Origin of the sequence: Pseudomonas sp. PSE14 (assembly GCF_029203285.1) — a bacterium.
Taxonomy (GTDB): domain Bacteria; phylum Pseudomonadota; class Gammaproteobacteria; order Pseudomonadales; family Pseudomonadaceae; genus Pseudomonas.
The window spans coordinates 3,574,514-3,687,769 of sequence record NZ_CP115669.1 but is presented as its reverse complement, the minus strand read 5'-3'; the positions used below and the strand labels follow the sequence as shown (position 1 = coordinate 3,687,769).

102 protein-coding genes, 3 tRNA genes and 1 riboswitch (2 of these 106 only partly in view) are annotated in these 113,256 nt (G+C 64.5%); of the genes, 48 read left to right on the top strand and 57 right to left on the bottom strand.

Annotated features, from left to right (window positions below):
* Nucleotides 1-77: the 5' portion of a hypothetical protein gene (locus O6P39_RS16730; RefSeq protein WP_275607616.1), read on the bottom strand. 178 nt of this gene lie to the left of the window's left edge; 77 of the gene's 255 nt are visible here — the first part of the coding sequence; the start codon lies at nt 75-77; the stop codon falls past the left edge of the window.
* An 899-nt stretch (nt 78-976) separates the two neighbouring features.
* Between O6P39_RS16730 and tig the strand changes: the two genes are divergently transcribed.
* The 6 genes from tig to O6P39_RS16700 all read left to right on the top strand — a co-directional run bounded on the left by tig (nt 977) and on the right by O6P39_RS16700 (nt 9,459).
* Nucleotides 977-2,287, top strand: a complete 1,311-nt coding sequence (gene tig, locus O6P39_RS16725; RefSeq protein ID WP_275607615.1) for a trigger factor — start codon at nt 977-979, stop codon at nt 2,285-2,287.
* Between the two features lie 93 nt (nt 2,288-2,380).
* Complete coding sequence (clpP, locus tag O6P39_RS16720; protein WP_041711910.1) at nt 2,381-3,019, top strand: ATP-dependent Clp endopeptidase proteolytic subunit ClpP; 639 nt, start codon at nt 2,381-2,383, stop codon at nt 3,017-3,019.
* Nucleotides 3,020-3,127: 108 nt separating this feature from the next.
* Entirely contained in the window at nt 3,128-4,408 is a 1,281-nt protein-coding gene (clpX, locus tag O6P39_RS16715) for an ATP-dependent Clp protease ATP-binding subunit ClpX (protein WP_207888318.1), read from the top strand.
* A 133-nt stretch (nt 4,409-4,541) separates the two neighbouring features.
* A complete protein-coding gene (gene lon, locus O6P39_RS16710; RefSeq protein ID WP_275607614.1) occupies nt 4,542-6,938 on the top strand; it encodes an endopeptidase La in 2,397 nt (798 codons plus the stop codon).
* Nucleotides 6,939-7,074: 136 nt separating this feature from the next.
* Nucleotides 7,075-7,347, top strand: a complete 273-nt coding sequence (hupB, locus tag O6P39_RS16705; protein ID WP_003087931.1) for a nucleoid-associated protein HU-beta — start codon at nt 7,075-7,077, stop codon at nt 7,345-7,347.
* Nucleotides 7,348-7,572: 225 nt separating this feature from the next.
* Complete coding sequence (locus tag O6P39_RS16700; protein WP_275607613.1) at nt 7,573-9,459, top strand: SurA N-terminal domain-containing protein; 1,887 nt, start codon at nt 7,573-7,575, stop codon at nt 9,457-9,459.
* 211 nt (nt 9,460-9,670) lie between these two features.
* On the opposite strand, the gene fabI is transcribed toward O6P39_RS16700, so the two are convergent.
* The 8 genes from fabI to gloB all read right to left on the bottom strand — a co-directional run bounded on the left by fabI (nt 9,671) and on the right by gloB (nt 20,494).
* A complete protein-coding gene (fabI, locus tag O6P39_RS16695) occupies nt 9,671-10,468 on the bottom strand; it encodes an enoyl-ACP reductase FabI (protein ID WP_275607612.1) in 798 nt (265 codons plus the stop codon).
* A 20-nt stretch (nt 10,469-10,488) separates the two neighbouring features.
* Complete coding sequence (locus tag O6P39_RS16690) at nt 10,489-12,102, bottom strand: ABC transporter ATP-binding protein (protein WP_275607611.1); 1,614 nt, start codon at nt 12,100-12,102, stop codon at nt 10,489-10,491.
* 1 nt (nt 12,103) lies between these two features.
* Nucleotides 12,104-13,123, bottom strand: coding sequence for an ABC transporter permease (locus O6P39_RS16685; protein WP_275607610.1), 1,020 nt, complete (start codon nt 13,121-13,123; stop codon nt 12,104-12,106).
* A gap of 4 nt (nt 13,124-13,127) precedes the next feature.
* Entirely contained in the window at nt 13,128-14,210 is a 1,083-nt protein-coding gene (locus O6P39_RS16680) for a microcin C ABC transporter permease YejB (RefSeq protein WP_275607609.1), read from the bottom strand.
* Nucleotides 14,210-16,069, bottom strand: a complete 1,860-nt coding sequence (locus O6P39_RS16675; protein WP_275607608.1) for an extracellular solute-binding protein — start codon at nt 16,067-16,069, stop codon at nt 14,210-14,212. The genes O6P39_RS16680 and O6P39_RS16675 overlap by 1 nt, the downstream gene beginning before the upstream one ends.
* Nucleotides 16,066-17,895, bottom strand: a complete 1,830-nt coding sequence (locus O6P39_RS16670; protein ID WP_275607607.1) for an extracellular solute-binding protein — start codon at nt 17,893-17,895, stop codon at nt 16,066-16,068. The genes O6P39_RS16675 and O6P39_RS16670 overlap by 4 nt, the downstream gene beginning before the upstream one ends.
* A gap of 111 nt (nt 17,896-18,006) precedes the next feature.
* A complete protein-coding gene (locus O6P39_RS16665; RefSeq protein ID WP_275607606.1) occupies nt 18,007-19,635 on the bottom strand; it encodes a LysM peptidoglycan-binding domain-containing protein in 1,629 nt (542 codons plus the stop codon).
* A gap of 79 nt (nt 19,636-19,714) precedes the next feature.
* The gene (gene gloB, locus O6P39_RS16660; RefSeq protein WP_275607605.1) at nt 19,715-20,494 is read right to left on the bottom strand and encodes a hydroxyacylglutathione hydrolase; all 780 of its coding nucleotides are present in this window, start codon (nt 20,492-20,494) and stop codon (nt 19,715-19,717) included.
* An 86-nt stretch (nt 20,495-20,580) separates the two neighbouring features.
* On the opposite strand from gloB, the gene O6P39_RS16655 reads away from it, so the two are divergent.
* From O6P39_RS16655 to nudC, 9 genes are all read left to right on the top strand, one after another.
* Nucleotides 20,581-21,342, top strand: a complete 762-nt coding sequence (locus tag O6P39_RS16655; protein WP_207885686.1) for a methyltransferase domain-containing protein — start codon at nt 20,581-20,583, stop codon at nt 21,340-21,342.
* Between the two features lie 11 nt (nt 21,343-21,353).
* Nucleotides 21,354-21,797 (top strand): ribonuclease HI, encoded by a 444-nt coding sequence (gene rnhA / locus O6P39_RS16650; RefSeq protein WP_275607604.1) that lies wholly within the window; start codon nt 21,354-21,356, stop codon nt 21,795-21,797.
* 214 nt (nt 21,798-22,011) lie between these two features.
* On the top strand, nt 22,012-22,749 hold the full coding sequence (dnaQ, locus tag O6P39_RS16645; protein ID WP_275607603.1) for a DNA polymerase III subunit epsilon: 738 nt from the start codon (nt 22,012-22,014) through the stop codon (nt 22,747-22,749).
* 714 nt (nt 22,750-23,463) lie between these two features.
* A complete protein-coding gene (locus O6P39_RS16640) occupies nt 23,464-25,716 on the top strand; it encodes an arginine/lysine/ornithine decarboxylase (protein WP_275607602.1) in 2,253 nt (750 codons plus the stop codon).
* A gap of 100 nt (nt 25,717-25,816) precedes the next feature.
* Nucleotides 25,817-28,003: an EAL domain-containing protein gene (locus O6P39_RS16635; RefSeq protein WP_275607601.1), complete on the top strand. Its 2,187-nt coding sequence runs from the start codon at nt 25,817-25,819 to the stop codon at nt 28,001-28,003.
* Between the two features lie 216 nt (nt 28,004-28,219).
* Nucleotides 28,220-29,563: an amino acid permease gene (locus O6P39_RS16630; RefSeq protein ID WP_275607600.1), complete on the top strand. Its 1,344-nt coding sequence runs from the start codon at nt 28,220-28,222 to the stop codon at nt 29,561-29,563.
* A 235-nt stretch (nt 29,564-29,798) separates the two neighbouring features.
* Nucleotides 29,799-30,611, top strand: a complete 813-nt coding sequence (locus O6P39_RS16625; RefSeq protein WP_275607599.1) for a crotonase/enoyl-CoA hydratase family protein — start codon at nt 29,799-29,801, stop codon at nt 30,609-30,611.
* Nucleotides 30,612-30,653: 42 nt separating this feature from the next.
* Nucleotides 30,654-32,327, top strand: coding sequence for a ferrous iron transporter B (locus O6P39_RS16620; protein WP_275607598.1), 1,674 nt, complete (start codon nt 30,654-30,656; stop codon nt 32,325-32,327).
* Nucleotides 32,327-33,163: an NAD(+) diphosphatase gene (nudC, locus tag O6P39_RS16615; RefSeq protein WP_275607597.1), complete on the top strand. Its 837-nt coding sequence runs from the start codon at nt 32,327-32,329 to the stop codon at nt 33,161-33,163. The genes O6P39_RS16620 and nudC overlap by 1 nt, the downstream gene beginning before the upstream one ends.
* A 16-nt stretch (nt 33,164-33,179) precedes the next feature.
* On the opposite strand, the gene O6P39_RS16610 is transcribed toward nudC, so the two are convergent.
* Nucleotides 33,180-33,959, bottom strand: coding sequence for a TSUP family transporter (locus tag O6P39_RS16610; RefSeq protein ID WP_275607596.1), 780 nt, complete (start codon nt 33,957-33,959; stop codon nt 33,180-33,182).
* A gap of 159 nt (nt 33,960-34,118) precedes the next feature.
* Here O6P39_RS16610 and O6P39_RS16605 point away from each other — a divergent pair, with 159 nt between their 5' ends.
* Nucleotides 34,119-34,763: a hypothetical protein gene (locus O6P39_RS16605; RefSeq protein ID WP_275607595.1), complete on the top strand. Its 645-nt coding sequence runs from the start codon at nt 34,119-34,121 to the stop codon at nt 34,761-34,763.
* A 140-nt stretch (nt 34,764-34,903) separates the two neighbouring features.
* Here O6P39_RS16605 and O6P39_RS16600 read toward each other — a convergent pair whose 3' ends face one another.
* The 4 genes from O6P39_RS16600 to O6P39_RS16585 all read right to left on the bottom strand — a co-directional run bounded on the left by O6P39_RS16600 (nt 34,904) and on the right by O6P39_RS16585 (nt 38,141).
* Nucleotides 34,904-35,671 carry an SDR family oxidoreductase gene (locus tag O6P39_RS16600; RefSeq protein WP_207885675.1) on the bottom strand — a complete coding sequence of 256 codons (768 nt, stop codon included), beginning with the start codon at nt 35,669-35,671 and terminating at the stop codon, nt 34,904-34,906.
* Nucleotides 35,672-35,699: 28 nt separating this feature from the next.
* Nucleotides 35,700-36,767, bottom strand: coding sequence for a phosphotransferase family protein (locus O6P39_RS16595; protein ID WP_275607594.1), 1,068 nt, complete (start codon nt 36,765-36,767; stop codon nt 35,700-35,702).
* A 292-nt stretch (nt 36,768-37,059) separates the two neighbouring features.
* A complete protein-coding gene (locus O6P39_RS16590) occupies nt 37,060-37,371 on the bottom strand; it encodes an SCP2 sterol-binding domain-containing protein (RefSeq protein ID WP_152222698.1) in 312 nt (103 codons plus the stop codon).
* A 59-nt stretch (nt 37,372-37,430) separates the two neighbouring features.
* Complete coding sequence (locus O6P39_RS16585) at nt 37,431-38,141, bottom strand: histidine phosphatase family protein (protein ID WP_275607593.1); 711 nt, start codon at nt 38,139-38,141, stop codon at nt 37,431-37,433.
* A gap of 211 nt (nt 38,142-38,352) precedes the next feature.
* Between O6P39_RS16585 and sohB the strand changes: the two genes are divergently transcribed.
* Together sohB and O6P39_RS16575 are read left to right on the top strand one after the other, a co-directional pair.
* Nucleotides 38,353-39,381, top strand: a complete 1,029-nt coding sequence (gene sohB / locus O6P39_RS16580; protein ID WP_275607592.1) for a protease SohB — start codon at nt 38,353-38,355, stop codon at nt 39,379-39,381.
* Between the two features lie 53 nt (nt 39,382-39,434).
* A complete protein-coding gene (locus O6P39_RS16575) occupies nt 39,435-40,427 on the top strand; it encodes a YhdH/YhfP family quinone oxidoreductase (RefSeq protein WP_275607591.1) in 993 nt (330 codons plus the stop codon).
* A 21-nt stretch (nt 40,428-40,448) separates the two neighbouring features.
* Here the strand turns inward: O6P39_RS16575 and O6P39_RS16570 are convergent, their stop codons facing one another.
* Entirely contained in the window at nt 40,449-41,303 is an 855-nt protein-coding gene (locus O6P39_RS16570; protein ID WP_275607590.1) for an alpha/beta fold hydrolase, read from the bottom strand.
* Nucleotides 41,304-41,313: 10 nt separating this feature from the next.
* Nucleotides 41,314-41,751 carry a hotdog fold domain-containing protein gene (locus tag O6P39_RS16565; protein WP_275607589.1) on the bottom strand — a complete coding sequence of 146 codons (438 nt, stop codon included), beginning with the start codon at nt 41,749-41,751 and terminating at the stop codon, nt 41,314-41,316.
* 124 nt (nt 41,752-41,875) lie between these two features.
* Here O6P39_RS16565 and O6P39_RS16560 point away from each other — a divergent pair, with 124 nt between their 5' ends.
* A complete protein-coding gene (locus tag O6P39_RS16560; protein WP_275607588.1) occupies nt 41,876-42,454 on the top strand; it encodes a TetR/AcrR family transcriptional regulator in 579 nt (192 codons plus the stop codon).
* A gap of 143 nt (nt 42,455-42,597) precedes the next feature.
* On the opposite strand, the gene O6P39_RS16555 is transcribed toward O6P39_RS16560, so the two are convergent.
* The 5 genes from O6P39_RS16555 to O6P39_RS16535 form a co-directional block, all read right to left on the bottom strand.
* Nucleotides 42,598-43,101: a DUF934 domain-containing protein gene (locus O6P39_RS16555; RefSeq protein WP_275607587.1), complete on the bottom strand. Its 504-nt coding sequence runs from the start codon at nt 43,099-43,101 to the stop codon at nt 42,598-42,600.
* Nucleotides 43,085-44,743, bottom strand: coding sequence for a nitrite/sulfite reductase (locus O6P39_RS16550; protein WP_275607586.1), 1,659 nt, complete (start codon nt 44,741-44,743; stop codon nt 43,085-43,087). The genes O6P39_RS16555 and O6P39_RS16550 overlap by 17 nt, the downstream gene beginning before the upstream one ends.
* A gap of 249 nt (nt 44,744-44,992) precedes the next feature.
* Nucleotides 44,993-45,487: a PaaI family thioesterase gene (locus tag O6P39_RS16545; protein ID WP_275607585.1), complete on the bottom strand. Its 495-nt coding sequence runs from the start codon at nt 45,485-45,487 to the stop codon at nt 44,993-44,995.
* Between the two features lie 333 nt (nt 45,488-45,820).
* On the bottom strand, nt 45,821-46,036 hold the full coding sequence (locus O6P39_RS16540; protein ID WP_275607584.1) for a DUF2970 domain-containing protein: 216 nt from the start codon (nt 46,034-46,036) through the stop codon (nt 45,821-45,823).
* 60 nt (nt 46,037-46,096) lie between these two features.
* Nucleotides 46,097-47,422 (bottom strand): MATE family efflux transporter, encoded by a 1,326-nt coding sequence (locus O6P39_RS16535; RefSeq protein ID WP_275607583.1) that lies wholly within the window; start codon nt 47,420-47,422, stop codon nt 46,097-46,099.
* A gap of 242 nt (nt 47,423-47,664) precedes the next feature.
* A riboswitch (cyclic di-GMP riboswitch) is annotated at nt 47,665-47,752 on the top strand.
* A 123-nt stretch (nt 47,753-47,875) separates the two neighbouring features.
* Between O6P39_RS16535 and O6P39_RS16530 the strand changes: the two genes are divergently transcribed.
* From O6P39_RS16530 to O6P39_RS16515, 4 genes are all read left to right on the top strand, one after another.
* Entirely contained in the window at nt 47,876-48,472 is a 597-nt protein-coding gene (locus O6P39_RS16530) for a hypothetical protein (RefSeq protein WP_275607582.1), read from the top strand.
* Entirely contained in the window at nt 48,469-48,999 is a 531-nt protein-coding gene (locus O6P39_RS16525; RefSeq protein ID WP_275607581.1) for an ATP/GTP-binding protein, read from the top strand. The genes O6P39_RS16530 and O6P39_RS16525 overlap by 4 nt, the downstream gene beginning before the upstream one ends.
* Nucleotides 49,000-49,009: 10 nt before the next feature.
* Nucleotides 49,010-49,420 (top strand): hypothetical protein, encoded by a 411-nt coding sequence (locus O6P39_RS16520; protein WP_275607580.1) that lies wholly within the window; start codon nt 49,010-49,012, stop codon nt 49,418-49,420.
* Between the two features lie 70 nt (nt 49,421-49,490).
* Complete coding sequence (locus O6P39_RS16515) at nt 49,491-49,850, top strand: hypothetical protein (protein ID WP_275607579.1); 360 nt, start codon at nt 49,491-49,493, stop codon at nt 49,848-49,850.
* Between the two features lie 61 nt (nt 49,851-49,911).
* Here the strand turns inward: O6P39_RS16515 and O6P39_RS16510 are convergent, their stop codons facing one another.
* The 7 genes from O6P39_RS16510 to metH all read right to left on the bottom strand — a co-directional run bounded on the left by O6P39_RS16510 (nt 49,912) and on the right by metH (nt 62,298).
* On the bottom strand, nt 49,912-50,262 hold the full coding sequence (locus tag O6P39_RS16510; protein WP_275607578.1) for a 50S ribosome-binding protein YggL: 351 nt from the start codon (nt 50,260-50,262) through the stop codon (nt 49,912-49,914).
* Between the two features lie 326 nt (nt 50,263-50,588).
* A complete protein-coding gene (locus O6P39_RS16505; protein ID WP_275607577.1) occupies nt 50,589-51,710 on the bottom strand; it encodes a fimbrial protein in 1,122 nt (373 codons plus the stop codon).
* Nucleotides 51,711-52,020: 310 nt separating this feature from the next.
* Nucleotides 52,021-52,920: a hypothetical protein gene (locus O6P39_RS16500; protein ID WP_275607576.1), complete on the bottom strand. Its 900-nt coding sequence runs from the start codon at nt 52,918-52,920 to the stop codon at nt 52,021-52,023.
* 1 nt (nt 52,921) lies between these two features.
* On the bottom strand, nt 52,922-54,241 hold the full coding sequence (locus tag O6P39_RS16495) for a TolC family outer membrane protein (RefSeq protein ID WP_275607575.1): 1,320 nt from the start codon (nt 54,239-54,241) through the stop codon (nt 52,922-52,924).
* Nucleotides 54,238-56,337, bottom strand: a complete 2,100-nt coding sequence (locus O6P39_RS16490; RefSeq protein ID WP_275607574.1) for a peptidase domain-containing ABC transporter — start codon at nt 56,335-56,337, stop codon at nt 54,238-54,240. Before O6P39_RS16490 ends, O6P39_RS16495 begins: the two co-directional genes overlap by 4 nt.
* A 2-nt stretch (nt 56,338-56,339) precedes the next feature.
* A complete protein-coding gene (locus tag O6P39_RS16485) occupies nt 56,340-57,548 on the bottom strand; it encodes an HlyD family efflux transporter periplasmic adaptor subunit (protein ID WP_275607573.1) in 1,209 nt (402 codons plus the stop codon).
* A gap of 1,057 nt (nt 57,549-58,605) precedes the next feature.
* Nucleotides 58,606-62,298 (bottom strand): methionine synthase, encoded by a 3,693-nt coding sequence (metH, locus tag O6P39_RS16480; RefSeq protein WP_275607572.1) that lies wholly within the window; start codon nt 62,296-62,298, stop codon nt 58,606-58,608.
* A 215-nt stretch (nt 62,299-62,513) separates the two neighbouring features.
* Between metH and O6P39_RS16475 the strand changes: the two genes are divergently transcribed.
* On the top strand, nt 62,514-64,760 hold the full coding sequence (locus O6P39_RS16475; RefSeq protein WP_275611967.1) for a fatty acid cis/trans isomerase: 2,247 nt from the start codon (nt 62,514-62,516) through the stop codon (nt 64,758-64,760).
* A gap of 182 nt (nt 64,761-64,942) precedes the next feature.
* A complete protein-coding gene (gene nfuA / locus O6P39_RS16470; protein WP_207885623.1) occupies nt 64,943-65,527 on the top strand; it encodes a Fe-S biogenesis protein NfuA in 585 nt (194 codons plus the stop codon).
* Between the two features lie 113 nt (nt 65,528-65,640).
* On the opposite strand, the gene O6P39_RS16465 is transcribed toward nfuA, so the two are convergent.
* The 8 genes from O6P39_RS16465 to O6P39_RS16430 all read right to left on the bottom strand — a co-directional run bounded on the left by O6P39_RS16465 (nt 65,641) and on the right by O6P39_RS16430 (nt 73,311).
* On the bottom strand, nt 65,641-66,810 hold the full coding sequence (locus O6P39_RS16465) for an MFS transporter (RefSeq protein ID WP_275607571.1): 1,170 nt from the start codon (nt 66,808-66,810) through the stop codon (nt 65,641-65,643).
* A 9-nt stretch (nt 66,811-66,819) separates the two neighbouring features.
* Complete coding sequence (locus O6P39_RS16460) at nt 66,820-67,062, bottom strand: DUF1272 domain-containing protein (RefSeq protein WP_275607570.1); 243 nt, start codon at nt 67,060-67,062, stop codon at nt 66,820-66,822.
* Nucleotides 67,063-67,088: 26 nt separating this feature from the next.
* Nucleotides 67,089-68,093: a GlxA family transcriptional regulator gene (locus O6P39_RS16455; protein WP_275607569.1), complete on the bottom strand. Its 1,005-nt coding sequence runs from the start codon at nt 68,091-68,093 to the stop codon at nt 67,089-67,091.
* Nucleotides 68,094-68,215: 122 nt separating this feature from the next.
* Entirely contained in the window at nt 68,216-69,367 is a 1,152-nt protein-coding gene (locus tag O6P39_RS16450) for an MFS transporter (RefSeq protein WP_275611966.1), read from the bottom strand.
* Between the two features lie 140 nt (nt 69,368-69,507).
* Entirely contained in the window at nt 69,508-69,648 is a 141-nt protein-coding gene (locus O6P39_RS16445; protein WP_275607568.1) for a hypothetical protein, read from the bottom strand.
* A 206-nt stretch (nt 69,649-69,854) separates the two neighbouring features.
* The gene (locus O6P39_RS16440; protein ID WP_275607567.1) at nt 69,855-71,648 is read right to left on the bottom strand and encodes an amidohydrolase family protein; all 1,794 of its coding nucleotides are present in this window, start codon (nt 71,646-71,648) and stop codon (nt 69,855-69,857) included.
* Nucleotides 71,645-72,388: a sulfite exporter TauE/SafE family protein gene (locus O6P39_RS16435; RefSeq protein WP_275607566.1), complete on the bottom strand. Its 744-nt coding sequence runs from the start codon at nt 72,386-72,388 to the stop codon at nt 71,645-71,647. Before O6P39_RS16435 ends, O6P39_RS16440 begins: the two co-directional genes overlap by 4 nt.
* A complete protein-coding gene (locus O6P39_RS16430) occupies nt 72,385-73,311 on the bottom strand; it encodes a bile acid:sodium symporter family protein (RefSeq protein WP_275607565.1) in 927 nt (308 codons plus the stop codon). The genes O6P39_RS16435 and O6P39_RS16430 overlap by 4 nt, the downstream gene beginning before the upstream one ends.
* Nucleotides 73,312-73,492: 181 nt before the next feature.
* Here O6P39_RS16430 and O6P39_RS16425 point away from each other — a divergent pair, with 181 nt between their 5' ends.
* Entirely contained in the window at nt 73,493-74,455 is a 963-nt protein-coding gene (locus tag O6P39_RS16425; RefSeq protein WP_275607564.1) for an AraC family transcriptional regulator, read from the top strand.
* A 17-nt stretch (nt 74,456-74,472) separates the two neighbouring features.
* Here the strand turns inward: O6P39_RS16425 and O6P39_RS16420 are convergent, their stop codons facing one another.
* A complete protein-coding gene (locus O6P39_RS16420) occupies nt 74,473-75,627 on the bottom strand; it encodes a murein transglycosylase A (protein ID WP_275607563.1) in 1,155 nt (384 codons plus the stop codon).
* A gap of 150 nt (nt 75,628-75,777) precedes the next feature.
* Here O6P39_RS16420 and O6P39_RS16415 point away from each other — a divergent pair, with 150 nt between their 5' ends.
* Nucleotides 75,778-78,138: a DNA polymerase II gene (locus tag O6P39_RS16415; protein WP_275607562.1), complete on the top strand. Its 2,361-nt coding sequence runs from the start codon at nt 75,778-75,780 to the stop codon at nt 78,136-78,138.
* A gap of 226 nt (nt 78,139-78,364) precedes the next feature.
* Here O6P39_RS16415 and O6P39_RS16410 read toward each other — a convergent pair whose 3' ends face one another.
* Nucleotides 78,365-78,802 (bottom strand): Lrp/AsnC family transcriptional regulator, encoded by a 438-nt coding sequence (locus O6P39_RS16410; protein ID WP_275607561.1) that lies wholly within the window; start codon nt 78,800-78,802, stop codon nt 78,365-78,367.
* 130 nt (nt 78,803-78,932) lie between these two features.
* Between O6P39_RS16410 and O6P39_RS16405 the strand changes: the two genes are divergently transcribed.
* Together O6P39_RS16405 and O6P39_RS16400 are read left to right on the top strand one after the other, a co-directional pair.
* The gene (locus tag O6P39_RS16405) at nt 78,933-79,826 is read left to right on the top strand and encodes a DMT family transporter (RefSeq protein ID WP_275607560.1); all 894 of its coding nucleotides are present in this window, start codon (nt 78,933-78,935) and stop codon (nt 79,824-79,826) included.
* 176 nt (nt 79,827-80,002) lie between these two features.
* Nucleotides 80,003-81,058 carry a DUF1615 domain-containing protein gene (locus tag O6P39_RS16400; protein WP_275611965.1) on the top strand — a complete coding sequence of 352 codons (1,056 nt, stop codon included), beginning with the start codon at nt 80,003-80,005 and terminating at the stop codon, nt 81,056-81,058.
* Nucleotides 81,059-81,065: 7 nt separating this feature from the next.
* Here O6P39_RS16400 and O6P39_RS16395 read toward each other — a convergent pair whose 3' ends face one another.
* Nucleotides 81,066-81,296 (bottom strand): hypothetical protein, encoded by a 231-nt coding sequence (locus O6P39_RS16395; RefSeq protein ID WP_275611964.1) that lies wholly within the window; start codon nt 81,294-81,296, stop codon nt 81,066-81,068.
* 157 nt (nt 81,297-81,453) lie between these two features.
* A complete protein-coding gene (locus tag O6P39_RS16390; RefSeq protein ID WP_275607559.1) occupies nt 81,454-82,134 on the bottom strand; it encodes a TetR/AcrR family transcriptional regulator in 681 nt (226 codons plus the stop codon).
* A gap of 135 nt (nt 82,135-82,269) precedes the next feature.
* Here O6P39_RS16390 and O6P39_RS16385 point away from each other — a divergent pair, with 135 nt between their 5' ends.
* The 3 genes from O6P39_RS16385 (at nt 82,270) to O6P39_RS16375 (ending at nt 84,537) form a co-directional block, all read left to right on the top strand.
* Nucleotides 82,270-82,764: a DUF1543 domain-containing protein gene (locus O6P39_RS16385; protein ID WP_275607558.1), complete on the top strand. Its 495-nt coding sequence runs from the start codon at nt 82,270-82,272 to the stop codon at nt 82,762-82,764.
* An 88-nt stretch (nt 82,765-82,852) separates the two neighbouring features.
* Nucleotides 82,853-83,263: an arsenate reductase ArsC gene (locus O6P39_RS16380; RefSeq protein ID WP_275607557.1), complete on the top strand. Its 411-nt coding sequence runs from the start codon at nt 82,853-82,855 to the stop codon at nt 83,261-83,263.
* A gap of 278 nt (nt 83,264-83,541) precedes the next feature.
* Complete coding sequence (locus O6P39_RS16375) at nt 83,542-84,537, top strand: LLM class flavin-dependent oxidoreductase (protein ID WP_275607556.1); 996 nt, start codon at nt 83,542-83,544, stop codon at nt 84,535-84,537.
* Nucleotides 84,538-84,796: 259 nt separating this feature from the next.
* Here O6P39_RS16375 and O6P39_RS16370 read toward each other — a convergent pair whose 3' ends face one another.
* The 9 genes from O6P39_RS16370 to O6P39_RS16330 form a co-directional block, all read right to left on the bottom strand.
* On the bottom strand, nt 84,797-85,165 hold the full coding sequence (locus O6P39_RS16370) for a YajD family HNH nuclease (RefSeq protein WP_275607555.1): 369 nt from the start codon (nt 85,163-85,165) through the stop codon (nt 84,797-84,799).
* Between the two features lie 57 nt (nt 85,166-85,222).
* Nucleotides 85,223-85,567: a YbaN family protein gene (locus O6P39_RS16365; protein ID WP_345774679.1), complete on the bottom strand. Its 345-nt coding sequence runs from the start codon at nt 85,565-85,567 to the stop codon at nt 85,223-85,225.
* 85 nt (nt 85,568-85,652) lie between these two features.
* Nucleotides 85,653-86,252 (bottom strand): biliverdin-producing heme oxygenase, encoded by a 600-nt coding sequence (locus tag O6P39_RS16360; RefSeq protein WP_275607553.1) that lies wholly within the window; start codon nt 86,250-86,252, stop codon nt 85,653-85,655.
* Nucleotides 86,253-86,460: 208 nt separating this feature from the next.
* On the bottom strand, nt 86,461-89,061 hold the full coding sequence (locus tag O6P39_RS16355) for a TonB-dependent receptor (RefSeq protein ID WP_275607552.1): 2,601 nt from the start codon (nt 89,059-89,061) through the stop codon (nt 86,461-86,463).
* 123 nt (nt 89,062-89,184) lie between these two features.
* Nucleotides 89,185-90,093: a FecR domain-containing protein gene (locus O6P39_RS16350; protein WP_275611963.1), complete on the bottom strand. Its 909-nt coding sequence runs from the start codon at nt 90,091-90,093 to the stop codon at nt 89,185-89,187.
* Between the two features lie 107 nt (nt 90,094-90,200).
* Nucleotides 90,201-90,722: a sigma-70 family RNA polymerase sigma factor gene (locus tag O6P39_RS16345; RefSeq protein WP_275607551.1), complete on the bottom strand. Its 522-nt coding sequence runs from the start codon at nt 90,720-90,722 to the stop codon at nt 90,201-90,203.
* 167 nt (nt 90,723-90,889) lie between these two features.
* Nucleotides 90,890-92,278, bottom strand: a complete 1,389-nt coding sequence (locus O6P39_RS16340) for an FAD-dependent oxidoreductase (RefSeq protein ID WP_275607550.1) — start codon at nt 92,276-92,278, stop codon at nt 90,890-90,892.
* A 14-nt stretch (nt 92,279-92,292) separates the two neighbouring features.
* Entirely contained in the window at nt 92,293-92,649 is a 357-nt protein-coding gene (locus O6P39_RS16335; protein ID WP_275607549.1) for a RidA family protein, read from the bottom strand.
* Between the two features lie 43 nt (nt 92,650-92,692).
* Entirely contained in the window at nt 92,693-94,048 is a 1,356-nt protein-coding gene (locus O6P39_RS16330) for an MFS transporter (protein WP_275607548.1), read from the bottom strand.
* A gap of 340 nt (nt 94,049-94,388) precedes the next feature.
* On the opposite strand from O6P39_RS16330, the gene O6P39_RS16325 reads away from it, so the two are divergent.
* Nucleotides 94,389-95,264, top strand: a complete 876-nt coding sequence (locus tag O6P39_RS16325) for a LysR substrate-binding domain-containing protein (protein ID WP_275607547.1) — start codon at nt 94,389-94,391, stop codon at nt 95,262-95,264.
* A 137-nt stretch (nt 95,265-95,401) separates the two neighbouring features.
* On the opposite strand, the gene O6P39_RS16320 is transcribed toward O6P39_RS16325, so the two are convergent.
* Nucleotides 95,402-96,262, bottom strand: coding sequence for a LysR substrate-binding domain-containing protein (locus O6P39_RS16320; protein ID WP_275607546.1), 861 nt, complete (start codon nt 96,260-96,262; stop codon nt 95,402-95,404).
* 148 nt (nt 96,263-96,410) lie between these two features.
* Here O6P39_RS16320 and O6P39_RS16315 point away from each other — a divergent pair, with 148 nt between their 5' ends.
* The 4 genes from O6P39_RS16315 (at nt 96,411) to O6P39_RS16300 (ending at nt 99,956) form a co-directional block, all read left to right on the top strand.
* The gene (locus O6P39_RS16315; RefSeq protein WP_275607545.1) at nt 96,411-97,526 is read left to right on the top strand and encodes a 2-aminoethylphosphonate--pyruvate transaminase; all 1,116 of its coding nucleotides are present in this window, start codon (nt 96,411-96,413) and stop codon (nt 97,524-97,526) included.
* A gap of 30 nt (nt 97,527-97,556) precedes the next feature.
* Nucleotides 97,557-98,384 (top strand): phosphonoacetaldehyde hydrolase, encoded by an 828-nt coding sequence (gene phnX, locus O6P39_RS16310; protein ID WP_275607544.1) that lies wholly within the window; start codon nt 97,557-97,559, stop codon nt 98,382-98,384.
* A 237-nt stretch (nt 98,385-98,621) separates the two neighbouring features.
* Nucleotides 98,622-99,149: a VOC family protein gene (locus O6P39_RS16305; RefSeq protein ID WP_275607543.1), complete on the top strand. Its 528-nt coding sequence runs from the start codon at nt 98,622-98,624 to the stop codon at nt 99,147-99,149.
* Between the two features lie 9 nt (nt 99,150-99,158).
* A complete protein-coding gene (locus O6P39_RS16300) occupies nt 99,159-99,956 on the top strand; it encodes an SDR family oxidoreductase (RefSeq protein WP_275607542.1) in 798 nt (265 codons plus the stop codon).
* 174 nt (nt 99,957-100,130) lie between these two features.
* Here the strand turns inward: O6P39_RS16300 and O6P39_RS16295 are convergent, their stop codons facing one another.
* Both O6P39_RS16295 and O6P39_RS16290 read right to left on the bottom strand, forming a co-directional pair.
* Nucleotides 100,131-100,868, bottom strand: coding sequence for a glucose 1-dehydrogenase (locus O6P39_RS16295; RefSeq protein WP_275607541.1), 738 nt, complete (start codon nt 100,866-100,868; stop codon nt 100,131-100,133).
* A 55-nt stretch (nt 100,869-100,923) separates the two neighbouring features.
* Nucleotides 100,924-102,684, bottom strand: a complete 1,761-nt coding sequence (locus tag O6P39_RS16290) for an FAD-dependent oxidoreductase (protein ID WP_275607540.1) — start codon at nt 102,682-102,684, stop codon at nt 100,924-100,926.
* Nucleotides 102,685-102,913: 229 nt separating this feature from the next.
* On the opposite strand from O6P39_RS16290, the gene O6P39_RS16285 reads away from it, so the two are divergent.
* Nucleotides 102,914-103,510: a TetR/AcrR family transcriptional regulator gene (locus O6P39_RS16285; RefSeq protein ID WP_275607539.1), complete on the top strand. Its 597-nt coding sequence runs from the start codon at nt 102,914-102,916 to the stop codon at nt 103,508-103,510.
* Nucleotides 103,511-103,526: 16 nt separating this feature from the next.
* On the opposite strand, the gene O6P39_RS16280 is transcribed toward O6P39_RS16285, so the two are convergent.
* On the bottom strand, nt 103,527-103,736 hold the full coding sequence (locus tag O6P39_RS16280) for a LysR substrate-binding domain-containing protein (protein ID WP_275607538.1): 210 nt from the start codon (nt 103,734-103,736) through the stop codon (nt 103,527-103,529).
* Nucleotides 103,737-104,062: 326 nt separating this feature from the next.
* On the opposite strand from O6P39_RS16280, the gene uvrY reads away from it, so the two are divergent.
* The 6 genes from uvrY to O6P39_RS16250 all read left to right on the top strand — a co-directional run bounded on the left by uvrY (nt 104,063) and on the right by O6P39_RS16250 (nt 107,628).
* Nucleotides 104,063-104,707, top strand: coding sequence for a UvrY/SirA/GacA family response regulator transcription factor (gene uvrY, locus O6P39_RS16275; protein ID WP_152222817.1), 645 nt, complete (start codon nt 104,063-104,065; stop codon nt 104,705-104,707).
* A 2-nt stretch (nt 104,708-104,709) separates the two neighbouring features.
* Nucleotides 104,710-106,536, top strand: coding sequence for an excinuclease ABC subunit UvrC (uvrC, locus tag O6P39_RS16270; protein ID WP_275607537.1), 1,827 nt, complete (start codon nt 104,710-104,712; stop codon nt 106,534-106,536).
* A gap of 33 nt (nt 106,537-106,569) precedes the next feature.
* Nucleotides 106,570-107,130 (top strand): CDP-diacylglycerol--glycerol-3-phosphate 3-phosphatidyltransferase, encoded by a 561-nt coding sequence (gene pgsA, locus O6P39_RS16265; RefSeq protein WP_275607536.1) that lies wholly within the window; start codon nt 106,570-106,572, stop codon nt 107,128-107,130.
* A 65-nt stretch (nt 107,131-107,195) separates the two neighbouring features.
* A tRNA-Gly gene (locus O6P39_RS16260) sits at nt 107,196-107,271 on the top strand.
* A gap of 37 nt (nt 107,272-107,308) precedes the next feature.
* Nucleotides 107,309-107,382 (top strand) — tRNA-Cys (locus tag O6P39_RS16255).
* A gap of 159 nt (nt 107,383-107,541) precedes the next feature.
* Nucleotides 107,542-107,628: transfer RNA gene (locus tag O6P39_RS16250), tRNA-Leu, on the top strand.
* A gap of 107 nt (nt 107,629-107,735) precedes the next feature.
* On the opposite strand, the gene O6P39_RS16245 is transcribed toward O6P39_RS16250, so the two are convergent.
* Complete coding sequence (locus O6P39_RS16245) at nt 107,736-108,101, bottom strand: DUF3509 domain-containing protein (protein WP_275607535.1); 366 nt, start codon at nt 108,099-108,101, stop codon at nt 107,736-107,738.
* Here O6P39_RS16245 and O6P39_RS16240 point away from each other — a divergent pair.
* The 3 genes from O6P39_RS16240 (at nt 108,100) to galU (ending at nt 109,999) form a co-directional block, all read left to right on the top strand.
* On the top strand, nt 108,100-108,324 hold the full coding sequence (locus O6P39_RS16240; protein WP_275607534.1) for a hypothetical protein: 225 nt from the start codon (nt 108,100-108,102) through the stop codon (nt 108,322-108,324). The genes O6P39_RS16245 and O6P39_RS16240 overlap by 2 nt on opposite strands.
* Before the next feature lie 284 nt (nt 108,325-108,608).
* Nucleotides 108,609-108,956, top strand: a complete 348-nt coding sequence (locus O6P39_RS16235; RefSeq protein WP_275607533.1) for a S24 family peptidase — start codon at nt 108,609-108,611, stop codon at nt 108,954-108,956.
* Between the two features lie 203 nt (nt 108,957-109,159).
* A complete protein-coding gene (galU, locus tag O6P39_RS16230; RefSeq protein WP_275607532.1) occupies nt 109,160-109,999 on the top strand; it encodes a UTP--glucose-1-phosphate uridylyltransferase GalU in 840 nt (279 codons plus the stop codon).
* A gap of 78 nt (nt 110,000-110,077) precedes the next feature.
* Here the strand turns inward: galU and O6P39_RS16225 are convergent, their stop codons facing one another.
* On the bottom strand, nt 110,078-110,509 hold the full coding sequence (locus O6P39_RS16225) for a VOC family protein (RefSeq protein ID WP_275607531.1): 432 nt from the start codon (nt 110,507-110,509) through the stop codon (nt 110,078-110,080).
* Nucleotides 110,510-110,591: 82 nt separating this feature from the next.
* On the opposite strand from O6P39_RS16225, the gene gorA reads away from it, so the two are divergent.
* On the top strand, nt 110,592-111,950 hold the full coding sequence (gorA, locus tag O6P39_RS16220; RefSeq protein ID WP_275607530.1) for a glutathione-disulfide reductase: 1,359 nt from the start codon (nt 110,592-110,594) through the stop codon (nt 111,948-111,950).
* A gap of 71 nt (nt 111,951-112,021) precedes the next feature.
* Here the strand turns inward: gorA and O6P39_RS16215 are convergent, their stop codons facing one another.
* Together O6P39_RS16215 and O6P39_RS16210 are read right to left on the bottom strand one after the other, a co-directional pair.
* Nucleotides 112,022-113,020 carry a bile acid:sodium symporter family protein gene (locus O6P39_RS16215; protein ID WP_275607529.1) on the bottom strand — a complete coding sequence of 333 codons (999 nt, stop codon included), beginning with the start codon at nt 113,018-113,020 and terminating at the stop codon, nt 112,022-112,024.
* Between the two features lie 107 nt (nt 113,021-113,127).
* A protein-coding gene (locus O6P39_RS16210) for a hypothetical protein (protein WP_275607528.1) crosses the window boundary here: on the bottom strand, nt 113,128-113,256 show its 3' end. Its footprint extends 207 nt past the window's final position; the window shows 129 of its 336 coding nt (coding positions 208-336); its start codon lies beyond the right edge, outside the window; the stop codon is at nt 113,128-113,130.

Here is a 113,256-nt window from a genome sequence, read left to right as displayed (position 1 = left end):
AAGTCGAATAGCCGTGCCTTCTCGTCTTCCATCGCCTGGCGTTCGTCTGCGGGGCGGTTTGCAAGGTTCCAGCTCATCAGGTGTCTCCCGTTCTACGAGGGCGGGGATTCTACCCGACCAGGTCAAGCTGACGGCGACCGTTCGCCCTTGGCGCGCGCGGTCGTCCCCCCGCCACGCCTGCGGGCTAAAGGGGGCTCTTTTTCTTCGCGCCTGCGGAGCCTTCCAGGCGGCCCAGGCTGGGCGCTGGCCGCGTGTTTCGGTGGCGGGAAACACCTGCGAATCCCTGCGCCTGAGCCCCTTTTCCTGGGCGCGGCAGAGGCCCTCCCGAGGCTGTGTTTTCGGTTGACCCCTCAGAAAAAGGTAATTTTGGTAATTCGGTGTCTGAACGCCCCTGGAAGCCGCGTCGTTACTGGGTTTCAGCGATTACCTTGAAAGGTAATTTGAGGTAATTGAAAAGGTAATTTTTCCGTAAGTCCTTGATTTACAAGGGGTTCAGAAAACCGAGAGATTACCCTTGGGAAAGGTAATTCGATTACCACAAAATTACCGTAAAATTACCCTTAAGAAAGTCACGTAAGCCATTGAAAATAAAGGTAAAAATAGTGGTTTGAAAATTAAATTACCAAAATTACCCAATTTTTAGGGGTCAACATAAATCCGGGGTTTCAGCTGGGAGGGGGGGGTTTGAGGGGCTTCCTCACCGCCACACTCTTTGGCGCTGGGAACACTCTGGGAACAAAAACACGCTGGCACCCGCTCTCGGGCTCAGGCAGAATGCGCCCCCCAGCGAGAGCCAGCTCCTTCTGGTGAGTTCGAGTCTCTCCGTCCGCACCATCTTCTCTCCATTAGCTCTCGCATCCGTGAATTCCCGCAGCTTCCGGTCTTGGTGACTTCTGCATTTCTAGCTACTAGAATGCTTGCCCTTGATTCTGGGAGCCGGGAGGACCGGCTTACGTCTGTGCCACGAGGAATATCCATGCAAGTTTCCGTTGAAAGCACCTCCGCTCTTGAGCGCCGCATGACCGTTGGCGTGCCGGCCGAGCGCATCGAGACCGAAGTCAACAAGCGTCTGCAGCAGACCGCTCGTCGCGCCAAGGTTCCCGGCTTCCGTCCCGGCAAGGTGCCGATGAGCGTCATCCGTCAGCGCTACGAAGCCTCCGCTCGTCAGGAAGCTCTCGGTGACCTGATCCAGGAAACCTTCTACGAAGCCGTGGTCGAGCAGAAGCTGAACCCGGCCGGTGCTCCGTCCGTCGAGCCGAAAGTGTTCGAAAAGGAGAAGGGCCTCGAGTACGTGGCTACCTTCGAAGTCTTCCCCGAGTTCCAGGTTGCCGGTTTCGACGGCATCAAGGTCGAGCGCCTGCAGGCCGAAGTGGCCGATGCTGACCTCGACAACATGCTGGACATCCTGCGCAAGCAGAACACCCGTTTCGAAGCCGTTGACCGCGCCGCTCAGAACGACGACCAGGTGAACATCGACTTCGTCGGCAAGATCGACGGCGAAGCCTTCGCTGGTGGTTCCGCCAAGGGCACCCTGCTGGTGCTGGGCTCCGGCCGCATGATCCCGGGCTTCGAAGAAGGCCTGGTCGGCGCCACGGCTGGTGAAGAGCGCGTTCTGAACGTGACCTTCCCCGAGGACTACCAGAACCTGGACCTGGCTGGCAAAGCCGCCGAGTTCGCCGTTACCGTCAACAGCGTCGCCGAGCCGAAGCTGCCGGAACTGAACGAAGAGTTCTTCGCTCTGTTCGGCGTGAAGGAAAGCACTCTGGAAGGTTTCCGCACCGAAGTTCGCAAGAACATGGAGCGTGAACTGCGTCAGGCCATCAAATCCAAGGTGAAGAACCAGGTGATGGAAGGTCTGGTCGAGACCAACCCGATCGAAGTTCCGAAGGCCCTGATCGGCAACGAAGTCAACCGTCTGCGCGTGCAGGCTGTCCAGCAGTTCGGTGGCAACATCAAGCCTGACCAACTGCCGGCTGAACTATTCGAAGAGCAGGCCAAGCGCCGCGTTGTGCTGGGTCTGATCGTCGCCGAGCTGGTCAAGCAGCACGAACTGAAGGCTGACGAAGCCCGCGTTCGCGAAATGATCGAAGAAATGGCTTCCGCTTACCAGGAGCCGGAACAAGTTGTTGCCTGGTATTACAAAAATGACCAGCAACTGAACGAAGTTCGCTCGGTTGTACTGGAAGAACAAGTTGTAGATACTGTCCTGCAGAAGGCCAATGTGACCGACAAGCAGGTATCCTACGAAGACGCGGTCAAGCCTGCTGAAGCTCCGCAAGCGGCCTGATCCATCGCTTCGTTCGATTGTCACAAGCCAGCCTTCGGGCTGGCTTGTGCGTCTATAGAGACATGACTTTTTATTAGGGAGTGATCGTCGGACATGCATAATCCTTATATGCCGCAAGTTCCGAACATCCAGGCTGCTGGTGGTCTGGTGCCGATGGTGGTGGAGCAATCCGCCCGCGGTGAGCGTTCCTACGACATCTATTCGCGCCTGTTGAAGGAGCGGATCATCTTCCTGGTCGGCCAGGTCGAGGACTACATGGCCAACCTGGTGGTTGCCCAGCTGCTGTTCCTCGAGGCCGAGAACCCGGACAAGGACATCCACCTCTACATCAACTCCCCGGGCGGCTCCGTGACTGCTGGCATGTCGATCTACGACACCATGCAGTTCATCAAGCCCGACGTGTCCACCATCTGCGTGGGTCAGGCGTGCAGCATGGGCGCCCTGCTGCTGGCCGGCGGCGCCGCTGGCAAGCGCTACTGCCTGCCGCATTCGCGCATGATGATCCACCAGCCTCTGGGCGGCTTCCAGGGCCAAGCCTCGGACATCGAGATTCACGCCAAGGAAATCCTCTTCATCAAGGAGCGCCTGAACCAGGTGCTGGCGCACCACACTGGCCAGCCGCTGGACGTCATCGCCCGTGACACCGATCGCGACCGCTTCATGAGCGGCGAAGAGGCGGTCAGCTATGGCCTGATCGACCAGGTCTTCACTCAGCGTCCTTCCGCCAGCTGAGTTTCTCCGCAATACCGCGGCCGGTAATCCGGCCGCTTCGCGGGCTTGAAAATGCCTGCGAATGCCTTCATCTTGTCCTTCACGTATATCCCCGATTGGAACGATCGAATGACTGACACCCGCAACGGCGAGGACAACGGCAAGCTGCTGTATTGCTCCTTCTGCGGCAAGAGCCAGCACGAAGTGCGCAAGTTGATTGCCGGCCCCTCGGTCTTTATCTGCGACGAGTGCGTCGACCTGTGCAATGACATCATCCGCGAGGAGGTGCAGGAGGCACAGGCAGAGAGCAGTGCGCACAAGCTTCCGGCGCCGAAAGAGATCCGCACCATCCTCGATCAGTACGTGATCGGCCAGGAACGTGCGAAGAAAGTGCTGGCGGTAGCGGTCTACAACCACTACAAGCGTCTGAATCAGCGTGAGCGCAAGGACGACGTCGAGCTGGGCAAGAGCAACATCCTGCTGATCGGGCCGACCGGCTCGGGCAAGACGCTGCTGGCCGAGACCCTGGCGCGCCTGCTCAATGTTCCGTTCACCATCGCCGATGCGACCACCCTCACCGAGGCGGGTTACGTGGGCGAGGATGTCGAGAACATCATCCAGAAGCTGCTGCAGAAGTGCGATTACGATGTCGAGAAGGCCCAGATGGGTATCGTCTACATCGACGAAATCGATAAGATCTCGCGCAAATCGGACAACCCCTCGATCACCCGTGACGTTTCCGGCGAAGGCGTACAGCAGGCCCTGCTGAAGCTGATCGAAGGCACCGTGGCCTCCGTGCCGCCCCAGGGTGGCCGCAAGCACCCGCAGCAGGAGTTCCTGCAGGTCGACACCCGCAACATCCTGTTCATCTGCGGTGGCGCGTTCGCTGGCCTGGAAAAGGTCATCCAGAACCGTTCCACCAAGGGCGGCATCGGCTTCAACGCCGAAGTTCGCAGTCAGGAAGCAGGCAAGAAGGTGGGTGAGGCGCTGCGTGAGGTCGAGCCGGAAGATCTGGTGAAGTTCGGTCTTATTCCGGAATTCGTCGGTCGTCTGCCGATCATCGCGACTCTCGACGAGCTCGACGAGGCTGCACTGATGCAGATTCTGACCGAGCCGAAGAATGCGCTGACCAAGCAGTACGCCAAGCTCTTCGAAATGGAAGGCGTGGACCTCGAGTTCCGTCCGGACGCGCTCAAGGCCGTGGCCCGCAAGGCGCTGGACCGCAAGACTGGAGCCCGTGGCCTGCGTTCGATCCTCGAAGGCATCCTGCTGGATACCATGTACGAGATCCCCTCGCAGACCGAGGTCAGCAAGGTGGTTATCGATGAAAGCGTCATCGATGGCTCCTCCCAACCGCTGCTGATCTACGAGAACAGCGAGCAGCCGGCCAAGGCTGCACCTGACGCCTGAAACCAGAAGGGGCCCTAGGGCCCCTTTTTTCTTCCCATCTACCGCGCTTGTTTTTTCCCAGTCCTAACCCCATCTTAGGCCGAAGGGTCCAATCCCATCGTTTTGGCCAAGTGCCGCTGTAGAGCCGAATATCATGAAAACACTCGTCGAGTTGCCCCTGCTCCCCCTGCGTGACGTAGTGGTGTATCCGCACATGGTCATCCCGCTGTTCGTGGGCCGTGAGAAATCTATCGAGGCCCTCGAGGCCGCCATGACCGGCGACAAGCAGATCCTGTTGCTGGCGCAGAAGAACCCGGCCGACGACGACCCGGGTGCAGACGGCCTGTATCGCATGGGTACCGTGGCCACTGTCCTGCAACTGCTTAAGCTGCCCGACGGCACCGTCAAGGTGCTGGTCGAGGGTGAGCAGCGCGGCCAGGTAGAGCGCTTCATCGATGAGGAAGCCTACTGCCGCGCGGAAGTTTCGATCATTGACGAGGCTTCCATTGGCGAGCGCGAGTCCGAAGTCTTCACCCGCAGCCTGCTGAGCCAGTTCGAGCAGTACGTACAACTGGGCAAGAAGGTCCCGGCGGAGGTTCTGTCCTCGCTCAACAGCATCGATGAACCCGGCCGCCTGGTAGATACCATGGCTGCTCACATGGCGCTGAAGATCGAGCAAAAGCAGGAAATCCTCGAGATTACCGAGCTGTCCGCCCGTGTCGAACACGTGCTCGCCATGCTGGATGCCGAAATCGACCTCCTGCAGGTCGAGAAGCGCATCCGCGGCCGCGTGAAGAAGCAGATGGAGCGCAGCCAGCGCGAGTACTACCTGAACGAGCAGATGAAGGCCATCCAGAAGGAGCTGGGTGACATCGACGAAGGCCACAACGAAGTCGAGGAGCTGAAGAAGCGCATCGACGCCGCCGGCCTGACCAAGGAGGCCATGGCCAAGGCCACTGCCGAACTGAACAAGCTCAAGCAGATGTCGCCGATGTCGGCCGAAGCCACCGTCGTGCGCTCCTACATCGACTGGCTGGTGAATGTGCCGTGGAAGGCCGAGAGCAAGGTGCGCCACGACCTGGAGAAGGCCGAGGACATCCTCGATGCGGACCACTACGGCCTGGAAGAGGTCAAGGAACGCATTCTCGAGTATCTCGCCGTGCAGAAGCGCGTGAAGAAGCTCAAGGGGCCGGTGCTTTGCCTGGTTGGTCCGCCCGGCGTGGGCAAGACCTCGCTGGCGGAATCCATCGCTCGCGCCACCAACCGCAAGTTCGTGCGCATGGCCCTGGGTGGCGTGCGTGACGAGGCTGAAATCCGCGGTCACCGCCGTACCTATATCGGCTCCATGCCCGGTCGCCTGATCCAGAAGATGACCAAGGTGGGCGTGCGCAACCCGCTGTTCCTGCTCGACGAGATCGACAAGATGGGCAGCGACATGCGCGGTGATCCGGCTTCGGCGCTGCTGGAGGTCCTCGACCCGGAACAGAATCACAACTTCAACGATCACTATCTTGAAGTCGACTACGACCTGTCCGACGTGATGTTCCTTTGCACGGCGAACTCCATGAACATTCCGGCGCCGCTGCTGGACCGCATGGAAGTGATTCGTCTGCCGGGCTACACCGAAGACGAGAAGGTCAACATCGCTTCGAAATATCTTGTGCCAAAACAGACTGCGGCCAATGGTCTGAAGAAGGGCGAGCTGACCTTCGAAGAGGCGGCGACCCGCGACATCATTCGCTACTACACCCGTGAAGCCGGTGTGCGGAGCCTGGAACGCCAGATCGCCAAGGTCTGCCGCAAGGCGGTGAAGGAGGGCATCAAGGCCAAGCGTATCGACGCCAAGGTGACTCCGGAAAACCTGGAAAACTACCTGGGTGTGCGCAAGTTCCGCTATGGTCTGGCTGAGCAGCAGGATCAGATCGGTCAGGTGACCGGCCTGGCCTGGACCCAGGTGGGCGGCGAGCTACTGACCATCGAGTCGGCCATCGTTCCCGGCAAGGGCGCGCTGACCAAGACCGGCTCGCTGGGCGACGTGATGGCCGAATCCATCACTGCCGCGCTGACCGTTGTGCGCAGCCGGGCGAAGAGCCTGGGGATTCCGGCGGACTTCCACGAAAAGCACGATATCCATATTCACGTGCCCGAAGGCGCTACGCCGAAGGATGGTCCGAGCGCCGGTATCGGTATGTGCACCGCGCTGGTTTCTGCCATTACCCAGATTCCGGTTCGGGCCGATGTTGCCATGACGGGTGAAATCACCCTGCGGGGTCAGGTGCTGGCCATTGGTGGCCTGAAGGAAAAACTTCTGGCTGCGCACCGGGGTGGAATCAAGACCGTGATCATCCCTGAGGAAAATGTCCGAGATCTTAGGGAAATTCCGGATAATATTAAGGCCGATCTCGTTATTAAACCGGTTAAATGGATTGACGAGGTCCTGCAAATTGCGCTGCAATACGCGCCGGAGCCCTTGCCCGATGCGGCTCCCGAGATGGTTGCAAAGGATGAGAAACGCGAGTCTGATTCCAAGGAGCGAATCAGCACGCATTAGTTGGGGGGCTTTCTTGACACTGTTTTTGAGCCCTTGTTATAAAGCGGCACTTGCTTTGTCAGTTGGCAAACCAGCACCTGCTTTTGCTTACACCTAACACATAGAAACATACTCAACAGAAATAAGGGGACTTAGAGTGAACAAGTCGGAACTGATCGATGCTATCGCCGCATCTGCTGATATCCCGAAAGCTGTTGCCGGTCGCGCTCTGGACGCGGTGATCGAGTCTGTAACTGGCGCCCTGAAGGCTGGTGACTCCGTCGTACTGGTCGGCTTCGGCACCTTCGCCGTGAAAGAGCGTGCTGCTCGCACCGGTCGTAACCCGCAAACCGGCAAGCCGATCAAGATCGCTGCTGCTAAGATCCCGGGCTTCAAGGCCGGTAAAGCCCTCAAGGATGCTGTAAACTAAGCGTCTTTTTGGACTAGACCTGGATCGGCTCAGCTTCGGTTGAGTCGATCACGGAGCGACGACCCTACGGGCTTTGGCTGGTAGGAATCGTCAGGGGTCACGGGCAAATGCCCGCAAGCTCCACCAGTTACGAGAAGGCGCATCCTCGGATGCGCCTTTCTTATATCCGCCTTTTCCACGCCGCGCCGCCATTGACGGCAGGCCGTGGCCGCGTTCGGGGGCCGCATGCTGCAAAACATCAGGGACAATTCTCAGGGTTGGATCACCAAGACCATCCTGGGGGTGATCGTTGTCCTCATGGCTTTGACCGGGTTCGATCAGATCATTCGCGCAACCCACCACGAGAACGTCGCCGCTCAGGTCAATGGTGACGACATCGGTCTGCCTGAGGTGCAGCAGGCCGTGGACATGCAGCGTCGCCAGCTGATGCAGCGTCTGGGCAAGGACTTCGATGCCTCCATGCTCGACGACAAGTTGCTCAAGGACTCCGCACTGAAGTCGCTCATCGAGCGCAAGCTGGTCCTGCAGGCCGCCCAGAAGGACAAGTTCGCCTTCTCGCAGCAGGCGCTGGATCAACTGATCCTGCAGACCCCGGAGTTCCAGGTGGACGGCAAGTTCAACGCTGACCGCTTCGACCAGGTCATTCGCCAGATGGGCTACAGCCGCATGCAGTTCCGCCAGATGTTCGGCGAGGAAATGCTGATCGGCCAACTGCGTGCGGGCATCGCGGGCACCGGCTTCGTCACCGACGACGAGCTGAAGGCCTTCGCCCGCCTGGAGAAGCAAACCCGTGACTTCGCGACCCTGACCCTCAAGGCCGATCCGTCCAAGAGCAAGGTCGAGGACAGCGAGATCAAGGCGTACTACGACGCCCACAGCACCGAGTTCATGACCCCCGAGCAGGTCACCATCGACTACGTCGAGCTGAAGAAGTCCGCTTTCTTCGATCAGGTCTCGGTGAAGAAGGAAGACCTCGATGCCCTGTACCAGAAGGAAATCGCCGGTCTCGCCGAGCAGCGTGACGCCGCGCATATCCTGATCGAGGTGAACGACAAGCAGAACGACCAGCAGGCCAAGGCCAAGATTGACGAGATCAAGGCCCGCCTGGACAAGGGCGAGGACTTTGCCAAGCTGGCGAAAGAGCTGTCCAACGATGTCGGTTCCGCTGCCAATGGTGGCGATCTGGGCTACGCCGGCCGTGGTGTGTATGACCCGGCCTTCGAAGACGCACTGTATGCGTTGAAGAAGGACGAGGTTTCGGCCCCGGTGAAAACCCCCTACGGTTGGCACCTGATCAAGCTGTTGGGCGTCGAGGCGCCGGACGTTCCGAGCTTCGACAGCCTGAAGCCGAAGCTGGAGCAGGAAGTGAAGACCCAGCTCGTCGAGCAGCGCTTCGTCGATGCTACCAAGCAGCTGGAAAGCGCCGCCTACGAGGCGTCCGATCTGTCCCAGCCGGCCCAGGACATGGGGCTGAAGGTACAGACCAGCAAACCGTTCGGTCGCGAAGGCGGCGAGGGCGTGACCGCGAACCGTCAGGTCATCCAGTCGGCGTTCAGCCCCGAGGTAATGGAAGACGGTGCCAACAGCGGCGCCATCGAGCTGGATCCGGACACCGTGGTCGTGCTGCGGGTCAAGGAGCATCACAAGCCTGAGCAGGAAACCCTGGAGCAGGTGAGCGCGACCATCCGCACCCGTCTGCAGCAGGAACATGCCGCTGCCGATGCCAAAACGCGCGGTGAAGCGCTGCTTGCCAGTCTGCGCGATGGCAAGACTCCGCTGAACCAGGATCAGGAAGGCCAGAGCTGGAAAGTGGTGGAAGCCGCTTCCCGCAGCCAGGAAGGCGTCGAGCCGGTCGTGCTGCAGAGCGTATTCCGCATGGCCCATCCGGCTTCGGCCGACAAGCCGAGCCTGTCCGGCGTGGCGCTGCCCAATGGCGACTTCGTGCTGGTGCGTCTCTCCGGTGTCAGCGAGCCGGAAGCCAAGATGACCGACGAAGAGAAGGCCATGTACCAGCGCTTCCTCGCGTCGCGCAGCGGCCAGGAAGACTTCGCTGCCTTCCGCCGCCAACTGGAGGCGCAGGCGAAAGTCGAGAAGTTCGACAACGCCAAGTGATGATCGACCCGGGCTGCCTTCCGCAGCCTGGTGTTGGAAAAGAAAAAAGGCCGCAGATGCGGCCTTTTTTCATGGGCAGGTGGTTTTTCGTAGGAGCGAGCTTGCTCGCAAACAAATTCCCGGTGGCACCAGCGCCAAGCGGGTTCGCGAGCAAGCTCGCTCCTACAACAAGGCCTACAAAAAGCCGCCCATCGGGCGGCTTTTTCGTGGGTTACTCGTCTTCCAGAGGTCCCATGGCTGTGGTGTTGAAGCCACCGTCGACATAGAGGATTTCACCGCTGATGCCACTGGCCAGGTCGGAACAGAGGAACGCGCCGGCGTTGCCGACCTCCTCGATGGTGACGTTGCGGCGCAGGGGTGTCTGCCGTTCACTGGCGGCGAGCATCCTGCGGAAGCTCTTGATCCCCGAGGCGGCCAGGGTGCGGATGGGGCCGGCAGAAACGGCGTTGACGCGGGTGCCTTCCGGGCCGAGGCTGCTGGCCAGGTAGCGGACGCCGGCCTCCAGGCTGGCCTTGGCCATGCCCATCACGTTGTAGTTGGGCAGGGTGCGTTCGGCACCGAGGTAGGAGAGGGTCAGCAGGCTGCCGTTGCGGCCTTTCATCATGCCGCGGCCAGCCTTGGCCAGGGCGATGAAACTGTAGGCGCTGATATCGTGGGCAATCTTGAAGCCGTCGCGAGTGGTGACTTCGGTGAAGTCGCCGTCGAGCTGGTCGCTGGGGGCGAAGCCCACGGAGTGGACGATGATGTCCAGACCGTCCCAGTGCTTGCCCAATTCGGTGAACACCGCTTCGATATCGGCGTCGCTGGCGACGTCACAGGGGAAGCACAGCTCGGCGCGGGAGCCCCAGCCGGAGGCGAATTCCTCGACGCGCCCCTTGAGCTTGTCGTTCTGGTAGGTGAATGCCAGCTCCGCGCCTTCACGGTGCATCGCGGCGGCGATGCCGGAGGCGATGGAGAGTTTGCTGGCGACGCCGACGATCAGCGCGCGTTTACCTGCAAGAAATCCCACGGGTGGTCCTCCTTCCGGTCTCAGTGGGGTTGCGCCGGAACCATGAAGGCGGCTTCCAGCAGTTGCTGCGTGTAGGCGTGCTGCGGCGCGGAGAAGACCTGCTGCGCCGAGCCTTGTTCGACCACCTTGCCATGGCGGATCACCATCAGCTGATGGCTCAGCGCCTTGACCACCGCCAGGTCGTGGCTGATGAACAGGTAGGTCAGGTTGTACTTGGCCTGCAGCCGGCGCAACAGTTCCACCACCTGGCGTTGCACGGTGCGGTCGAGTGCCGAGGTTGGCTCGTCCAGCAGTATCAGCGCCGGCTTGAGCACCAGCGCGCGGGCGATGGCGATGCGTTGCCGCTGTCCGCCGGAGAATTCGTGGGGGTAGCGGTGTCGGGTATCCGGATCGAGGCCGACTTCCTTCAGCGCATCGATGATGGCCTGTTCGCGCTCTTCAGGCGTGCCAATGTCGTGGATGTCCAGGCCTTCGCCAACGATCTGGCCCACGGACATGCGTGGACTGAGGCTGCCGAAGGGGTCCTGGAAGACCACCTGCATTTCGCGCCGCAAGGGGCGTACCTGGCTCTGGTTCATGTCCTCCAGGTCGTTGCCCTCGAAGCGGATGCCGCCACGACTGTTGATCAGGCGCAGGATGGCCAGGCCCAGGGTGGACTTGCCTGAACCGCTCTCGCCGACAATGCCCAGGGTCTGCCCACGGGGCAGGCTGAAATCGATGCCGTCCACCGCCTTGACGTGATCTACGGTGCGGCGGAACACGCCTTTCTTGATCGGGAACCAGACCCGCAGATCGTTCACGTCCAGCAGCACCGGGCCAGGCGGGTTGTCGGCCGGATTGCCGCTGGGCTCCGCGCCCAGCAGTTCCCGGGTGTAGGGGTGCTGGGGCGACTCGAACAGGGTTTCGCAGGGCGCCTGCTCGACGATGCAGCCGTGCTGCATGACGCACACGCGGTGGGCGATGCGGCGTACCAGGTTGAGGTCATGGGTGATCAGCAGCAAGGCCATGCCCAGACGCTTCTGGAGGTCACGCAGCAAGTCGAGGATCTTCAGCTGCACGGTGACGTCCAGCGCGGTGGTTGGCTCGTCGGCGATCAGCAGCTCCGGTTCGCAGGCCAGTGCCATGGCGATCATCACCCGTTGCCGCTGGCCGCCGGAGAGCTCGTGCGGGTAGGCCTTCAGGCGGCTGGCCGGGTTGGGGATGCCGACCAGATCGAGCAGCTCCAGGGTGCGCGCCCGCGCCTGGGTCGTGTTCATGCCCTTGTGCAGGGCCAGGACTTCGCCGATCTGCTTCTCGATGGTGTGCAGCGGGTTGAGTGAGGTCATGGGTTCCTGGAACACCATGGCGATGCGGTTGCCGCGAATGCCGCGCAGCTTGCTTTCGGGCAGCTTCAACAGGTCCTTGCCGGCGTAGTGAATGCTGCCGCTGGGATGGCTGGCCGTGGGGTAGGGCAAGAGGCGCAGGATGGAGTGGGCGCTCACCGACTTGCCGGAGCCGCTTTCGCCCACCAGCGCCAGGGTCTCTCCCTTGCGGATGTCGAAGCTGATCTTCTCGACCGCATGGACCGTCTCGTTGCCGCAGAGGAAGTCCACCGAGAGGTCGCGGATTTCGATGAGGTTTTCGCTGTGGGTCATCTCACTTCCTCGGGTCGAAGGCATCACGGGCGGCTTCGCCGATGAACACCAGCAGGCTGAGCATCACCGCCAGCACCACGAAGGCGCTGATGCCGAGCCAGGGCGCCTGCAGGTTGGACTTGCCCTGGGCCACCAGCTCGCCCAGCGAGGGGGCGCCGGCGGGCAGGCCGAAGCCGAGGAAGTCCAGCGAGGTCAGGGTGCCGATGGCGCCGGTGAGAATGAACGGCATGAAGGTCAGGGTGGAGATCATCGCGTTGGGCAGGATGTGGCGGAACATGATCGCCCCGTTGCGCATGCCCAGCGCCCGTGCGGCGCGCACGTACTCCAGGTTGCGGCCGCGAAGGAACTCGGCGCGCACCACGTCCACCAGGCTCATCCAGGAGAACAGCAGCATGATCCCCAGTAGCCACCAGAAGCCAGGCTGCACGAAGCTGGCGAGGATGATCAGCAGGTAGAGCACTGGCAGGCCCGACCAGATTTCCAGGAAGCGTTGGCCGAGCAGGTCGATCCAGCCGCCGTAGAAACCCTGCAGGGCGCCCACGGTGACGCCGATGATCGAGCTGAGCACGGTGAGAGTGAGGGCGAAGAGCACCGAGATGCGGAAGCCGTAGATCACCCGCGCGAGCACGTCGCGCGCCTGGTCGTCGGTACCCAGCCAGTTCTCGCGGGTGGGCGGGGAGGGGGCGGGGACGCGCAGGTCGTAGTTGATGGTGTCGTAGCTGTAGGCAATCGGCGGCCAGAGAATCCAGCCGTCCTTCTGTGCGATCTGTTCGCGCATGTAGGGGCTCTTGTAGTTCGCCTCCATGGGGAACTCGCCGCCGAAGGCGGTTTCCGGATAGCGCTTGACCACCGGGAAGTACCAGTTGCCGTCGTAGCGGATGGCCAGCGGCTTGTCGTTGGCGATCAGCTCGGCGCCCAGGCTTGCGATGAACAGCACGAGGAACAGCCACAGCGACCACCAGCCGCGCTTGTTGGCCTTGAAGCGCGCCCAGCGGCGCTGGTTGATGGGAGACAGGCGCATCGGTTTACTCCCGGTTCTCGAAGTCGATGCGCGGATCGACCAGCGTGTAGAGGACGTCGCTGACCAGCTTCATGATCAGACCGAACAGGGTGAAGATGAACAGCGTGCCGAACACCACCGGGTAGTCGCGGTTCAGCGCCGCTTCGAAGCTGAGCAGGCCGAGGCCGTCGAGGGAGAAGATCACCTCGATCAGCAGCGCGCCGGTGAAGAAGATGCCCAGCAGCGCCGAGGGCAGGCCGGCGATGACCAGCAGCATGGCATTGCGGAACACGTGGCCATAGAGCACGCGGCGCTCGGTGAGGCCCTTGGCGCGGGCGGTGACCACGTACTGCTTGCCGATCTCGTCAAGGAAACTGTTCTTGGTCAGGAGGGTGATGGTGGCGAAGTTGCCGATCACCAGCGCGGTGATGGGCAATGCCAGGTGCCAGAAGTAATCGCGGATCTTGCCGCCCAGGCTCAGCTCGTCGAAGTTGTTCGAGGTCAATCCGCGCAAGGGGAACCAGTCCCAGTAGCTGCCTCCGGCGAACAGCACCACCAGCAGGATGGCGAAGAGGAAGGCCGGAATCGCGTAGCCGATGATGATCGCCGAGCTGGTCCAGACGTCGAAGTGGCTGCCATGACGAACCGCCTTGGCGATGCCCAGTGGGATCGACACCAGGTACATGATCAGCGTGCTCCATAGCCCGAGGGAGACGGAGACGGGGAGCTTCTCGACGATCAGGTCGGTGACCTTGGCGTCGCGGAAGAAGCTCTGGCCGAAGTCCAGGTGCAGGTAGTTCTTGAGCATGATCCAGAAGCGTTCGGGCGCCGGCTTGTCGAAGCCGTACATGCGCTCGATTTCCTTCACCAGCTCAGGGTCCAGGCCCTGGGCGCCGCGGTAGTGCGAGCCGGCCGAGGCGACTTCGCCGCCACCGCCGGAAATGCGCCCGGTGGCGCCGCCGCTGGCGGCGTCGAAGCCCTCCAGCTTGGCGATCATCTGTTCCACCGGACCGCCGGGGGCGGCCTGGATGATGATGAAGTTGATCAGCAGGATGCCAAACAGGGTGGGGATGATCAGCAGCAGGCGCCGCAGGATGTAGGCGAGCATCAGTGCGCGTCCTCTGCCTGGGCGTCATTCGCCGGGGCTTGTGCGGTGGCGTCGGTCTTGGTCGGCACTGCCTGGTCACGGGCCTGCCACCAGGTCATCAGCGCATAGCCGTAGGGCGGCAATTTCTCCGGGTGGGCGATGCGGTTCCAGTAGGCGATGCGCCAGGTGCCCAGGTACCAGTTGGGCACCACGTAGTGGCCCCAGAGCAGCGCGCGGTCGAGGGCGCGGGCGTGGCGTACCAGGCTCTCGCGGGAGTCGGCGTTGATCAACTGGTCCACCAGGGCGTCGATGCCCGGATCGCGCAGGCCGATGAAGTTGCGGCTGCCTGGCTTGTCGGCGCTGCTGGAGTGCCAGAACTCGCGTTGCTCGTTGCCCGGAGAGTTGGACTGCGGCCAACTGCTGACAATCATGTCGTAGTCCCGCGAGCGCAGGCGGTTGACGTACTGCGAGACGTCGACCCGGCGCAGCTGCATGTCGATGCCCAGCTCGGCGAGGTTGCGCTTGAAGGGCAGCAGCACGCGCTCGAAGTCGGCCTGGGCGAGCATGAACTCGAAGCTCAGCTGCTTGCCGTCGGGGCCGACCATCTTGTCGTTCTCGATCTTGTAGCCGGCATCGAGCAGCAACTGGTAGGCCTTGCGCTTCTGATCGCGGATGATGCCGCTGCCGTCGCTGGTGGGCGGCACGTAGACCTGGGTGAAGACCTGCGGCGGCAGCTTGTCGCGCAGGGGTTCGAGGATCTTCAACTCCTCGGCGTCGGGCAGTTGGTGCGCGGCCATTTCGGAGTTCTCGAAGTAGCTGCCGTCACGCAGGTAGGAGCCGAAGAACAGCTGCTTGTTGGTCCACTCGAAGTCGAACAACTGGGTGATCGCTTCGCGCACGCGCGGGTCCTGGAACACCGGACGGCGCAGGTTGAAGGCATAGCCCTGCATACCCCAGGGGTTGCCGTTGACCGGCTCCTCGCGAACGATGCGGCCGTCGCGCACCGCCGGGGAGTCGTAGGCGGTGGCCCAGTTCTTGGCGATGCGCTCGTCGTTGAAGTCGAACTGCCCGGCCTTGAACGCCTCCAGGGCGACCGTGAGGTCGCGGTAGGAGTCCACCACCACTGCGTCGAAGTTGTTGAAGCCGCGGTTCACCGGCAGCTTCTCGCCCCACCAGTCCTTCACCTTCTCGTAGCGGATCGAGCGGCCGGCGTCGACCTTGGCGATGCGGTACGGACCGCTGCCCAGCGGCGGCTCCATGCCGGTCTTGTTGAAGTCGCGGGTGGCCCACCAGTGCTTGGGCAGGATCGACAGCTGGCCGAGGATCAGCGGCAGCTCACGGTTGTTGCCGTGCTTGAAGTCGAAGCGCACCCGTAGCTTGTCTTCGGCCACCACCTTGTCGACGTCCGCGTAGTAGTTGCGGTACATCGGGTCGCCGTCCTTCATCAGGGTTTCGAAGGTGAACACCACGTCCTCGGCGGTGACGGGCGTGCCGTCCTGGAATTTCGCCTCGGGGCGCAGGAAGTAGCGCACGAAGCGGTGCTCCGGGTCCTTCTCGATCTTTTCCGCAAGCAGGCCGTATTCGGTGAAGGGCTCGTCGAGGGAGTGGAAGGTGAGGGTGTCGTAGATCAGGTTGATCTGCGGCGCGGAGTTGCCCTTGGCGATGAAGGGGTTGAGGCTGTCGAACCCGCCGAAGTCGGAGAGACGCAGGGTGCCGCCCTTGGGTGCGTCCGGATTGACGAAGTCGAAGTGCTTGAAGTCGGCCGGGTACTTCGGCGCTTCGTCATAGAGGGTGATGGCGTGCTGCGGCGCGGCCTGCGCACTGCCCAGCAGTCCCAGCAACAGGCCGGCGAACAGCGCGGCGCGGCAGGGGCTCTTCATAGGGTGTTCTCCTGATTTTTCTGCCACCAGGCGCGCAGGCCCAGGGTGTAGGGCGGCGTGGTGACGAAGGCGAAGCGGTTGCGGTACGCCAGTCGATGCTTGTTCAGGTACCAATTGGGAATGCTGTAGTGCTGCCAGAGCAGCACTCGGTCCAGGGCGCGGGCGGCGGCTTCCTGCTGGTCGCGGTCGGTGGCGCCGAGGAGTTTGTCGAGCATCGCGTCCACCACGGGGTTGGCGATGCCCGCATAGTTCTTGCTGCCCTTCACCGTCACCTGGCTGGAGTGGAAGTACTGCCATTGTTCGAGGCCGGGGCTCAGGGTCTGGGGCAGGGTCATCAGAATCATGTCGTAGTCGAACTGGTCCAGACGCTGTTTGTACTGGGCTCGGTCCACGGTACGCAAGCGCGCATCGATACCAATGCTGGCGAGATTCTCGCGGTATGGCTGGAGAATCCGTTCCAGGCTTGGGTTGACCAGCAGGATTTCGAAACGCAAGGGCTTGCCGCTGGCGTCCAGCAGGCGGTCGCCGGAGAGTTTCCAGCCGGCGTCGGCCAATAGACCCAATGCTTGGCGCAGGGTTTCCCTTGGAATGCCATGGCCTTGGGTGACCGGTACGGTGAAGGGACGGGTGAACAGCTCCTCCGGCAATTGCTTGCGGTAGGGGGAGAGCAGCAGCCACTCCTGGCCCTGGGGCACACCGGTGGCGGTGAAGTTGCTGTTGGGGTAGTAGCTGCTGGCGCGCACGTAGGCGTCGTTGAACAGCGCGCGGTTGGTCCACTCGAAGTCGAACATCATGCCGAGGGCTTCGCGCAGGCGGCGATCGGCGAAGGTCGGACGGCGCGTATTCATGAACAGCGCCTGGGTCTGGGTGGGAATCTTGTGCGGGATTTCCGCGCGAATCACATCGCCCCGGCGCAGCGCCGGGAAGTGATAGGCACTGCGCCAGTTCTTCGCCTGGTGCTCGATGTAGAAGTCGAATTCGCCGGCCTTGAAGGCTTCGAAGGCGATACCGGCATCGCGGTAGAACTCCACCTCGACGCGGTCGAAGTTGTACTTGCCGCGATTGACCGGCAGGTCCGCGCCCCACCAGTCCTTCACCCGCTCGAACACCAGTCGCCGGCCAGGGCTGACTTCGCTGATCCGGTAGGGACCGCTGCCCAGGGGCGGCTCGAAGGTGGTGGCCTGGAAGTTGCGATTCTTCCAGTAATGCTGCGGCAGCACCGGCATTTCGCCCAGGCGCAGGATCAGCAGCGGGTTGTCGTGGCGCTTGAAGACGAAGCGGATGCGCTGGGCCGAGAGGATATCGACCCGCTGCACCTCCTGCAGCGCGGTGCGGTACATCGGATGCCCGTGCTTGAGCAGGGTGCGATAGGAGAACGCCACGTCGTAGGCGGTGATCGGCTTGCCGTCGTGGAAGTGTGCCTGCGGACGCAGGTTGAATACCACCCAGCTGCGGTCTTCGGCGTACTCCACGCTGCCGGCGATCAGGCCGTAACTGGAGGCGGGCTCGTCGCCCGACGGGTCATAGAGGCCGGTACCGACCATCAGTGGCTCGTTCAGCTCGCTGACGCCGTACTGCAGGAAGTCGGCCGTGCTGATCGGCGGGCTGCCCTTGAAGGTATAGGGATTGAGCGTGTCGAAGGTCCCCAGGCCCATCAGACGCAGGGTGCCGCCCTTGGGAGCCTTGGGATTGACCCAGTCGAAATGGTCGAAGCTGGCGGGATATTTCAGGTCGCCGAACTGTGCGTAGCCGTGGCTTTCAGTGATCTGGGCTGAAGCGGGCAGACTGAGCAGCAGGCCGAGGAGCAGGAGGGGCAGGCGACGCATCGGGCGTAGGGTCCGATCCTTGGCTGGGCGAATGGCTCCGTACAGTAGCAGCTTGTCCGTGCCGCCAGAAGCCGCGCGCCGGGACATTTGCGTCACGGCGCGTGACGATGGTCAGCGGCTGGCGGTATCGAGGTAGAGCGTGAGGGTCTGGCCCGGCTTCAGGGCCTTGCCGCTGCGCGGGTTCCAGCGCTTGATGTGCTGCATTTCGACGTTGAAACGCTTGGCGATCAGGTACATCGAGTCGCCTTGCTGGACCTTGTAGTAGGTCACGTTGTCCTGCTTGCTCTTGCTGCGCGAGGCCACCTGCTGGGTTGCGGCGCTGGATCCGCCTTGCAGCTTGAGGGTCTGGCCCGGCTTGACGCCATGGCTGTCCAGGTTGTTCCAGCGCTTGATGTCGGCGACATCGACGTCGTTCTTCTTGGCGATCTGCCAGAGGGTGTCGCCGTTCTTCACGGTGTAGGTGCGGGCTGCGCCGCGAGTGGAGGTGCGCTCGACCTGTGCCAGTTGACGCGGGCTCTCCGGTTCGACGACCGGGCGGCCCGGTTGGCCGGGGATCACCAGGACCTGGCCATTGCGCAGGCGGTTGGCGCTCAGGCGGTTGGCGGACTTCAGTTCGGCGACGGTCAGGCGGTAGCGCTGGGCGATGCTGTGCAGGCTGTCACCCTTGCGCACGCGGTACTGCTTCAGGCCTTTGCTGGTCGTCGATGCGGAGGAGGCGATCGAGGCGTAGGCGCTGATCGGCTGCGGTGTCAGCGTGTCGATGCCGGCCTTCAGGGTGTCGGCCTTGTCCTTGGGCACCAGCAGATGGTGCGGGCCGTCGAGGGTCACCTTGCGCTTGAAGGCGGGGTTGAGCTGGTACAGCTCATCCTCGTCGAGGTCGGCGAGGGCGGCGACCCGCGACAGGTCGAGGCCTGGCTTGATGCGAATCGAGGTGAAGTAGGGCTCGTTGGCAATCGGGTTGAGGTTGATGCCGTAGATGGTCGGCGCGTTCACCAGTTGCGAGAGCGCCAGCAACTTGGGCACGTAATCCTGGGTTTCCTGCGGTAGCGGCAGGTTCCAGTAGTCGGTCGGCAGGCCGAGGCGCTCGTTGCGTTCGATGGCGCGGCTGACGGTGCCCTCGCCGGCGTTGTAGGCGGCCAGCGCGAGCAGCCAGTCACCGTTGAACATGTCGTGCAGGCGGGTCAGGTAGGTCAGCGCGGCGTTGGTCGACGCCTGGATGTCGCGGCGACCGTCATAGAAGTTGGTCTGGCGCAGGTTGAAGTGGGTGCCGGTGCTGGGGATGAACTGCCACAGGCCGACGGCCTGGGCGCGGGACACCGCCATCGGGTTGTAGGAGCTTTCGATGACCGGCAGCAGGGCCAGTTCCAGCGGCATGTCGCGCTCTTCCAGGCGCTCCACGACGTAGTGCATGTACGGGCTGCCGCGTTCGCTGGCGTTTTCCAGGAACGACGGGTTGCTCATGAACCACAGGCGCTGGCGTTCGATGCGCGGGTTGGTGTCGATCTGGTCCTGCAGCTGGAAGCCGACGCGCATGCGCTCCCAGATATCGTTCTGGGCGTCCGACCAGGCCGGATTGAACTTCACGTCGACGGCGCGGGTGGCATTGCGGGCCTGGCTGTCGGTGGCGACGTGCTGGGTCGACTGACAGCCGGCCAGGCCCGCGGCGAGCAGCACCACGGAAACTCGGATAGCACGAGTCAATGCGTCTAGATCGAAGGTCTTGCTGGTCTTTGGCGGCATTGGCTGATGACTATGTCCGGGGCAAAAATTTCGGGGATTCTAGGAACCGTGGTTGCCCTGGTCAAGATTTCGCCACCCCTCAGAACTGGTCCTTCCAGCGGCGAAGGGTCGCAAAGACCTCGTCCGGCGTGCGGATTTCCTGGCCATTCCGCTCGTCGGCGATTTTCTTAACGGATGTTTCCGACACACGAAGGAAGGGATTCGTCGCCCGTTCCAGGGCAATGGAGGAGGGCAGGCTGATCTTCCCCTGCTCGCGCCAGTGGCTGACCTCTTCGAAGCGCTCGCGGACCTCGGGATTCTCCGGCTCCACCGCACAGGCGAAGCGCAGGTTGCTCAGGGTGTATTCGTGGGTGCAGTAGACCTGGGTCTGACCCGGCAGCGCGGCCAGGCGGCTCAGCGAGGTGTGCATCTGCGCCGGGGTACCTTCGAACAGGCGGCCGCAGCCGGCGGCGAACAGGGTGTCGCCACAGAACAGCAGCGGCGGCTCGTGGTCCTGATTGAAGTAAGCGATATGGCCGAGCGTGTGGCCGGGAACATGGATGACTTCGAAGCTGAGGCCGAGCACTTCGACGCGGTCGCCGTCCTTGAGCGCTTCGTCGCGCGCGGGGATCTTCTCGCTGGCCGGGCCGAGCACGCGGGCGCCAGTCCTGGCCTTGAGCTCGGCGACGCCGCCGACGTGGTCGGCGTGGTGGTGGGTGACCAGGATGTCGGTCAGGGTCCAGCCGGGGTGGGTGTCCAGCCAGGCCAGTACCGGGCCGGCGTCGCCCGGGTCGACCACCGCGCACTGGCGGCGGGTTACATCCTGCAACAGCCAGAGGTAGTTGTCGGAAAAGGCGGGTAGCGCGTCTATCTGTATCATGGCCGGAAAGTCGCTAAGTAGTGGGCATTGGCGCATAGTAGTGCGGATACGCACTTTTGTGTCGCGCACTCCCACAGGGGGTAGTGATGATCGAACCCGAACCCTTCGCCCAGGCCGATGCCGACTGGCTGGAGCTGATCGCCCAGGCGCGTGACTGGCTGGCCGGTCCGATCGGCGGAATGATGCTCGCCGAAGAGCAGCAACTGCTGACCGACGAGCTGGAACGCTATTTCGGTGGTTACCTGGTGCATTACGGCCCGCACGCCGAGTTGCCGGCCAGCACCGGCAACATCCAGCGTGGCGTGCGGCTGGGGCCGCCGCTGCCGGGGGTGGAGATCGCCTGTGACGAGGCGGCCTGGCCGTTGGGCGAACATGCCGCCGACGTGGTGCTGCTGCAGCATGGCCTGGACTTCTGCCTGTCGCCGCACCGGCTGCTGCGCGAAGCCGCGCGCAGCGTACGACCGGGCGGGCACCTGCTGGTGGTCGGGGTCAATCCCTGGAGCGCCTGGGGCATCCGCCACTACTTCGCCCGCGATGCCTTGCGCCGTGCCCGCTGCATCTCGCCAACGCGGGTCTGCGACTGGCTCAACCTGCTGGGATTCGCGCTGGAGAAACGCCGCTTCGGGTGTTATCGTCCGCCGCTTGCATCGGCGAAATGGCAGGGCCGCTTGGCCCGCATGGAGACCTGGGGCCCCGTCCTGCAGGGCTCTGGCGCCGGCTTCTATCTATTGGTGGCGCGCAAGCTGGTGGTCGGTTTGAGACCCCTGCGCCAACCTCGCCGCGAGCCACGCGGGCAACTGGTGCCGCTGCCGGTGGCCAAGGTCAGCCGCCGCGATTCCGAGTCCTGAACACGAGCGATATGAGCGAAGAGAAAGTCGAGATCTACACCGACGGCGCCTGCAAGGGTAACCCGGGTCCGGGAGGTTGGGGCGCCGTGCTGTTCTACAAGGGCGCCGAGCGCGAGCTGTGGGGCGGCGAGCCGGAAACCACCAATAACCGCATGGAACTGATGGCCGCCATCATGGCCCTGGCCGCCCTCAAGCGGCATTGCGATGTGCGCATCGTCACCGACTCGCAGTACGTCATGCAGGGCATCACCGAGTGGATGGCCAACTGGAAGAAGCGCGGCTGGAAGACCGCCGCCAAGCAGCCGGTGAAGAACGCCGACCTGTGGCAGGCGCTGGACGAGCAGGTGAACCGGCATAATGTCGAGTGGCGCTGGGTGCGCGGCCATACCGGCCACCCCGGCAACGAGCGCGCCGACATGCTCGCCAACCGTGGGGTGAGCGAACTGCCGCGCTAAGAACCTGTTTACGATCTGCTGCGCGTCGGCAGAACTGCGTTAAAAACAGGCTCGGAATGCTCATTTACAGCTCGTAAACTCCGCTTCCTCGCCTGTTTTTGCCTTGTTCTGCTCTAGCTCGCAAGATCGTAAACAGATTCTAGGTATCCAGGTATCAAGATCAAGGTCGCCCGGAGTGTTTCGGGCCATCTCCGCAAAGAAGGTTTCTCACAGAATGCGCAGCGTCGTACTCGATACTGAAACGACCGGTATGCCGGTCACCGACGGTCACCGGATCATCGAGATCGGTTGCGTCGAGCTCGAAGGCCGCCGCCTCACTGGCCGGCATTTCCACGTCTACCTGCAGCCCGACCGCGAAGTGGACGAAGGCGCCATCGCGGTACACGGCATCACCAACGAATACCTGAAGGACAAGCCGCGCTTCCGCGAAGTGGCCGACGACTTCTTCGAATTCATCAACGGCGCGCAACTGATCATCCACAACGCGGCGTTCGACGTTGGCTTCATCAACAACGAATTCGCCCTGCTGGGGCAGTCCGAGCGTGCGGAAGTCGCCGACTACTGTTCGATTCTCGACACCCTGCTGATGGCCCGTGAGCGCCATCCGGGCCAGCGCAACAACCTCGACGCCCTGTGCAAGCGCTACGGTGTCGACAACTCCGGCCGCGACCTGCACGGCGCACTGCTTGACGCCGAGATCCTTGCCGACGTCTACCTGGCGATGACCGGTGGGCAGACCAGCCTGTCGCTGGCCGGCAATGGTGCAGAGGGGGACGGCAGTGGTCGCGCCACGGCTACGGCGATTCGTCGTCTGGCGGCCGAGCGCGGCCTGACCCGGGTGATCCGGGCGACCGACGCAGAGCTGGAGGCCCATATTGCACGCCTGGCGGTGATCGAGAAGTCCGCCGGCGCTCCGCCGCTGTGGGTACAGATGGAAGCGCCGAAGGAGTGATCCTTCGCGTTGCATGAGAAAAGGCCCCTGACAGGGGCCTTTTTCGTTTCGACGGGCTGTCTTCGTAGGAGCGGAGCTTGTCCGCGAAATCCTGCGCGGATGAATCCGTTCTATCCGAGAGTTGGGGATGTCTTGCGTTCGCGTAGGGGCGTACTTCGTCCGCGATGCTTCTGGTTTAGGTGGTCTGCGCCGCTTCGGCGTGCGCTGAGAGATTTTGTTTCGCCCCCTCGGGCGAGTCCCTTTTGTCAAACGACACAAAAGGAACCAAAAGGTCATGCCCCGGACATCCGGTTTTTCGCTCAGGCGAAAAATTCCCTCGCTCCATCGAAGTTTCAGGGGCACGCCACGACGGGCCATCCCTGGCCCATCGTGGCTCTCGCGACATCCATGTCGCTCATCCCCTGAAACTCCGATTCCACTCGGCCTCCTGAACGGGACGGTCTGGAGTGTGCGGAAGTTTCTCTGGAAGTCTTCAATTGCCAGAGCCAGAGCCAGAGCCAGAGCCAGAGCCAGAGCCAGAGCCAGAGCCAGAGCCAGAGCCAGAGCCAGAGCCAGAGCCAGAGCCAGAGCGTAGCGCTCGGAATTAACGGGCTGCACCTGTCACCCACGCGACGTTTTATTACAGCCGTCAGCCGACCGCATTCCCCTACATTTCGTGAGTCCATACTCTAGTGAGGATCGACGCCAGCAGAGCGTCCGCCTCAGGGGCTCACAATGTATAAAGACCTCAAGTTCCCCATCCTCATCGTTCACCGCGACATCAAGGCCGACACCGTCGCCGGCGATCGCGTCCGCGACATCGCCCGCGAGCTGGAGCAGGACGGCTTCACCATTCTTTCTACCGCCAGCTCCGCCGAGGGACGCATCGTCGCCTCGACCCACCATGGGTTGGCCTGCATTCTGGTTGCCGCCGAGGGGGCGGGGGAGAACCAGCGCTTGTTGCAGGATGTGGTGGAGCTGATCCGCATGGCGCGGGTGAGGGCGCCGCAACTGCCGATCTTCGCCCTCGGCGAGCAGATGACCATCGAGAACGCGCCGGCCGAGTCCATGGCCGACCTGCACCAGCTTCGCGGCATCCTCTACCTGTTCGAAGACACCGTGCCCTTCCTCGCCCGCCAGGTCAGCCGCGCCGCGCGCAAGTACCTGGAAGGCCTGTTGCCGCCGTTCTTCCGTGCCCTGGTGGAGCATACCGCGCAGTCCAACTATTCCTGGCACACGCCCGGCCACGGCGGTGGCGTGGCCTATCGCAAGAGCCCGGTGGGGCAGGCGTTCCACCAGTTCTTCGGGGAGAACACCCTGCGCTCGGACCTCTCGGTCTCGGTGCCGGAGCTCGGCTCGCTGCTCGACCACACCGGCCCTCTGGCCGAGGCGGAGGCCCGTGCGGCGCGCAATTTCGGCGCCGACCACACCTTCTTCGTGATCAATGGCACCTCGACGGCGAACAAGATCGTCTGGCACTCCATGGTTTGCCGCGACGACCTGGTGCTGGTGGATCGCAACTGCCACAAGTCGATCCTGCACGCGATCATCATGACCGGCGCGATTCCGCTCTACCTGATGCCGGAACGCAATGAACTGGGCATCATCGGGCCGATCCCGCTGTCCGAGTTCAGCCGCGAGTCGATTGCCGCGAAGATCGCCGCCAGCCCGCTGGCGCGGGGGCGCGAACCCAAGGTCCGGCTGGCGGTGGTGACCAACTCCACCTACGACGGCCTCTGCTACAACGCCGAGATGATCAAGCAGGCGCTGGGGGACAGTGTCGAGGTGCTGCATTTCGACGAAGCCTGGTACGCCTATGCGGCCTTCCATGATTTCTACGATGGACGCTACGGCATGGGGACGAGCCGCCAGGACAGCGGCCCGCTGGTATTCACCACCCATTCCACCCACAAGATGCTCGCCGCCTTCAGCCAGGCCTCGATGATCCACGTGCAGGACGGCGGCGCTCGGCGCTTTGACCGGGCGCGCTTCAACGAAGCCTTCATGATGCACATCTCCACCTCGCCGCAGTACGGCATCATCGCCTCGCTGGATGTGGCCTCGGCGATGATGGAAGGCCCGGCGGGGAGCTCGCTGATCCAGGAAACCTTCGACGAGGCGCTGAGCTTCCGCCGCGCCCTGGCCAACGTGCAGCAGAACCTTGCCGAGGACGACTGGTGGTTCTGTGTCTGGCAGCCGCCGGGCGTGGAGGGCACCGACGAGGTGAGGACCCGCGACTGGGTGCTGGAGCCCAATGCCGACTGGCATGGCTTCGGCGACGCGGTCGAGGACTACGTACTGCTCGATCCGATCAAGGTCACCCTGGCCACGCCCGGCCTCACCGCCGGCGGGCGGCTGGACGCGCGGGGTATTCCCGCTGCGGTGGTCAGTCGCTTCCTCTGGGAGCGCGGGCTGGTGGTGGAGAAGACCGGCCTGTACTCCTTCCTGGTGCTGTTCTCCATGGGCGTGACCAAGGGCAAGTGGAGCACCCTGGTGACCGAGTTGCTGGAGTTCAAGCGCAGCTACGACGCCAACCAGCCGCTGGCCGATGCACTGCCCAGCGTCGCCCAGGCAGGCGGGGCGCGCTATGCCGGCATGGGCTTGCGCGATCTGTGCGACGAGCTCCACCACTGCTACCGCGACCACGCCACCGCCAAGGCGATGAAACGCATGTACACCGTGCTGCCGGAAATCGCCATGCGCCCGGCCGATGCCTACGCGCAGCTGGTGCGCGGGGAAGTGGAGGCGGTGCCCATCGATCAGTTGCTGGGGCGTATCGCGGCGGTGATGCTGGTGCCTTATCCGCCGGGTATCCCGCTGATCATGCCGGGCGAGCGGTTCACCGAGTCCACCCGCTCGATCCTAGACTACCTGGCCTTCGCGCAGAGCTTCGAGCGTAATTTCCCCGGCTTCGACTCGGACGTGCACGGCCTGCAGGTCCACGAGGTGAACGGTGAGCGGCGCTACACCGTGGAGTGCTGCAAGTGACGGGAGGGCCCTGACGCGCGGGGCCCGCCGCTTTTCAAAAGACCAACTATTCTTGTCGGGATCGGTACAGGGAGAAACGAGGAAAAAGGGAGGTTTCCCCATGCGCTGTCCCTCGGCACTGCCGAACGAAAGCGAACGCCTGAGCGCACTTTCCGACTACGGGTTCGACGATGAAGCCCTGCTGCCCAGCCTGGACCCGGTGGTGCAGATTGCCGTGCGCATGTTCGGCATGCCGGTGGCCGCAGTGAACATGATCGGCAGCGATCACGTGTTCTTTGCCGCGGCCACGGGCATCGGCGAGGTGGACATGGGGCGCGACGTGTCCTTCTGCGCCCACGCCATTACCCAGAACGAGGTGATGGTGGTGCCCGATGCCCGCACTGACGAGCGTTTCCACGACAACCCGCTGGTGACCCAGCCTTCGGGCATCCGCTTCTACGCGGGTGTGCCGCTGCTGTCGGTGGAAGGCCATGCGCTGGGCGCCCTGTGCATCATCGACAGCCAGCCCCATGAGGACTTCTCCGGTGACGACCGGGAGCGCCTGCGCGAACTGGCACGCATGGCGGCTGACCGCCTGGAGCTGCGCCGTATCGAAGTGATGTCGGCGCGCACCCGGCCGCTGTTCGAGGAATACGCCGGCAGTTCGCCCACGCCGGTTGTCTGGTTCGACTGCTGGGGCGAGATCGTGGCCTGGAACGAGGCGGCCGCCGATCTCTACGGCTACGCGCTGGATGAAGGGGCGGGGCAGGCATTCGAGCTGCTGCTGGCGGAGCGCGGTCGCGCGGCGTTCCGTAGCCTGATCAACCGCGCCAGCGACGCTACCTCGCTGGACGGCATGGACGTGCCGGCGGAAGTCACCGGCGTGCGCCAGGACGGCACCGAGCTGGCCCTGGGGCTGACGCTGTTCTGCTGGACGGAAAAGGGCAAGCTCAAGTTCGAGGCGGTGCTCAAGGACCTGACGGCGTTGCATCAGGAAGAGGAGGCGCTGCGCCAGTTGGCCAGTGTCGACGTGCTCACCGGGCTGGCCAACCGGGGCCGGTTCTACCGGGTTACGGAAGACATCCTGGTGCAGTCGCGCCCGGCGGCGGTACTGATGATCGATCTGGATGGCTTCAAGGACGTCAACGACTCGCTGGGACATGCGGTGGGCGATGGCATCCTGCGCGAGGTCGCTGCGCGCCTGGAGCGATTGGCCAGCGTCGGCGCCACGGTGGCGCGCATCGGTGGTGACGAGTTCGCCATCCTCGAACCGAACCTGATCTCGCCGGAGCAGGCCATGCGCCTGGCCCAGGCAGCCATTACCCGTATCGCCGAGCCCATCGTCATCGATGCCCACGAAGTGCGGGTGGCCGCCAGTTGTGGTGTGGCGTTGGCGCCGCTGCACGCCCAGGAAGCGCTGGAGCTGGTCGGCGATGCGGACCTGGCGCTGTTCAAGGCCAAGAGCAGCGGCCGTGGCCACGCCTTCGTCTTCGTTCCGGCCCTCAAGATGGAAGCGGCGGCGCGGCACCTGTATGGCATGGAATTGCACCGTGCCGTGGCCAACGGGGAATTCCTGCTGTACTACCAGCCCCAGGTGAGCCTGCGCGACGGTTCCCTGCGCGGGGCGGAAGCGCTGATTCGCTGGCAGCACCCGCAGCGCGGACTGTTGTCCCCGGCGGCCTTCCTGCCGTCCCTGGAAGGTGGACCGCTGGCGGCCATCGTTGGCGCCTGGATTCTCGACGAAGCCTGCGCCCGGGTCGCCTACTGGCGCCGCAACGGCATGCCGCAGATACGCATCGGGGTGAACCTGTTCGGTGCGCAGTTCCGCATGGGCAACCTGGTCTCCCAGGTGCTCGACGTGCTGGAGCGTCACGGCCTGCCGGCCGACGCGCTGGAGCTGGAGATCACCGAGAACATCGTGCTCAACCACGACGACGTGGTGCTCAATACCCTGCGTACGCTGCGCAGCCATGGCGTGGGGCTCGCCTTCGACGACTTCGGCACTGGCTACGCCTCGCTGAGCCTGCTCAAAACCTATCCGCTGAGCCGGATCAAGATCGACCGCTCCTTCGTGATCGGCATGCTGGAATCCCAGCAGGACCTCTCGGTGATCCGGGCGATCCTCGACATGGCCCGCAGCTTCGACCTCGAGACCATTGCCGAAGGCATTGAAACGTCGGCCCAGCGGGATCGTCTGCGCGCCGAGCACTGTGCGGAGGGGCAGGGCTACCTGTTCGCCAAGCCGATGCCGGCCAACCTGTTCGAGCAGGTCTTCGGCATCGGTGCTCGCCAGTCAGGCTCCGCCTAGCGACCTGAGGTGAATTTTCGCAGCGTGGATTGATCTCGCTCCGGGAAAACGCTCGAAGCTTGCACATTCGCGGCGGAAACTGTTTCCTCCTTGGCCCTGTGCTGTCTACCCTGTAGGGCAGATCGGAACTTCGAGTCCGAATCCGGAGGCCATCGCCATGAGCGGCACGGCAGGTTGGAAGCAATAGAACAGAGCCGCAGACTTTAAGGAGTGCAGATGGCGGGAGCGAACAAGGGCAGCATGGGGTTCTGGAGTTGCACCGCGCTGGTGGTGGGCAACATGGTCGGCTCAGGGGTGTTCCTGCTGCCGTCGAGCCTCGCGGCGTATGGTGGGCTCAGCCTGTTCGGCTGGCTGGTGTCGACCACCGGGGCGGTCCTGCTGGCCTTCACCTTTGCCCGGCTGGCGCGCCTGAATCCCGGGGCCGGCGGTCCCTATGCCTATACCCGCGACGGCTTCGGCAGTTTCGCCGGCTATCTGTGCGCCTGGACCTACTGGAAGGCCGCCTGGATCGGCAACGCGGCCATCGCCGTGACACTGGTGGGCTACCTGCGGGTGTTCATCCCGGTGCTGGCCGACCCGCTGCTGATGGTCGCCACCGCCATTGGCGCCATCTGGCTGTGCACGCTGATCAACCTGCGCGGGATCACCGCGTTCGCGGTGGTGCAGAACCTGCTCACCGCGCTCAAGCTGATTCCGCTGCTGCTGGTGGGCATTCTCGGCTGGTTCCACTTCAATCCCGATTACCTGACCATTCCCGCGCCCAGCGAGCTGCCGAACATGGGCTACGCCCAGGCCATCGCCACCACGGCGGCGCTGACGCTCTGGTCGTTCATCGGCCTGGAGTCGGCCACCGTGCCGGCGGACGACGTGCGCGACCCGAAGAAGACCATTCCCCGCGCCACGCTGTTCGGCACGTTGGCGGCTGCGGCGGTGTACATCCTGTCGATCACCGCCGTGCAGGGGCTGATGCCGCCGGAAGTGCTGGCCAAGTCCACCTCGCCGTTCGCCGATGCCGCGCGCATTCTGCTGGGCGACTGGGGTTACTACCTGGTGGCGGCGGGTGCGGTGATCGCCTGCCTTGGCGCGCTCAACGGCTGGGTGCTGCTGCAGGGGCAGATCCCGGTGGCGCCGGCCCGCGACGGCCTGTTCCCGGAGTCCCTCGGCAAGCTCAACAAGAATGGCGCTCCGGCCAACGGCCTGCTGGCCTCGGGCCTGCTGGTCACCGCGCTGGTGATGGTCGACGGTCACGGCGAGCTGGTGGAGGTGTTCAACGTCATCATCCTGCTCGGCACCATGACCGGCGTCGTGCCCTATGCCTTCTGCACCGCGGCGCTGCTGCAACTGCTGGCGGTGAAGCCGGAGTCCTTCTCGCCGCGCTCGCGTCCGCAGGTGCTGGCGATCGGTTGCCTGGGCTTCCTCTACTCGCTGTGGGCGCTGTACGGCACCGGCGAGCAGGCGATCTTCTGGGGCTTCCTGGTGTTCATGGCCGGTATCCCGATGTACACCTGGCGGCAGTACCGCAACCGCGCCCAGGGGTTGCCGCTGGCGGTTGGCGACTGAATAGTCGCCTCCGGCACGATCCCGTCAGATCAAGTACTTGATGGCGGTTTTGCAAGCCAACTCGAGCCCGATGCCGTGGCCTGTGTCACAGACCACGGCATCGACTTTTGGTCTTGCCTTGTTATAGTGACGCGATTTCCGACATCTGTTTCCGACACTTACAAGAACAGTTGGCCCGGGCTCTTGCGGCGGCCAGCCGCCCCGGACGTGAAGCAGGGCATCCCGAGGACATCCCGTGACCGAGTACAAAGCATTCCGCGTCGAACTGGCGGACAAGATCGCCCATGTGCAGATCAATCGTCCGGAAAAACTCAATGCCATGAACGCCGACTTCTGGAAGGAGATCATCGAAATCTTCCAGTGGGCGGACGACACCGATGAAGTTCGCGTGGTGGTCCTGAGCGGCGCCGGCAAGCACTTCTCCGCCGGCATCGACCTCGCCCTGCTTGCCCAGGCTGCCAGCCACCTGGGCAAGGACGTAGGCCGCAATGCCCGCGCATTGCGCAAGACCATCCTTCAGCTGCAAGGCTCGTTCACCGCCGTGGACAAGTGCAGCAAGCCGGTGCTCGCCGCGATCCAGGGCTACTGCATCGGCGGCGCCATCGATCTGGTTTCGGCCTGCGACATGCGCTATTGCAGCAGCGATGCGCAGTTCTCCATCAAGGAAATCGACATGGGTATGGCCGCCGATGTCGGCACCCTGCAACGCCTGCCGCGCCTGATCGGCGACGGCATCATGCGCGAGCTGGCCTACACCGGCCGCAACGCCGACGCTGAGGAAGCCCGGCAGATCGGCCTGGTCAACAAGGTCTACGCCGACCACTCCGCGCTGATGGACGGGGTGATGGAGATCGCCCGGCAGATCGCCGCCAAGTCGCCGATCGCCATTCGCGGCACCAAGGAAATGATCAGCTACGCCCGTGACCATAGCGTCGAGGACGGCCTGGAATACATCGCCACCTGGAACGCCGCCATGCTGCAGTCCGCCGACCTGCAGGCCGCCATGATGGCGCACATGAGCAAGAAGACCCCCGAGTTCGCCGATTGATGCCCATCCACTCTTCTTGCGCGCAGGAGGCGCACTAGGCCGATGGTTACCGGAGCCACGTCCCTCAGTCTGGTTCGCGACGAATTGTTCGCCACGATGGAGGAGGCCGAGCAGAATCTCGAGCACTTCATCGCCGAGCGTCAGAACGGCAACCTGCTGCAACACTCGGTCGAGTGTCTGAGCCAGATTCGCGGCACCCTCAATCTGATCGAACTGGCCGGCGCCGAGCTGCTGGCCCAGGAAGCGCTGAACCTCGCCCACGACATTCCCGCCGGGGTCGGCGAGGATCGTGACGGCCAGTTGGCGGCGCTGGGCAACGCGCTCTACGTGCTGCGCCGCTACCTGGAGAACCTCGAGGCGCACCGCCAGGAAATCCCCGAGCTGCTGCTGCCGGCGATCAACGACGTGCGCCAGGCCGCCGGCCAGCCGACCTTGCCGGAAAGCTTCTTCTTCAGTGCGCGACTGGACCTGCCGCGCCCGCTGCGCGCGGTGACCGTGCCGCAGGTGGAGGATTCGGAGCGCGAGGTTCGCCGGCTGCGGCAGATGTACCAGGTCGGCCTGCTCGGGCTGATCCGCGAACAGAATCTCTACCCCAGCCTGAAGCTGATGAGCCGCGCCCTGGCCAAGCTCGACCTGCTGCTGGGCAGTGCCTCGCGCACCCGCCTGTGCTGGGTTGGCGCCGGTGCGCTGGAGGCGCTGGTGGATGCGCAGATGCTGCCGCGCAAGACGCGCAAGCAGGTCTTCGCCCGCTTGGACCGCGAGCTAAAGCAACTGATCGGCAATCCGCAATACGAAACGCCGCGCCAGATGCTCAAGGAACTGCTCTATCTCACCGCACTGGCCGACACCCGCGGCCCGCGTGCCAGCGAGCTGCGCCAGGTATTCGGCCTGACGCCGCTGCCGTTCACCGATCATCTGCTCGAAGATGAGTCGCAGCGCCTGTCCGGTCCCGGCCAGTCGGTGATGCGTTCGCTGTCGGCGGCGATCCGCGAGGAACTCACCGCGGTCAAGGACCAGCTCGACCTGATCGAGCGCGGCGTGTCCCAGGCCGATGCGCTGGGCATCCTGCATACCCAGCTGGGCAAGCTGGCCAAGACCCTGGGCATGGTCGGCCTGAACTCGGCGTCCATCGCCCTGCAGCACCAGCACACGGTGGTGGCGGGGTGGGTGAGCAAGGCCGCGGCCGATGACGCGGGCGCCCTCAACGCGCTGGCCGACACCTTGCTCTATGTCGAGAGCATGGCGGGGAACCTGGAGCGCGGCGAGCGCCCGAGCGCGCGTGCGGTGCCGCTGGGCGAGGATGAGTCCTTTGCCGTACACCAGCTGGCCGAGGCCCGCATCGTGGTGATCGACGAGGCCCAGGCCGGCCTTGCCTTGGCCAAGCGGGCGATTACCGCCTACCTCGAATCCAATGGCGACAAGCTGCACTTGGCCAACGTGCCCGTCAGCCTGCAGGCGGTGCGCGGCGGGCTCTGGTTCCTCGGCCAGGAGCGCGCGGCGCTGCTGGTCGGCGCCTGTGCCGACTATATTCAACAGCAGATGATCGAGACGACGCAGATGCCGTCCGAACAGATGCTGGAAACCCTGGCCGACGCACTGACCGGCCTTGAGTATTACCTGGAGGGTGGGGCCATGATGCGGCCGGAAGGACAACCCGACGTGCTGGACGTTGCCAGCGAGAGCGTCAAGGCGCTCGGCCTGACGGTGGCCGCCTGATGCGTACCGGACGTTGGGAGTCGGCGCTGTTCGAGGCGACAGCGCAAGGTGGCTGGGCGGTTGCCCATTGCCAGCAGCAATTCCTCGGCGACAGCAATGGCGTGCTGTTCCCCCGTGACTGGCTCAAACGTCAGGACCTGTCGGTGCTGTCCGAGCATGCTGTCGGCCACTTCGATGGCGAGCCGGTTTACCTTCTGGAAATCGACCGTCCCGACCCGCTGGAGGGCGCCAGCTGGATCGGCCTGCGCCAGTTCATGCTGGAAGGCGAGGAAGACATCTTCGCCATGCTCGGCTTCGCCAGCCAGATCGGTATCTGGTGGCGGCAGAATCGCTTCTGCGGCAGCTGCGGCCAGCCCAATCTGCGCATGCCCCGCGATCGCGCGATGCAGTGCGAGGCCTGCGGCATCCAGCGTTACCCGCTGCTGTCGCCGAGCATGATCGTGCTGGTGACCCGTGGCGATGAGCTGCTGCTGGCGCGTTCGCCGCGTTTCGTGCCCGGCGTGTACAGCACCCTGGCCGGCTTCGTCGAGCCCGGCGAGTCGGTCGAGCATTGCGTTGCCCGCGAGGTGCGCGAAGAGGTCGGGGTGGAGGTCACCAACATCCGCTACATCGGCAGCCAGCCCTGGCCGTTCCCTCATTCACTGATGTTCGGCTACCACGCCGAGTACGCCAGTGGCGAGATCGTCATGCAACCGGACGAGATCGAGGACGCGCGCTGGTTCCATATCGATGACCTGCCGCGTCTGCCGGCCGGGCGTTCCATCGCACGCTACCTGATCGAGCTGTACCTGGCGCGCCGCGCCGGTCGGCCCGATCCCGTCCTGCCCGGCGCCTGAGGTTTCAGGCGCCGCGTCACGCGGCGTTGAACCAGTGCTGCCAGGCCAGGCGCACGGTCAATGCCAACACCACCAGGATGAATACCGGGCGAATGAACCTGGCGCCGCCGCCAATCGCCGTGCGCGCGCCGAAGTAGGCGCCGATCATCAGGGCGCTGCCCATGCACAGGCCCATCACCCAGATCACCTGGCCGGAGGCGACGAACACCGCCAGGGCGAGGACGTTGCTGACGAAGTTCATGCTGCGCGCCACACCGCTGGCGCGCACCAGGTCCAACGGGTACATCAGCAGGGTGCTGACGGTCCAGAAGGCGCCGGTGCCGGGGCCGGCGACGCCGTCGTAGAAGCCCAGGCCCAGGCCTTGCGGCCACTGGCGGCCCTGGGCGATCTTCGGGTCGGCGTCCAGCGGTGCTTCCGGCGTCTTGCCGAACAGCAGGTACAGGCCGCAACCGAACACCACCACCGGCAGCATGCGGTTCAGCCATTCCGCCGGCATCAGGTGCGCGGCCCAGGCGCCCAGCGCGGCGCCGATGGCGGTGCCGATGATGCCGTTGCGCCATTGGCGCGGGTGGAACAGCTTGCGGCGGTAGAAGGTGTAGCTGGCGACGGCGGCGCCGAAGGTCGAACTCAGCTTGTTGGTGCCCAGCGCCAGGTGTGGCGGTACGCCGGCGGTGAGCAGGGCGGGGATGGTCAGCAGACCACCGCCGCCGGCGATGGCATCGATGAAGCCAGCGAGGAAGGCGACGCCGGCGAGGATGACGAGGGTAGTGGGGTCTACGACGAGTTCGAAGGGCATGGGATCGGCCTTGATCGGGGGGGGCTCGTGGCGCCACTCCCTTGTGAGGAGTGGGGGCAGGGAAACGTTAACGGGCCCGAAAGCTGCGACGGTCTGGCTGGCCGCGCAGGTACGCGGTGCGCATAATGCCGGCAATTCCACGTGTAAGGAAATCATTCGATGCAGTACGACGGTCTGGCCTGGGTCATTGCCTTCGTGGCGCTGTTGGCCCTGCTGGTGGCGGCTCGCATTCTGTTCGACCGTCACTGGTTTCTCGGCTGGCTGCGCGGCATGGCGGGCCTTGCGTTCATTGCGCTCGCCGCACTGGTAGGGCTGGTGGCCTGGGACTTGCGCAGCTACGACCCGCTGCCGCCGGAGCGTCCGTTGGCCACCCTCGGCTTCAAGCAGTTGAGCCCGCAGCATTTCGAGGTGACGGTGCTGGAAGGCGCCCAGGAGCGCCGCGTGGAGCTGGCCGGCGATCTCTGGCAGCTGGATGCGCGCGTGCTGGAGTGGAAAGGGCTGGCGCGGCTGATCGGCCTGGCGCCGGGGTATCGCCTGCAGGACCTCAGCGGTCGCTTCCTGGCGGTCGAACAGCAGGCGCAGGGGCGCAAGGTATCGCTGGTTGCGGACGCGTTTGGCATCGATCTCTGGCGCTGGCTGCGCGACGGCCAGCATGACCTGCTGACGTTCGTGCCCAGGGCAGGGCGGGTGAACTACCTGCCGATGGCCGACCAGGCGGTGTTCGCGGTGCGCTACGGACCGGGCGGGCTGACCGCCGAGCCGATGAACCCGGCGGCGAACCAAGCGCTGAAGGATTGGCAGTGACTGCTTTTCTGTAGGAGCGAGCTTGCTCGCGAGCCCGCTTCACACTGAAGCCCTCAGGTGCGGTTCGCGAGCAAGCTCGCTCCTACAAAGAGCAAAAAAGGGAGCCGATCGGCTCCCTTTTTTCGTGTCCGCGCTAACGCTTAAGCAAGGAAACCGCCGTCCACGTTCAGCGTCACACCGGTGGTGTAGCTGGACGCATCGCTGGCGAGGTAGAGCACGGCGCCGGCCATTTCGCTCGGGTCGGCCACGCGCTTGAGCGGGATGCGCTGCAGGGCGACGTTGCGGATGGCGTCGTTGCTCACCAGTGCCGAGGCGAACTTGGTGTCGGTCAGGCCCGGCAGCAGGGCGTTGCAGCGGATGCCGAACTGCGCGCACTCCTTGGCGAAGACCTTGGTCATGCTGATCACCGCGGCCTTGGTCACCGAGTAGATGCCCTGGAACTCGCCCGGAGTGACGCCGTTGACGGAGGCGACGTTGATGATGCTGCCGCCGCCGTTGGCCTTCATCAGCTTGCCGCCTTCGATGGACATGAAGTAGTAGCCGCGGATGTTCACGTCGACGGTCTTCTGGAAGGCCGACAGGTCGGTGTCCAGCACGTTGCAGAACTGCGGGTTGGTGGCGGCGTTGTTGACCAGGATATCCAGGCGGCCGAACTGCTCGCGGATCTGCGCGAAGACGCTCTGGATCTGCTCCATCTCGCCGATGTGGCAGGCAATCGCGGTGGCCTTGCCGCCCGCGGCGATGATCTCGTCGGCCACGGCCTGGCAGCCATCGATCTTGCGGCTGGAGACGATCACGTGGGCACCCTGCTGGGCCAGCAGCTTGGCGATGGCCTCGCCGATGCCGCGGCTGGCGCCGGAAACGAAGGCGATCTTGCCGTCGAGGTCGAACAGTTGGGTCTTGGACATGGGGTTCTCCTTGTTCTATGGCGCCGTGTTACAGGCGGGACTTGCCGATGACCTGCAGGCTCACCTGCTCCAGCAGCTTGTTGGCGTGGATGAAGGTGGCGAAGCGCTTGTCCTGGGTCTGGCCGTGGAAGAAGCGGTAGTAGATCTGCTGCATGATGCCGGCCAGGCGGAACAGGCCGTAGGTGTAGTAGTAGTCGAGGTTGTCGATCTGGATGCCGGCGCGCTCGGCGTAGTAGTCGGCGAACTGCTGGCGGGTCAGCATGCCCGGCTCGTGGCTGGGCTGGCGGCGCAGCATCTGCATTGGCTGCGGATCGTCGGCCTGGATCCAGTAGGCGAGGGTGTTGCCCAGGTCCATCAGCGGGTCGCCGATGGTGGTCATTTCCCAGTCGAGCACGCCGATGATCTGCATCGGGTTGTTCGGGTCGAGGATGACGTTGTCGAAGCGGTAGTCGTTGTGCACGATGCCCGGCTTGTGGTGGTCGGCCGGCATCTTCTCGCGCAGCCACACCTTCACCTGTTCCCAGGCCGGCGCGTCTGGGGTCAGGGATTTCTCGTAGCGATCGATCCAGCCGCCGATCTGACGCTGCACATAGCCCTCGGGCTTGCCTAGGTCGCCCAGGCCGCAGGCGTTGTAATCGACGTTGTGCAGGTCGACGAACTTGTCGATGAAGCTCTTGCACAGCGCGGTGGTCTTGTCGGCGTCGAGGTTCAGCTCCTTGGGCAGATCGCTGCGCAGGATGATGCCGTTGACCCGCTCCATGACGTAGAACTCGGCGCCGATCACTGATTCGTCGGTGCAGTAGACGTATGCCTTGGGGCAGTAGGGGAAACCGTCCTTGAGCTGGTTGAGGATGCGGTACTCGCGGCCCATGTCGTGGGCCGACTTGGCCTTCTTGCCGAAGGGCGGACGACGCAGGACCAGTTCCTGGTTGTCGTACTGGATCAGGTAGGTCAGGTTCGACGCGCCGCCGGGGAACTGGCTGACACGCGGCGCGCCCTGCAGACCCGGAATGTGGTCCTTGAGGTAGCCGTCGATCACGGCGGCATCGAGTTCTTCGCCTTCGCGGGAGCGGATGGTCTGGTCGGTCAACGACATGCTGGTCCCTTCTTCTACTGGTCTTCCCCGCGGGGCCCAAGGCACCGCGCGAGGTGGCGCGCAAGCCGGCGTCATGTTCCATCTGGATCAGACAGAGCAATGATGGCGCCGGATGATCATTGGCTAATCTAATGTCCGCCTCTACCCGTCACAAGCGCCGGTAGCCGTTATTGGCGTTCGTGTTGCACCCCGATCAGGCTGCCTGATTCGCAGGCCGTAGCAGGGTGCGGGCATAAAAAAACCGGAGCCTTGGGCTCCGGTTTTTCATGCTGCGCAGGCAGGTTCTCGCGGATCAGACCGGGAACAGTTCGCCCAGCTTCATCGCCAGCATCATGTCGCCTTCGGCGCGCAGCTTGCCGGCCATGAAGGCCTGCATGCCGTCGGTTTCGCCGCTGGTGATGCCCTTGAGGGTTTCGCTGTCCATGATCAGGGTGACGTTGGGGTTCTCGGCATCGCCCTGTACCACTTCGCAGGTACCGTCCTTGACCACCAGGTAGTGGTTGTCACCGTCTTCGATGTTGAACTGGAACACCAGGTCCAGGCCGGCGGCCGCGCTGGCGTTGAACTTGCTCTTCATGGTGGAAACGATGTCAGCAACGCTCATGGTTCTATTCCTTTTCTAGGTTTTCTCGCGCGACGGTCGAGGTCGCAATGGGCCGGTACTCAGCGATAGGTGATGAGTTCCGGCGCCTTCAACAATTCCAGATGCACGTGACTGTTGAAGGAAGCCAGGGCCACTTCGCTGCCGCGGAACTTCAGGCGGTTGAGCGAAGTGTTGACGATCTGCCAGTTGAGTTCGAAGGCGTTCAGCGGCGGGATGCCGGTCACCAGTTGCAGTATCGCGGTGATGGTGCCGCCGGAGGTGAACACGCCGATGCTGTCCTTGCCGCTGGCCGATTCCAGCAGGCGCTTGAGGCCGCCATGCACGGTGTCGACGAATTCGGCCCAGCTCACCAGGCCTTCCTTGTCGTGCTCGCCGGAGAGCCAGCGGTTGATCACCAGGGAAAACAGGCGCTGGAATTCGGCGCGGTGGTCGGCGGCGTTGCGCATGATGTGTAGCGCCTGCGGCTCGATTTCCAGCAAGTCCGGCAGGTGCGCGCGGATCACCGCGTCAGCTTCGAATTCGTTGAAGGCGGAGTCGATTTCCAGCGTGGGGATGGCGATGCCGGCATCGTTCAACCGACCCATCACCGCTTCGGCGGTATGGCGCTGGCGACGCAGGTCACCACTGACGCAGCGGTTGAAGTGCAGACCCAGGCTCGCCAGGTGCTCGCCGAGGACTTCGGCTTGGCGCACGCCGGTGGGCGAGAGCACGTCGTAGTCGTCGGCGCCGAACGAAGCCTGGCCATGTCGAATCAGATAGATGCTTCCCACGCGCAGTATCTCGGCAGGGCTGAAAGTTCCGGCGAGGTTATGAGGATCACCTGGGGCTGTCAACGAAAAAACATACGCTTGTTTGAATGCCATTCGCTGGACTGATGCAGCGTCTTGCCAGCGCTGGTGGCGCGCCTGCGGCGTGGGTATGCTTGCGGGATTCACATCGCTCGTCCTGCGGGCGAGACCAGTTTCGTAAAAGGGGAAGTGAGTGGAGTTTCTAGCGGATTACGCGGGTTTCCTGGCCAAGACCTTCACCGTGGTGGTGGCCATCGTCATCGTCCTGGTGGTGATCGCCGCGCTGCGCGGCCGTGGCCGCCGTGGCAGCGGCGGACACCTGGAGGTGCACAAGCTCAACGACTTCTACAAGGAACTGCGCGAGCGCTTGCAGCATAGCGTGCTGGAGAAGGCCAAGCTGAAGTCCCTGCGCAAATCCGAGGCGAAATCGGCGAAGGAAGCGAAAAAGAAGAAGGGCGGCGAGAAGAGCCGCGTCTACGTGCTGGACTTCGACGGCGACATCAAGGCCTCGGCCACCGAGCACCTGCGCCATGAAGTGACCGCGCTGCTGACCCTGGCCACCCCGCGTGATGAAGTGGTGCTGCGCCTGGAAAGCGGCGGCGGCATGGTCCACGGCTACGGCCTGGCCGCCTCGCAACTGGCGCGCATCCGCCAGGCCGGCGTGCCGCTGACCGTCTGCGTCGACAAGGTCGCGGCCAGTGGCGGCTACATGATGGCCTGCATCGGCGAGCGCATCCTTTCCGCGCCCTTCGCCATCCTCGGCTCCATCGGCGTCGTGGCGCAATTGCCCAACGTGCACCGCCTGTTGAAGAAGCACGACGTCGATTTCGAGGTGCTCACCGCCGGCGAATACAAGCGCACCCTGACCGTGTTTGGCGAGAACACGGAAAAGGGCCGCGAGAAGTTCCAGGAAGACCTGGAAACCACCCACGAGCTGTTCAAGCGCTTCGTCGTCCACTACCGCCCGCAGCTGGCCATCGATGAGATCGCCACTGGCGAGGTCTGGCTGGGCCAGGCGGCGCTGGGCAAGAAACTGGTGGACGAGCTCAAGACCAGTGACGAATACCTGGCCGAACGCGCCCGCGACGCGGATGTCTATCAGCTCAGCTATGTGCAGAAGAAGTCCATCCAGGAACGCTTCGGTGTCGGCGTCAGCGGCGTGATCGACCGCGTGCTGGTGACCTGGTGGGACCGTCTGGGGCGCAGCCGTTTCTGGCAATGATTCCGCCTGGCGCGGGACTGCGCCGGGCTTGATTTCGAAAGAGGAGGGTCGAGATGAGTGCATTCAAGGCGTTGTGGGTCACGGAAAGCGCACATGGTGTGTATGACCTGCAGGTGGCCGAGCGGCAGGTTTCCGATTTGCCGGCAGGTGAAGTGCTGGTGCGGGTGAAGTATTCCTCGCTGAACTACAAGGATGCGCTGTCCGCCAGCGGCAACCGTGGCGTCACCCGCAAGTACCCGCACACCCCCGGCATCGATGCCGCCGGCGTGGTGGAAGAGTCCTCGGTAGGTGAGTTCGCCGTCGGCGACGAGGTGATCGTCACCGGCTACGACCTGGGCATGAACACGCCGGGCGGCTTCGGCCAGTACATCCGCGTGCCCGCCGCCTGGCTGATCAAGCGCCCGCAGGGCCTGTCGCTGCGCGAAGCCATGATCCTCGGCACTGCCGGCCTGACCGCTGCGCTGTGCGTCGACAAGCTCGAACGTGCCGGTGTGACGCCGTCCTCCGGCCCCATCCTGGTCACTGGCGCCACCGGTGGCGTGGGCAGTATCGCGGTGATGCTGCTGGCGAAACTGGGCTACACCGTGGCCGCCGCCACCGGCAAGCTGGAGCAGGCCGAGCTGCTTAACCGCCTGGGCGCGCGGCAGATTCTCGACCGCGCCACCGTCTCCGATGGCGTCGACAAGCCGCTGCTGCGCGAACAGTGGGCTGGCGCCGTGGACACCGTGGGCGGCGACATCCTGTTCAACGTGGTCAAGTCGCTGCAGTACGGCGGCAGCGTCGCCTGCTGCGGTCTGACCGCCGGCGCCGCCTTCAAGGCCACCGTGCTGCCGTTCATCCTGCGCGGCGTGAACCTGCTGGGCGTGGACTCGGTTGAACTGCCACTGGTGGTCAAGGCTTCCATGTGGGACAAGCTGTCCCTGCAATGGAAGCTCGATAACCTCGAAGCGGCGGTCCGGGAGGTCAAGCTCGATGACCTGCCCGCTGCCATCCACCAGATTCTCGCCGGCAAGCTGGTTGGGCGGGTGCTGGTGAACCTCGACTGAGGCCCGCGCCGGGCCTGGGTGTCAGCCCAGGTCCGGCAGCAGGTAACCCGCCCACAGCGAATCGGCGAACTGGCTGCGGAAGAAGCCGAAGTGGCCGATGCGTTTCACGCCGATGTCCTGCGGGGCGATGCGTTTCACCGTCTTTGGCGCACCACGGTAGAAACCGTGCAGCGATTCGGTATTGCGCCCGGACATCATCTCGTCGTCGGTGAAGGAAATCGAGGTGATCGGTGTACGCACCGACGAATACGCCTCGCGCACTGCGCCACCTTCCGCGCCCACCGCATATTCCGGATTCAGGCACCAGCGCCGCCATTGCTCGATCACCCCGCGCGGCAGGTCGCCGACCACGCCCAGGCGCTTGCCTGGGAAGTAGCCCAGCAGCGGCGTGATGGTCGGCGCGAGGCAGTACCAGAGCAGCCAGGCCTTGTGCCGCAGCCCCTTGGTGTTTTCGCGCCAGTAGCCGCTGCCGGTGGCGATGGTGAAGGCGCGGTGGATACGTTCGGTGCCGCGCACGAAGGGCAGGATCTGCCCGCCGAGGCTGTGGCCGATCCAGTACACGGGCAGGTTGCCGGCGGCCTCCACTACGGCGTCGAGCATGGCGCTGCAGTCGTGGTTGCCCCAGGCCAGCACGTCTACGTCCAGGTCGCGCAGGTGTCCAGCGCGGGACTTGCCCATGCCGACATAGTCAAAGGTCACGGTGAGGTAGCCGCGCTCGGCCAGCCAGTTGGCGAAAGCGGTGTAGAAGCGCTGCTCGACGCCCATGGCGGGGACGATCAGCACCGCGCCCCGGGCTTGGCCGGTCGGGTAGTACCAGTGGCTGGAAAGGTTGTGGCCGTTGCCATTATCCAGGGAACGCGGGAGCGGGGTGATCATGGTTCGGTCCTCAGGCCTGGCTGACGTACATGGTGATGTCGGCGCGGAAGACCTTCTTGTCGCCGACGTAGGCGAGCACCGGAACGATGATGTCACCTTCCTGGTTCCAGTCGACTGCGCGGCCGTCGGCCACGGCGCGAACGTCGCCGTCCGCCTTGGCCAGGTATTCCACGGTCATGCCGCGGGGAATCCAGCGCCGGCCCTTGGGGATCGACACGTCGGTCATGGTCCCGGCGGCCAGTTCAGCAGCGTTGCACAGGGCTATGGCGTGCACGGTGCCGATGTGGTTGAGCACTTCGCGGCGCTTGGGGAAGGTCACTTCCGCGTAGCCGGGGCGCAGTTCGACGAACTGCGGGGCAATGCTGGCGAAGTAGGGGGCGACCTGGCCAATCATGGCGCTGAACTGCGCGGGGCCGGCCTGCTGGTACATTTGCATCATCTGACTCATGGCAACTCCGGGGCAAAGCGGATTGAAGATGGATGCGCGCCCAGGCAGTATACGAAGACTAGAAATTAATTCTAGAAAAATATTCTAGAATTCTGTTCGAGCGGTTTTTCTCCACAGGAACCCCATGGCCCGACCTTCCCGCAAAGATGAGATTCTCCAGGCTGCGCTGGCCTGCTTCAGCGAATTCGGCGTGGACGCCACCACCATCGAGATGATCCGCGATCGCTCCGGCGCCAGTATCGGCAGTCTCTACCACCATTACGGCAACAAGGAGCGGATCATCGGCGCGCTGTACCTCACGGGCGTTGGCCAATATGCGGCACTGCTCGACGCCGGATTGGAGGAGGGCATGAGCGCGGAGGCCTGCGTGAAGCTGTTCGTCACCTGCTACGTCGACTGGGTGGCGGCCAATCCGGACTGGGCGCGTTTCATCCTGCACAGCCGTGGCCGCGTTGAGGCGGGGGAGGTCGGCGAGGCGTTGCGTGAGGCCAACCGCCAGCAGGGCCGGCGCATTGCCGGAGTGCTCTCCGAACACCGCAAGGCCGGTGCCTTCAAGGAGCTTGCGCCGGAGCTGTTCAATTCGGTGGTGATCGGTCCGAGCCAGGACTATGCGCGCAACTGGCTGGCCGGGCGCACAAAGGTGGACCTGATCGAGTGCCGGGATCAGTTGGCGCAGATTGCCTGGGAGAGCGTGCGCGCTTAAGCGTGGCCTCCCTGTAGGAGCGAGCTTGCTCGCGAACAGATTTACCGGCGGCGCTGAAGCTGGGCGGGTTCGCGAGCAAGCTCGCTCCTACGAAGAGAAAAAGAAAAAGCCCCGCATTGCGGGGCTTTTTCATGTCAACCGGCTCAGGCGAGCTGGCGGCGACGGAACAGCGGTTGCGGCTGGGTCACCGAAGTCTGGTAGACCTCGGAGAAGTCCTCCAGGCTGGCCAGCGCGTCATGCGGATCGCGGTCGGCGCGGATGGCGTAGGCGTCGAAACCGCAGCTCTGCATGAAGAACAGCTGGTCACGCAGTACGTCGCCGATGGCGCGTACTTCGCCCTTGTAGCCGAAACGCTCGCGCAGCAGGCGCGCGGTGCTGAAGCCGCGGCCGTCGGTGAAGGCCGGGAAGTTCACGGCGATCACCTGGAACTTGTCCAGGTCTTCGGCGATGGCTTCCGGCTCTTCGTCCGCATCCAGCCACACGCCCAGGCCGCCGTCACGGCCGCGCAGGGCCGGGCCGTGTTCCAGCCACAGGTTCAGCGGGATGATCACGTCGTCGCAGTTGGGCACGGTCTCCAGGGTCGCGTCCTTGGGCAGCAGGTGCCAACGGTCGTCGACGACCTCGCGGTGCTTAATGATTCGCTGCATATACGCGCTCCTTGAAGGGGTCGATGCCGATGCGACGGTAGGTATCGAGGAAGCGTTCCTCTTCGGTGCGCTGTTCCACGTAGACCTTGATGATCTTCTCGATCACGTCGGCCATCTGCTCTTGGGCGAAGGACGGGCCGAGGATCTGCGCAAGGCTCGCTTCACGGCTGGCACTGCCGCCGAGGGAGACCTGGTAGAACTCCTCGCCCTTCTTGTCCACGCCGAGGATGCCGATGTGGCCCACGTGGTGGTGGCCGCAGGCATTCATGCAGCCGGAGATGTTCAGGTCGATGTCGCCGATGTCGAACAGGTAGTCCAGGTCATCGAAGCGACGCTGGATGGCTTCGGCCACCGGGATCGACTTGGCGTTGGCCAGGGAGCAGAAGTCGCCGCCCGGGCAGCAGATGAGGTCGGTCAGCAGGCCCACGTTGGGGGTAGCGAAACCGTTCTCGCGCAGTTCGCCCCAGAGGGTGAACAGCTGCGCCTGCTCGACGTCGGCGAGGATGATGTTCTGGTTATGGCTGTTGCGCACTTCGCCGAAGCTGTAGCGGTCGGCGAGGTCGGCGACCACGTCCAGCTGCTTGTCGGTGATGTCGCCAGGCGCCACGCCGGTGGGTTTGAGCGACAGGGTCACGGCGACGTAGCCAGGCTTCTTGTGGGCGAAGGTGTTGCGCTGGCGCCAGCGGGCAAAGCCGGGGTGTTCGGCGTCCAGCTGGGCGAGGGCGGCGTCCTGGTCTTCCAGGGCCTGGTAGGCCGGATCGACGAAGTGGGCGGCCACGCGCTGCAGTTCGGCGTCGGTCAGGGTGCTCGGGCCGTCCTTCAGGTTCGCCCATTCGGCGTCGACCTTCTGGGCGAAGACTTCCGGCGTCAGTGCCTTGACCAGGATCTTGATGCGCGCCTTGTACTTGTTGTCCCGGCGGCCATAGCGGTTGTACACGCGCAGGATGGCGTCCAGGTAGGACAACAGGTGCTGCCAGGGCAGGAATTCGTTGATGAAGCTGCCAACGATCGGGGTACGGCCCAGGCCGCCGCCGACGGAGACACGGAAGCCCAGCTCGCCGGCTTCGTTCTTCACCGCTTCCAGGCCGATGTCGTGCACCTCGATGGCGGCGCGGTCGCTCACGGCGCCGTTGACGGCGATCTTGAACTTGCGCGGCAGGTGGGCGAATTCGGGGTGGAAGGTCGACCACTGGCGGATGATCTCGCACCAGGGGCGCGGGTCCACGAGTTCGTCACGGGCGACGCCGGCGAACTGGTCGGTGGTGGTGTTGCGGATGCAGTTGCCGCTGGTCTGGATCGCGTGCATCTGCACGGTGGCCAGCTCGGCGAGGATTTCCGGCACGTCTTCCAGTTCCGGCCAGTTGTACTGGACGTTCTGGCGGGTGCTGATGTGTGCGTAGCCCTTGTCGTAGTCGCGGGCGATCTGCGCCAGCTTGCGAACCTGCCGGGAGGACAGCAGGCCGTAGGGCACGGCCACTCGCAGCATGGGTGCATAGCGCTGGATGTACAGGCCATTCTGCAGACGCAGCGGGCGGAATTCCTCGCCGGTCAGTTCACCTGCCAGGTACCGGCGGGTCTGATCGCGAAACTGCTTGACGCGATCTTCTACGATCCTTTGATCGTATTCGTCATATACGTACATGAATCATCCTGCTGTCAGGCTATAGCGCTCAGGCGTACTGCGTATCCCAGCGCGCACGGCAACGCGCTCCACGCGGAGTGGGCGCACGATACCAGTTAGGGAATATGCGTAAAAGTGATGTTTGAGTATATGGCGAGAACTTTTGGATCTATGCCGCGCCGGGCCTGAAAGATAGGCGGACTGGTGCCTCGGGCAGGGAGCGGGGGGCCGTGATGCGCCGGTGTATTTCACCGGCGCAGCAAGCGTGGTTCAGGCCTCGCGGCCGTGGGCGGCGTCACGCAGTTGCGCAGTGTCGACCCGCACGAAGATCGAGTCGCCGACGCAGGTCAGCACGTCGCCGGCGTAGACCTCGCAGATGACCCGGCTCTTGCGTCCGACCTCGCCCTCGACGTGGGCCCTGAGCGTCAGCGGTACGCCCATGGGCGTCGGCTTGATGTACTTGATGCCCAGGTTCCCGGTGACGCAGTCGATGCGCGGCAGGCTGCCCGGCTCGCGGCCTTCGGCGCGGTAGTGGTAGGCCATGGCGGTCCAGTTGGAGTGGCAGTCCACCAGCATGGCGATCAGACCACCGTAGACCAGCTCCGGCCAGCCGCAGTACTTGGCTTCGGGCAGGTGCTCGGCGACGACGTGGATACCGTCCTCGTGCCAGTGGCTCTTGATGTGCAGCCCGTGCGGGTTGCTGCCCCCGCAGCCGTAGCAGACGCCTTCCGGCGCAACGGTGTCTTGCAGTGAATCCAGGTGCATGGCCCTTCCTTTGTTTCTTTTCGCTTGTTCTTGTCGAAGCCGCAGCCTAACGGCTTTGGCGGCATCGCGGAAAGGGGCGGTCGCTTGAGGGGAGGGCGGAGCTGGTCTTAACTCTCGGGTGTGGTCCTTCAGCCAATAACGAGAACATGGGGGAAGCATGAGCGAAGAGTCGTCCAACAAGACCAGCGACAGCGTCGTCGATGCGCGTGCCGCGTTCGTCCTGATCCTGCTGGTGGTTGCCACGGCGGTGTACTGGGTCAGCCATCAGTGACAGCGGTGCCGGCGGGTCGCGCTGCGGCCCGCCTGGTGCCTTGCCTTTTTCAGCCTGCCTTCCTAGACCCCGGCGAAATGCAGCACCACCTGCACCAAGGCATAGAGCAGCAATACGAAGATCAGCGTGAACAGGATGCCCATGGCGATGAAATGGCTGGGTTTGCCCTGGGTGAAATCGCGCGCGCGATTCTTCCCGCTCTGCACGCCGAAGGCGGCGGCCAGCACGCTGTGCAGCATCTGCCAGAAGCTTGGCGGCTTGTTCTGTTGATCGTCCATCGTTCGCACCTCCTATCTCAGAGCCTGGCTCCAGGAAACCTGCTCCTGGAAAAATAGCCGCTAGAGTTCGATCTGGGTCCATTCGCGCTTCTGCCACATCATCGCGAAGATCACCGAAGCCAGCCCGCGTTGGAGAATTTGCATGCTCCAGATCGCCAGCAGGCCGCCGCCGAGGACCGGGCCTACCAGATAGGCCAGCGGCAGGAAGAACAGCCACTGGTTGCCCAGGCTGACTGCCATCACCGTGCGGGTGGCGCCGGCGCCGAGCAGGGCCTGGGTGAGCACCAGCGCGGTGGCGTCGATCACCATACCCAGCCCGGTCAGGGTCAGCGGCAGGCGGCCCAGCTCGATCAGCGCGGGGTCGCTGACGAACAGCCGCAGGATGGCTTCGGGGAACAGCCAGAATGGCGAGCCGAGCAGCGCCAAGCCGCAGGCGGCGACCTTCACCACGTCCCAGCCCCAGCGGTGGGCGCTGTCGAAGTCGCGTTCGCCCATGCTCTGGCTGACCAGGGTGGTGGCGGCCATGCCCAGCCCGATACCGGGGAGGATCAGGAACAGCGCCAGGTTGATCAGCACGTGGGCCACCGCCAGCTCGCGGGTGCCGACCTGGGCGATGATCCAGAACAGTAGGGTGATGCCGGCGGCGAAGAAGAACTGCTGCAGCGAGTTGGGCAGTGACAGACGTAGCATCACGCGGATGTCGCGCTCGCTCGGCAGACGTGGGCGGAAGCCTTGGGAGTGGGCGTCGCGCCAGGTGATCCAGGCGTAGATCGATGAGCCCAGGTAGAGCGCCAGGGTGGTGCCCAGCCCGCTACCCATGGCGCCCATGCGTGGCAGGCCGAACAGACCGTGGATCAGGCTGTAGCTGATCGCCGCGTTGGCCAGGTGCATCACCACCAGCGTGCGCATGTACATGCCTGAGCGGCGCGTGCCGTTCCAGTAGCCGCGGAAGGAGAAGTTCAGCCCCACCGCGAGCACCGACAGCGCGCGCCACTCGAAATAGGGGATGCCGACCGTCAGCACGTCGGGATCGTTGGACAGGGCGCGAACGATGGGTTCGGCGAACAGCAGGCAGATCAGGGTGATCGGCAGCGACAGCCCCAGCGCCACCAGCAGGCCGCAATTGAGTGGCGCCGCCTGCTCGTCGGTGCGACCTTCACCTCGGCGCCGCGCCACCAGCGCCTGCACGCCGGCGCCGAGGCCCATCACCAGGGAGATCGCGACGAAATTGGCGTAGCTACCGATGCCGACGCCGGCCAGGGACTTTTCGCCCAGATGACCGACCATCGCGGCATCCACCAGGTTGAGCAGGCTCTGGCTGAGCATTCCGCCGATGATCGGCAGGCCCAGACTGAGAATGTTCTGGAGGCGCTGGCGCTCTAGCATGGCGTCCTTGGAGGCAGTGAGCTTCCGGCCTGTTTTGGGAATCGAGTGCACCCGTGCCGGTAGGGTGTGCTGAGGGAAAGCCTAGCGTAACCCTCGTGGCCGTGCCTGTGCCGGACCACTTCTGACTCATGGATTTTCTTCATCCGTCAAGAAATCAAGTTAGAGATATTTCCGAAATTAGTGTGATGGGTATCACGTTTTTTGGGCTTGGCGATTGGGACATGCGTACTACGCTGAGAACCAATTGACCAGGGCAAACCTGTGCGAAAGCCAGGGACGCAAAGCCACCGATCTAAAGCTCGAAAGAGCCATGACCGCGGGGTTGCCAAGCTGGCCGGACGTTCGTCCGTGCCTTCTGCGAGCCGTGCGCTCGGCAAACTCCCCACGTCCCGGTGCCCTGTTCAGTGTTGTGCTGGGTTGATGGTGCTGTAGGCCTCAGGGAGTGCGCCGCCGATGAATCAGCCAATTCAATACACCTACGGGTTCGCCCGTATGGCATTGCGTGATCAGGTGGTCTTCAAGTCCATCGTCGGCCTGCTCAGCGGCCGCACGCTGGCAAGCTGGTTGCACGTCGAGGGCGGTCAGGCCGACCTGCTGATCGAGAGCGATGAGCGCGAGTCACGGGTCCAGTTTCGCACCGTCGTTGGCGAAGCGTTGTGGGTGCACTGGCCCCTGCGTGCCAGCGAGGTGTTCGAGTGCCTGGAGCGCGCCGCCCGTGCCATTGCACACCGGCCGGCGGAGGTCGGCGGCGAGGCCTTGCGACTCAAGCAATGGCCTGCCGCTGCGGTGCTCCAGAGCGATGTCCGTTATGTTCGCCTGGCGACCTTGCTGTGCGCGCGGAGCATGAACCTGGAGGAGCTGTGCGAGCGCTCCGGAGTCGCGAGAGGCGTGGCCGAAGTATTCATCCGCCTGATGGCCGAACAAGGGGTACTGTTGCGCAGCGAAAGCCCATCGCCGCCTGCCAGCAAGCCTGCTACCGCCCCCCTGGGGCTGCTGGCGCGGATTCGTCGGCACCTGGGTCTGGGTGGCTCCGGGGAGGCCAGCCGATGAAGGAGTACAAGATTCTCTTCACCGGCACCATGGGAGCCGGCAAGACCACCGCCATTGCTGCCATCAGCGACATCGAGCCGATCAGCACCGATGTGCAGAACAACGACCCGAGCCTGGACAAATCACACACCACGGTCGGCCTGGACTACGGCGAGGTGGCGCTGGGCCCGGACGAGCGCCTGCGTTTGTACGGCACGCCGGGCCAGGCACGCTTCGCCTTCATGTGGAGCATTCTTGCCCGTGGCGCGTTGGGGCTGGTGATCCTGATCGACAACTCTCGGCCCGATCCGCTGGGCGACTTGCGCGTCTATCTCAAAGGTTTCGCCGATTGTATCGGCACTACCGCCTGCGTGGTCGGAGTGGGCCGCCTGGTCGGGCATCCCAGTCCTGGGCTGGATGACTACGCAGCGCTCCTGGCGCAGGCCGGTCATCCCTGCCCAGTGGTGGAAGTGGACGTCCGCGAGGCGGGGCAGGTGCGCATGTTGCTCGATTTGCTGTTGCTGCAACTGGAATGCACGGTGGCCTGAGGGAGTGACCATGGAAAGCGTATTGATGAATTTGCCGGAGCAGTTGCGCCTGGTTGCCGATCAGGCACTGGACGAGCTCACCGCCAGTCTGGGACGGCTGAATGCCGTGGTAATTGCCACCACGGATGGCTTCGAAGTGGCTTCCCGCGCCGCCAATGGGATGGAGGTCTCCAAGCTGGCGGCCATGGCCTGCTCGATCTCCGCCCTGGGGGCGATGGTCGGCCAGGAAAGCGAGGTGGGGCCGCACCAGAACGTGATCGTCGAGGCGAGCGAAGGCTACATCGTCATCGTCGACATTCCGCACCCGCGCTACCCGATGATCCTCAACCTGGTGGCTGACCGCGAAGAGATGCTCGGCCAGGTGCTCTACCAGGCCAAGCGCACGGCCATGCGGCTTTCGGACCTCTCATTGGCGAGTTGATACGAACCGCCTTTCGGCATGCGCGGCCGAGGGGCTCTACAACATGACGCGCACTCAAGGAGCAATCACTATGGCTGCACTGCAACAATCATTGGACGAACTGCTGAATCTCGATGGGGCCCTGGCTTCGGCGGTGGTGGACGCCAAGAGTGGCATGCTGCTGGGGCAGGCGGGCAGCGGGGTGGACCTGGAACTGGCGGCGGCGGGCAATACCGAGGTGGTGCGCGCCAAGCTCAAGACCATGAAGTCTTTGGCGCTCAATGACGTGATCGAGGACATCCTGATCACCCTTGGCAAGCAGTACCACATCATCCGCCCGATGGTGAAACACGAGGGCGTGTTCATGTACTACGTGCTGGACAAGGTGAAGGCCAACCTGGCGCTGGCGCGGCGCAAGCTGCAGGAAGTCGAGGGGCAGGTGGTGATCTGAGGGATCAAGGTGGGCGCGGGTGGGCTGGGGAGGCCCGCCCGCGCCATCCCTGGCGCGACGCTTACTCGAACAGTCCGTGCCAGCAGTCGCTCAGTTCGCCCAGTTCGAAGGACTTGGCCCAGGACTGCTTTTCCAGCCACAGGCGGGTGGTTTCGCGGTCGGCTTCGGTCAGGCTGCCGACAGCGTTCAGGCACAGGTAGCCGGTGAACTCGCCCTCTTCAGTGGCGCCACCGACGAAGACCCAGCCCTCGGATTCAACGAAGGAGATCCACTGGTCGAGCACATCATCCAGGTCGCCGCTGTAGTTCACTTCAAGGCTGAAACCGAACTCCTGGAACTCGCCCAGACGCAGCTTCTTCTGCAGGCGGCGCTTGCGCGGTTTGGCCATTTGTTCGGGGGTGAGGTATTTCATCTGTCTTTCTCTCGTCAGGGGCGGCTCGGCGGTTGGCCGGGCCTCGATCCGTGGTGTCCTGGGGCGCGAGTCCGGGGCATTGTCAGTGCACCTTGCGCTTGTACGTCAGCAAGGACGCCGGCAACGCCGGGTGATGCACGTCCAGGGTGGCGGGATTATCCCGTATCCGGGCGATTCGTGCAGCGTAGCTTGTCCACCGCTAACCCTGGCTTGTAGGACGGTATGCCGCCGCGGGAAGTCGTCGCCGAAATCAGAGAGGGCTGTTCTGCCATGAACGGGCATTCAGAGATCAGAGATGCCTCTTCCCTGTGGTAAAGCAGCGAGGATCACAGATAGAACAGGGTCAACTGCGCGATGCCCCTGACCAGGCCGCCAGTGACTTGTTCGGCCGTGCCGGTGCGGTAGTAGGAAACGTTCATTTTGATGGGAAGTGTCTGGTTTCCCGCGCTCGGGTCATAGTTCTGCACCACGTAACTGGAGTCGCCGAAGCGGATTGGCGAGGTATTGGACTCGTCGGTGATGCGCAACCCAACGCCCTGGGCCATGTCGGCGCCTGAGGCGTTCTGGAAGGTGCCGTTGGTGGCGCTGATGATGCTGCCGATCGGGTCGAGTTGATACTGGATGGTATTCATCCCGGCCGGGCAGTTCCGCAAGGTGAACTGGAAGGGTTTGGTCTTGAGGGTGATGGCCGAGGCGAATGCGCCCTTGTGCACGTCGTCCAGCATGACGTCCCCTCCTTCGGCGGTGCAGGCCAGCGTCTGGAAGTTCACGGGATTGATGATGTAGCTCTTGCTGCCGACCGCGGTGGAATAAACCCTATTGGTTCCCTGTGCCGTGTAAGTGAGAGTCAGGAGGGGAGTATTACCGGCAGCGATTTTTCCCGTCTTGATCAGTCGGAACTGTAATTGAGCACCGAAATTGTAAGTGCTGCCCTCAGGCGATAGATCTCCGCAGTACCGATCACTGTATGAAACGGTACCTGAGCCGGTGGCATATGGGTTCCAACCATTGATGAATCCATTCTTGTCGCAGTTATTACCTGCCGAATAAATGCGGAATCCATAAATGACTCCAACGCCGTCCAAGCCAGTCTTGAAGACCTTGTAGGCAATGCCACCTTCCGAATAAGTACCCGCTTGTTCTTGAGTTGGGAACTTAATTCCGATCCCTCCTCCATCCTCACTGTTGCTTATAGTGCAGGTGTAGATATTCGTTTGGGCTTGCCCGATCACCCAACTGGTCAAGGGAACAGGCGTGGCATTGTCACGGGGCACGGAAATGGGGCCCGGAAAGGTAAAACTCTCGGAAGCAGGACCATTGAAGGTGCAGGTCACTGCAGCGTGGGATTCGAGGCTCCAGCTACCTGACAATGCCACGAGCATAGTGCCGATCGCGGCGACCCGGACGCTACGAATTGCTCTGCGGCCTTTGATGTTCCTTGTTGTCATGATGGTGCTCCTTAAGGGTAAACAGCGTGACGGCCGATGCGCATGAACTTGGCTGGGCTGATGCCGCCTCGACTGATGCAGGCTTGGGAAACTCGGTAGCGTGGGAAGAACGCCGAGGTGAATAGGCCTCAAGAGTTTGACCGGCTTGTCCGTGTCGGGTCTGTCCGAGAAAAAATCCTGCCTATTAGGAAATTTCTTGTTCCCGCGGAGATAGGGGAATGGACATGGGCGCATGTCGTGGAACCGGCTGTAGTCCTGTTCGTTGGCCTTGCGCGGGAGCGCATAGGGGGCGTGTTGCCTTGAGTCGGGCTTACTTGACAGGGGCGAAGCCATAGCGGGAAGGGTGATCGGCAAGGATCCAGTTCGGATAGGCGGTCTGGTATGCCTGCTCGATGTAGTTCGCAACCTGCTGAGGGGCGTCGTGCGAACGCAGTTCGATGGGAGCGAAGCTCCGGTGGCCGAATCGCCCCTGCTTGAAGGTGAGGTGAAAGCACAGCAGTACCGCATCGACGTGACCGCCGATGCTGAATACCCCGCGGTGAATGCGTGCGGGGCGGCCCAGCATCGAGACTTCGACGGTTTCCATGGGGAAGCGCTGCATCATGTGGGGCGGCACATCGCTGAACAGCACGGCAGCGCCGGCCTGTTTCAGCGCGCGAAGCAGGCGTAACCCGAGGGCAGACCGGTTGTTCTCATCGAGGGTATGCAGTATGCGCAGGCCGGGAATCAGGACGTCTTCCTGGTGGCCGTAGCCTTCCCGAGGGCTACCGGATACGACGGCAAGCTCCGTCAGGTTCAGTGCCGCGCGCAGCGCATCGACGACATAAATGTTGGCGTACTCGGACACATAGTGGAACGGCGAAACAATGACCGGCCGGCCCGGACTGTCCCGATGAATTCTGGCGATGACTGAGGCCAGTTCCTGCGCTGTCGATTCCAGTTCCGGCCAGTGATTGCCAATTCCGTAGAGCCTGCCCAGATGCATACGTCGGTCGATCAGGTGCTCGATCTCTTCGCTGGCCATGGTGCGCCAGGCATCGCCAGGGTCGAGTGAGACTCTATCGCTTCCCCACTCGTAGCGCAGTCGGCCATTCCAGCGGGTGGTTGCGCTGAACAGGCTTTTGAGTCCCCAGGAAAGCAAGCCCGCGCGTTCGATCCACGAAGCGGGGAGTCTCAGGAGGAGGCGGTCGCGCCAGCGCAGACCGGCCAAGTCAGTTTTCGCTGGCATCGGAACTCAGCCAGGCATCGAGGAGCTGAATATCCCCCAGGCTCAGCGACGCAACTTCGGCCTTGAGTGCGAGGAAGGCCGACAAGGCTTCAAATTGGGCCTTTACCTGTTCGCCACGGCTGGTGAACAGCAATTCCTGGGCGCGCAGTACATCCAGATTGGAGCGGCTGCCGGCCCGGTATCCCATGCGGGTCGCTTGCAGGGACGATTCGTTGAGACGAACGATTTCCCGTAGCGTATTGCTTCGCTCCTGCGCCCAATCAAGGCGCTGGAACCACTCGCGGGTGTCCGCGGCTGACTTTCGAGTCGCCGCCAACAGTGTGTTCCGGGCCTTTTCTTCGCTGGCCAGGCTCTGACGGATGCGGGCCCGATTGGCGCCACCGGTGAATAGTGGGGCGGATATGGTCAGCATGGCGCTGTTGGTGGTGGTCGGATCGGAATATCCGGCGGCCGCGCCGGACGGGGAGTGGCTGGCGCTAAGACTGACGACCGGATAGCGCTGGGCTCTTGCCTTCTCGGCGTCTTCGCCGGCGTTGCGTACTGCGAGCTGGCCCAGCTGTACCGGGTAGCTGCGCGTCTCGGCTTGGTGGACCCACTGTTGCAGGCTTCTGGACTTCAGCCAGGGGCGGGTGCGCTCCGTGTAGGCGGGGGCGGGTGGCGGGACATCGCGTCCGGTCAAAGCTTCCAGGGCTCGGCGACGGGAGTCCAGCGTGCGCATGGCTTCCTGTTGGCGCAACTGCGCTTCGCTCAGGCGCGATAGCGCTTCCTGTACATCGATGACTGTCGCTTCACCGCCGGCGCGCAGGTGTTCGGTCAACGTATGCTGTTCGGTGACGGCACGCAGGTAATCGTTGGCCCGAGACAGTTCCTGCGACGCCGCCAGCAGATCCAGGTATTCATTCGCGGAGCGCAGCACCAGCGCCTGCCAGGCGCTGGCATATTCGAGTTCTGCCTTGGCGCTGGCGATGCTCGCCTGCCGCAGCCCCACCCAGAGTTGCCAGTCGAAGACCGGTTGGGTCAGCGTCACCATCCAGCCGTTCTGCCAGTACTTGGCTGTCGGCTGGTTTTCGGTCTTGATCTGGTTGTAGGTTCGCCCCCAGCCGCCGTCGAGCCTTGGCAGGAGGGCCGCCCTCGCCAGGGGGACTTCCTCGCGGCCGATCGCGACCTCGGAGTTGGCTGCGGAAAGCTCGGCATCATGGGCCAGTGCATCGTTGACGACAGACAACAGCTCTCCGGACCAGGCCGTCTGGACGATGAGGGCAAGGCTCATTCCGAGAAGTGCCAGGGATTTCCCGAAGCTCATGCGGATGAGCCTTCATGCTCGGTGCGTCGTATGAGCTTGCCGTCGATCAGCAGGTAGCTGCGCTCGAAGCGGGACGCCAGCGAAAGGTCGTGGGTGATGACGATGAGTGTGCGGTCCAGTTGCTGAAGCAGGCTGGCGATCCCGGCAACCGAGACCGGATCGAGGTTGGAGGTCGGCTCGTCCAGCAGCAGAAGCTCTGCATCCTGGTACAGCGCTCGCGCCAGCAGCAGTCGCTGGCGCTGGCCGGCGGAGATGTTCGCGATCGAGTCGCTGATGACGGTCTGGGTGCGCATGGGCAATTGCATGACGTCGTTCAGCAGGCCGACATCCTTGAGCAACTGGTTGATGCGATTGTGATCGGGGTTGGCGCTGAACAGGGAAATGTTGTCGGCGATGCTGCCGTTGAGGATCAGATCGCCCTGGCGCATCTGGGTCATGTGCTGCCGCACTTCGTCCACGGCCAGGTTGGTGAAGCTCACGCCATTCAGCCGTATCTCGCCGAGTTGCACCGGTTCGGCGGCGCACAGCAACTTGAACAGCGTCGATTTGCCCACGCCCGATGGGCCGACCACGACGATCTTGTCGCCACGGTTTATGTCCAGCGACACGCCTGACAGGACATTGCGGTCGGAAATGCCGTAGCTGAAGCTCAGGTCGCGCACCTGGATCGAGTCGAAGCGCCTGAGTTCGGTCGTCCTGCCGATCTGCTCGGGCTGCGTATAGCGCTCCGGCTCATGCTCCACGATGTCGGCGACACGTTGCACCGGCACGCTCAGCATGAAGCGACCGAACAACGCATTGATGGACTGGGCGAGACGTTCGGAGGCCAGGGACTTGTAGATCATGAAGGAGTAGAAGACACCCACGGAGATCTTGCCATCGAGCATCAGGCCGGCCGCCAGCCAGGTAATGACGATGACATCGGCGTACTCCACCAGTTTCAGCACGGCATCGCGGCAGGCGGTCAACTTGGCGCTGTGCAACGCCGCTGCGGCGTGGGCGCGGAATTTCGCCATGAAAATCGCCGTGCGACGGGTTTCGCCACAGGCCAGTTTGATCAGCGAGGCACCCCGAATCGTCTCGATCAGCGTGTCGTCACATTGGGCCGAGCGCTCCAGTACCAGCATGTGCGCATCGCGCATCGGCACGTACAGGGCGAACGCGGTACCCAGGTACAGGGCAAAGATCGCAAGCGCGCTGCTGGCCAGCAGGACGCTTTGCATCAGCATCAGTGCAATTGCCAGGAGGGCCACGACGATATCGATGCGCAGGGTGATGCTGGTGCGCACCGTATAGTCGTTGATTTCCTCCTGGGATTTCAGGCGAGCGAACAGGTCGCCGACGTTGCGCTTCTCGAAGTAGGAAATGGCATTGCGCAGCAACTGTCCCACCAGGCCCTGGGTCACGTTGACGCTGACCAGGGTGTTGGCCAGGGCGGTCAGGTAGCTCTGAACGAAACGGCTGAAAGCGCTGATGGCAAAGATGCTCGCGAAGGTGATCGCGAGAATGTGCAGCAGGTTCCGGTTGTCGCTGGTCACCACGTGGTCAAGGACCAGGTTGCCGAAGTAGGGCATGGCCAGGATGGCGAACTGGCTGCCAATGGCGACGAACATCAGCTTGGCGATCTGGCCGCGCAACTGCGGATTCAGGGCGCGCACCCGGGCCAGGGCGCCGGGCACCTTCGATCGGTGGCGGATGCGTGGCAGTTCCGGAGTGGGTGAACATTCGAGCAGATAGCCGGAGACGTTTGCCAGAAACATCGCCAGGCCCATCCGGCGCCGTCCCGAGGCGGGGTCGATGACGACCACGTGGCCACGCCGGTACTTCTCGAAGACCACGAAGTGGGCTCCACCGAAGTGCAGGATGGAACCCGCCTTGATGTTGGCGAGATCACTGGCGTCGAACTGGAAGGCCTGGACGGCGAGCCCGAAGTCGGTGGCCACGTCGTACAGGTCCATCAGGGTCAGGCCATGGGAGGAGAGGGCGCGGTGTGCGGTGATTTCCCGTACCTCGGTGGCGCGTCCCAAATGCGTCAGCACCATGGCAAGGCAGGCATAGCCGCAGTCGGCTACTTCATTCTGATAGATGACCCGCACGATCAACCCCGGATCATCTGGAATAGCGGTTCCAGCACCCATTCGGCGATGGTTCTGCGCTCGATGACCACGCTGGCGGTGCCGCGCATGCCGGGAAGGATGCGCAGCGGCTCGCCTGCCGGTCCGAAGGTCGTGTCGGAAAGGCTGGCCCAGGCCATGTAGTTATTGATCTCGGTGGCTTTGCCGGCAGCGGCTGTCGGGCCCGCGGTGCTCTCGGTTCTGTTCATTGCTGTGTCGGAGATCGAGTCGATACGGGCCTGCACGGCGCCGAAGCGGGCATAGGGAAATGCGTCCAGCTTGAGGCGAACAGATTGTCCCGGTTTGATGAAGCCGCGTTGTCGCGAGGGAATATCCAGCGCTGCTACCAGTGGGGTGCCGGCTTCGGTGTCGATGACCAGGGCGACGTCCTCGGCTTCCAGCGTTTGGCCGACGACGAGGCTCGAGAAGGTCACCAGACCCGCGTGCGGCGCGAAGATGGTGGAGTTCTGTCGAGCCGCCTCGTAACGCAGGTTGATGTCCTGCTGCTCGCGCGCAAGTTGTGCCGCCAGTTCGCGCTGCTGGACCTCCAGTTCCTTTTGAGTACCCCGCAGAGACTCGATTTCACTCAGCAGCGATTGGCGGCGCACCTCGCCCTGGGCGACTTCGGCCGCGCCCTGATTGGCTTGGAGGCGTGCCTGTTCGAGGCGGTCGGCGGTTATGTAGCTGGCCATGCCTTCCAGCCGCTGAAGGGTACGCAGGGCGTCGGCTGCGATACGCCGGGCCTGTACCTGCTGCTGGCCCAGTGCACTGAGTTCCAGTTCACGGGCGGCGCCGCTGCGCTCGCTGGCCTGCAGGCGCGCCATGAGGCCGGCGAGCCGCCCGTCATGCTGGGCCCTGGCGGAAGCGAGCTGTTCGTCGCGCAGCTGTTCGTCGAACTTGGGGCGGGGTATCCCGTCACTCGACAGACTGAAGTCACGAGCGAGCTGGAACAGGGGTTGCCCTTGCTGGACTCGTTCGCCGGAGAGAACCTGGACGGAGGTCACCAGGCCGGCAACGCCCTTGACCTTGACCTCCGAGGGAGAGATGACTTCGCAGGGCACATCGCGTTTCAGTTCTATTTCCTGAAAGAAGGCGAAGGTGATGCCCAATGCCACTGCAGTGGAAGTGAAATAGGCTATCCAGCGCCAAGGCACATCGGAGAAGCGCGGCAGCTTTTCTGCTTGGATACTCAATGTTTGACCTTGCTGAATAGGGCGGAGGATGCGGGGCCAAGAGAATGCCGCCGCTGCAGCTCGCTCATGGCCACTGAAATTGAAAGCGCTGCCCGATGGGGGCTGGGCAGCGCCATGTAGCCAGAGTTACCGGGATTGGCATCGGAGGCTGATCGAAATCAACCTCGTCAATGCGCTATTGCCCCCGGTTGAGCACCGGCTTACCGGACGACGTTTGTACCGCCGGTATTACCACCACTAGGCGGTACCGGAGCCGGGCACGGGGCAGGCTTCTTCTTGGCCTTGCAGCAGCCGCCTGCGAGTTCGGACTTGGTCAGTTCTTCGCGATCTACTTTCTTCATTCTCAGTTTCCTGAATTAGATGGTTTTAAGGTGAAACGTGAAACGACGTATTGCGGTGTTGCTCGGGAGTACTCCATGGAAATATTAAGAGTTCTCATAATGACTAATCCGATGTCGTGTCAGTTGTCAGGTGGTTATCAGATTTACTTGAGTGGAAGAGGGAGATTGGCGAGTTCAGGCTCGATGAGTTCTTCTGGGCGGCATGGAGAGAAATGCAGCAGGAACTTCGCTGGCGAATTAATTTGCCGGAAATGATCTTTTTTTAGAGGGGTGGTAGCAATGGCGAAGATATTTCTAATTCTGTGGGAAGGTTCTTATGACTAATCCAGCTCTCTATTTTTGTGGGATTTTTCTAAATTATTAGGATATGGCTGAATTTAAGTTTATGAATTTATCGTAGGAAGTTGTATGTAGATCGTATGCCTGTAAGTTTCTGGCTGTCGCTCATGCAATTGAGATTGCTTGCAGACTTTTCAGAATGGACTGATGCCAGCGAGTCCATCAGGACTGCTCGATGCTGGGCAGATAGCTGGTGCGAGGGGGCTGGGGCGAGGGTAGGTAGGCGATGAGGGGAGCTGCGGAGTTTGGCGGGAGAATGCGAGCGTGGCTCTCGTTCGCAGGAAGGGCCGATTCAGTTGTGCATCAACGCAGCAAGGGTTGCACGGCAGGATGTCTGGTATCCCGACACGTGCCCCTTGCATTGTGGAGTGTGCGTCTTAGTTGTCGTACCCCAGGTTCGGCGACAGCCAGCGCTCGCTGGTGCTGACTTCCTGGTTCTTGCGCGCGCTGTAGCGTTCGATCTGGTCCTTGTCGACCTTGCCCACGGCGAAGTACTGCGCCTGTGGGTGGGCGAAGTACCAGCCGCTGACGGCGGCGGCGGGGAACATGGCGAAGTGCTCGGTCAGGGTCACACCGGACAGGCCCTTCGGGTCGAGCAGCTTGAACAGCGTGCCTTTCTCGGTGTGGTCCGGGCAGGCCGGGTAGCCGGGCGCCGGGCGGATGCCGACGTACTGTTCCTTGATCAGCGCCTCGTTGCTGAGGTGCTCGTCCGGCTGGTAGCCCCAGTATTCCTTGCGCACGCGCTCGTGCAGCCACTCGGCGCAGGCTTCGGCGAGACGGTCGGCGAGGGCCTTGACCATGATCGCGCTGTAGTCGTCGCCCTTGGCCTCGTAGGCCTTGGCCACTTCCTCGGCGCCGATGCCGGCGGTGGTGATGAAACCGCCGACATAGTCCTTCACGCCGCTTTCCTTCGGCGCAACGAAGTCGGCCAGGCTGAAGTTCGGCTTGCCGTCGGGCTTGATGGTCTGCTGGCGCAGGTGGTGCAGGGTGGCCAGCTTGTGGCCGTCGTCGCCGTAGACTTCCAGGTCGTCATGGTGCACCTGGTTGGCCGGCCAGAAGCCCAGCACTGCGCGGGACTTGATCAGCTTCTCGTCGATCAGCTTCTTCAGCATGGCCTGGGCGTCGTTGAACAGGCTGGTGGCTGCTTCGCCCACGACTTCGTCGGTGAGGATGCGCGGGTACTTGCCGGCCAGGTCCCAGGAGATGAAGAAGGGCGTCCAGTCGATGTACTCGGCCAGCACGTTGAGGTCGATGTCATCCAGCACCTTCACGCCGGTGAAGCTCGGCACCGGCGGCTGGTAGCCGGCCCAGTCGAACTGCGGCTTGGCGGCGATGGCCTGTTCGTAACTCAGGCGCTCGGTACGCGCGCTGCGGTTGGCAGTGCGCTCGCGCACTTCCGCGTATTCCTCGCGCAGCTTGCGGGCATACTCGGGCTTCATTTCCTTGGACAGCAGGGTGGTCGCCACGCCCACCGCGCGGGAGGCGTCGGTGACATAGACCACCGCGTCGTTGCTGTACTGCGGGTCGATCTTCACCGCGGTGTGCGCCTTGGAGGTAGTGGCACCGCCGATCAGCAAAGGCAAGCTGAAGTTCTGCCGCTGCATTTCCTTGGCGACGTGGACCATCTCGTCCAGCGACGGGGTGATCAGGCCGGACAGGCCGATGATGTCGCACTTCTGCTCGCGGGCGGTCTGCAGGATCTTCTCGGCCGGGACCATCACGCCCAGGTCGACGATGTCGTAGCCGTTGCAGCCCAGCACCACGCCGACGATGTTCTTGCCGATGTCGTGCACGTCGCCCTTCACCGTGGCCATGAGGATCTTGCCCTTGGCCTCGGGCTTGTCGCCTTTCTCCGCTTCGATGAAGGGGATCAGGTGGGCTACGGCCTGCTTCATCACGCGGGCGGATTTCACCACCTGCGGGAGGAACATCTTGCCGGCGCCGAACAGGTCGCCGACCACGTTCATGCCGGACATCAGCGGGCCTTCGATGACCTCGATGGGGCGCGCGCACTTCTGCCGGCATTCCTCGGTGTCTTCGACGATGTAAGTGGTGATGCCTTTGACCAGCGCGTGCTCCAGACGCTTCTCGACGCTATGGCTGCGCCATTCCTCGTCTTCCACTTCCTTGGTAGCACCGCCGCCCTTGTAGTTGTCGGCGATGGCCAGCAGTGCCTCGGTAGCATCCGGGCTGCGGTTGAGCACCACGTCCTCGACCTTGTCGCGCAGCTCCTGCGGGATCTCGTCGTAGATCTCCAGCTGGCCGGCGTTGACGATGCCCATGGTCAGGCCGTTCTGGATCGCGTAGTAGAGGAACACCGAGTGGATCGCCTCGCGCACCGGGTTGTTGCCGCGGAACGAGAAGGACACGTTGGACACACCGCCCGAGCTCAGCGCGTAGGGGAGGTTGTCGCGGATGTAGGCGCAGGCGTTGATGAAGTCGACCGCGTAGTTGTTGTGCTCCTCGATGCCGGTGGCGACCGCGAAGATGTTCGGGTCGAAGATGATGTCTTCCGGCGGGAAGCCCACTTCGTTGACCAGGATGTCGTAGGAGCGCTGGCAGATTTCTTCCTTGCGCGCCTGGGTGTCGGCCTGGCCGGCTTCGTCGAAGGCCATCACCACCACGGCGGCACCGTAGCGCTTGCACAGGCGGGCGTGGTGCTTGAATTGCTCGACGCCTTCCTTCATGGAGATGGAGTTGACGATGCCCTTGCCCTGGATGCATTTCAGGCCCGCTTCGATCACTTCCCACTTGGAGGAGTCGATCATGATCGGCACGCGGGAGATGTCCGGCTCGGAGGCGATCAGGTTGAGGAAGGTGACCATGGCCGCCTTCGAATCCAGCATGCCTTCGTCCATGTTGATGTCGATCACCTGGGCGCCGGCTTCCACCTGCTGCTGCGCCACTTCCAGCGCTTCGGCGTAGTTCTCTTCACGGATCAGCCGGGCGAACTTGGCGGAGCCGGTGATGTTGGTGCGCTCGCCGACGTTCACGAACAGCGAACTGCGGTCGATGGTGAAGGGTTCCAGGCCGGACAGGCGGCAGGCGCGCGGAATCTCGGGGATCACGCGCGGCGCATACTTGGCCACGGCCTTGGCGATGGCCTCGATGTGCGGCGGGGTGGTACCGCAGCAACCGCCGATGATGTTGAGGAAGCCGGAGGCGGCGAACTCTTCGACCACTTCGGCCATCTGCGCCGGGGACTCGTCGTATTCGCCGAAGGCGTTGGGCAGGCCGGCGTTGGGGTGGGCGGAGACGTGGGTCCCGGCCTTGGTCGCCAGCTCTTCCAGGTAGGGGCGCAGCTCTTTCGCGCCCAGGGCGCAGTTCAGGCCGACGGAGATCGGGTTGGCGTGGCGCACCGAGTTCCAGAAGGCTTCGGTGGTCTGGCCGGACAGGGTGCGGCCGGAGGCGTCGGTGATGGTGCCGGAGATCATGATCGGCAGCTCGACGCCCAGTTCTTCATAGACGCCCTGCACGGCGAAGATCGCGGCCTTGGCGTTCAGGGTATCGAAGATGGTCTCGATCAGGATCAGGTCGGCGCCGCCCTCGATCAGGCCACGGGTGGCTTCGCTGTAGTTCTCCACCAGTTCGTCGAAGGTGACGTTGCGGAAACCAGGGTCGTTGACGTCCGGGGAGATGGAGCAGGTTCGACTGGTTGGGCCGAGTACGCCGGCAACGAAACGCGGCTTGGCCGGGTTCTCGGCGGTCTTGGCGTCGGCGACCTGGCGGGCCACGCGTGCGCCCTCGACGTTCATCTCGTAGGCCAGCTCCTCCATGCCGTAGTCGGCCTGGGAGACGCGGGTGGCGTTGAAGGTGTTGGTCTCGAGGATGTCCGCGCCGGCGTCCAGGTAGGCCTTCTCGATGGCCTGGATCACGTCCGGGCGGCTGAGCAGCAGCAGGTCGTTGTTGCCCTTCACGTCGCTCGGCCAGTCGGCGAAGCGGGTGCCACGGTAATCCTCTTCCTGCAGCTTGTAGCTCTGGATCATGGTGCCCATGCCGCCGTCGAGGATCAGGATGCGCTCCTTGAGGGCTTGCTGGAGGGCTTGCAGGCGAGCGGCGCGATCGGACATCGGAGGTACCTAGAAAGGAGGCGTGACAATGGGTCGCTGATGATAACAAAGCTGTAGAAAATTTGAGCTTGCGGAGATTTACATGAAAATTGCTCATGTTCTGCCTTCGGATAGGCAGCGCCGCGGCGGCGTTCCCGCTAGAATCCGCCCATTCCGAAGGTCTGGAGCCCTACATGTCCCGGCGAGCACGCTTCACGTTGTTCATCGCATCCCTGATGCTTTCAGCGTTTTCCCAGGCCGCGGGCCTGTCCTACACCAAGGACATCCAGCCGATCTTCACCGAGAAGTGCGTGGCCTGCCACGCCTGCTATGACTCGCCGTGCCAGCTCAACCTGAGCGCTGCCGAAGGCGCCCAGCGCGGCGCCAACAAGCTGCCGGTGTACGATGGCGCGCGGACGAAGGCGCAGGACACCACCCGCTTGTTCCTCGATGCCCACGGCGCGGATGCCTGGCGGCGCAAGGACTTCTGGTCCGTGCTCGATGGCCGTGGCGACCAGGCCGCATTGATGGCGCGGATGATCGACCTGGGCCATGCGCACCCGCTGGTGCCCAACGCGAAGATTCCCGACGGGCTGGACCTCTCGATCAACCGCACCAACCAGTGCCCGACCCCCGACAGCATCGACGACTTCGTGCGCAAGAACCCGCGCAGCGGCATGCCGTTCGCCGTCACCGGCCTGACCGACAAGCAGCTCTCGACCATCAAGACCTGGCTGGCCCAGGGCGCGCCGGTGGACGAACAGGCCTGGCAGCCGAGCCCCGCTGAGACGGGGCAGATCGCCGACTGGGAGCGCTTCCTGAACCAGCCGGGCGCGCGCCAGAGTCTGGTCTCGCGCTGGCTCTACGAGCACCTGTTCCTGGCCCACCTGTACTTCACCGAGAACGGCCAGGACGGACATTTCTTCCAGCTGGTGCGCTCGCGCACGCCCAGTGGCCAGCCGATCGATCCGATCGCCACCCGTCGGCCGAACGACGATCCGGGTAACAACTTCTACTACCGCCTCTGGCCGATCCAGGGTGTGATCGTGCACAAGACGCACATCACCTACCCACTCAATCCCGCCAAGCTGGCGCGCACCCAGGAGCTGTTCTATGGCAGCGATTGGGACACCGACAGGGTGCCGGGATACGGCCTGCAGCACCGCGCCAATCCGTTTGAGACATTCGCCGCGATCCCGCCGCAGGCGCGCTACCAGTTCATGCTGGACAACGCCGAGTACTTCGTCCGGACCTTCATCCGTGGGCCGGTGTGCCGTGGGCAGATCGCCACCGACGTGATCCGCGACAACTTCTGGGCGCTGTTCCAGGACCCGCAGCACGACCTCTACGTCACCGATCCGGATTTCCGCGCCCAGGCCTCGCCGCTGCTGGCGCTGCCGGGACAGATCGACGAGATGGGCGCGATGCTGTCGCAATGGCGTGCCTATCGCGACAAGCGCAACGCCTACGAGGAGCTGCGCCAGGACGTCTATGACGATTCGCCGGCGCCGACCTGGGCCGATATCTGGGCCGGCAATGACAACGCCGTGCTGAGCATCTTCCGCCAGTACGACAGCGCTTCGGTGCGCAAGGGCCTGATCGGTGGCATTCCGCAGACCATCTGGTGGCTGGACTACCCGTTGTTCGAGCGCACCTACTACGGGCTGGTGGTCAACTTCGACGTCTACGGCAACGTCGCGCACCAGGCGCAGACGCGGCTGTACTTCGACCTGATCCGCAACGGCGCCGAGCAGAACTTCCTGCGCCTGATGCCGGTGGCCGCGCGCAAGCCGCTGCTGGACGACTGGTACCAGAACAGCGGCAGGCTCAAGATGTGGGCCGACTACTACAGCAACGACAGCGACGCGCCGACCGGGCTGTTCCTGCCGGAAAAGGGCGCCAAGAACGCCTTCGCCCAGCAACTGCTCAAGCGATACGTGGCACTCAACGCGCGGCCCGACCCTATCAACATGTGCGAGGACGGCGCCTGCTACCGCAACAATGTCGCCGCGCCGCTGCAGGACGCCGAGCAGGCCTTCAGCCGTCTGGTCAGCCGTCCGGCGGCGGGGCTCCCGGTGATCGACTATTTCCCCGAGGCGACCATGCTGCGGGTAGAACTGCCCGATGGTCAGCGCGAGATCTACACCGTGCTGCGCAACCGCGCCCACAGCAACGTCGCCTTCATCGCGGGCGAGTCGCTGCGCTACCAGCCGGGGCTGGACACCCTGACCATCTACCCGGGCGTGCTCTCCAGCTACCCGAACTTCATGTTCGACCTGAAGTCGGGCGACGTGGGGGATTTCGTCAGTGCGCTGGAGCAGGTCAGGGACCAGGCCGGATTCGACAAGGTCGTGGACCGCTGGGGCATCCGCCGCAGCCATCCGCAGTTCTGGTTCTACTTCCACGACCTGGACGCCTACATTCGCGAGACTGAGCCGGTGGAGGCGGGGATTCTCGACATGAACCGCTACGAGAACCTGTGACGCCATCCCTTGTAGGAGCGAGCTTGCTCGCGAACGGCTTCGCAGCGGAGTCTGGTTCGCGAGCAAGCTCGCTCCTACAAAGGCGCACTGTCCCAGCTGCGAATTATTCCTACTAAATCAGTAGGGCTTTCTACCTCACCCCCGAATGGCGTAAACTGGCGCCACGTTTGCGAGGAGTTGCCATGAGCGCTATTACCATCACCGAAGCCGCACAGGATTACCTGGCCGAACTGCTGTCCAAGCAGGACACCCCCGGCATCGGCATTCGCATCTTCATCACCCAGCCGGGAACCACCTACGCCGAAACCTGCATCGCCTACTGCAAGCCGGGTGAGCAGAAGCCGGAAGACACCCCGGTCGGCCTGAAGGACTTCACCGCCTACATCGATGCCATCAGCGAGCCCTTCCTGGAAGACGCCATCGTCGATTACGCCACCGACCGCATGGGCGGCCAGCTGACCATCAAAGCGCCCAACGCCAAGGTGCCGATGGTCAACGAGGACAGCCCGCTCACCGAGCGCATCAACTACTACCTGCAGACCGAGATCAACCCAGGGCTGGCCAGCCACGGCGGCCAGGTGAGCCTGGTGGACGTGGTCGAGGACAACATCGCCGTGCTGCGTTTCGGCGGTGGTTGCCAGGGCTGCGGCGCGGTCGAGATGACGCTGAAGGACGGTGTCGAGAAGACTCTGATCGAGCGCATTCCGGAGCTGAAGGGCGTGCGTGACGTCACCGATCACAGCAACCGCGAGAACGCCTACTACTGAGTCGGCGATCGAGCAGCGAAAAGGCGACCTTCGGGTCGCCTTTTTCGTTTGGGCGCTCGGGGGCGGCCTGGCGGCCGGATCTTATCCGCGAAATCCACCCGGCCGTACCGTGCTCACAGGTTGACCGCCAACGCCTTGCGCCCCGACCAGAGCATCACCAGCGCCACCAGCAGCACCGGCCACACCAGCAGGTTCACCGCGTTCCAGCCGATGCTGGTGATCAGCGCGCCGGAACTGAAGGACATCAGCGCCGCCAGGCTGCCGTTGCCCAGCTCCATCAGGCCCTGCGCGTGGCCGCGCTCCTGGGGGGAATGGCCGAAGGCGAGCAGGGTGGTGCCGGCGATCAGCATCAGGTTCCACCCCATGCCCAACAGCAGCGAGCTGACCAGGAACTGCGCCACCGACTGCCCGCTCAGGGCCACCGCCGCGCTCACTGCCAGCAGCGCCATGCCCAGCCAGGCCACGCGGCGCCCGCCAAGCCGATCCACCAACGGGCCGGCGACGAAGGCGGGGAGGAACATGCCCAGCACGTGCCACTGGATCACGCTGACCGAGCGTTCCAGCGGCAATCCGCAGAAGCTCATGGCCAGTGGCGTGGCGTTCATGATCAGGATCATCAGCCCGTGGCCGGCGGCGGTACAGGCCATGGCCGCGCGGATCGCCGGTCGCGACAGTAGCTCGCGCATCACCTTCCAGCCTCCGGTGGACGGTGCGGGCGCTGCGCCTTCCGGCAAGCGGCTGAGCACGGTGATGGCCAGCAACGCCAGCCCGGCAATCGCCAGGTAGGAGCCCACGAAGGGCGCCGGCAGCGCATTGCGTGACCACAGCGCCAGACTCGGCGCGAGCAGCGCGGCCAGCACGCCGCCGCCGATCACATAGGCCGTGGCGCGGCCCTTGTGCGTCTCGTCCACCGCTTCCAGCGCGGCGAAGCGGTAATACATGGCCGACGCCTGATAAGCACCAATCGGCAGCGCGCCGAGGCAGAACAGCAGGAAGTCCGCCAGCCAGACGCCCAGCGCACAAAGCAGCCCACCGAGCACGCCGCAGGCAGCTCCCAGCAGGAGGCCGCGACGACGGCCATGGCGTTGCATGAACAGCGACAGCGGTTGCACCGCCAGCAGGTTGCCCAGCACCAGGATCGCCAGGGGCAGGGTGGCCAGGCTGTTGAGCGGCGTGAGCTGGGCGCCGACCAGCGAGGTGAGGGTGATGCCGATCAGCGAGCAGGACCAGTACAGCGCCTGGCTGGCGAACAGCAGGCGGATCGCCGGGATGCGCAGCAGCATGGCGCGCCCTCAGCCCTGGCAGCCAGCGGGCTTGAGCACCCGCTGGGTGGACGCCGGATTGGCCGCTAGTTTCTCCACCGGGCGGCGTGGGCGCGGCACCAGTTCGCCGCCGCAGTTCGGGCAGCGGCCGTGCAGCACCTGCTCGGCGCAGTCGGTGCAGAAGGTGCATTCGAAGCTGCAGATCCGTGCATCGGCGCTGTCGCCGGGCAGATCGCGGTCACAGCATTCGCAGCTGGGGCGAAGTTCGAGCATGGCAAAGTCCTTTGCAGGGGTTGGAGTCAGTGCAGTTGGCCGAAGCGCTCGGCGTATTCCTGGGGGCTGATCGCCAGGTGCTTGTGGAAGGTGCGGCGGAGGTTCTCCGGATGGCCGAAACCACAGAGTCGCGACACCGTACTGATCGACGCCTGGGCGTCCTGCAGCAGCGCGCGCGCCGCTTCCAGGCGTACCCGTTCGACGTAACGGCCGGGGCCGATGCCCAGTTCGTTGATGAACACCCGCGACAGCGTGCGCGGGCTCATGCAGGCCTGTTCGGCCAGGGCTTCCAGTGACAGGTCGGCTCCGAGGTTGGCCGGAATCCACTCCAGCAGCGCCGCCAGGCGTGGCGTGCGGCTCGGCTCCGGGGTCAGCCAGTGGCTGAACTGCGCCTGCCCGCCGGGACGCTTGAGGAACATCACCAGCCGCCGCGCCACCGCCAGCGCCAGGGCACGGCCAAGGTCGGCTTCCACCAGCGCCAGGGCGAGGTCGATGCCGGCGGTAACACCGGCGGAGGTGAAGACGTGATCGTCACCGTCGCGCCGCTGCGGATCGTAGGTGTGCAGGCGGTCGCCCTGGACCAGGACTTCGGGGAAGCCTGCACACAGCGTATCGACGTCGGCCCAGTGGGTGGTGGCTGGACGCCCGTCGAGCACACCGGCGGCGGCGAGGATCAGCGCGCCCGAGCACACCGAACCGAGCCGGCGCACCCGAGGTTCGGCAGCAGCCAGCCAATGCAGCAGGTCGGTGTTCCGGCACTGGGCCTCCACGCCAAGTCCACCGGGCACCAGCAGGGTATCGAGGGTAGAGGGATCGACCTCGCGCCACGCCACATCAGCGCAGATGCGCAGCCCGGCGGAGGTCGCCACGGGACCGGGCTGTTCGCCCAGCACCAGCAATTCGTAGGCGGGCGCCAGGCCCTGGCGCTGCCGCTCGACATTGGCGGAGGCGAACACTTGCAGCGGCCCGGTGACGTCCAGGCTCATGACCTCGGGGTAGATCAGGCAAGCGATCTGGCGCGTCGATTCCATGCTGGGCCTCGTTCAGGTAATGGAACGAGTGTGGCGGTGGCTGACCTTGGCTGCAATGCCAGTCATCGCACAAATCTTGCCATTTTGCCTGTGTTGCCGCAGGCCTGAGGGAAGCCCTGCCGTCAGGCGTGCCGCGCCGCCGTGCGCCGCAGCGAGGCCGCCGCGGTGGCCACGAACAGCCCGGCCGCCAGCGCCAGAGCCACCGGGACGCCTTGCGGACCGAGGTCCATCAGGCTGCCGCTGAGCAGCGGGCCGAGCAGGCTGCCGACGCCCCAGAGCATGCCGGCGGCGGCGTTGGCGGTGACCAGGTCGCGGCCACGGAAACGCTGGCCGATCAGCACCAGGGCCAGGGTGTAGACACCGCCGGCCACTGCGCCCAGCAGCATCAGCGCCGGCCACAGCAACGAAGGCTGGGTGATCAGCCAGGGCAGGGCGAGGCCGATCAGCGTGGCGGCCACTCCGCAGGCCAGGTGCAGGGTGGGACGATCCAGGCGGTCGGAGAGCCAGCCCAGCGGCAACTGGCAGATCATGTCGCCGAGCAGGATCACCGTGGCCATGAAGGCGGCGATGCCCACCGCGTAGCCGTGGCTGGAGGCGTAGACCGGGAAGAGCGACAGCACCACGCTGTCGAAGAAGGAGAAGAACAGCACGCCCATGCACAACGCCGGCGCCACCCGCAGGAAGCCGGCAAGGGAGAAACTACGCGGCTCCTCGACGTGCTCGTGGATGCCTTCCTCGGGCATCGCCGAGGCCACGGTGGCGAGCGCGATCAGGTGTCCTGCGCTGACCAGCAGCACCACCCAGGGCGTCTGCGCGCCGAGCACCGCCACCAGCGTCGGGCCGAGCAACTGGAAGGCGGTGAAGCTGGTGGCGTACAGCGCGACTATGGTGCCGCGATTGTTCTCGCCGCACAGCTCGTTGACCCAGGCTTCGCCAAGGATGATCGCGATGCCCATGCCGACGCCCAGGGCCAGGCGTGCGGCGCCCAGCAGCCACAGCGAGTGGCCGCTGAACTCGATGGCGGCAGTGCTCGCGGTGCAGAGCACGAAGCACAGCAGGTACAGGCGGCGCCGGCTCATCCGCTGGCAGAGGCGGTCGACCAGGGTGGCGGCGAGGATCATGCCGGCCGCCGGCACGGCCGAAAGAATGCCGATCTGCAGCGCGCTGGCGCCCTCGTCCAGCAGGCGCAGCGCCACCAGCGGCAGGGTGGCGCCCAGGCTCAGGCCGACGATGGAGACGGCGAACAGCAGCACCGCCAGCAGCGGCTTGTTCAGGGATGGATTGTTCATGGAAACCTTCTCCGGCCCCGGCGTTCCAGCGGCGGGGCCAACACATGCGAACGAGCCCGCCGGCCGGTGCCGGTGAGCGGAATCGGAATGCGGAAAAGCCTGCGCGAAAGCGCGCGGCGTCCGGCTCAGAAGCCGGCGGGAGGGGAGAAGGTGAAGGCGAACAGCACACTGCGGCGACGGCGCAGCACGGTATCAACTTTGCGTACGCGCGGGGGCTCTCGCAGCAGGGCGAAGAATGGGTCGGCGCAACGGTGAATCGGGGACATGGTACGGGTACAGCGGAGATCGTAGGAAAGCGCGCACTCTAGTGAGTGCGCGCCGGGGCGTCAATCTCGACCGGCCGCGTGGTATTGCGTTGAACGCTGGCATGGCTGGCGTCGATCAGGTTCGCAAGCAAGCTCGCTCCTACAGGCAGAGCATGCGCGCTCTTTGTAGGAGCGAGCTTGCTCGCGAACCACCGAACACGCCGACACTATCGGCTGAATTCCGGCGCTCCTGCCGAAACCTCCTGCGGCCGGCTCAGTACATCCCGCCCCGGCAGGAAGCACCCGAAACCACGCTCCTTGCCCAGCGCTTCCGGGAAGCCGTTTTCGCGCCGATAGGCCACACGCCCATTGATCAGCGTAGCGTCCACCGCAGCGTCATTGCGCTTCACCAGCCGCGTCAGGCCAAGGCCTTCCATGGGCGCCTCGCTGACCTCGTCCAGCTCATCGGTCAGGCCGGCGGGATTGACCACTACCAGATCCGCGCGGTCGCCCACGCGGATGTAACCCGCGTCGATTCCGGCGAAATCCGCCAGTTCCCCGGTCAGCCGGTGCACCGCGCGGCCGGTCTCCATGAAGCCTTCGCCGGCCAGCTCGGCGTCGCGCACGTACTTGAGGAAGCGCAGCGGGAAGTTGTACTGCGCGTGGGAGGCCAGGTGCGCGCCGGAATCGGCGAAGCCCGGCTGGGTCCAGGGGCTGGCCAGCAGCTTGCGCATGATCTGCGGGCGGTGGTTGCCGTAGCAGGTGGTCCATTTCAGCGCGTTGCGGTACTGGCCGGCCAGCTCGAAGAAGGCGTCCACCGCATCCATGCCGTGCTCGCGACCGATGTCCTCGAAGTTGCGCCCGACCAGCGACGCGTCCGGGCATTCGCGCACCCAGCAGTCGGACAGGTTGCGGTGCCAAAGGCCGAGGCTGAGGGTGGCCTTGATGTCCTTCTTGAAGCGCTCGCGGAAGGCCGGGTCCTGGATGCGCGTGTAGAGCTCGTCCGGCTCCTTGATGTCGCGCAGCACTTCACCCGCGCCGAACTCCTCGAAGCCGTTCATGTTCAGCCCCTCGATGCGCACCACGAAGGGCGCGGGCAGGGTCTGCCAGCGATACCGGCCGCGCAGCACGCGGTTGGCGACCCAGCCGGAGGCGCGGGTGATGCGGTGCATGAAAGGCTGGGATTTCAGGTCCAGCGCCGTGAGCATCGAGCACTTGAGCGGGCGGCGGAACCAGCCGTGGGCCTGGTAGAGGAAGGCGAACACGTTGATCTTGGTGACCGCATTGGGCGCGCCCTGCATCAGCGCGTTGCGCCGGCGCAGCACGGCGAACAGCCGGGAGAATTCCTTCCAGCTGGCGAAGGTGGAGGGTAGCGGGCTGGACCAGGCGCGGTCGCCGTCCATCTTGTCCAGCCGTGTCGTCATCACCGACAGGCCGAAGCAGCCGGCATCCAGCGCCTGTTCCAGCAATTCCTCCATACGCTGCAGTTCGGCTTCGGTCGGCTTGGCGCCGCTGATGGCACGCTCCAGGCCCATTACCGCCACGCGCAGTTCGGAGTGGCCGAGGAACGAACACAGGTTCGGCCCCAACGGCTGCTGCTCGTAGAAGGCACGATAGCCATGGGCGTCCTTCCAGGTGCGCTTTTCGCGCAGGATCGGCAGCACCTGCTCGCGTGGCACCGCTTCGACACGGGTGAACAGGTCGGAGCAGTCTTCCGCCTCGCCCAGCACCATGCTGATGGAGCAGGAGCCCACCGACACGGTGGTCACGCCATGCCGTACCGACTCCTTCAGCGCCGGCGCGGCGATCACCTCGGCGTCATAGTGCGAGTGGATTTCCAGGAAGCCGGGGGTGACCCACTTGCCGGCGGCGTCGATCACTTCCGGGCAGCCGCGTTCGTCCAGCGGGCTGAGGCTCAGGGTGTCGATGCGGCCATCCTTGATGCCGACGTGGCGCAGGCTGCCGGGGGCATCGCTGCCGTCGAAGTACAGGCCGTTCTTGATGATGATGTCGTAGCTCACAGGAAACTCCAGGGCGACAGCAGCAGGACGCCGCTGACCAGCAGCAGGCAGTGGATGGCGAGACGGAAGTGGCGTTCCTCGAAGCGGTGGTGCAGGCGCTCACCCAGCCATACGCCGAGCAGCAGCAAGGGCGCGTAGGCGAGCACCTGGGGCAGCGCCGGGCGCAGGCGGCCGTCGAGGAGGAAGGCGATGGTCAGCAGCCCGTTCAGGGTGAACCAGACGCAGACCAGGGTGGCGCGCAGGCGGGTCTTGTCCAGCGGGCGGGTGGCCAGGGCGTAGACCAGCAGCGGCCCGCCCGAGGCGAACAGGCCATGGCAGACGCCCGCCGCTCCGGTGGCCAGGCGCACCACCCAGTTCGGCGTACGGCCGCGCTCCGGTGCGCTGGCACGCAGACGCCACAGTTCACGGCCGGCGAACCAGAGGATCAGCACGCCCAGGCCGCGCTTGAGCGGCTGCGGGTCCAGGTGCGGCAGCAGCAGGTAGCCGACCAGCATGCCCACCAGCATGCCCGGCAGCACGGTGCGTAGCAGCAGGCCCATGTCGATCAGCCGCCGATGCCGCCAGCACAGGTAGCCGGTCATGCCGATGTTCAGCGGCACCAGGATCGGCAGCAGCGTCTCGATGGGCATCAGCAGCGCGCCGAGGGAGAGGGCGATTACCACGCTGCCGAAGCCGGTGATGGCTTCCAGGGTGTAGGCCAGCAGGATGAAACCGCCCAGGGCGATGGCGGGCGCGTTCACCGGTTGCCCTCGCTGGCGGCGATGAGGGCCGCATCCCGCGGCTCGCGGCGTGCCCACCACTGCGCCAGCACGAGGCCGGAAAACAACTGCCAGCAGCCCCAGAACGCCGCAATCAGCAGCATGCCGCCGGCCTGCGGGAAGAAGGTGAGGATCAGCGCCATGCCCAGCGCCGAGTTGTGGATGCCGCTTTCCAGGGTTACGGCGCGCACGTCGGCGTCCGGCAGCTTCCACAGGCGTGCGCAGGTGTAGCCGAGCAGCAGGGCCATGCCGTTGAGCAGCAGCACCAGCCAGAAGAACAGGTGGAAGTAGCCGATGAACTGCTGGAAGTTCTTGGCGAAGGCCATGCCGACGAAGCCGAGCATCACCAGCAACGACAGCTGCCGCAGGGGTTTCTCCAGCCTGCGCGCCAGTTGTGGCTTCTGCCGGCCCAGGGCCATGCCGGCGAGCATCGGCAGGATCAGCACCAGCAGCACCATGCCGACCAGCTCCACCGGGTCGAGGTGGATTTGCGTGAGGCGCTCGCGGGTGGCCGGGTTGAGGCCGGCATAGAGGGCAAAGTTCAGCGGCGTGAAGATCCCGGCGCTGAGGCCGGATACCGCGGTGACGCTGGCCGACACCGCGACGTTGCCGCGGGCCATCCAGGTCATGATGTTGGAGAAGGTGCCGCTGGGGCAGGTGGCGACAAGGATCATGCCCAGTGCCAGTTCCGGATCGATAGGCAGAACGATGGTCAGCAGGCAGGTGGCGGCGGGCAGCAGCAGGAACTGCACCAGCATGCCGATCACCGGAGCCTTGGGTTGGCGCAGGATGCGAGTGAAGTCGTCGCGGCGCAGTTCCAGCGATACGCCGAACATCATCAGGGCGATGATGGCGTTCAGCGCGATCATCGAACCGCCGGAGAACTCGAGGTGGACGTCAGGCATCGCCGGCCTCCTGTCGAGCAGGGGCGGACGAAGTAGTGGCCGGCGCTCGGGGCGCGGCTTCATTGTTGGCGTGCATGCAAGGCGACTCTTGTTTGTATTTATCGTTGTAATTGGCAAGCATAGGGAACCATTGCCCTTGGGTAATGGCTCTTTCGAGACTTCGCGCGGTTAATTCGGGACCATGCCCCACAACCCTTCGATCACTGTCCATTATGCCCAGGGTATCCTCCAGGCCGCGCAGCGTCTGGGCCTGCCGGTGCCCACCGAACTGCCCGTGGAAGCGCGTATCCCGCTGGCCGTGCAGGACCGGATCTGGGAGGGCCTGTGCGCGGCCTCCGACGACCCCTTGGTGGGGCTGCGCCTGGGCAGTGCCCTGCAGGTCGGCCACCTGGACATGGTCGGCGCGCTGCTGATGAGTTGCGAGCATTTCGGCGAAGCGCTGGAGGCCTTGCTGGAGTACTACCCGATCATCGCCGAGGGCAGCGAATTCCAGCTTGAGCGCGATGGCGCTGGGGTGCTTCTGCTCTATCGGCCCAGCTACGAGGTGCGGCGGGAGGAGCGGGTGGAAGCAGCACTGGCCAGCCTGGTGCACCTGACCCGCTGGATCACTGGCGAGCGGGTGACCCCGGCGCGCCTGACGCTGGGGCACCGGGCGCGGGCGGAGCGTTCCCGTTACGATCAGGCGCTGGGTTGCCCCGTTGAATTTGCCGCAGCGGAGAACGCCCTGGGCTTTACCCTGGCGGACCTCGACGTGCCGCTGATCCAGGCCAACGCCCTGATGCGTGAGCACCTGCGCGCGCTGGCCGACGCACAACTCCAGCGCCTGGGCGCGCAGAGCCTGGCGGCCCAGGTGCAGCACCTGCTGCGCCAGCAGCCGCGCTGGGGCAAGGAACGGGTCGCCGAACAACTGGCGCTCAGTGGCCGTCATCTCAACCGCAAACTGGCCGACGAAGGCACCAGCTTCAAGCTGCTGCGCGAGCAGGTGTTGCACGGCATGGCCGAGCAGTTGCTGCGTGAGTCGCCGCGCCTGGCCGAAGTCGCAGAAAAGCTCGGCTTCTCCGATGAGAGCGCATTCGCCAAGGCCTTCCGCCGCTGGAGCGGGATGACGCCGGGGCAGTTCCGCCAGGGCCAGACTGGCCTATAGAAAGCAGACTCCGGTGATCAGGACGCCCCCGGCAGCTTCGCGCCTTTGGGCCAGAGCAACCATAGCTGGCCGTCCTGTTTCATGTGCCCGGCCAGGTCGCCGGCGGCATCGCCGGTGCCCCAGAACAGGTCCGCGCGTACCTCGCCGACGATGGCGCCGCCGGTGTCCTGGGCGGCCACCGGGCGTATCACCGGCGCGCCGTCGGGGCGGGTGGTGGAGAGCCACATCAGGCTGCCCAGGGGGATCACCTTGCGGTCGATGGCCACGCTGTAGCCGGGGGTCAGCGGCACGTTCAGCGAGCCGCGAGGGCCTTCGTTGCTGTCCGGGCGCTGGCTGAAGAACACGTAGCTGGGGTTGCTCGCCAGCAGTTCGTCGACCCGCTGCGGGTGGGCGCGGGCCCAGTCGCGGATGCGCGGCATGCTCACTTCGTCCTTGCTCAGCTCGCCCTGCTCCACCAGCCAGCGGCCCACCGGTTTGTAGGGGCGTCCGTTCTGCTCGGCGTAGCCCAGGCGCAGCTGGCGCCCGGAGTCCAGTTGCACGCGGCCCGAGCCCTGGATCTGCAGGAACTGCAGGTCCATCGGGTCGCCCAGCCAGGCCAGCACTGGCGCATCGACGCCATCGCGGCGGATGCCGGCGGCGTCGGCGTAAGGCTTGACGGTATTGCCGTCGAGCTTGCCGCGCAGGCGCTTGCCCTTGAGTTCGGGGTAGACGCTGTCCAGCGCCACCACCACCAGGTCGGACGGCACGCCGTACACCGGCACGCCGTGCTGTGCGCTGCGCTCCAGGCTGCCGCGGTAGACCGGTTCGTAGTAGCCGGTGATCAGGCCGGTCTCGCTGCCACTGCCGGCACGCAGCTGGTAGGGCTGCAGGTGGTCCTGCATGAACTGGCGGATCGCGGCCGGCGAGGCGGGCACACCCAGCGCCTGGGTGCAGGTGGCAGCCCAGATTTCATCCTTCTTCAGGCGCACCGCGCAGGCCGAGCGCCAGGCGTTGAAGCCCTCCACGATGTCGTTGTCGGCGGTTTTCGGTAGGTCCGACCAGTCGGCCTTGGAATAAGTCGGCGCCTTGGCTTCTTCGGGCTTTTTGCCGAACAGGCCGCAGCCCGAAAGCAGGGTGGCGATGCAGAGGGAAGCGAGGAGAGGGCGGGTCCAGTGGCGGGGCGAAACGGTCACAGGCGAGTCCTGGCAGGCAAACGAAAGCCCGCTAGCTTGGGCAGACGCGGGGCGTGCGTCAAACGCATCGGTCGGATTTACACGCCTTGCAACGAATCCTTGGGCGGACCGGTAGAATGGGGCGTGATTCGACAGACGGATGGTTAGAGCGTGGAGGCAAGGCAGGGTTTCGTCCTGACCCGACATTGGCGGGATACGCCCGAAGGCACCGAGGTGGGCTTCTGGCTGGCCACCGACGAAGGCCCCCGGCACGTGCTGCTGCCGCCACAGACGTCGGTGGCCTTCGTGCCAGCCGAGCAGCGCGCCCGCGCCGAGAAGCTGCTGGCCGGCGAGCGCGGCGCCGAGCTGCGTCCGCTGGGTCTGCGCGACTTCCAGCAGCGCCCGGTGCTGGGCCTTTATTGCCAGCAGCATCGCCAGCTGATGAACCTGGAGAAGCGCCTGCGCGAGGCCGGCGTCGAGGTGTTCGAGGCGGACATCCGCCCGCCCGAGCGCTACCTGATGGAGCGCTTCATCACCGCGCCCGTGACCTTCAGCGGCAAGGCGGGCGACACCGGCAGCGTCACCGAAGCGCAACTGCGCCCGGCGCCGGACTATCGGCCGAAACTGAAACTGGTCTCGCTGGACATCGAAACCAATATCCGTGGCGACCTCTATTCCATCGCCCTGGAAGGCTGCGGCCAGCGTCAGGTCTACATGCTCGGACCGGCCAATGGCGTCGATGGCGAACGTGACTTCGAGCTGGAGTACTGCGACAGCCGGGCGGAAATTCTGGAGCGCCTGAACCAGTGGCTGGCCGAGCACGACCCGGACGCCATCATCGGCTGGAACCTGGTGCAGTTCGACCTGCGTGTGCTGCAGGAACACGCCAAGCGCCTGGACGTCCCGCTGCGCCTGGGGCGGGGCGGCGACGAGATGGGCTGGCGGCAGCATGCCTCCGGCAACCACTACTTCGCCGCGGCGGCCGGGCGGCTGATCATCGACGGCATCGAGGCGCTGCGTTCGGCGTTCTGGAGCTTTCCCTCGTTCAGCCTGGAAAGCGTCGCGCAGAATCTGCTGGGCGAAGGCAAGTCGATCGACAACCCCTACGACCGCATGGCCGAGATCGACCGCCGCTTCGCCGAGGACAAGCCGGCGCTGGCGAAATACAACCTCAAGGACTGCGAACTGGTCACGCGCATCTTCGACAAGACCCGCATCCTCGACTTCCTGCTCGAACGCGCCAGCGTCACCGGCCTGCCGGCGGACCGCAGCGGCGGCTCGGTGGCGGCCTTCACCCACCTGTACCTGCCGCCGATGCACCGCCTGGGCTACGTGGCACCGAACCTCGGCGGCAAGGCGCCGGAGGCCAGCCCCGGCGGCTTCGTCATGGACTCGCGGCCGGGGCTCTACGAGTCGGTGCTGGTGCTGGACTACAAGAGCCTGTACCCCTCTATCATCCGCACCTTCCTGATCGACCCGGTGGGGCTGGTGGAGGGCTTGAGCGATCCCTCCGATGAAGCCTCGATTCCCGGCTTCCGTGGCGGGCGCTTCTCTCGCACCCAACACTGCCTGCCGGCCATCGTCGAGCGCGTCTGGCAGGGCCGCGACGCCGCCAAGCGCGAGGGTAACGCGCCGCTGTCTCAAGCGCTGAAGATCATCATGAACGCCTTCTACGGCGTACTGGGTTCCAGCGGCTGCCGCTTCTTCGACCCGCGCCTGGCGTCGTCGATCACCCTGCGCGGCCACGAGATCATGCGCCGCACCCGCGAGCTGATCGAGGCGCAGGGGCATCGGGTGATCTACGGCGACACCGACTCCACCTTCGTCTGGCTCGGCCGCGCCCATGGCGAGGACGAGGCGGCGGAGATCGGCCGCGCGCTGGTGCGCCACGTCAACCAGTGGTGGGGCGAGCATCTGCGCGAGGCGTACGGACTGGAAAGCGCGCTGGAGATTCAGTTCGAGCGACACTTCCGACGTTTCCTCATGCCCACGATCCGGGGGGCGGAGGAGGGCAGCAAGAAGCGCTACGCCGGCCTGGTGCGGCGCGCCGACGGCAGCGACGAGATGGTCTTCAAGGGCCTGGAAACCGTGCGTACCGACTGGTCGCCGCTGGCCCAGCAGTTCCAGCAGGAGCTGTACCTGCGCATCTTCCAGCGCCAGCCGTACCGCGAGTTCGTCCGCGACTACGTGAACCGTACCCTGGCGGGCGAACAGGACGAATTGCTGATCTTCCGCAAGCGCCTGCGCCGGCAGCTGGGTGACTACGAGCGCAACGTCCCGCCCCATGTGCGCGCTGCGCGGATCGCCGACGAGTACAACCAGCGCCAGGGCCGCCCGCGCCAGTACCAGAACGGCGGCTGGATCAGCTACGTGATCACGGTCAACGGCCCGGAGCCGCTGGAGACCCGCAGCTCGCCCATCGACTACGACCACTACGTCAGCCGGCAATTGCAGCCGATCGCCGATGCCATCCTGCCGTTCGTGGAGGATGACTTCAGTTCGCTGATCGATCGGCAGATGGGGTTGTTCTGAGGCCGCCTGGAGATTCGTTCGCGAGAAATGACTGGGCGTCCCCCTAGGTCCTACGAAGAGCCGCGCGCCGCCCCCTGTAGGAGCGAGCTTGCTCGCGAACCGCTTAGCGCCGATGCAACCGGGAATTCTGTTCGCGAGCAAGCTCGCTCCTACAAACAGCAACTCGGCGCATGGAACATAATCCGCCATGGATGTGACCGGCGGATAAAGAGTTCCGATTTATGCCCTACGCCATCGGCGGCAACCGCCGCTTTACCGGGGTCTTCTTGACGATCGCCGTATTGGTTTCGGCGAAGCCGTTCAGGTGATCCAGCAACTCATCGAGCTGCTCCATCGAACGCACGCACAGCCGCGCATAGAAACAGTCCTCCCCGGTCACCTTGTCGCATTCGGTGAACTCGGGAATCGCCATGATCTGCTTCTCCACCTCCTGCAGCCGCCCCGGCAACGGCCGCACGCGGACGATGGCCTGCAACTGGTAGCCGAAGGCGCGCGGGTCGACGTTCACCGTGTAGCCGGTGATCACCTGGCGTTCCTCCAGCTTGCGCAGCCGTTCGGCCACGCTGGGAGCGCTCAGGCTGCTGACCTGGGCCAGGGCCTTGAGCGAGAGGCGGGAGTCCTCCATCAGCGCGGCGATCAGTAATTGGTCGATTTCGTCGGTCATGGCGGCCTCGAAAGGTAAATGGCGGAAGTTGCCTTGATAGTAAAGGTGAACCTTGGGTTTTGCCTCTGTCAGGCGATGGAGTGCGCCGAATCACCCGTTCATACTGAGCACCAACGAAAGGAGGTGAACCATGAACGAGCAGATTCGACGCGGCACCCTGGAAATGGTCAGCGCCATGCTGATCTGCGGCACCATCGGCTGGCTGGTGGTGATCTCCGGGCAACCGGTGCTGGATGTGGTGTTCTGGCGGTGCGTGTTCGGCGCCGCGACCCTGCTGCTGGTCTGCGGCCTGATGGGCTTCCTGCGGCCGGGTATCCTCACCCGCGCCACCTTCGGCCTGGCGTTGCTCAGCGGCGTGGCCATCGTCGGTAACTGGGTGCTGTTGTTCGGTTCCTATTCGCGGGCGTCCATCGCCATCGGTACGGCGGTGTACAACGTACAACCGTTCCTGCTGGTGCTGCTGGGTGCGCTGTTCCTCGGCGAGCGGTTGAGTGCACAGAAGATGGCCTGGTTGGGCGTTTCCTTCCTCGGCATGCTGGCCATCGTCAGTGCGCACGGCGAGGCGGGGCAGGCGGGCAGCGATTACCTCGGCGGCATTGCCCTGGCGCTTGGCGCGGCGGCGCTGTATGCGCTGGCGGCCTTGATCATCAAGCGTCTGAGCGGGGTGCCGCCGCACCTGATCGCGCTGATCCAGGCGGTGACCGGCGTGCTACTGCTGGCGCCCTGGGCGAACCTCTCGCCGCTGCCGCAGGCCAGCACCGCCTGGGCGAGCCTTGCGACCCTGGGCATCGTCCATACCGGCATCATGTACGTGCTGCTCTACGGTGCCATTCAGAGGCTGCCGACGGCGCTGACCGGCGCGCTGTCGTTCATCTATCCGATCGCGGCGATCTTCGTCGACTGGTTCGCCTTCGGCCACCGCCTGACGGCGCTGCAATGGCTTGGCGTGGTCGCTATCCTGCTGGCCGCCGCCGGCATGCAGCGGGGCTGGAGCTTCGACCTGCGGCGGCTGGCCTGGCGCTGAAATCCCTGCTTGGCTGACAATGCTCGGGAACCTGCGCCGCCCGGCGAAGGTCCTGTAGGCGGTCTCCAAGCAAGGAACGGACTATGAATGCGGCTGCCCCGACGGCAGATACCCCCGGCCTGGACTGGCCTCTCCCTCGAATCAAGTCTCTACATCTGGTGGGCCTGGCCGCATTGATGGCGCTGGCCGGTTGCGGCACCCGGCCGAGCGCGCCGGAGGCGACCCCGGAAGAAGTGCGCGCGACGGTGGCGAAGCTGATGCCGGCCAGCGTCGCCGACCGCCCCGGCTGGGCGCGGGACATCCAGGTTGCGTTCAGCGCCCAGCGCATCGCGCCAACCACCCAGAACCTCTGCTCGGTGCTGGCGGTGACCGAGCAGGAATCCAACTACACGGCCGACCCCGCCGTGCCCGGGCTGGGCAAGATCGCCCGTGGCGAGATCGACCGGCGCGCCGGCAAGCTGCATGTGCCGGGCCTCCTGATCGACGCCGCACTGAGCCTGAAGTCGCCCAACGGGCGCAGCTACAGCCAGCGCCTGGCGGCGGTGCGTACGGAGAAGGAGCTGAGCGCGATCTTCGATGACTTCATCGGCGGCGTACCGCTGGGCCAGCAGCTCTTCGGCCGCTTCAACCCGGTACATACCGGCGGGCCGATGCAGGTCAGCATCGCCTTCGCCCAGGCTCACGCCGAGAATTACCCGTACCCGGTGGATGGCAGTATCCGTCGCGAGGTGTTCAGCCGGCGTGGCGGCATGTACTTCGGCATCGCCCATCTGCTCGGTTACCCGGTGGACTATTCGCAGCCGCTGTATCGCTTTGCCGACTTCAATGCCGGTTGGTACGCCAGCCGCAACGCCGCCTTCCAGCGCGCGGTGAGCGAGGCCAGCGGCATCACCCTGGCACTGGACGGCGACCTGATCCTGCCGGGCAGCTACGACGCCGGCAGTACCGAGAAGGCCGTGCGCACCCTGGCGCCGCGCCTGGGGATGAGCGAGCGGGACATCCGTCGCGATCTGGAGAAGGGCGATACGCCGGAGTTCGCCAAGTCGACGCTTTACACCAAGGTCTTCGCGCTGGGCGAGCGCGCTGCCGGCAAGCCATTGCCACGGGCGATACTGCCGGGCATCACGCTGCACAGCCCGAAGATCACCCGCCAGCTGACCACCGCCTGGTTCGCCCAGCGCGTGGATGAGCGCTACAAGCGCTGCCTGGCGCGGGCGCCGAAAAAGCCCTGAGCCGGACTCAGTCGCCTTCGGCGGGCTCGCAGACCCCGTTGGCGCCTTTGGGCCCGGTGTAGGACACGGTGGCGGTGCCGTCGTCGTTGAGGCTGATGGAGACGGTCACGCCTTCGCCCTTGGCCTCGATGTACTTGTCGTTGCTCTGCTTGATCTTGGCTTCCTTGCCGTTGATGTAGACCGGCCCGCCCTCGTCGGTGTGGACCTGGATGTCGTTCGGGCAGTCGTAATTGAGCATGGGGATGGCGGCGGCAGCAGGCTGCACCACGCCGAGCGAGGTGAAAATCAGCAGCGAGGCGGCGGTCGTTAGCGATTTCATGGCGTCTCCCAGGCGGATGTGGGCACGGCGCGTGGCCGTGCAGACATCCCAAGCGTAGTGCAGCCTCCGCCGAGTGTTACAGCGGCAAGGGGCGCAGCCGGGTCGCCGGCTCGGGCTCGGTGCCGCGCAGGACCAGGCGGATGATGGTCGCCGCCGCCGCTTCGAAGTCGCCGGCTTCCGGCTGTGGCTTGCCGGTGATCATCGCGATCTGCCAGTCGAAATCCACGTAGGTGCGGGTGGCCGCGGAAATGCTCAGCAGCAGGTGTTGCGGGTCCACCGGGGCGAGCAGGCCACGGTCGATCCAGGCGGCGATGCATTCCAGGCTGCGGGCGGATTCCGCGCGCAGGCGCTGCAGCCATTCCCGTGGCAGGTGCGCAGCGCCGTGGAGCATTTCGCTGGCGAAGACCTTGTACGCCTGCGGCCACTGGCGGGCGATGTGCAGGCGTGCGCGGATATGCGCGGGCAGCGCCCAGGCCGGATCGTCGCATTCGCGCAGCAGGGCGGAGGCTTCCAGCACCGCGTCCACCACGTTTTCCAGCAGGCGCAGGTAGAGGTTTTCCTTGGTCTGGAAGTAGTAGTAGACGTTGGACTTGGGCACCTCGGCGCGGAGGGCGATGTCCTGGGTCTTGGCGGCGCTGAAGCCCTTGTCGGCGAACTCCTCGCCTGCGGCGAGGAGAATGCGCTGGCGATTGCGGTCACGAATGCTGAGGCTGGGACGTGCATTGCGGGAGCGCTGGGAGGCAGTGCTTGTGTTCATGGATCGGGCGGGGCGGATACGGGGAATCAAAATATACAAGCCTATATAGCGATTGGGGTGTTTTTTTCTTAGGATGCGTTCCGTTATCGGGAAATGGCCGTTGCAGAGCGGCCGCAGTCGAAAGGAGTGGGTGCGATGCTGTTGGTGGTAATGCTGGGCGGACGTCATCCGCGCGCGAAGATCGAAGTGCACGACGTGGTGTTCGCCGTGGCGGACAGCCTGGAGGCCAGCTATCCGCAATTGCGCGACGCCTGGTTCGGCAGCCCGCAGGGCCTGCACATCGACTCCTGGCTGGAGGTCGATGGCATCGACGGCTATCGCGTGGCCTTCAGCGACCAGCAGCCGGCGCCGGGCGAGCCACGGCTGTTCTTCATCAACCTGGGCGGCTACGAGCCCGGCCAGTTCGGCGAGGCGCACCATTACCTGCTGGTGGTCGCCCGCGATGCGGCGCAGGCCAAGGCGCTGGGCAAGCATCGCCTGCCGCGCGGCTGGGACAAGCCGCATACCGATGCCCTGCTGGACGTCGACGATTGCCTGCCCATCGACCGGGCCGGTGGCCGTTACGTCCACCTGCTGGCCGGCGAGCATCGCGGGGTGGTGCAACGCAGCGACTACATCGTGCTGGGTTGATTCCGGACGCCTTCATCGATTCGACACGGCGTTGTCACAAAACCTGGCGTATAAGGGGGCCGAACCCGCGTCCCGTGCCGAGGTAGTGATGACCGAGAAACGCCGAGTCCTGTTCGTCTGCGTCGCCAACGATGCCCGTTCGCCGATGGCCGAAGCGCTGCTGCGGCATTCCGATGCCGAGCACTTCGAAGCCTTCAGCGCCGGTATCCGCCCCAGCGCCATCGATCCGCGCGCCCGCGAGGTGCTGGAGCACGCCGGCATTTCCACCGAGGGGCTGCGCAGCAAATCCATCGACGAGTTCAGCGGCCAGCACTTCGATTACCTGATCGACCTGTGCGACAAGTCCAGCAGCGAAGGCGAGGAGCTGCCCAGCTCCAGCGAGGTGATCGTATGGAATTTCGCCGACCCGACCACCAGCGAGCAGCACGACCCGTTCCGCCATACCCTGCAGGAACTGAGCGATCGCCTGAAGCTGTTCGAGATGGTGAAGAACCGTTGAGGCCCGTGCCATAAAGCAAAAAGCCCGCTGATCGCGGGCTTTCTGTTGGATGGGCGCTGGTCCTTCAGCTGGGAGGCATTCTGTGGGCTGCGCATGACAACGGGGTGACGGTTGCGTGAAGCGATGATGGCATCCCGCTATTTCCTTTATCACTGGCCTTCATGAGCACTATCGATCCCGACGAGTGGTCAGCGGGGGAGGTGGTCGATAGAGTCACGCTCAAAGTCATGTCCGCGACGCCCATCTACGGCGTCTGCGTGACCCGAAGCGGAGTGCCTATGAAGTCCCTGTCCGATATCGCTTTCTCCATGCTCGACCTGGTGCCCGTGCGCGACCAGGGCAGCGCTGCCGAGGCGTTGCACAACGCGGTCGAGGTCGCCCGCCACGTCGAGCGCCTGGGCTTTACCCGCTACTGGCTGGCGGAGCACCACAACATGGACGGCATCGCCAGCTCGGCCACCGCCGTGCTGATCGGCCACATCGCCGGCAAGACCGAGCGTATCCGCGTCGGCTCCGGCGGGGTGATGCTGCCGAACCATCCGCCGCTGGTGGTGGCGGAGAACTTCGGCACCCTGGAAACCCTGTATCCGGGCCGCATCGACCTCGGCCTGGGCCGCGCGCCGGGCGCCGACCAGGCCACCATGCGTGCACTGCGCCGCGACCGCCTGGGCGACGGAGCCGACTTCCCCGAGCAGGTCGCCGAGCTGGAAATGCTCCTCGGCCCGCGTCGCTCGCAGCAGTCGCTGCTGGCGATTCCGGGGGAGGGCACCAACGTGCCGATCTGGCTGCTGGGCTCCAGCCTGTTCAGCGCCCACCTGGCCGCACAGAAGGGCTTGCCCTACGCCTTCGCCTCGCACTTCGCGCCGCGTTACCTGCACGATGCGCTGCGCATCTACCGCGAGAACTTCCAGCCCTCGGCGGTGCTCGACAAGCCTTACGCCATGATCGGCGTGCCGCTGATCGCCGCGCCCACCGACGAGGAAGCCGAGTACCTGGCGACCACCGCCTTCCAGCGCGTGCTGGCGTTGATCCGTGGCGACAGCCTGAAGCAGAAACCACCGGTGAAGAGCATGGCCGGGCTGTGGTTGCCTCACGAGCAGGATGCGGTGGGCAACTTCTTCGGCCTGGCGGTGATCGGCGGTCCGGAGAAGGTGCGCAGCCGCCTGGAAATCCTGCTGGAGCAGACCGGGGTGGACGAGATCATCTTCACCAGCGACATCTACGACCACGAGCTGCGGCTGCGTTCGCTGGAGATCGTCGCTGGCCTTCGCTGATCTTCGTCGTAGGGCGTACAACCGTTCGCGGTTGAGTTCGAAGCGCCTGATCGGCCTTTTGTAGGAGCGAGCTTGCTCGCGAATGACTCCGCTGACTCCGCAGCGGGGCTCGTTCGCGAGCTTGCTCGCTCCTACAGGCAAACCGACCTTCGGCGTAATGACAGGGCACCCGTAGGAGTGGACTCCGTCCGCGATTGACGTGGCCGGCCTTGCAGCCGGATCGCGGATAAATCCGCTCCTACGAGGGACTGGGCGGCCGTCAGGCCTGCCCGTCTTCCTTCTTCTTCAGCAGGTCCGCCAGCCCGGCCAGCCCCTTGTGGGTGACCTTCGGGCCCTTGGCGCCGGCGTCGTTGCTGTTCTGGTAGTGCAAGTCCACCTGCCGCTGGTGCTCGTTATCGTGGCAATAGAGGCACAGCAGCTCCCAGTTGGAGCCGTCCTCGGGGTTGTTGTCGTGGTTGTGGTCGCGGTGGTGGACGGTCAGTTCGCTCAGGCGCTTGCCGCTGAACTCGCGGCCGCAGCGGCCGCAGATCCAGGGATACATCTTCAGGGCCTTTTCGCGGTAGCTGCTTTCGCGGCGGCGTTGCGCTTCGGCGAGGACGGCGTCGACTTTGCTGGTGGGTTGGCTCATGGCTCTGGCTGGCAGTGTGGATCGGACTTCCAGCATAGGCCCGCGCCCGTGCGCTGACTACGGCTTGGGCATGTCCGGACGCGACCAGATCCACAGATTGCCAATAGCCATGCCGAGGATCACCGCGTACAGCCACAGGCCGTGGGGCAGGGTGACCAGCATGATCGCCAGGGCCGCGAGCATCGCGACGCTGGCGCTGATCTTGGCGCGGCGGGCGACGGCGCGGCCATTGCGCCAGTTGTGCAGGATCGGGCCGAACAGCCGGTGATTCTCCAGCCAGGCGGCGAGGCGCGGCGAGCTTTTCGCGGCGGCCCAGGCGGCCAGCAGGACGAACTCGGTGGTCGGCAACCCCGGCACCACCAGACCGACCATGCCCACGCCCAGGCTGGTGTAGGCGAGCAGCGCGAACGCGATGCGCGCCAGACGCGAGCGGGCAGGGCCGGGCGTGGTGGCGTGCGCCGCTTCGGCGGGCACGCGCGGGGCCGCGTCAGACGGTGGCGGGAGCACGGTCGTAGCTGTGCTGCAGCAGGTGGGCGAAGCGCTCGAAAGCGGCGATGGCGCCGGCCTCGGCTTCACGTTCTTCGGCCTCGCTGAGCTCCAGGGCGTCGAGGGTGCGAGTGAAGCGCTTCCATCCCTCGGCGCGGCCGCCTTCTGGCTCGCCCAGGTGACGGGCGCCGATGTTCTCGTCCAGGCCCAGGGCGGCCACGCGCTTGATCAGGAAGGCGGCGCCGAGCTTGGAGCCTTCGGAAACGAACAGCCAGCCCAGGGCGTGGGCCCGGCTGGGTTTTGCCAGCGCGCCGGCTACGGGGGCGGGTACCTCGGTGTCCAGGTCGGCCAGGTCCAGGCGGGCCTGTTCGGCGCGGCAGCGCTGCGGCAGGTCGGGGAAGATCGTGCCGAGCTCGGCGTCCTGGTAGAGCGCCTGGAGCTCGGACTGGAACAGGTACTGGGCGACCACGAAGTGGGCGAAACGCTCGCGGCTGGAGAAGGGCTCGCGGGCCTTCACGGCATGGTCGAGGCGCTCGTGCGGGGCATGGGTCAGCGCGTTCAGGCGCTGCGAGCGCAGGGCGGGGAGTTCCATGGTGGTCATGTCCAATTCCTTGAAATTTCTGGGCTTTATTGACGAGACGAATCAGCTTGGGGATCGCGTAAAGGTTGTCATTACCGGATGCTTCTGGAGTCGGGCGGGTTCGCGAGCAAGCTCGCTCCTACAGGTTGGCGTCACGCTCTTCGTAGGAGCGAGCTTGCTCGCGAACATCGCAGACAGCGGGGTGAACCCCGCGTCCGTGAATCAGCCCTCAGATATCCCACACCAGGTTGACCGCGAAGTTGCGGCCCGGCTGGGTCAGGCGGTCGAGGTTGGCCGGGGCCAGCACAGAGGCTTCGCCGACGCTGTCGTAGCCGCGCACGTCGTCCCACAGCCAGTACTTCTTGTCGGTGAGGTTGTAGAGACCGGCGTTGACGGTCAGGTCGTCGGTCAGCTTGTAGTAGCCGGTCAGGTCGAGGACGCCGAAGCCCGGGGTCTTGAACTGGCTGCTGGTGCCGTCGGGGGCCTTGAAGTTGCTGTCGTCGACGCGGTTCTTGCGCTTGACCAGGGTCCAGTCGAGCAGGGCGCCGTAGCGGCCGGCCTGTTCGTCGTAGCCCAGGCCGAACACGCCGGTGAGCGGGTTGACGCTGTTGATCGGCTCGCCGGTGTCCTTGTTGCGGCCGTAGGCGTAGGCCACCGCGCCCTTGGTGTAGAGGCCTTGCGGTGCGCCGAAGGCGCCCAGTTCCAGGCGGCCCTTGAGCTCCACGCCCTTGATGATGGCGTTCTTGATGTTGTTGCTCTGGAAGGTCGGCTCGCTGTAGCCGGGGGTGATGGCGTCCTCGTTAATGAAGTCGCGGTACTTGTTGTAGAACACCGCGACGTCGAAGGAGCCTTCCTCGAAGTTGCCGCGCAGGCCGGTCTCGTAGCTCTGGCTGCGTTCCGGATCGAGGTCGGGGTTGGGCTCGACGCGGTAGCCGGTGCCGGGGTTGTCGAAGCGGCCGTACAGCGCCTTCGCGGTCGGGGTGCGGAAGCCCTGGGCGTACTGGCCATACCACAGATAGTTGTCGTTGAAGGCGTAGGTCACGCCGAGCTTGGGCGAGAGCTGGTGCCAGGTCTTGTCCTCGCTGCTGACTTCGCCTTCGCCGCTCTGGTCCACGGTGTTGAGGAATTCCTCGGTGATGTGCGGCTTCAGGCGTGTGTAGTCGTAGCGCAGGCCGGGCAGGAAGGTCCAGGCGTTCCAGCGGATCTCGTCCTGGGCGAACAGGCCGTAGGTATCGATGGTGGGGTCGGGGAAGTCGCTGCTGCGCGCCAGGCTGTCGCTGGCGATGGAGCTGGGCGCGCCAACGGCGGTGCAGCCGCGGCCGATCGCCAGGCACGTGGCGTCACCCTCGCGGTAGCCGGTGACCTTCTGCCGCTTCAGGGTGGTGCCGTAGGTCAGCAGGTGATCGGTCTCGCCGACGAGGAAGGCCTTGTCCAGCTGCAGGTCGAACACCCACTGGCGATCCTTGTACAGCGTGTCGCGGGTGCGCAGTACCTGGCGGGTGATGGGGTAGTAGAACTCTTCGGTGCTCTGGTCGGTCTTGGCGGTCTGGTAGTTGAAGGTCCAGCGGGCGTGGTCGGCCACTGCGCTGCCCGGCAGCAGCCGGTGTTCCAGGCCGAAGCGCTCGCGGGTGATGGTGTCGTTGCCGGTGCGCCACTGGTACATGCCGCCGGGCAGCATGCTGTCCGGGATGGTCGGCTTGCCGCCGTAGTAGGGGCCGCCATAGGCGCTCTTCTGGTCGGTGTCGCGGTCGTCCTTGTACTTCTCGTAGACCAGGCCGAAGCGCTCGCCCTCGGCGTACTTCCAGCCCAGCTTGGCCAGCACGTTGGTGGTGCGCACGTCCTGCGGGTTGGCCTCGGTGCGCGACAGGCCGGTGCCGCCGGTGCTGCCGTAGGATTCGGTCTCGTGGCCATTGCGCTGGCTCAGGTGCAGCAGGCCGTCGAAGCTGTCGGAGCGAGCGGCCACGGTGCCGGAGGTCAGCCAGCTGTCGTCGGCGGAGCTGTAGCCGGTCTTCAGGCGCGCCCCCGCATCCTGGCCGTCCTTGATGATGTCGTCCGCATCCAGGGTGAAGTAGCTGACCGCGCCGCCGATGGCGTTGCTGCCGTAGAGCGCCGAGGCCGGGCCGCGCAGCACTTCGACGCGCTTGACGATTTCCGGGTCGACGTAGTTGCGCTCGGTCTGCGCGTAGGGGCCGTTGAAGAAGCCGCCGGGAATCTCGACGCCGTCGATCTGTGTCAGCACGCGGTCGCCATCGATACCGCGGATGTTGTAGCCGGTGGTGCCGGCGCGGTTGCCGGTGCCGCCGACGGAGACGCCAGGCATGTCGCGCACCAGTTCCTTGATGGTGTTGACGTTCTTGCGGTCCAGTTCGCTGCGGTCGACCACGTTCACCGTGCTCGGCACCAGGGTCACGCTCTGCGCCTGACGGGTGGCGGTGATGGTCAGCGGCTGCATTTCCGCCACGCTCGACAGGTTGCGCTCCAGCACCACGTTGCGCGGGCCCAGGGTGCGGGCGCCCAGGCCGGTACCGGCGAGCAGGCCCTTCAATGCCTGGGCGGCCGGCAGGCGGCCGTTGATGCCGGGTGACTCGATGCCATCGGCCAGCTCGCCGGCGACGCCCACCTGCCAGCCGGTCACCGCGCTGAAGGCGTTCAGCGCCTGGGCCAGTGGTTGGCGGGGGATGTCGAAACGGTAGCCGGCCTGGGCCTGGCTGCCTGCCGTGTCCGCCGCGAGGACGGAGGTTGCCGGCAGACTGGCCAGACCGATGGAAAGGGCCAGCAGGGAGGTGCGGGCGGGGTGGCGCAGAGGGGCACGCGAAGAAGCGATGGGCATCGAAGGGCTCTCTTAGTCAGTCTTTGTTCGCATTCGTAAATGCGAATCTATTGCATTGGCTTCTGACTAAACGAACGAGCCGGCGCGACGGCGTAAAAATACTTTCTGTTCAGGAGGGGACGATCAGTCGAGGATCAGCAGTTTCGGGTATTCGTGCAATTGCGCGGAGGCGATCCGGGCCAGTGAGCGCGCCACGCCCAGCGGGTCGTCCAGGCGCCAGTTGCCGGTGACGCTGACGTTCGCCAGGCGCTCGTTGGTATTGACGATCCAGCCGGGGTAGTAGCGCCGCAGCTCGGCCAGCACCTGGCTGAGCGGGCAGTTCTCGAACACCATGCGGCCCTTGACCCAGGCCAGCTGTGCCTGCCCCTCGGCGCTGTGCTGGCGCTCGCCGAAGCCCTGCGGACCGACGCGGATGCTGTCGCCGGCGCCGAGGCTGATGCGGGCGTCGTCCAGCGGCGTGCGCAGGTCCACTTCGCCGCGCTGCACGCTGACTTCCGCCTCGTTGCCCAGGTAGCGCACGGCGAAGGCGGTGCCGCGCACCGTCACCTGCACCGGCCCGGCTTCCACCTCGAAGGGGCGGTTGCGGTCATGGGCGACGTCGAAGTACGCCTCGCCGCGGTACAGGTGAGCGACGCGCTGTTGCTCGTCGATGCGGCTGGAGAGGGCGGTGTCGGTGTTGAGCAGGACCCGGGAGCCGTCCGCCAGATTGAGGTTCTGCCGTTCGCCCACGGCGGTCAGGTGATCGGCGCGCAAGCGCAGCAGCAGGTCGCTCTGCAGGGCGGCGCCGACCGCCAGGACCAGCACCGCGGCGGTCGCTATCGGCTTCCACAGCGGCCGTCGGCGCGGCGGCGCCGCGAGTCGTTGCTCCAGGCGCGCCGCCGCGGTGGTCAGCAGCGGTGACTGCCAGGCATCGCGTACCCGCTGGTAGGCCCGCGCGTTGCCTTCGCTGGCGGCAAGCCAGGCCTCGAAGCGCTGGCGCGTCGCGGCGTCCATGTCGTCCTCGAGCATCAACCAGTCGAGGGCTTCGGCCATCTGCGGGTCATCGGGCGGCGTGGCGTGGGACACGGGGCGTTCCTCGGCATGATCCTGGGATTGAGGGCCGCGTATTCTTGTCGAATCGGCAGGCGAACGATAGTCCGTCATACCGTCTCCTCGAGGCGGCTGACCAGGCCGACGCAGATCGCCATGATCAGCTTCAGCTCCTTCTGCACCGTGCTGGGCGAAACGCCGAGCTGCTCGGCGATTTCCGCATAGCCGCAGCCATGCAGGCGGCTGAGGATGAAGATGCGCTGCTGGCGCTCGCTGAGCTGGCCGAGGGTGGCGCCCAGGCGCTCCAGCAGTTTCTCCGCGTGGAGCTGGTCTTCGGCGCTGGAGCTGGGCGCCGGCACGGCTTGAAGCACCTCGGTGGGAACGTCGTCGAGCAGGGTCCGCGATTGCATGCGCAGGTGACGCAGGTGGTCCAGCGCGAGGTTGCGGCCGGTCTGGAAGAGGAAGGGTTCGAGGTGGTCGATGCGGCGTTCGAGCAGGGTGCGGGCGACGCGCAGGTAGGTTTCCTGCACCAGGTCTTCGGCAATGCTCGGGTTGTTCACCATCCGCACCAGCGTGCGCAGCAGTGGCAGGCGCTGGGCCAGGAAGACCGCGTCGAGGTTGGAAGTGCTCACAGGGGCGTCCAGCAGGAATAATTTACAAATGATAATTATTATTATTCGTACGGAGCGAAGGGCACAAGACCGCCGTGCGCCCTGTGCGCTGCGGGCGGCTCTGAAAAAAGGGCGAGGCACGCAGCGTGCCCCGCCCATTCCCTCAGCCGGCAGGTGAGGGCAACGCGTCAGGCCTTGTCGGCCTTGCCAGCCGCCGCGGCGAAGCGTGCCAGCCTTACGTCCAGGCGGCGCGGCCGGTGGCCGCGATCCTCCGCATGCTCCTTGCGGCGGATCGCGTTGCGCACCATCAGCGAGCCAACGTAGCGAATCGGTTCCGGCGGGAAATGCCCCAGCGGGCCCTGGGTCAGTGGCGAGCGCGTCCAGTCGTTGTCCTGCCCCAGCACCAGCGAGCTGAGTATCTGCCCGCCCATGTGGCAGGGCCCGACACCGCTGCCCGAGTAGCCGAATCCGTAGAACACGTTGCCTGGTTCGCCCAACCGGCCGAAGAACGGCAGGCCGGTCACCGAGCGGTCGGACGGCCCGTTCCAGCTGGCGGCGATGGGAACGTCGGCGAAGGCCGGGAAGAATTCATTGAGGCTTTCCCTGAGCAGCCCCAGATAGGGCGACGGCCGATCGAACACCGGCAGCATGCGTCCGCCGTAGGCGAAGGTATTGCCGCCCTTGCCAAGCATGATCCGGCCGTCCGGGGTGTTGTGGTAGTAGTGCACGAAAATGCGCGAATCCAGCACGGTGACGCCGGAGGTCAGGCCGATCTCTGCCAGCAGGTCCGGCCTCGGCTCGGTAATCACCATGTCGCTGGAGACGATCGCCACACTGCGTTCGAATTGCGGGAAGGCGCGCGCCATCCAGGCATTGATCGCCAGCACCACGCGGTCGGCGCTCACCGCTCCCAGGGTGGTCCGCACGGTGGCAGGCCGGCCGTGGTCCAGGCCGATCATCGGGCTGCCCTCGTACAGCCGCACGCCCAGTTGCAGCGCTACGCGCCGCAGGCCGCGCACCAGCTTGCCCGGCTGCACGCTGGCGGCGGCAGGGGAGAACCAGCCCTCCAGATGCTTGCGCGAACCGGCCATACGCTGCACATCTTCCAGCGGACGCTTGCTGAAGGAGTTGATGCCATGCTTTTCCAGCGCCGCGATCACGCCGTCGGTGGCGCCGACCTGGGCGGCGTTGGTGGCGGTATACAGCGTGCCGTCGAGGCGGTAGTCGGCATCCACGCCGTAGCGCTGGCAGAACTCACCGATGGCGTGGATGCTGCGTTCGGACGCTTGCACCAGGCGAATCGCTTCCGCCAGGCCGAACAATCGTTCGAGGGTGAAGAACTTGGCCGACCAGGACAGCGCGCAGCCACCGTTGCGACCGCTGGCGCCGGCGCCGCAGATGTCGGCCTCGACGATCACCACGTCGAGCTCCGGGTTTTGCTCCTTGAGCATGATCGCAGTCCACAGACCGGTGTAGCCGCCGCCGACGATGCAGACATCGGCGCGGGTGTTCTCCTGGAGCGGCGCGGCGCGCTCCTGATCGTGCTGCAGGGCCTGTTCAAGCCAGAAGGGACGCATGGGATTCTCCGTGTTCAGCGATTGGGCAGGGCGGCGGTGGCGATCATCTCGACGCGCCATGCCGGATCGATCAGTTCTGCCAGGGTGCAGGCGCGGGCCGGGGCGTGGCCGAAGGGGAAGAAGGCGTCCCACACGCGATTGAGCCCGGCGTAGTCCTCGCGGCGGGCCAGCAGGATGCGCACCGTCAGCAGATGCGTGCGGTCGCCGCCGACACTTTCCAGCAGTCGTTCAATCCCGAGCAGTACCTCGAGGGTCTGGCCTTCGATATCGGCGCTGGTGTCGCTGGCGACCTGCCCACCGATGTAGAGGGTGTGGGCGTGCAGGACCATTTCGGCGCGGCGCTGTACCACACCAAAGCGTTCTATGTTCATGGGGTGACCTTGTAGGGCTGGGGCACTTCCCTGTGCCGGGGAATCAGGAGCGCGCCATGCGCACCTTGACGGAGCGGTTGGGTACGCGCGCGTTGGTCGCCGTACCTTCGGGCAGGCTGTTCCAGTGCGGCAGCAGGATGCCGGCCGACACCAGGGCGGCAACGGTGAAGCCGATGAACACCGAGTAGGTATCGAAGTAGCCCGGCAGCAGCCCGCCGAGGATCGCGCCGACCGAGCCGCAACCGTTGACGAAGCCAGCGGCGGTGGCAGCGGCCTTGCCGGTGCCGAAGTCGATGGCGGCGGCGCCGCTGATCATCGAATCCGGTCCGTAGAGGGTCAGGCCCATCATGAACAGCAGGCCGAACACCAGCAGGCTGCTGCCGGTCTGCATGGCCGGGACGAACAGTGCGAGGCAGGCGGTCAGGCCGATCAGGCTGATCACGCAGGCCGGCATGCGCCGCGCGCCGAAGAGCTTGTCCGAGGCCAGGCCGATCAGGATCGGACCGAGCAGGCCGGCGATCTCGAAGGAGGTCGGCAGGATGGCCGCGCCAACCTTGCCCAGGCCGGGCATGCGTTCGTACACGATCACCGGTCCCCAGAGGAGGATGGCGTAGCGCGCCGGCTTGAGCAGGAAGTAGGCCAGCCCGAGGGTCAGTACGGTACGGTTGCCCAGCACAAGGCGCAGGGTTTCGCCGACGCCGGGGTTCTGCCCCTCGGGTTTGAAACCGGCGTAGCGAACCGCTTCGGGTTCGTCTTCCACGGGCGGCAGACCGACATCCTGCGGGCGATTGCGTTGCAGCAGGAGGAACAGCAACGCCACGCCGCCCACCACGGCGGCACTGGAGTAGAACGCCGCGTGCCAGGTGCCGAAGATGGAGTAGGCCCACCAGCCGGCGAACGGCGAGGCCACCAGCCCGCCGAAGGCATAGCAGGTGCTCCACAGGCCGAGGATGCGGCCGCGTTCATGGGTGGCGAAGAAGCTCCCGATGTTCTTGCACAACCCTGACCAGCCGGTGGACTGCGCCAGGCCCTGGACGACCATGCAGGTGGCGAACACCGGCAGCGTCGCCCAGGTGCCCATGACGATTGCCGCGCCGGCTGAGATCAGCAGCCCGCCGAGCACGACCACCCGCGGGCCGAAACGATCGGCCAGCACGCCCCAGGTGAACTGGCCGACGGCATAGGCGGCGAGATAGGTCGCGTCGAGGTTGGCCATCATGGCCTTGTCGAGATGGAAACTGGGGTCTTCGGCAATGCCGAGCTTGGCTACCGAAAAGGCTTTGCGGGTGAAGTAGAAGGCCGCGTAGGCCAGCCAGGTGATGGCGAAGATCTGCCAGCGCCAGCGCTGGATCGACGCCAGAGGTGAGCGGGGTGTTGCGTTGCCTTGTGGGGTAAGCATGTTCCGACCTCGTTGTTGTAGTTGTGCTGTGCCGGCAGTCAGTGAGGTAACGCCTTTCTTGTTCTTGTCGTTCTTGTTTCAAGAGAAGGAGCACGTCGCACCGTCCTTGCGGTGCGGGTCAGAAGCGCAGGAATTGTCGTGGTGCCGTTGCCATGGGGTGACGGTGGAGGGATGGAAACAATTCCGAACAAATAACTGAAATCGATTTATCAAATTTCGAAAATAAGTTTTCCTTGTAGTAAGTCTGCGTGAGAGGGTGGCGAACCTCCCCTGTGACCGGGAAGTCGCTTTCTGTCGGAGTGGAGCGCAACAGTCAGAATCGCCTGCGAGGATCACCGCGATGTCCGTGTCCCATGCCCAGCTCAAGGCGTTCCATGCGGTCGCCGTGCACGGCAGTTTCACCCGTGCCGCCGAGCGTCTGTTCCTGACCCAGCCGGCGGTGTCCGACCAGGTCCGCAAGCTGGAAGAGCGCTACGGGGTGCTGCTGTTCCATCGCAACAAACGCTCGGTGCGCCTGACGGAACTGGGCGAGCGCCTGCTGGCGGTGACCCAGCGGCTGTTCGTCATCGAGGCCGAGGCGCAGGAGCTGCTACAGGAGTCCCGCGCCCTGCAGACTGGCAGTCTGGTGCTGGCGGTGGACGCGGCGGTACACCTGCTGCCCCAGGTGGCGTCGTTCTGCCAGCGGCATCCCGGCATCCGCGTGCGCATAGAAACCGGCAACACCGACGAGTCCCTGCAGGCACTGTTCGCCTACCGCGCTGACCTGGCATTGCTGGGGCGGGCCGTGGAAGACGAGCGCCTGGTGTCCTTCACCCTGCGCCGCGATCCCATCGTCGCTTTCGTCGCCAACAGTCATCCCTGGGCGGGGCGCGAGTCGATTCGCCTGGCTGATCTGGACGATGCGCCGCTGGTGTTGCGCGAGCATGGTTCCGTCACGCGCCAGACCCTGGAAGAGGAGATGCGCAGTGCCGGCCTGCGGATTCGTGCCGCTATCGAGGTGGAGGGACGCGAGGCGGCGCGCGAGGCAGTGGTCGCGGGAATCGGCGTCGGAGTGGTGTCGGCCGCCGAGTTCGGCTCGGACAACCGCGTGCACGCCCTGCCCATCATCGATTGCGAGCGACACATGAGCGAGACCCTGGTGTGCCTGCGCGAGCAGAGCTCCCGGCGGATCGTGGCGACCTTTCTCGACCTGGTGCGTGAGGATTTGCCAGCGTAGGGCGTACAACCGTTCGCGGTTGTACGCCGGCTCACCGTGCGTAGTTGGCGGCTCCGGGGTTGAACTCGGAGCGCGCGGGGACCAAGGTCAAACGGCGTATAACGCGGAGCGTCATACGCCGTACGGTCAGCCGTGCCTCAACCTTCCGCCAGCTCCAGAAACGCACTCACCACCCGTAACCCGCGGCGCCGTTCCAGGCAGCCGATGGCGTGGCGGTTCTGTAGTCCGTCACCGACCAGGGGGATGGCTTTCACCCGTGGGTCCGGGCTCACCTCCATCGACGATACGATTCCGATCCCCAGCTCTGCCGCCACCGCCTCGGTAACCGCTTCGCGACTGTCCAGTTCGAGCAGGACGCGCGGTTGCACCGAGCGCGCCGCACAGGCCGTATCGAAGGTCCGGCGGGTGATGGAATCGGGTTCGCGCAGCACCATGATCTGCTGGTCCAGCTCGCTCAGGGCCAGCTCTTCCATGCCGGTGCTCCAGGGATGGCTTGCCGGCACCAGTGCGCAGATATGCGACTCCACCAGCTCCCGCAGATACAGGCCAGTGCGCGCCTCGACCTCGGTGAGGACGGCAATGTCGACGTGCTCGTCGAGCAGCGCAGCCAGAGTCTCCTGGGCGTTGCCCAGGCGCAGGTTGACGGTGATGCCGGGGTAGCGTGCGCGCAGCCGAGCGAGCATCGGCATCACCAGGTGTGGGCCGTCGGCGGCCACTTCGATGCGTCCGGTCACCAGTTCGCGGCTGGCGTCGAGCATGGCCTCGGCTTCTTCCTCCAGGGCGAACAGGGTGCGGCTGATGGCCGACAGGCGTACGCCGTCCTCGGTCAGCTCCACGCCTCGTGCGGTGCGGCGGAACAGGTTGACCTGGTAGTGCTCCTCCAGGGCTTTGACGTGCCCGGTCACCGCGGGCTGGCTGATGAACAGGCGTTCTGCGGCGCGGGTGAAACTGCGTTCGCGGGCGACCGCGTCGAAGGCGCGGAGCTGGAAGAGGTTCATGAGGTATATGTCCGGCTTATGTGGTGCATCGTGATAAACAATTTGAACGATATCAGGGGTGTCGGCAAGTTATGCCCAGGCCGCAGCGATGACGCTCGGCCCAACCGAATTACGCCCTGACGACGTTCCCAAGAAAGAGGAATCGAGCATGAGCACTGCCGAGCGAGCCCCCATCCTGCTGACTCCCGGTCCGCTGACCACGTCCCCCCGCACCCGTCGCGCCATGATGGTCGACTGGGGCTCCTGGGACAGCGACTTCAACGCCCTGACCGCCGATGTCTGCAAGCGCCTGCTGGCGATCATCCACGGTGAGGCGACTCACACCTGCGTGCCCCTGCAGGGCAGCGGCACCTTCTCCGTGGAGGCCGCCGTTGGCACCCTGGTGCCGCGCGACGGCAAGGTGCTGGTGCTGATCAACGGCGCCTACGGCAAGCGCCTGGCGAAGATCTGCCAGGTGATCGGCCGCGAGTTCAGCACCTTCGAAACCGAAGAAGATGTGCCGACCACCGCCGCCGACGTCGATCGTCTGCTCAGCGCGGACCCCAGCGTCACCCACGTCGCACTGATCCACTGCGAGACCAGCACCGGCATCCTCAACCCGTTGCAGGACATCGCCAAGGTCATCGAGTCCCACGGCAAGCGGCTGATTATCGACGCCATGAGCTCCTTCGGGGCGCTGGATATTGACGCCCGCAACGTCCCGTTCGACGCGCTGATCGCCGCCTCCGGCAAGTGCCTGGAAGGTGTGCCGGGCATGGGCTTCGTCTTCGCCCGCACCACCGCGCTGAACGCCAGCGCCGGCAACTGCCATTCGCTGTCCATGGACCTGCAGGACCAGCAGGCCTACATGGCCAAGACCGGCCAGTGGCGCTTCACCCCGCCGACCCACGTGGTGGCCGCGCTGCACGAAGCGCTGAGCCAGTACGAGGAGGAGGGTGGTCTCGCGGCCCGTCATCAGCGCTACGCAAACAACTGCCAGACTCTGCTGGCGGAGATGGGCAAGCTGGGCTTCCGCAGCTTCCTGCCGGCGCAGATCCAGGCGCCGATCATTGTCACCTTCCATGCCCCGCGTGATCCCCGCTACAGCTTCACCGAGTTCTACAACCGGGTGCGCGAGAAGGGCTTCATCCTCTATCCGGGCAAGCTGACCCAGGTGGAAACCTTCCGTGTCGGCTGCATCGGCCAGGTCGATGGCAGCGGCATGCGTGCAGCGGTCGCGGCCATCGCCGAGACCCTGAAAGAGATGGAAGTCTTCGAAATCTGACCCCGGCCGATTGCCACAGGATTGAATCTCATGAACTACGAACAACCCAAGCAACTGCAAGCAGTCATCCTCGATTGGGCCGGCACCGTGGTCGACTTCGGCTCCTTCGCCCCGACCCAGATCTTCGTCGAAGCCTTCGCCGAGTTCGGCGTCCAGGTCAGCCTGGAAGAAGCGCGCGGCCCGATGGGCATGGGCAAGTGGGACCACATCCGCACCCTGTGCGACATCCCCGCCATCGCCGAGCGCTACAAGGTCAAGTTCGGCCGCGCGCCGACCGACGACGACGTCACCGCCATCTACGAGCGCTTCATGCCGCTGCAGATCGAGAAGATCGCCGAGCATTCCGCGCTGATCCCCGGCGCGCTGGACGCCATCGCCGCGCTGCGCAAGCAGGGCCTGAAGGTCGGCTCCTGCTCCGGCTACCCGGCGGTGGTGATGGAGAAGGTGGTGGCCCTGGCCAAGACCAACGGCTACGTCGCCGACCACGTGGTCGCCACCGACGAAGTGCCCAACGGCCGCCCGCACCCGGCACAGGCACTGGCCAACGTGATCGCCCTGGGCATCAACGATGTGGCGGCTTGCGTGAAGGTCGACGACACCTGGCCGGGCATCCTCGAAGGCCGCAGCGCCGGAATGTGGACCGTGGCGCTGACCTGCTCGGGCAACGCCCTGGGTCTGACCTATGAGCAGTACAAGGCGCTGCCGGCGGACAAGCTGGAGCAGGAACGCCGCCGCATCGGCCAGATATTCGAAGGCTCGCGCCCGCACTACCTGATCGACACCATCGCCGATCTGCCGGCGGTGATCACTGACATCAACGCCCGCCTGGCTCGGGGCGAAATGCCGCAGAGCAGCTGATCTTCGGTCAGTCACGAAAAGGCCCGCATCCGTGCGGGCCTTTTTCATGGTGTGCAGATTTCATTTTCCCCTCGGACAAACCGCTTTCTTCCGCCTTGAGTCGCTTCTGTAAGAATTGGCACAAAATATAAATTATGTGCCAAACTCTGTGTCGCAAATATTTCTATTTGTGTCATAGCGATCGCCATGAACTGCCGGCGATTCTTTTCCCACTGAGAACCTTCGCAAGGAATTGTCATGAGTACTGCTTGGCTCGGTCCCATGGACCAGATCGGCTATCTCGTTGATGACCTGGAACAGAGCATCGGGCGTTGGCAACGGCACTTCGGTGTGGGGCCATGGACGGTCTTTCGGAACGTGACCCTGGAGGGGAAATACCGCGGTGAACCCGTGACTGTCACCATGGATGTCGGCCTCGGTTATCAGGGCGGGATGCAGATCGAATTGATCCAGGCGACCAATGCGTCGAAATCGCCCTATCGGGACGATCAGGGCCGTGCGCTCCGGGGTATGCACCATATCGCCTGGGTGGTCGATGACATTGACCAGGCGATTGCGCGGCTGACGTCCACGGGACTACGGGTAGTGTTCGAAGCGAGCAACCCTTCGACCCGCGTTGCCTATTTCGAGAACGAGGCGGAGCCCGGAGTGCTCTACGAGGTCATCCACGGTATTGGCATGCGCGAGATGATCGCGCAGGGCATCGAAGCCGCCAGGGCCTGGGACGGCGCCACTCCCATTCACGTCATTGACGTTTCTGCGTGAGAGTTCGGCATGTCGAATCGATTGCAAGATAAGGCGGCACTGGTGCTCGGCGTCGCGCCGGGGAATATCGGCGAAGCCATCGCCCGGCGTTATGTCGAGCAGGGCGCGCGGGTGCTGGTGGCCGGGCGCCGTCCCGATGCGCTGGCGGCCGTTGCCGACAACCTGGGCGTAGCCTGGCTGGCTTGCGATATCAGGTCGCAGAGCGAGGTGGCGGAGCTGGTTGCCCAGAGTGTGAAGCGCCTGGGCGGGCTCGATATCGGGGTCAATGCGACGGGCTGGGGGCTGCTGAAGCCTTTCCTGGAGCACAGCCAGGAGGACCTGGATACGATGAATGCGGTCCAGTTCACCGGGCCTTTCCAGTATTTCCAGGCGTTGTTGCGGCACATGCCGAAGGGTGGCTCGATCATCCAGGTTTCGTCGGTGACCGCCAGCATCATGTTCGACAACCATGCCGCCTACATGGGCACCAAGGCGGGTATCGACCATGTCATCCGCTGCATTGCCCATGAGTTCGGTCACCAGGGCATCCGCGCCAATTCCATTGCGCCGGGGGGCGTGGCGGATGCGCCGATGTCGGGAGGCGGGCTGATGCATCCTGGCATCGCCGCGCTTTACCACCGCGAGATTCCGCTGGGGCGCAGCGGTGTTGCGGCAGAGGTCGCCGATGCCGCCCTCTGGCTGGCGAGCGATGAGTCCAGCTTCGTTACCGGCCAGGTCATCCATGTCAGCGGTGGCCAGACGCTGCGGCGCAACCCGTCGCTCGCCGAGGTCTATGCCGCTGCCACGGGGGCTGCCGGGACGCACTGAAGCGACAACCTGAAACCAGTGGCCGGCATTGCCGGCCGCTGGCGTTTCCAGGGGAGCCTTTCCTTGTCGACGAGGGTCGGTGGGCGGGGAGTGTGTCGATTCAGCGAGGGGCGCGCGGGCTGCGTATCAGCCAGCAGCAAACCTCCAGGCGCGTGAAGAGCACCTGGAGACGGATCAGCCGGCGGTATATCCACCATCGACAGGGAGCACGGCACCGTTGACGTAGCTCGATTTCGGCGAGGCCAGCCACAGCACGGCTTCGGCGATCTCCGAAGGTTCGGCCAGGCGACCCAGCGGGCAGGTCGCGGCAATGTGCTCGCGCAGCATGGGGTTGTCCGTCATGACCTTTTCCAGCAGTTGGGTCCGGGTGCCGCCCGGACAGACGATGTTGGTGCGGACGTTGTCCTTGCCGAACTCCAGCGCCGCGCTGCGCGTGAGCCCGACGACGCCGTGCTTGCTCGCCGCGTAGGCTGCCCGGGTGGGCGTGCCGACGATCGCGGCCACCGAGCCGATATTGACGATGGAGCCGCCGCCCTGGCGCCGCATGAGGGAGAGTTCCTGTCTCATGCAGTGGTAAACGCCCTTCAGGTTCACGTCGAGGGTCAGGTCAAGCGGCTCGGCGCGCCATTCCACGGCGGGTTCCGTCTCGATGTCGATGCCGGCGTTGTTGACGGCGAAATCCAGGCGGCCGAAGGCCGAATCGATGCGAGCGAACGCGGCCGCGATGGCGTCCGCGTCGGTCACGTCGACCGCCAGGGTCAGCGCTGCGCCCGGCACCGCTTCCCCGGTTCCACGATCGAGCACCACGACGGTGGCGCCCGCTGCGACAAGGGCGTCGACGCAGGCCCGGCCTATCCCCTGGCGGCCACCCGTTACAACGCCGACTTTTCCGGCAAGGTCTGAACTGCTCATCGATATCCTCGTTGGGTTGCACTGGCGCTTGGCCAGGATCTGGTGTGTGGGCGTGTCACGCCGGGTGCCCGGCAGCACTCTGGATCGAATCGCTTGGCTGCGCCGGTTCGGCCTGCGCCAGGTGGTTGGCGGCGATGTAGGCGAAGGTCATGGCCGGGCCGATGGTCGAGCCGGGGCCGGGGTAGGTCTTGCCCATGAGTGCGGCCGAGGTATTGCCCACCGCGTAGCAGCCGGCCACTACCGATCCGTCGGCACGCAGGACCCGGGCGAAGGCGTCGGTCCGCAAGCCGCCCTTGGTGCCAAGCTCGCCCGGATCGATGCGCAGGGCATAGAAGGGCGCTCGTTCGATGGGGCCGAGGCAGGGGTTCGGCTTGCAGTTGGAGTCGCCGTAGTAGCGGTCGAACAGGTTGCCGCCCTTGCCGAACTGGGGGTCGATGCCGTCGGCGGCGAGCTGGTTCATCTGCTCGACGGTGGCGGCCAGTCCGGCGGCATCCACGCCGATCTTCTGCGCCAGCGCGGGGAGTGTCTCGGCGCGATAGATCACCCTGTCCAGCCAGCCATCGGGGATCTTCGCGTCCGGCTGTACGCTGCCCGGCAGCAGCACGCCGCACGGGTAGCGCTTGCGGTACTCGGCGTCGAACACCAGCCAGGCCGGTGCGTTGGCCTGGGTGCGTTGGTGGTCCGCGTACATGGCGTAGATGATGTCGGTGTAGGGCGCGGCTTCATTGACGAAGCGCTGTCCCAGCCGGTTGACCATGACGCAGCGCGGGAAGGCGCGTTCGACGAAGAGCGCACGTTGGCTCGCCTCGCCGGGCACGCCCACCGTCGGCGCTCCCCAGGTGTGTTCCATCAACGCCACCGATCCTCCGGCCGCCATGCCGGCGCGAATGCCGTCGCCGGTATTGATCGGCGGCGCGGCGGTCCATTCCGCGCGGGTAGGTTTGGGCAGGTAGAGCTCGCGCATGGACTGGTTCGACTCGAACCCGCCGCAGGCAAGCACGACGCCGCGGCGTGCGCGCAGAGCGTGGGGACGGCCTTGCCGAAGCACCTCCACGCCTACCACCCGGTCGCCTTCCTGGCGCAGCGACTGCATGGACGTTTCCAGCCATAGGGGGATGCCGCGCTGGGCAAGGGCTGCACGCAGGCTGGCGATCAATGCATTGCCTAGGGTCAGGCGGCGGTCGCGACGGCTGTGTCGACGCCAGCGGAAGTCGCCCAGGTAGCGCAGCGCCAGGCGGGCGGTGAGCAGCAGCCAGCCAGACTCCTTGGCGAGGATGGTGTGCGCTTCCACCTGGGTCATGGCGATACGCCCGCCGATAAGCGTGGCCGGCGATGATGGGCGCAGTTGCGCGAAGGACTCGCCCAGGCGCGCCGCATCGAAGGGCGCGGGCTCCATGGTGCGGTAGCCCGGCTTGCCGCCCTTGCGGTCAGGGTAGTAGTCGGGGTAGCGCGGAACCGCCTGGAAATGCGTCTGCGCCTGCCGGGCCAGGTACTCGATCATCTCGGGGCCATTGGCCAGATAGGCGTCGATGCGGGGCTGATCGAACTCCTCGCCGACCACGTCGCGAAGGTAGGTGATCGCCTCTTCATAAGAGTCGCTGCCGCCGAGGGCGGCGATCTGGCTGTTGCAGGGAATCCAGACGCCGCCACCGGAGACGGCGGTCGTACCGCCGTAGACGTCGCTCTTCTCGATCACCAGAACCGAGAGGCCGTTGTCGTGGGCGCGCAATGCCGCCGTCAGCGCGCCTGCGCCTGATCCGACGACCACCACGTCGTACTCATGGTCCCACTTCGCATCATGCTGATGGCTGGTCATGGCGGCATCTCTCCCTGGAACAGGTTTCCGGTGGCTTGCACTGTGTGGAGGCGCCCGAGTGCGTCGCCTTGGGGTAAATGACTGGGCTATGCGTAGCAATGTCACACAAACTACAAGTTGTGACATCTGCGGCGCAAATTATTTTTTTGTGCCATTGCATGCGAGAATGGGGCTCGGAAGTACCCCGGGCCGGACCAAGACGGCGGCCCCTGAGCGGACGAAGGTGCACATGAGTCGACAGCTACGCTGGGGTGACGCCAGCCGGATGGGAAATGCCAGTGATGGCCGCTCGCTGATCCTGCGGGCGGCACTGGAGGTCATGATCGAGGAGGGCGCCGAGAGTTTTTCGATCGATGATGTGGCGCAGCGGGCGAACATCTCGCGACGCACCCTGTACCGCTATTTCAGCAACAAGAAGGAGTTGATCCAGGCGGTCATCAGTGCGGAGAACGGCGCGTTCTTCGAGGAAATGCAGCGCAGCGTGCAGCCGTTCGAGGATGACTTCGAGCGTTATCTGGAGGAGTGCGTGTGCTTCTCCGTGCGCTACCTGGATCGGCACAACGGGGGCTTTCACCACAGCTATCTGGCGAAGAGTTCGACCTCGGACGTCTTCAGCTACATCCTCGAGAACATCGCGCCGATGTGGCGTGGTGTGCTGGAAGAGCCCTATCTGCGCTATGTCGAGCGCCACGGCCCGGCTGTCGTGGCTCTGGACGACCTGATTGCGCTGATCAGCCGTATCGGGCTCGCGTACTGCCTGGTGCCCACCGATGAGGCGGCGATCCGCACGCAGATGGCCATTCTCCAGCCGGTTGGCCGACGCTGACGGAGCGGGCGTCCGCTCAGTCCGGAGCCAGCAGCGGCGGGATGGCCTCCAGCAGCGCATCGATGGTCACCCGCAGCTTGTAGGGCAGGAAACGGGTGTGCGGCCATAGGACGTGGAGCGGTGTGTTCACCACGGAAGCGGTTTCCAGGACCTGCACCAGGGCCCCGGTACGCAAGGATTCACGGACCAGCCAGCGCGGCACATGGATCAGCCCCGCGCCACGCATGGCGGCCAGGGCGAGCGTTTCGACGTCGTCGAAACCGAGGCGGGACGTGAGCCTGGGCGCGGGGCGATCAGACGTGAATGGAAGGTTCGGGCCCTGAGCTGGGATGCATCTTTCTTCCTCTGTCTTTCTGCGTGGAAAGCCCGTCCTAGACGTTCCGATGCCGGTCTGTCAGCATTTGCGGGCTCGCTGGGGCGGTTCTCTGGCGTTTGCATTTTGACGAGCCTGCACCAAGCTAGGTCGAGACGGTGCTTTCTGTTAAGGTTCGTGAATTCCACGAAGCTCTCGCTGGGTCTTCACAATTCCATTTATGTGCAAAGGGGTGCTGCGTGATCAAGGTGCTGGTGGTCGATGACCACGATCTGGTGCGCACCGGAATTACCCGCATGCTGGCCGATATCGACGGCCTGCAGGTCGTCGGTCAGGCGGACTCTGGCGAGCGGGGGTTGCAGCTGGCCAGGGAACTCAAGCCCGATGTGGTGCTGATGGATGTGAAGATGCCCGGCATCGGCGGGCTGGAGGCAACCCGCAAGCTGCTGCGCAGCCAGCCCGATGTACGTGTGGTGGTGGTGACCGTGTGCGAGGAAGACCCCTTCCCGACGCGGTTGATGCAGGCCGGCGCTGCCGGCTACCTCACCAAGGGCGCGGCGCTGGAGGAGATGGTCCAGGCGATCCGCCAGGTATTCGCCGGCCAGCGCTATATCAGTCCGCAGATCGCCCAGAGCCTGGCGCTGAAGTCCTTCGAGCCCGAGAAGAACGCGTCTCCCTTCGACACCCTGTCCGAGCGGGAGATCCAGATCGCCCTGATGATCGCCAACTGCCACAAGGTGCAGAGCATCTCGGACAAGCTCTGCCTGTCACCCAAGACCGTCAACACCTACCGTTACCGCATCTTCGAGAAGCTCTCGATCACCAGCGACGTGGAACTGGCGTTGCTGGCCGTTCGGCACGGCATGGTCGATACCAGCAACTGACGATGGCCGCAGTATTCGATTCGGCGGCATTCCTGGCCACCTGCAGCGGGCGGCCGGGCGTCTACCGCATGTTCGATGCGGACGCCAAGCTGCTCTATGTCGGCAAGGCGAAGGACCTCAAGAAGCGGCTTTCCAGCTATTTCCGCAAGTCCGGCCTTGCGCCGAAGACTGCTGCGCTTGTGGCGCGGATCGCTCAGGTCGAAACCACCATCACCGCCAACGAAACCGAGGCGCTGCTGCTGGAGCAGACGCTGATCAAAGAGTGGCGGCCGCCCTACAACATCCTGCTGCGGGACGATAAGTCCTATCCCTATGTGTTCCTCTCCAACGAGGACAAGTATCCCCGGCTGACCATCCATCGCGGCGCGAAGAAGCAGAAGGGGCGCTACTTCGGCCCGTACCCCAGCGCGGGCGCTATCCGCGAAAGCCTGGCGCTGCTGCAGAAGGCCTTCTTCGTGCGGCAGTGCGAGGACAGCTACTTCCGCAATCGCACGCGGCCCTGCCTGCAATACCAGATCAAGCGCTGCAAGGCGCCCTGCGTCGGGCTGGTCAGCGAAGAGGAATACGCCGAAGACGTACGCCACTCGATCATGTTCCTCGAAGGACGCAGCAATGTGCTGGCGGATGAGCTCACCACCAGCATGGAACAGGCTGCCATGCGCCTGGACTTCGAGAAGGCCGCCGAGCTGCGCGACCAGGTGGCCATCCTGCGTCGCGTGCAGGACCAGCAGAGCATGGAGGGTGGCAGCGGCAACGTCGATGTGGTCGCCGCCATCGTCACACCGGGCGGCGCCTGTGTGCACCTGATCAGCGTGCGCGGTGGCCGCGTGCTGGGCAGCAAGAACTTCTTCCCGCAGGTGGCGATCGAGGAGGAGGTGGGCGACGTGATGCTGGCTTTCCTCGGGCAGTACTACCTCAGCCATCACGAGCGCGACCTTCCCACGGAACTGATCGTCAACGCCGTGCATGAGGATTTTCCGGTGCTGGTGTCGGCCATCGAAGAGTCCCGAGGCAAATCGCTGGAAATCACTCATCGCGTGCGCGGCACCCGTGCACGCTGGCAACAACTGGCCGTGACCAACGCCGAACAGGCCCTGGCGGCGCGCCTGGCCAATCGACAGCACATGGCCGCCCGATTCGATGCACTGGGTGAGGCGCTGGATCTCGCCGAGCCGCCGCAACGCCTCGAGTGCTTCGACATCAGCCATTCCAGTGGCGAGGCGACCGTTGCCTCCTGTGTGGTGTTCGGGCCGGAGGGGGCGCTGAAGTCGGACTACCGCCGCTTCAATATCGAGGGCATCACCGCGGGCGATGACTATGCGGCGATGCATCAGGCGTTGACCCGGCGCTTCAGTCGCCTGAAGGAAGGCGAGGGCAAGATGCCGGACATCCTTCTGGTCGACGGTGGCAAGGGGCAGTTGGCGATGGCGCAGGAGGTGCTTCAGGAGCTGGCGGTGGTTGGCCTGACGCTGCTCGGTGTGGCCAAGGGCGTGACGCGCAAGCCGGGGCTGGAAACCCTTTACCTGAACGACGCCGAACATGAATTCACGCTGCCGGCGGATTCCCCGGCGCTGCACCTGATCCAGCAGATCCGTGACGAAGCGCACCGTTTCGCAATCACTGGCCACCGTGCTCGCCGAGGAAAAGCGCGGCGTACCTCCACGCTCGAGGATGTGCCAGGCGTAGGGCCCAAGCGCCGTCGAGACCTGCTCAAGCATTTCGGTGGGTTGCAGGAACTGTCGCGGGCCAGTATCGAAGAGATTGCCAAGTCCCCCGGTATCAGTAAAAAGCTGGCTGAGCAGATTTATGCGATTCTTCACAGCGAGTAGAATGCCGGCTCAACTCGCAGACCTCCTGACCCGATGAATATTCCGAACCTGCTCACCCTGCTTCGCGTCGTTCTCATCCCGATCTTCATCCTGCTGTTCTATTCCTCGTTCCCTGCCAGCCATCTGGTAGCCAGCGCCGTGTTCGCCCTGGCGGCGGCCACCGACTGGCTGGATGGCTACCTGGCACGTCGCCTGGGGCAGAGCACGCCGTTCGGGGCATTCCTCGATCCGGTGGCGGACAAGCTGATGGTAGCCACCGCACTAGTGCTGCTGGTGGAGGAACACGCGAACCTGTGGCTGACCCTGCCGGCGGTGATCATCATCGGTCGTGAAATCGTGGTCTCGGCGTTGCGCGAATGGATGGCCGAACTGGGGGCGAGGGCGCATGTGGCCGTTTCCAACCTCGGCAAATGGAAGACCGCGGCCCAGATGCTGGCGCTGATCATCCTGCTGGCCAATTCGCCGATGATAAGTTTCTGGGTAGTGGTGGGTTACGTGCTGCTGATCGTTGCCGCCGTGTTGACCCTTTGGTCGATGCTGCACTATCTGCTCGCCGCCTGGCCCCATCTCAATACCACCCCGAAAGAGAAATAAGTTTTTTTGAATCAAGGAGTTGACAGGGCTTTTCGAAACGATAGAATGGCGCCCGTCAACACGACGCGGGAATAGCTCAGTTGGTAGAGCACGACCTTGCCAAGGTCGGGGTCGCGAGTTCGAGTCTCGTTTCCCGCTCCAAATTTTGACGGTTTGCGATGCAGGCCGTTTGTTTCATGGCTGAGTAGCAGAGTGGTTATGCACCGGATTGCAAATCCGTGAACGCCGGTTCGATTCCGACCTCAGCCTCCAATAGAAAAGCCCTGTAAATCCAAGATTTACAGGGCTTTTTCTTTAGCAGACAATTGCGCCTGCAATTAGATTCCGCAGGTTGCAATTATCGAAGGGGCTAACGCACAGTCCAGCCCGCTTCCGGCTCGCCAGAGCCTCTCACCGCTGAATAGCGCTACCGCCCGGATGGCGAAATCGGTAGACGCAAGGGACTTAAAATCCCTCGTCCGCAAGGGCGTGCCGGTTCGACCCCGGCTCCGGGCACCATCTTCCCTCTCTTCTTTGAGCTATTCGTTCGCTACCGTCGATCACAGGTCGATGAGAGCGGTCGGCCTGCGGCTGCAGAAACTCGGAAGAGGGGGCCGCAGACTGGCTCACGCACTCAGATGCGCCAAGGCTCGCAGTTTTTGCCCAGCGTTCACGATGCGACGTTTGCGTAGCGGTTCGGAGGACTCATGGAAGTTCTGCAGTTGAACCGGCTCCTTGAAATGATCCACGTCTTCCGGCTGCAGTGGGCCTTCTTCGGTTGCCAGATCCCTGCGGATGCGGCTTACCAGGCTGTCGAGCAGATGCGCATCCTGCTGTTCGTCCAACTGGACCACCCGGCAGGCCACCATTGCGCCCTCCCTATCACTGAGTGTCATGACCAGGTTGCCATCGGGCCGTGAGGCGAACTCCACCTCGAACTCCGGAAACTGGCGGCAGAGATATTGTGTGGCAGGAAGTCGTTCGATCTTCATGTCGCTGTCCTCGGCAAAGAATGGAGAAATCCTTCCGTACTCTTTGCAAGGACCATTGCAGGGGGCGTACCAGCGTTCAGGCTGGAAAAGAGCCTTTCAGATCATGGATTTACAAGGCTTCATTGGAAAATGCGTCGTGCAGCTTGCAGGAGGCAGCCGCAATCACAAGGCAATTTGCACGATCCCCGGCATCAATGAGGAAGCGGGTTCCGCCCTCTTGTAGTGGCGGGTTTTGCCTTGGGCTTCTGCAGCCGGGCCCGCCGCATGGGGACTCGCAGGATCGCCCACAGGGTCACCACAGCCAGCAGCAGCCACCCCAGAATCATGAGAGTCACGAACGTGCCCGGATTCATATCGATAGTCCTCGCCCCTCGTTAAGGGTAGACCACCTCGGATCACGTCGCGCCTTCTCAATGGAGTGGCCGTGGCGTTCGAGGTTCCGATAAAGGCTTGAAAGCTGGGTGTCTACCTGGTATCTGTATATGCATACAGTATATGAGGTGAGCCATGCATCAGTCATCGGAATCCGTCCACAATGCCGCACTCGCGCACCCGCAGTGGATGCCGTCTCACACATACATAGTGCGCGCACATGGCGATGGCATGACGGAGGCGGGGATTCACCACGACGACCTGCTGTTGGTCGACCGCTCCGAGTTGGCGGTGGAGGGTGAGATCGTCGTTGCGGAGCTCAACGGAGAAGCCTTGATTCGGCGACTGGCGATCATCGAAGGTGCTTTCGCTCTGTTGCCGGCGAGCGATCGCTTTCCGTCCATCAGGGTTGGCGACGGCGATGAGCTGACGATCTGGGGTGTGGTGCGGCGGCGTCTGTCGGGGCAGGGTGTGGCAGTCTGAAGGAGTGGTAGCGATGCTGACTTTTTGCCATTAGTGGAGAACTCGACGCCTGGGTTATGGTCAGATGCGCTGCCACCGGTTTCAGAAACGGATCGCAACTGCTCATGAGAGCACGGTTCGCCGCATGCCGGGGCATTGTAAGGTGGCTGCAGCCTGATTAGACTGCGCGCAACTCGCACCCCTGTCCCCCTCGAAGGACTCCCATGATCAAGAAATGTCTGTTCCCGGCCGCTGGCTACGGTACCCGCTTCCTCCCGGCCACCAAGGCCATGCCCAAGGAAATGCTGCCGGTGGTGAACAAGCCGCTGATCCAGTACGCGGTGGAAGAGGCCCTGGAAGCCGGCCTCGGCGAAATCGGCATCGTGACCGGCCGTGGCAAGCGCTCCCTCGAAGACCACTTCGACATCAGCTATGAGCTGGAGCACCAGATTCGCAACACCGACAAGGAAAAGTACCTGGTCGGCATCCGTCGCCTGATCGACGAGTGCACCTTCTCCTACACCCGTCAGATCGAAATGAAGGGCCTGGGCCACGCCATCCTGACCGGCCGCCCGCTGATCGGCGATGAGCCGTTCGCCGTCGTCCTGGCGGACGACCTGTGCCTGAACCTGGAAGGCGACAGCGTCCTCAAGCAGATGGTCAAGCTGTACAACCAGTTCCGCTGCTCCATCGTGGCGATCCAGGAAGTGCCGCCGGAAGAGACCAACAAGTACGGCGTGATCGCCGGCGAGATGATCCGTGACGACATCTACCGCGTGAACACCATGGTCGAGAAGCCGAAGCCGGAAGAGGCGCCGTCGAACCTGGCGATCATTGGCCGCTACATCCTGACTCCGGACATCTTTGACCTGATCGAACAGACCGAGCCGGGCAAGGGCGGTGAAATCCAGATCACCGACGCCCTGATGAAGCAGGCCCAGGACGGTTGCGTGCTGGCGTACAAGTTCAAGGGCAAGCGTTTCGACTGCGGTAGCGCCGAGGGTTACATCGAGGCGACCAACTTCTGTTACGAGAACCTCTACAAGACCGGCAAGGCCTGGTAAGTCCAGCGTCCTTCCCGGTTCGTCGAAAAAACCACCTTCGGGTGGCTTTTTCGTTCCCTGGCTTTGGGGCTGGAGCCGTCACATCGAGGGCGGGATTGGCATGGCCTCCGAGCCGGGCCCCAGCGGCTGCCCGTAGCTGAATTCGACATAGTTGCCGGCCGGGTCGCGCAGGCCGCAGTAATAGCCCACCGGATAGGGTTCCTCCCGTGGCGCCCAGATCAGGCAGCCCGCGTCCTGTGCTTCCTGGGCGATCCGGTCCACTTCCGCGTGGCTGTCGACGGCAAAACCGAAGTGGCTGTAGTCGTCGCTGGCCAGGTGGCGTGCCTCGCCGCCGGGCATGATGACGAAGATGAAGCTGTGTTCCTTGCCCGGTTCGGCCATCCAGACGATCCGCGAGCCCTTGCCCTCGCGCTGATGGATGATGCGCATGCCGCAGAAGCGCTCGTAGAAGGCGATGCAGGCGTCCAGGTCGGGAACGTGCAGGGCGAGGTGGGTCAGGCTCGGTCGCATGGGAATACCTCCTTCGGTTCCTCGCAGGATAGGTCAGGGCGTATAAGGTATGCTGCCTGGCATATCCACGCGGAGAAGCATGATGTCTTTCGATTTTGACCTGTTCGTCATCGGCGCCGGTTCCGGCGGTGTGCGCGCCGCGCGTTTCGCGGCGGGCTTCGGTGCGCGGGTCGGCGTCGCGGAGAGCCGCTACCTGGGCGGCACCTGCGTGAACGTCGGCTGCGTGCCCAAGAAGCTGCTGGTCTATGGCGCTCATTACCATGAAGACTTCGAGCAGGCCGCCGGTTTCGGCTGGACAACCGAGGGCGCGAAATTCGACTGGCCGACCCTGATCGCCAACAAGAACCGCGAGATCCATCGTCTCAATGGCATTTACCGCAATCTCCTGGTCAACAGCGGTGTAACGCTGCTCGAAGGCCATGCGCAACTGCGCGACGCACATTCCGTCGAGGTCGACGGCCAGCGCTTCACGGCCAAGCACATCCTGCTTGCAACCGGCGGCTGGCCGCAGCTACCGGATATCCCCGGCAAGGAGCACGCCATCACCTCCAACGAGGCGTTCTTCCTCGAGCAACTGCCGCGTCGCGTGCTGGTAGTGGGGGGCGGTTATATCTCGGTGGAGTTCGCTTCGATCTTCCATGGCCTGGGTGCCCAGACCACCTTGCTGTACCGCCGTGAGCTGTTCCTGCGCGGCTTCGACCGCAGCGTGCGCGAACACCTGCGCGACGAGCTGAGCAAGAAGGGCGTCGACCTGCAGTTCAATGCCGATATCGCCCGCATCGACAAGCAGGCCGACGGCACGCTGCTGGCCACCCTCAAGGATGGCCGTGTGCTGGAGGCGGATTGCGTGTTCTACGCCACCGGCCGCCGTCCGATGCTGGACAACCTGGGGCTGGAGAACGTTGCGGTCGAGCTGGATGAGCGTGGCTTCATCAAGGTGGACGAGGCGTATCGCACCAGCGAGCCGTCCATCCACGCCATCGGCGATGTGATCGGCAAGGTGCAGCTGACTCCGGTCGCACTGGCCGAAGGCATGGCGGTGGCGCGGCACCTGTTCCGCCCGGAGGAGTACCGCCCGGTGGACTACAAGCTGATCCCGACGGCCGTGTTCAGCCTGCCCACCATCGGCACCGTCGGGCTGACCGAGGATGAAGCGCGCGCTGCCGGCCACAAGGTCAAGCTCTTCGAGAGCCGCTTCCGTCCGATGAAGCTGACCCTGACCGAGTGCCAGGAACGGACCCTGATGAAGCTGATCGTCGATGCTGAGAGCGACAAGGTGCTGGGCTGCCATATGGTCGGTCCGGATGCCGGGGAAATCCTCCAGGGGATCGCCATTGCGCTGAAGGCCGGGGCGACCAAGCGGATATTCGACGAAACCATCGGCATCCACCCGACTGCCGCGGAAGAGTTCGTTACCCTGCGTACGCCGGTCGGCGCCTGACCCAGATCGTCACGGCGGAAACGAAAAAGCCGGTGCATTGCACCGGCTTTTTTGTGGGTCTGAGACGCCCCTCAGTTGGCGCGCTCCAGCGGCGCATGGGTGGCCTCCTGGCGCTGGGAGTAGCGCTGGGCGAGCACCGCGCAGACCATCAGCTGGATCTGGTGGAACAGCATCAGCGGCAGCAGGATCACGCCCACGCTGCTGCTGGCGAACAGCACCGAGGCCATGGGCACGCCGGTCGCCAGGCTCTTCTTCGAGCCGCAGAAGACGATGGTGATTCGGTCTTCCACGGAGAAACCGAGGTAGCGACCGAGCAGGTTGGTGGCGATGAGCACCAGGGCCAGCAGCACGCAGCAGGCAACCGTCAGGCCGGCCAGGGCGGGCAGCGGGATCTGGTGCCAGAGCCCCTGGATCACCGCGGCGCTGAAGGCGGTGTAGACCACCAGCAGGATCGATCCCTGGTCGACGTAGCGCAGCACCGGCTTGTGGCGGTCGACCCAGGCGCCGATCCAGGGGCGCAGCAGCTGGCCGGCCATGAAGGGCACCAGCAGTTGCAGGGTGATCTTGCCGATGGCGTCGAGGGTCGACATGCCGGTCTCGCCCTGGGTGCCAAGCAGCAACTGCACCAGCAGCGGAGTGACGAAAACGCCCAGCAGGCTGGAGGCGGAAGCGCTGCAGATCGCCGCCGGAATGTTGCCGCGCGCCAGCGAGGTGAAGGCGATCGCCGATTGCACGGTGGCGGGTAGGGCGCACAGGTAGAGCATGCCCAGGTACAGCTCCGGAGTGACCAGCGGCGACAGCACCGGCTTGAGTGCAACACCGAGGATCGGGAAGAGAATGAAGGTGCAGGCGAATATCAGCAGGTGCAGGCGCCAGTGGGTGGCACCGGCGATGATCGCCTGGCGCGACAGCTTGGCGCCGTGGAGGAAGAACAGCAGCGCGATGCCCAGGTTGGTGATCCAGCCGAAGATCACCGCCGCCGTGCCTTCGCAGGGCAGCAGGCTGGCGACTGTCACGGTGGCGATCAGCGCCAGGGTGAAGTTGTCGGGAAGCAGGCGTGGGCGAGCCATGGGCACATCTCTCGTGTTGTTGTGTAAGTGACCGCGCCCGGCGGAAGCGGGCGGTAGCTTGCACTCTAGTCACGACGGAATTTGCCGGCTAACGCCAGAGAGCCAGATTATGTCGCTGAACGGACAGTCCTTGGCTCATCGACATGCAGATCGACCGAGCAGACGCTGACCATCCCGCGCATGCGCTGGGCGATCACTTCGGCGCGGTACCGGGGCAAGGTGTTCACCCGCAAGGC

Excerpts from the sequence above, each read along its gene's own strand:
- O6P39_RS16635 (WP_275607601.1), top strand. The coding sequence starts at position 25,817 with ATGCGCTGTCCCTCGGCACTGCCGAACGAAAGCGAACGCCTGAGCGCA.
- O6P39_RS16600 (WP_207885675.1), bottom strand. The coding sequence starts at position 35,671 with ATGTCCAAGACCCAACTGTTCGACCTCGACGGCAAGATCGCCTTCGTT.
- O6P39_RS16285 (WP_275607539.1), top strand. The coding sequence starts at position 102,914 with ATGAGTCGACAGCTACGCTGGGGTGACGCCAGCCGGATGGGAAATGCC.
- O6P39_RS16565 (WP_275607589.1), bottom strand. The coding sequence starts at position 41,751 with ATGAGTCAGATGATGCAAATGTACCAGCAGGCCGGCCCCGCGCAGTTC.
- O6P39_RS16505 (WP_275607577.1), bottom strand. The coding sequence starts at position 51,710 with ATGACAACAAGGAACATCAAAGGCCGCAGAGCAATTCGTAGCGTCCGG.
- O6P39_RS16290 (WP_275607540.1), bottom strand. The coding sequence starts at position 102,684 with ATGACCAGCCATCAGCATGATGCGAAGTGGGACCATGAGTACGACGTG.
- O6P39_RS16425 (WP_275607564.1), top strand. The coding sequence starts at position 73,493 with ATGCCCCACAACCCTTCGATCACTGTCCATTATGCCCAGGGTATCCTC.
- O6P39_RS16655 (WP_207885686.1), top strand. The coding sequence starts at position 20,581 with ATGATCGAACCCGAACCCTTCGCCCAGGCCGATGCCGACTGGCTGGAG.
- tig (WP_275607615.1), top strand. The coding sequence starts at position 977 with ATGCAAGTTTCCGTTGAAAGCACCTCCGCTCTTGAGCGCCGCATGACC.
- O6P39_RS16690 (WP_275607611.1), bottom strand. The coding sequence starts at position 12,102 with ATGACCCACAGCGAAAACCTCATCGAAATCCGCGACCTCTCGGTGGAC.
- O6P39_RS16245 (WP_275607535.1), bottom strand. The coding sequence starts at position 108,101 with ATGAAGATCGAACGACTTCCTGCCACACAATATCTCTGCCGCCAGTTT.
- O6P39_RS16385 (WP_275607558.1), top strand. The coding sequence starts at position 82,270 with ATGCTGTTGGTGGTAATGCTGGGCGGACGTCATCCGCGCGCGAAGATC.
- O6P39_RS16375 (WP_275607556.1), top strand. The coding sequence starts at position 83,542 with ATGAAGTCCCTGTCCGATATCGCTTTCTCCATGCTCGACCTGGTGCCC.
- O6P39_RS16495 (WP_275607575.1), bottom strand. The coding sequence starts at position 54,241 with ATGAGCTTCGGGAAATCCCTGGCACTTCTCGGAATGAGCCTTGCCCTC.
- O6P39_RS16465 (WP_275607571.1), bottom strand. The coding sequence starts at position 66,810 with ATGCTGCTGCGCATCCCGGCGATCCGCCTGCTGTTCGCCAGCCAGGCG.
- O6P39_RS16380 (WP_275607557.1), top strand. The coding sequence starts at position 82,853 with ATGACCGAGAAACGCCGAGTCCTGTTCGTCTGCGTCGCCAACGATGCC.
- O6P39_RS16280 (WP_275607538.1), bottom strand. The coding sequence starts at position 103,736 with ATGCGTGGCGCGGGGCTGATCCATGTGCCGCGCTGGCTGGTCCGTGAA.
- O6P39_RS16510 (WP_275607578.1), bottom strand. The coding sequence starts at position 50,262 with ATGAAATACCTCACCCCCGAACAAATGGCCAAACCGCGCAAGCGCCGC.
- O6P39_RS16325 (WP_275607547.1), top strand. The coding sequence starts at position 94,389 with ATGTCCGTGTCCCATGCCCAGCTCAAGGCGTTCCATGCGGTCGCCGTG.
- O6P39_RS16315 (WP_275607545.1), top strand. The coding sequence starts at position 96,411 with ATGAGCACTGCCGAGCGAGCCCCCATCCTGCTGACTCCCGGTCCGCTG.
- O6P39_RS16535 (WP_275607583.1), bottom strand. The coding sequence starts at position 47,422 with ATGCTAGAGCGCCAGCGCCTCCAGAACATTCTCAGTCTGGGCCTGCCG.
- O6P39_RS16475 (WP_275611967.1), top strand. The coding sequence starts at position 62,514 with ATGCTTTCAGCGTTTTCCCAGGCCGCGGGCCTGTCCTACACCAAGGAC.
- O6P39_RS16320 (WP_275607546.1), bottom strand. The coding sequence starts at position 96,262 with ATGAACCTCTTCCAGCTCCGCGCCTTCGACGCGGTCGCCCGCGAACGC.
- metH (WP_275607572.1), bottom strand. The coding sequence starts at position 62,298 with ATGTCCGATCGCGCCGCTCGCCTGCAAGCCCTCCAGCAAGCCCTCAAG.
- O6P39_RS16215 (WP_275607529.1), bottom strand. The coding sequence starts at position 113,020 with ATGGCTCGCCCACGCCTGCTTCCCGACAACTTCACCCTGGCGCTGATC.
- O6P39_RS16330 (WP_275607548.1), bottom strand. The coding sequence starts at position 94,048 with ATGCTTACCCCACAAGGCAACGCAACACCCCGCTCACCTCTGGCGTCG.
- O6P39_RS16570 (WP_275607590.1), bottom strand. The coding sequence starts at position 41,303 with ATGATCACCCCGCTCCCGCGTTCCCTGGATAATGGCAACGGCCACAAC.
- O6P39_RS16355 (WP_275607552.1), bottom strand. The coding sequence starts at position 89,061 with ATGCCCATCGCTTCTTCGCGTGCCCCTCTGCGCCACCCCGCCCGCACC.
- O6P39_RS16595 (WP_275607594.1), bottom strand. The coding sequence starts at position 36,767 with ATGTCGTTGACCGACCAGACCATCCGCTCCCGCGAAGGCGAAGAACTC.
- rnhA (WP_275607604.1), top strand. The coding sequence starts at position 21,354 with ATGAGCGAAGAGAAAGTCGAGATCTACACCGACGGCGCCTGCAAGGGT.
- lon (WP_275607614.1), top strand. The coding sequence starts at position 4,542 with ATGAAAACACTCGTCGAGTTGCCCCTGCTCCCCCTGCGTGACGTAGTG.
- O6P39_RS16350 (WP_275611963.1), bottom strand. The coding sequence starts at position 90,093 with ATGGCCGAAGCCCTCGACTGGTTGATGCTCGAGGACGACATGGACGCC.
- O6P39_RS16240 (WP_275607534.1), top strand. The coding sequence starts at position 108,100 with ATGTCGCTGTCCTCGGCAAAGAATGGAGAAATCCTTCCGTACTCTTTG.
- O6P39_RS16530 (WP_275607582.1), top strand. The coding sequence starts at position 47,876 with ATGAATCAGCCAATTCAATACACCTACGGGTTCGCCCGTATGGCATTG.
- O6P39_RS16445 (WP_275607568.1), bottom strand. The coding sequence starts at position 69,648 with ATGTCCCCGATTCACCGTTGCGCCGACCCATTCTTCGCCCTGCTGCGA.
- clpX (WP_207888318.1), top strand. The coding sequence starts at position 3,128 with ATGACTGACACCCGCAACGGCGAGGACAACGGCAAGCTGCTGTATTGC.
- dnaQ (WP_275607603.1), top strand. The coding sequence starts at position 22,012 with ATGCGCAGCGTCGTACTCGATACTGAAACGACCGGTATGCCGGTCACC.
- gorA (WP_275607530.1), top strand. The coding sequence starts at position 110,592 with ATGTCTTTCGATTTTGACCTGTTCGTCATCGGCGCCGGTTCCGGCGGT.
- O6P39_RS16540 (WP_275607584.1), bottom strand. The coding sequence starts at position 46,036 with ATGGACGATCAACAGAACAAGCCGCCAAGCTTCTGGCAGATGCTGCAC.
- O6P39_RS16640 (WP_275607602.1), top strand. The coding sequence starts at position 23,464 with ATGTATAAAGACCTCAAGTTCCCCATCCTCATCGTTCACCGCGACATC.
- O6P39_RS16525 (WP_275607581.1), top strand. The coding sequence starts at position 48,469 with ATGAAGGAGTACAAGATTCTCTTCACCGGCACCATGGGAGCCGGCAAG.
- O6P39_RS16460 (WP_275607570.1), bottom strand. The coding sequence starts at position 67,062 with ATGCTCGAACTTCGCCCCAGCTGCGAATGCTGTGACCGCGATCTGCCC.
- O6P39_RS16515 (WP_275607579.1), top strand. The coding sequence starts at position 49,491 with ATGGCTGCACTGCAACAATCATTGGACGAACTGCTGAATCTCGATGGG.
- gloB (WP_275607605.1), bottom strand. The coding sequence starts at position 20,494 with ATGATACAGATAGACGCGCTACCCGCCTTTTCCGACAACTACCTCTGG.
- O6P39_RS16430 (WP_275607565.1), bottom strand. The coding sequence starts at position 73,311 with ATGCCTGACGTCCACCTCGAGTTCTCCGGCGGTTCGATGATCGCGCTG.
- O6P39_RS16360 (WP_275607553.1), bottom strand. The coding sequence starts at position 86,252 with ATGACCACCATGGAACTCCCCGCCCTGCGCTCGCAGCGCCTGAACGCG.
- O6P39_RS16300 (WP_275607542.1), top strand. The coding sequence starts at position 99,159 with ATGTCGAATCGATTGCAAGATAAGGCGGCACTGGTGCTCGGCGTCGCG.
- O6P39_RS16700 (WP_275607613.1), top strand. The coding sequence starts at position 7,573 with ATGCTGCAAAACATCAGGGACAATTCTCAGGGTTGGATCACCAAGACC.
- O6P39_RS16545 (WP_275607585.1), bottom strand. The coding sequence starts at position 45,487 with ATGCACCTGGATTCACTGCAAGACACCGTTGCGCCGGAAGGCGTCTGC.
- O6P39_RS16680 (WP_275607609.1), bottom strand. The coding sequence starts at position 14,210 with ATGCTCGCCTACATCCTGCGGCGCCTGCTGCTGATCATCCCCACCCTG.
- O6P39_RS16305 (WP_275607543.1), top strand. The coding sequence starts at position 98,622 with ATGAGTACTGCTTGGCTCGGTCCCATGGACCAGATCGGCTATCTCGTT.
- galU (WP_275607532.1), top strand. The coding sequence starts at position 109,160 with ATGATCAAGAAATGTCTGTTCCCGGCCGCTGGCTACGGTACCCGCTTC.
- O6P39_RS16560 (WP_275607588.1), top strand. The coding sequence starts at position 41,876 with ATGGCCCGACCTTCCCGCAAAGATGAGATTCTCCAGGCTGCGCTGGCC.
- O6P39_RS16370 (WP_275607555.1), bottom strand. The coding sequence starts at position 85,165 with ATGAGCCAACCCACCAGCAAAGTCGACGCCGTCCTCGCCGAAGCGCAA.
- nudC (WP_275607597.1), top strand. The coding sequence starts at position 32,327 with ATGCGTACCGGACGTTGGGAGTCGGCGCTGTTCGAGGCGACAGCGCAA.
- O6P39_RS16675 (WP_275607608.1), bottom strand. The coding sequence starts at position 16,069 with ATGAAGAGCCCCTGCCGCGCCGCGCTGTTCGCCGGCCTGTTGCTGGGA.
- nfuA (WP_207885623.1), top strand. The coding sequence starts at position 64,943 with ATGAGCGCTATTACCATCACCGAAGCCGCACAGGATTACCTGGCCGAA.
- O6P39_RS16335 (WP_275607549.1), bottom strand. The coding sequence starts at position 92,649 with ATGAACATAGAACGCTTTGGTGTGGTACAGCGCCGCGCCGAAATGGTC.
- O6P39_RS16235 (WP_275607533.1), top strand. The coding sequence starts at position 108,609 with ATGCATCAGTCATCGGAATCCGTCCACAATGCCGCACTCGCGCACCCG.
- O6P39_RS16575 (WP_275607591.1), top strand. The coding sequence starts at position 39,435 with ATGAGTGCATTCAAGGCGTTGTGGGTCACGGAAAGCGCACATGGTGTG.
- O6P39_RS16455 (WP_275607569.1), bottom strand. The coding sequence starts at position 68,093 with ATGGAATCGACGCGCCAGATCGCTTGCCTGATCTACCCCGAGGTCATG.
- phnX (WP_275607544.1), top strand. The coding sequence starts at position 97,557 with ATGAACTACGAACAACCCAAGCAACTGCAAGCAGTCATCCTCGATTGG.
- O6P39_RS16340 (WP_275607550.1), bottom strand. The coding sequence starts at position 92,278 with ATGCGTCCCTTCTGGCTTGAACAGGCCCTGCAGCACGATCAGGAGCGC.
- O6P39_RS16405 (WP_275607560.1), top strand. The coding sequence starts at position 78,933 with ATGAACGAGCAGATTCGACGCGGCACCCTGGAAATGGTCAGCGCCATG.
- O6P39_RS16665 (WP_275607606.1), bottom strand. The coding sequence starts at position 19,635 with ATGCCGCCAAAGACCAGCAAGACCTTCGATCTAGACGCATTGACTCGT.
- uvrC (WP_275607537.1), top strand. The coding sequence starts at position 104,710 with ATGGCCGCAGTATTCGATTCGGCGGCATTCCTGGCCACCTGCAGCGGG.
- O6P39_RS16685 (WP_275607610.1), bottom strand. The coding sequence starts at position 13,123 with ATGCGCCTGTCTCCCATCAACCAGCGCCGCTGGGCGCGCTTCAAGGCC.
- O6P39_RS16520 (WP_275607580.1), top strand. The coding sequence starts at position 49,010 with ATGGAAAGCGTATTGATGAATTTGCCGGAGCAGTTGCGCCTGGTTGCC.
- O6P39_RS16555 (WP_275607587.1), bottom strand. The coding sequence starts at position 43,101 with ATGCAGCGAATCATTAAGCACCGCGAGGTCGTCGACGACCGTTGGCAC.
- pgsA (WP_275607536.1), top strand. The coding sequence starts at position 106,570 with ATGAATATTCCGAACCTGCTCACCCTGCTTCGCGTCGTTCTCATCCCG.
- O6P39_RS16395 (WP_275611964.1), bottom strand. The coding sequence starts at position 81,296 with ATGCTCAATTACGACTGCCCGAACGACATCCAGGTCCACACCGACGAG.
- O6P39_RS16590 (WP_152222698.1), bottom strand. The coding sequence starts at position 37,371 with ATGAGCGTTGCTGACATCGTTTCCACCATGAAGAGCAAGTTCAACGCC.
- O6P39_RS16605 (WP_275607595.1), top strand. The coding sequence starts at position 34,119 with ATGCAGTACGACGGTCTGGCCTGGGTCATTGCCTTCGTGGCGCTGTTG.
- O6P39_RS16400 (WP_275611965.1), top strand. The coding sequence starts at position 80,003 with ATGGCGCTGGCCGGTTGCGGCACCCGGCCGAGCGCGCCGGAGGCGACC.
- O6P39_RS16225 (WP_275607531.1), bottom strand. The coding sequence starts at position 110,509 with ATGCGACCGAGCCTGACCCACCTCGCCCTGCACGTTCCCGACCTGGAC.
- O6P39_RS16410 (WP_275607561.1), bottom strand. The coding sequence starts at position 78,802 with ATGACCGACGAAATCGACCAATTACTGATCGCCGCGCTGATGGAGGAC.
- clpP (WP_041711910.1), top strand. The coding sequence starts at position 2,381 with ATGCATAATCCTTATATGCCGCAAGTTCCGAACATCCAGGCTGCTGGT.
- O6P39_RS16630 (WP_275607600.1), top strand. The coding sequence starts at position 28,220 with ATGGCGGGAGCGAACAAGGGCAGCATGGGGTTCTGGAGTTGCACCGCG.
- O6P39_RS16610 (WP_275607596.1), bottom strand. The coding sequence starts at position 33,959 with ATGCCCTTCGAACTCGTCGTAGACCCCACTACCCTCGTCATCCTCGCC.
- O6P39_RS16620 (WP_275607598.1), top strand. The coding sequence starts at position 30,654 with ATGGTTACCGGAGCCACGTCCCTCAGTCTGGTTCGCGACGAATTGTTC.
- O6P39_RS16670 (WP_275607607.1), bottom strand. The coding sequence starts at position 17,895 with ATGCGTCGCCTGCCCCTCCTGCTCCTCGGCCTGCTGCTCAGTCTGCCC.
- O6P39_RS16550 (WP_275607586.1), bottom strand. The coding sequence starts at position 44,743 with ATGTACGTATATGACGAATACGATCAAAGGATCGTAGAAGATCGCGTC.
- O6P39_RS16390 (WP_275607559.1), bottom strand. The coding sequence starts at position 82,134 with ATGAACACAAGCACTGCCTCCCAGCGCTCCCGCAATGCACGTCCCAGC.
- O6P39_RS16295 (WP_275607541.1), bottom strand. The coding sequence starts at position 100,868 with ATGAGCAGTTCAGACCTTGCCGGAAAAGTCGGCGTTGTAACGGGTGGC.